The sequence below is a fragment of the Lacinutrix sp. C3R15 genome, from assembly GCF_018860825.1.
GTDB lineage: Bacteria > Bacteroidota > Bacteroidia > Flavobacteriales > Flavobacteriaceae > Oceanihabitans.
In genome coordinates this window covers 115,343-230,685 of the sequence record NZ_JAHKPZ010000012.1, presented here as the reverse complement: position 1 = coordinate 230,685, position 115,343 = coordinate 115,343, and the positions used below count along the sequence as shown (strand labels likewise).

The 115,343-nt window shown below is 30.0% G+C and carries 109 protein-coding genes (2 of these 109 running past the window's edge); 50 read left to right on the top strand and 59 right to left on the bottom strand.

Annotation, left to right across the window (positions count from 1 at the left end; translation table 11 throughout):
• The 5 genes from pfkA to KO494_RS03955 all read left to right on the top strand — a co-directional run.
• Positions 1 to 820, top strand: partial view of a 6-phosphofructokinase gene (gene pfkA / locus KO494_RS03975; protein ID WP_215966305.1) — the 3' portion only. It extends 167 nt beyond the left edge of the window; 820 of the gene's 987 nt are visible here — the last part of the coding sequence; the start codon falls outside the window, past its left edge; the stop codon is at positions 818 to 820.
• 59 nt (positions 821 to 879) lie between these two features.
• Positions 880 to 1,881, top strand: a complete 1,002-nt coding sequence (gene gap / locus KO494_RS03970; protein WP_215966304.1) for a type I glyceraldehyde-3-phosphate dehydrogenase — start codon at positions 880 to 882, stop codon at positions 1,879 to 1,881.
• 62 nt (positions 1,882 to 1,943) lie between these two features.
• On the top strand, positions 1,944 to 2,807 hold the full coding sequence (locus KO494_RS03965; RefSeq protein ID WP_215966303.1) for an N-acetylglucosamine kinase: 864 nt from the start codon (positions 1,944 to 1,946) through the stop codon (positions 2,805 to 2,807).
• Complete coding sequence (locus KO494_RS03960; RefSeq protein WP_215966302.1) at positions 2,807 to 3,169, top strand: methylglyoxal synthase; 363 nt, start codon at positions 2,807 to 2,809, stop codon at positions 3,167 to 3,169. The genes KO494_RS03965 and KO494_RS03960 overlap by 1 nt, the downstream gene beginning before the upstream one ends.
• Positions 3,170 to 3,207: 38 nt before the next feature.
• Positions 3,208 to 4,923 (top strand): NAD(P)/FAD-dependent oxidoreductase, encoded by a 1,716-nt coding sequence (locus KO494_RS03955; protein WP_215966301.1) that lies wholly within the window; start codon positions 3,208 to 3,210, stop codon positions 4,921 to 4,923.
• 258 nt (positions 4,924 to 5,181) lie between these two features.
• On the opposite strand, the gene KO494_RS03950 is transcribed toward KO494_RS03955, so the two are convergent.
• The 4 genes from KO494_RS03950 to KO494_RS03935 all read right to left on the bottom strand — a co-directional run bounded on the left by KO494_RS03950 (position 5,182) and on the right by KO494_RS03935 (position 8,085).
• Positions 5,182 to 5,409 carry a VF530 family DNA-binding protein gene (locus tag KO494_RS03950; RefSeq protein ID WP_215966300.1) on the bottom strand — a complete coding sequence of 76 codons (228 nt, stop codon included), beginning with the start codon at positions 5,407 to 5,409 and terminating at the stop codon, positions 5,182 to 5,184.
• A 37-nt stretch (positions 5,410 to 5,446) separates the two neighbouring features.
• Complete coding sequence (locus tag KO494_RS03945) at positions 5,447 to 5,659, bottom strand: DUF6500 family protein (RefSeq protein ID WP_215966299.1); 213 nt, start codon at positions 5,657 to 5,659, stop codon at positions 5,447 to 5,449.
• Positions 5,660 to 5,667: 8 nt separating this feature from the next.
• The gene (locus KO494_RS03940) at positions 5,668 to 6,960 is read right to left on the bottom strand and encodes a DEAD/DEAH box helicase (protein ID WP_215966298.1); all 1,293 of its coding nucleotides are present in this window, start codon (positions 6,958 to 6,960) and stop codon (positions 5,668 to 5,670) included.
• 81 nt (positions 6,961 to 7,041) lie between these two features.
• Positions 7,042 to 8,085, bottom strand: coding sequence for a GMP reductase (locus KO494_RS03935; RefSeq protein WP_215966297.1), 1,044 nt, complete (start codon positions 8,083 to 8,085; stop codon positions 7,042 to 7,044).
• 253 nt (positions 8,086 to 8,338) lie between these two features.
• Here KO494_RS03935 and KO494_RS03930 point away from each other — a divergent pair, with 253 nt between their 5' ends.
• Entirely contained in the window at positions 8,339 to 9,175 is an 837-nt protein-coding gene (locus tag KO494_RS03930; protein WP_215966296.1) for a hypothetical protein, read from the top strand.
• A 136-nt stretch (positions 9,176 to 9,311) separates the two neighbouring features.
• Here the strand turns inward: KO494_RS03930 and KO494_RS03925 are convergent, their stop codons facing one another.
• Positions 9,312 to 10,013 (bottom strand): hypothetical protein, encoded by a 702-nt coding sequence (locus tag KO494_RS03925; protein WP_215966295.1) that lies wholly within the window; start codon positions 10,011 to 10,013, stop codon positions 9,312 to 9,314.
• A gap of 168 nt (positions 10,014 to 10,181) precedes the next feature.
• Here KO494_RS03925 and KO494_RS03920 point away from each other — a divergent pair, with 168 nt between their 5' ends.
• The gene (locus tag KO494_RS03920) at positions 10,182 to 11,273 is read left to right on the top strand and encodes a DUF3667 domain-containing protein (protein ID WP_215966294.1); all 1,092 of its coding nucleotides are present in this window, start codon (positions 10,182 to 10,184) and stop codon (positions 11,271 to 11,273) included.
• Here the strand turns inward: KO494_RS03920 and uvrA are convergent.
• Positions 11,270 to 14,056: an excinuclease ABC subunit UvrA gene (uvrA, locus tag KO494_RS03915; protein WP_215966293.1), complete on the bottom strand. Its 2,787-nt coding sequence runs from the start codon at positions 14,054 to 14,056 to the stop codon at positions 11,270 to 11,272. The genes KO494_RS03920 and uvrA overlap by 4 nt on opposite strands.
• A 242-nt stretch (positions 14,057 to 14,298) precedes the next feature.
• Between uvrA and KO494_RS03910 the strand changes: the two genes are divergently transcribed.
• Positions 14,299 to 14,883: an RNA polymerase sigma factor gene (locus KO494_RS03910; protein WP_215966292.1), complete on the top strand. Its 585-nt coding sequence runs from the start codon at positions 14,299 to 14,301 to the stop codon at positions 14,881 to 14,883.
• A 278-nt stretch (positions 14,884 to 15,161) separates the two neighbouring features.
• Here KO494_RS03910 and nth read toward each other — a convergent pair whose 3' ends face one another.
• Positions 15,162 to 15,818 (bottom strand): endonuclease III, encoded by a 657-nt coding sequence (nth, locus tag KO494_RS03905; RefSeq protein WP_215966291.1) that lies wholly within the window; start codon positions 15,816 to 15,818, stop codon positions 15,162 to 15,164.
• A 31-nt stretch (positions 15,819 to 15,849) separates the two neighbouring features.
• On the opposite strand from nth, the gene bcp reads away from it, so the two are divergent.
• A complete protein-coding gene (gene bcp, locus KO494_RS03900; protein WP_215966290.1) occupies positions 15,850 to 16,305 on the top strand; it encodes a thioredoxin-dependent thiol peroxidase in 456 nt (151 codons plus the stop codon).
• 73 nt (positions 16,306 to 16,378) lie between these two features.
• On the opposite strand, the gene KO494_RS03895 is transcribed toward bcp, so the two are convergent.
• Positions 16,379 to 17,833, bottom strand: a complete 1,455-nt coding sequence (locus tag KO494_RS03895; RefSeq protein ID WP_215966289.1) for a TonB-dependent receptor — start codon at positions 17,831 to 17,833, stop codon at positions 16,379 to 16,381.
• 97 nt (positions 17,834 to 17,930) lie between these two features.
• Between KO494_RS03895 and KO494_RS03890 the strand changes: the two genes are divergently transcribed.
• Positions 17,931 to 18,692, top strand: a complete 762-nt coding sequence (locus KO494_RS03890) for an MBL fold metallo-hydrolase (protein ID WP_215966288.1) — start codon at positions 17,931 to 17,933, stop codon at positions 18,690 to 18,692.
• 12 nt (positions 18,693 to 18,704) lie between these two features.
• Positions 18,705 to 19,208: a hydrolase gene (locus tag KO494_RS03885; protein ID WP_252730301.1), complete on the top strand. Its 504-nt coding sequence runs from the start codon at positions 18,705 to 18,707 to the stop codon at positions 19,206 to 19,208.
• Positions 19,209 to 19,269: 61 nt separating this feature from the next.
• Here KO494_RS03885 and KO494_RS03880 read toward each other — a convergent pair whose 3' ends face one another.
• The 5 genes from KO494_RS03880 to KO494_RS03860 all read right to left on the bottom strand — a co-directional run bounded on the left by KO494_RS03880 (position 19,270) and on the right by KO494_RS03860 (position 24,515).
• Complete coding sequence (locus KO494_RS03880) at positions 19,270 to 19,926, bottom strand: alpha/beta hydrolase (protein WP_215966287.1); 657 nt, start codon at positions 19,924 to 19,926, stop codon at positions 19,270 to 19,272.
• A gap of 2 nt (positions 19,927 to 19,928) precedes the next feature.
• On the bottom strand, positions 19,929 to 20,273 hold the full coding sequence (locus tag KO494_RS03875) for a hypothetical protein (RefSeq protein ID WP_215966286.1): 345 nt from the start codon (positions 20,271 to 20,273) through the stop codon (positions 19,929 to 19,931).
• Positions 20,273 to 21,526 (bottom strand): dihydroorotase family protein, encoded by a 1,254-nt coding sequence (locus KO494_RS03870; RefSeq protein WP_215966285.1) that lies wholly within the window; start codon positions 21,524 to 21,526, stop codon positions 20,273 to 20,275. The genes KO494_RS03875 and KO494_RS03870 overlap by 1 nt, the downstream gene beginning before the upstream one ends.
• The gene (locus tag KO494_RS03865) at positions 21,523 to 23,445 is read right to left on the bottom strand and encodes a BatA domain-containing protein (protein WP_215966284.1); all 1,923 of its coding nucleotides are present in this window, start codon (positions 23,443 to 23,445) and stop codon (positions 21,523 to 21,525) included. The genes KO494_RS03870 and KO494_RS03865 overlap by 4 nt, the downstream gene beginning before the upstream one ends.
• Before the next feature lie 62 nt (positions 23,446 to 23,507).
• Positions 23,508 to 24,515, bottom strand: a complete 1,008-nt coding sequence (locus KO494_RS03860) for a glycosyltransferase family 2 protein (protein WP_215966283.1) — start codon at positions 24,513 to 24,515, stop codon at positions 23,508 to 23,510.
• A 259-nt stretch (positions 24,516 to 24,774) separates the two neighbouring features.
• Here KO494_RS03860 and KO494_RS03855 point away from each other — a divergent pair, with 259 nt between their 5' ends.
• Together KO494_RS03855 and KO494_RS03850 are read left to right on the top strand one after the other, a co-directional pair.
• Complete coding sequence (locus tag KO494_RS03855; RefSeq protein ID WP_215966282.1) at positions 24,775 to 26,667, top strand: peptidase M61; 1,893 nt, start codon at positions 24,775 to 24,777, stop codon at positions 26,665 to 26,667.
• A 140-nt stretch (positions 26,668 to 26,807) separates the two neighbouring features.
• Positions 26,808 to 27,137 carry a DUF6799 domain-containing protein gene (locus tag KO494_RS03850; RefSeq protein WP_215966281.1) on the top strand — a complete coding sequence of 110 codons (330 nt, stop codon included), beginning with the start codon at positions 26,808 to 26,810 and terminating at the stop codon, positions 27,135 to 27,137.
• A gap of 1 nt (position 27,138) precedes the next feature.
• On the opposite strand, the gene KO494_RS03845 is transcribed toward KO494_RS03850, so the two are convergent.
• Positions 27,139 to 27,909 (bottom strand): TIGR02757 family protein, encoded by a 771-nt coding sequence (locus KO494_RS03845; protein ID WP_215966280.1) that lies wholly within the window; start codon positions 27,907 to 27,909, stop codon positions 27,139 to 27,141.
• 279 nt (positions 27,910 to 28,188) lie between these two features.
• Between KO494_RS03845 and KO494_RS03840 the strand changes: the two genes are divergently transcribed.
• A complete protein-coding gene (locus KO494_RS03840) occupies positions 28,189 to 28,698 on the top strand; it encodes a DUF3124 domain-containing protein (protein ID WP_215966279.1) in 510 nt (169 codons plus the stop codon).
• 11 nt (positions 28,699 to 28,709) lie between these two features.
• On the opposite strand, the gene KO494_RS03835 is transcribed toward KO494_RS03840, so the two are convergent.
• From KO494_RS03835 to KO494_RS03825, 3 genes are all read right to left on the bottom strand, one after another.
• Complete coding sequence (locus tag KO494_RS03835) at positions 28,710 to 30,410, bottom strand: hypothetical protein (RefSeq protein WP_215966278.1); 1,701 nt, start codon at positions 30,408 to 30,410, stop codon at positions 28,710 to 28,712.
• Between the two features lie 114 nt (positions 30,411 to 30,524).
• Positions 30,525 to 31,193 (bottom strand): ABC transporter ATP-binding protein, encoded by a 669-nt coding sequence (locus KO494_RS03830; protein ID WP_215966277.1) that lies wholly within the window; start codon positions 31,191 to 31,193, stop codon positions 30,525 to 30,527.
• Positions 31,194 to 31,244: 51 nt separating this feature from the next.
• Complete coding sequence (locus KO494_RS03825) at positions 31,245 to 33,680, bottom strand: DUF5916 domain-containing protein (RefSeq protein ID WP_215966276.1); 2,436 nt, start codon at positions 33,678 to 33,680, stop codon at positions 31,245 to 31,247.
• A gap of 225 nt (positions 33,681 to 33,905) precedes the next feature.
• Between KO494_RS03825 and folE the strand changes: the two genes are divergently transcribed.
• Both folE and KO494_RS03815 read left to right on the top strand, forming a co-directional pair.
• Positions 33,906 to 34,502: a GTP cyclohydrolase I FolE gene (gene folE, locus KO494_RS03820; RefSeq protein ID WP_215966275.1), complete on the top strand. Its 597-nt coding sequence runs from the start codon at positions 33,906 to 33,908 to the stop codon at positions 34,500 to 34,502.
• A gap of 96 nt (positions 34,503 to 34,598) precedes the next feature.
• On the top strand, positions 34,599 to 34,874 hold the full coding sequence (locus KO494_RS03815) for a hypothetical protein (protein ID WP_252730299.1): 276 nt from the start codon (positions 34,599 to 34,601) through the stop codon (positions 34,872 to 34,874).
• 84 nt (positions 34,875 to 34,958) lie between these two features.
• On the opposite strand, the gene KO494_RS03810 is transcribed toward KO494_RS03815, so the two are convergent.
• The 9 genes from KO494_RS03810 to KO494_RS03770 form a co-directional block, all read right to left on the bottom strand.
• Positions 34,959 to 35,528: a type 1 periplasmic binding fold superfamily protein gene (locus KO494_RS03810; RefSeq protein WP_215966273.1), complete on the bottom strand. Its 570-nt coding sequence runs from the start codon at positions 35,526 to 35,528 to the stop codon at positions 34,959 to 34,961.
• 21 nt (positions 35,529 to 35,549) lie between these two features.
• Positions 35,550 to 37,949: a TonB-dependent receptor domain-containing protein gene (locus KO494_RS03805; protein ID WP_215966272.1), complete on the bottom strand. Its 2,400-nt coding sequence runs from the start codon at positions 37,947 to 37,949 to the stop codon at positions 35,550 to 35,552.
• A 33-nt stretch (positions 37,950 to 37,982) separates the two neighbouring features.
• Positions 37,983 to 38,318: a hypothetical protein gene (locus KO494_RS03800; protein ID WP_252730297.1), complete on the bottom strand. Its 336-nt coding sequence runs from the start codon at positions 38,316 to 38,318 to the stop codon at positions 37,983 to 37,985.
• Positions 38,319 to 38,813 (bottom strand): DUF6787 family protein, encoded by a 495-nt coding sequence (locus KO494_RS03795; RefSeq protein WP_215966271.1) that lies wholly within the window; start codon positions 38,811 to 38,813, stop codon positions 38,319 to 38,321.
• Positions 38,814 to 38,848: 35 nt separating this feature from the next.
• A complete protein-coding gene (locus KO494_RS03790; RefSeq protein WP_215966270.1) occupies positions 38,849 to 39,280 on the bottom strand; it encodes a DUF6146 family protein in 432 nt (143 codons plus the stop codon).
• Between the two features lie 81 nt (positions 39,281 to 39,361).
• Positions 39,362 to 39,997 (bottom strand): DUF937 domain-containing protein, encoded by a 636-nt coding sequence (locus KO494_RS03785; RefSeq protein ID WP_215966269.1) that lies wholly within the window; start codon positions 39,995 to 39,997, stop codon positions 39,362 to 39,364.
• A 121-nt stretch (positions 39,998 to 40,118) separates the two neighbouring features.
• On the bottom strand, positions 40,119 to 41,075 hold the full coding sequence (locus tag KO494_RS03780; protein WP_215966268.1) for a D-2-hydroxyacid dehydrogenase: 957 nt from the start codon (positions 41,073 to 41,075) through the stop codon (positions 40,119 to 40,121).
• A gap of 118 nt (positions 41,076 to 41,193) precedes the next feature.
• Positions 41,194 to 42,258 carry a 3-phosphoserine/phosphohydroxythreonine transaminase gene (serC, locus tag KO494_RS03775; RefSeq protein WP_215966267.1) on the bottom strand — a complete coding sequence of 355 codons (1,065 nt, stop codon included), beginning with the start codon at positions 42,256 to 42,258 and terminating at the stop codon, positions 41,194 to 41,196.
• A gap of 109 nt (positions 42,259 to 42,367) precedes the next feature.
• A complete protein-coding gene (locus tag KO494_RS03770) occupies positions 42,368 to 43,426 on the bottom strand; it encodes an acyl-CoA reductase (RefSeq protein ID WP_215966266.1) in 1,059 nt (352 codons plus the stop codon).
• A gap of 63 nt (positions 43,427 to 43,489) precedes the next feature.
• Between KO494_RS03770 and KO494_RS03765 the strand changes: the two genes are divergently transcribed.
• On the top strand, positions 43,490 to 43,843 hold the full coding sequence (locus KO494_RS03765) for a 4Fe-4S dicluster domain-containing protein (protein WP_215966265.1): 354 nt from the start codon (positions 43,490 to 43,492) through the stop codon (positions 43,841 to 43,843).
• Between the two features lie 68 nt (positions 43,844 to 43,911).
• Here KO494_RS03765 and KO494_RS03760 read toward each other — a convergent pair whose 3' ends face one another.
• Positions 43,912 to 46,629: a TonB-dependent receptor gene (locus KO494_RS03760; RefSeq protein ID WP_215966264.1), complete on the bottom strand. Its 2,718-nt coding sequence runs from the start codon at positions 46,627 to 46,629 to the stop codon at positions 43,912 to 43,914.
• 224 nt (positions 46,630 to 46,853) lie between these two features.
• On the opposite strand from KO494_RS03760, the gene ychF reads away from it, so the two are divergent.
• The 4 genes from ychF (at position 46,854) to KO494_RS03740 (ending at position 53,582) form a co-directional block, all read left to right on the top strand.
• Positions 46,854 to 47,948 (top strand): redox-regulated ATPase YchF, encoded by a 1,095-nt coding sequence (ychF, locus tag KO494_RS03755; protein ID WP_215966263.1) that lies wholly within the window; start codon positions 46,854 to 46,856, stop codon positions 47,946 to 47,948.
• 408 nt (positions 47,949 to 48,356) lie between these two features.
• Positions 48,357 to 50,219 carry a DNA topoisomerase IV subunit B gene (locus tag KO494_RS03750; RefSeq protein WP_215966262.1) on the top strand — a complete coding sequence of 621 codons (1,863 nt, stop codon included), beginning with the start codon at positions 48,357 to 48,359 and terminating at the stop codon, positions 50,217 to 50,219.
• Positions 50,220 to 50,289: 70 nt separating this feature from the next.
• Positions 50,290 to 50,775, top strand: coding sequence for a hypothetical protein (locus tag KO494_RS03745; protein ID WP_215966261.1), 486 nt, complete (start codon positions 50,290 to 50,292; stop codon positions 50,773 to 50,775).
• Positions 50,772 to 53,582 (top strand): DNA gyrase/topoisomerase IV subunit A, encoded by a 2,811-nt coding sequence (locus KO494_RS03740; RefSeq protein WP_215966260.1) that lies wholly within the window; start codon positions 50,772 to 50,774, stop codon positions 53,580 to 53,582. The genes KO494_RS03745 and KO494_RS03740 overlap by 4 nt, the downstream gene beginning before the upstream one ends.
• 178 nt (positions 53,583 to 53,760) lie before the next feature.
• On the opposite strand, the gene KO494_RS03735 is transcribed toward KO494_RS03740, so the two are convergent.
• From KO494_RS03735 to KO494_RS03720, 4 genes are all read right to left on the bottom strand, one after another.
• Positions 53,761 to 54,279: a RidA family protein gene (locus KO494_RS03735; protein ID WP_215966259.1), complete on the bottom strand. Its 519-nt coding sequence runs from the start codon at positions 54,277 to 54,279 to the stop codon at positions 53,761 to 53,763.
• Positions 54,280 to 54,382: 103 nt separating this feature from the next.
• The gene (locus KO494_RS03730; RefSeq protein ID WP_215966258.1) at positions 54,383 to 55,168 is read right to left on the bottom strand and encodes a TerC family protein; all 786 of its coding nucleotides are present in this window, start codon (positions 55,166 to 55,168) and stop codon (positions 54,383 to 54,385) included.
• A gap of 429 nt (positions 55,169 to 55,597) precedes the next feature.
• Positions 55,598 to 55,966, bottom strand: a complete 369-nt coding sequence (locus KO494_RS03725; RefSeq protein ID WP_215966257.1) for a DNA topoisomerase IV — start codon at positions 55,964 to 55,966, stop codon at positions 55,598 to 55,600.
• Positions 55,967 to 56,098: 132 nt separating this feature from the next.
• Positions 56,099 to 56,533 carry a helix-turn-helix transcriptional regulator gene (locus KO494_RS03720; protein WP_215966256.1) on the bottom strand — a complete coding sequence of 145 codons (435 nt, stop codon included), beginning with the start codon at positions 56,531 to 56,533 and terminating at the stop codon, positions 56,099 to 56,101.
• A gap of 303 nt (positions 56,534 to 56,836) precedes the next feature.
• On the opposite strand from KO494_RS03720, the gene KO494_RS03715 reads away from it, so the two are divergent.
• From KO494_RS03715 to KO494_RS03705, 3 genes are all read left to right on the top strand, one after another.
• Positions 56,837 to 57,994: a M14 family zinc carboxypeptidase gene (locus KO494_RS03715; protein WP_215966255.1), complete on the top strand. Its 1,158-nt coding sequence runs from the start codon at positions 56,837 to 56,839 to the stop codon at positions 57,992 to 57,994.
• A 65-nt stretch (positions 57,995 to 58,059) separates the two neighbouring features.
• The gene (locus KO494_RS03710) at positions 58,060 to 58,539 is read left to right on the top strand and encodes an Lrp/AsnC family transcriptional regulator (protein WP_215966254.1); all 480 of its coding nucleotides are present in this window, start codon (positions 58,060 to 58,062) and stop codon (positions 58,537 to 58,539) included.
• A gap of 60 nt (positions 58,540 to 58,599) precedes the next feature.
• Positions 58,600 to 59,115, top strand: a complete 516-nt coding sequence (locus tag KO494_RS03705) for a DinB family protein (RefSeq protein ID WP_215966253.1) — start codon at positions 58,600 to 58,602, stop codon at positions 59,113 to 59,115.
• Here the strand turns inward: KO494_RS03705 and KO494_RS03700 are convergent, their stop codons facing one another.
• A complete protein-coding gene (locus tag KO494_RS03700; protein WP_215966252.1) occupies positions 59,116 to 59,388 on the bottom strand; it encodes a hypothetical protein in 273 nt (90 codons plus the stop codon). It lies immediately after the preceding gene.
• Positions 59,389 to 59,468: 80 nt separating this feature from the next.
• A complete protein-coding gene (aroB, locus tag KO494_RS03695; protein WP_215966251.1) occupies positions 59,469 to 60,536 on the bottom strand; it encodes a 3-dehydroquinate synthase in 1,068 nt (355 codons plus the stop codon).
• A 91-nt stretch (positions 60,537 to 60,627) separates the two neighbouring features.
• Between aroB and KO494_RS03690 the strand changes: the two genes are divergently transcribed.
• Entirely contained in the window at positions 60,628 to 61,806 is a 1,179-nt protein-coding gene (locus KO494_RS03690; protein WP_215966250.1) for a proline dehydrogenase family protein, read from the top strand.
• 214 nt (positions 61,807 to 62,020) lie between these two features.
• Here the strand turns inward: KO494_RS03690 and KO494_RS03685 are convergent, their stop codons facing one another.
• From KO494_RS03685 to KO494_RS03670, 4 genes are read right to left on the bottom strand one after another with little or no spacing between them, the layout of a single operon-like run.
• Positions 62,021 to 64,393, bottom strand: coding sequence for a polysaccharide biosynthesis tyrosine autokinase (locus KO494_RS03685; protein ID WP_215966249.1), 2,373 nt, complete (start codon positions 64,391 to 64,393; stop codon positions 62,021 to 62,023).
• A gap of 11 nt (positions 64,394 to 64,404) precedes the next feature.
• The gene (locus tag KO494_RS03680) at positions 64,405 to 65,193 is read right to left on the bottom strand and encodes a polysaccharide biosynthesis/export family protein (RefSeq protein WP_215966248.1); all 789 of its coding nucleotides are present in this window, start codon (positions 65,191 to 65,193) and stop codon (positions 64,405 to 64,407) included.
• 25 nt (positions 65,194 to 65,218) lie between these two features.
• Positions 65,219 to 67,114 carry a nucleoside-diphosphate sugar epimerase/dehydratase gene (locus KO494_RS03675; protein WP_215966247.1) on the bottom strand — a complete coding sequence of 632 codons (1,896 nt, stop codon included), beginning with the start codon at positions 67,112 to 67,114 and terminating at the stop codon, positions 65,219 to 65,221.
• Positions 67,104 to 68,252, bottom strand: coding sequence for an aminotransferase class I/II-fold pyridoxal phosphate-dependent enzyme (locus tag KO494_RS03670; RefSeq protein ID WP_215966246.1), 1,149 nt, complete (start codon positions 68,250 to 68,252; stop codon positions 67,104 to 67,106). The genes KO494_RS03675 and KO494_RS03670 overlap by 11 nt, the downstream gene beginning before the upstream one ends.
• A gap of 333 nt (positions 68,253 to 68,585) precedes the next feature.
• On the opposite strand from KO494_RS03670, the gene KO494_RS03665 reads away from it, so the two are divergent.
• Positions 68,586 to 69,818 (top strand): GNAT family N-acetyltransferase, encoded by a 1,233-nt coding sequence (locus KO494_RS03665; RefSeq protein WP_215966245.1) that lies wholly within the window; start codon positions 68,586 to 68,588, stop codon positions 69,816 to 69,818.
• Here KO494_RS03665 and KO494_RS03660 read toward each other — a convergent pair.
• Genes KO494_RS03660 through KO494_RS03645 form a run of 4 tightly spaced genes read right to left on the bottom strand, consistent with a single transcriptional unit; the run spans position 69,815 to position 73,681 of the window.
• Complete coding sequence (locus KO494_RS03660) at positions 69,815 to 70,792, bottom strand: polysaccharide deacetylase family protein (RefSeq protein ID WP_215966244.1); 978 nt, start codon at positions 70,790 to 70,792, stop codon at positions 69,815 to 69,817. The genes KO494_RS03665 and KO494_RS03660 overlap by 4 nt on opposite strands.
• Positions 70,789 to 71,379 carry a sugar transferase gene (locus KO494_RS03655; RefSeq protein ID WP_215966243.1) on the bottom strand — a complete coding sequence of 197 codons (591 nt, stop codon included), beginning with the start codon at positions 71,377 to 71,379 and terminating at the stop codon, positions 70,789 to 70,791. The genes KO494_RS03660 and KO494_RS03655 overlap by 4 nt, the downstream gene beginning before the upstream one ends.
• Entirely contained in the window at positions 71,376 to 72,581 is a 1,206-nt protein-coding gene (locus KO494_RS03650; RefSeq protein WP_215966242.1) for a DegT/DnrJ/EryC1/StrS aminotransferase family protein, read from the bottom strand. Before KO494_RS03650 ends, KO494_RS03655 begins: the two co-directional genes overlap by 4 nt.
• Positions 72,582 to 72,586: 5 nt before the next feature.
• A complete protein-coding gene (locus KO494_RS03645; RefSeq protein ID WP_215966241.1) occupies positions 72,587 to 73,681 on the bottom strand; it encodes a glycosyltransferase in 1,095 nt (364 codons plus the stop codon).
• A gap of 82 nt (positions 73,682 to 73,763) precedes the next feature.
• On the opposite strand from KO494_RS03645, the gene KO494_RS03640 reads away from it, so the two are divergent.
• Both KO494_RS03640 and KO494_RS03635 read left to right on the top strand, forming a co-directional pair.
• A complete protein-coding gene (locus KO494_RS03640) occupies positions 73,764 to 74,717 on the top strand; it encodes an ATP-grasp fold amidoligase family protein (RefSeq protein ID WP_215966240.1) in 954 nt (317 codons plus the stop codon).
• A gap of 2 nt (positions 74,718 to 74,719) precedes the next feature.
• Positions 74,720 to 75,646, top strand: coding sequence for an ATP-grasp fold amidoligase family protein (locus KO494_RS03635; protein WP_215966239.1), 927 nt, complete (start codon positions 74,720 to 74,722; stop codon positions 75,644 to 75,646).
• Positions 75,647 to 75,742: 96 nt separating this feature from the next.
• On the opposite strand, the gene asnB (KO494_RS03630) is transcribed toward KO494_RS03635, so the two are convergent.
• The 10 genes from asnB (KO494_RS03630) to KO494_RS03585 are packed head-to-tail and all read right to left on the bottom strand — an operon-like array spanning position 75,743 to position 88,543.
• Positions 75,743 to 77,632, bottom strand: coding sequence for an asparagine synthase (glutamine-hydrolyzing) (asnB, locus tag KO494_RS03630; protein ID WP_215966238.1), 1,890 nt, complete (start codon positions 77,630 to 77,632; stop codon positions 75,743 to 75,745).
• Positions 77,620 to 78,771 (bottom strand): glycosyltransferase, encoded by a 1,152-nt coding sequence (locus KO494_RS03625; RefSeq protein ID WP_215966237.1) that lies wholly within the window; start codon positions 78,769 to 78,771, stop codon positions 77,620 to 77,622. Before KO494_RS03625 ends, asnB (KO494_RS03630) begins: the two co-directional genes overlap by 13 nt.
• Positions 78,764 to 79,699, bottom strand: a complete 936-nt coding sequence (locus KO494_RS03620; RefSeq protein WP_215966236.1) for a hypothetical protein — start codon at positions 79,697 to 79,699, stop codon at positions 78,764 to 78,766. Before KO494_RS03620 ends, KO494_RS03625 begins: the two co-directional genes overlap by 8 nt.
• Before the next feature lie 5 nt (positions 79,700 to 79,704).
• Positions 79,705 to 81,114 carry an MBOAT family protein gene (locus KO494_RS03615; protein WP_215966235.1) on the bottom strand — a complete coding sequence of 470 codons (1,410 nt, stop codon included), beginning with the start codon at positions 81,112 to 81,114 and terminating at the stop codon, positions 79,705 to 79,707.
• Positions 81,104 to 82,198 (bottom strand): glycosyltransferase, encoded by a 1,095-nt coding sequence (locus KO494_RS03610; protein WP_215966234.1) that lies wholly within the window; start codon positions 82,196 to 82,198, stop codon positions 81,104 to 81,106. Before KO494_RS03610 ends, KO494_RS03615 begins: the two co-directional genes overlap by 11 nt.
• Positions 82,198 to 84,042, bottom strand: coding sequence for an asparagine synthase (glutamine-hydrolyzing) (gene asnB / locus KO494_RS03605; protein WP_215966233.1), 1,845 nt, complete (start codon positions 84,040 to 84,042; stop codon positions 82,198 to 82,200). Before asnB (KO494_RS03605) ends, KO494_RS03610 begins: the two co-directional genes overlap by 1 nt.
• Before the next feature lie 2 nt (positions 84,043 to 84,044).
• Positions 84,045 to 85,160, bottom strand: coding sequence for an O-antigen ligase family protein (locus KO494_RS03600; protein WP_215966232.1), 1,116 nt, complete (start codon positions 85,158 to 85,160; stop codon positions 84,045 to 84,047).
• Positions 85,157 to 86,494, bottom strand: a complete 1,338-nt coding sequence (gene murJ / locus KO494_RS03595; RefSeq protein ID WP_215966231.1) for a murein biosynthesis integral membrane protein MurJ — start codon at positions 86,492 to 86,494, stop codon at positions 85,157 to 85,159. Before murJ ends, KO494_RS03600 begins: the two co-directional genes overlap by 4 nt.
• Before the next feature lie 5 nt (positions 86,495 to 86,499).
• A complete protein-coding gene (locus KO494_RS03590; protein ID WP_215966230.1) occupies positions 86,500 to 87,447 on the bottom strand; it encodes a glycosyltransferase family 2 protein in 948 nt (315 codons plus the stop codon).
• A gap of 4 nt (positions 87,448 to 87,451) precedes the next feature.
• Positions 87,452 to 88,543: a glycosyltransferase family 4 protein gene (locus tag KO494_RS03585; protein WP_215966229.1), complete on the bottom strand. Its 1,092-nt coding sequence runs from the start codon at positions 88,541 to 88,543 to the stop codon at positions 87,452 to 87,454.
• Positions 88,544 to 88,973: 430 nt separating this feature from the next.
• Between KO494_RS03585 and KO494_RS03580 the strand changes: the two genes are divergently transcribed.
• Positions 88,974 to 90,500, top strand: a complete 1,527-nt coding sequence (locus KO494_RS03580) for a T9SS type A sorting domain-containing protein (RefSeq protein ID WP_215966228.1) — start codon at positions 88,974 to 88,976, stop codon at positions 90,498 to 90,500.
• Positions 90,501 to 90,551: 51 nt separating this feature from the next.
• Here KO494_RS03580 and KO494_RS03575 read toward each other — a convergent pair whose 3' ends face one another.
• The 6 genes from KO494_RS03575 to KO494_RS03550 all read right to left on the bottom strand — a co-directional run bounded on the left by KO494_RS03575 (position 90,552) and on the right by KO494_RS03550 (position 95,068).
• Complete coding sequence (locus tag KO494_RS03575) at positions 90,552 to 90,920, bottom strand: hypothetical protein (RefSeq protein ID WP_215966227.1); 369 nt, start codon at positions 90,918 to 90,920, stop codon at positions 90,552 to 90,554.
• Positions 90,921 to 90,922: 2 nt separating this feature from the next.
• The gene (locus KO494_RS03570; protein ID WP_215966585.1) at positions 90,923 to 92,122 is read right to left on the bottom strand and encodes an alanine dehydrogenase; all 1,200 of its coding nucleotides are present in this window, start codon (positions 92,120 to 92,122) and stop codon (positions 90,923 to 90,925) included.
• Positions 92,123 to 92,186: 64 nt separating this feature from the next.
• Complete coding sequence (locus tag KO494_RS03565; protein ID WP_215966226.1) at positions 92,187 to 92,681, bottom strand: hypothetical protein; 495 nt, start codon at positions 92,679 to 92,681, stop codon at positions 92,187 to 92,189.
• Positions 92,674 to 92,817 (bottom strand): hypothetical protein, encoded by a 144-nt coding sequence (locus KO494_RS03560; protein ID WP_215966225.1) that lies wholly within the window; start codon positions 92,815 to 92,817, stop codon positions 92,674 to 92,676. The genes KO494_RS03565 and KO494_RS03560 overlap by 8 nt, the downstream gene beginning before the upstream one ends.
• 197 nt (positions 92,818 to 93,014) lie before the next feature.
• Positions 93,015 to 93,419 (bottom strand): tRNA (adenosine(37)-N6)-threonylcarbamoyltransferase complex ATPase subunit type 1 TsaE, encoded by a 405-nt coding sequence (gene tsaE, locus KO494_RS03555; protein ID WP_215966224.1) that lies wholly within the window; start codon positions 93,417 to 93,419, stop codon positions 93,015 to 93,017.
• Between the two features lie 95 nt (positions 93,420 to 93,514).
• A complete protein-coding gene (locus tag KO494_RS03550; protein ID WP_215966223.1) occupies positions 93,515 to 95,068 on the bottom strand; it encodes a bifunctional response regulator/alkaline phosphatase family protein in 1,554 nt (517 codons plus the stop codon).
• Between the two features lie 36 nt (positions 95,069 to 95,104).
• Between KO494_RS03550 and KO494_RS03545 the strand changes: the two genes are divergently transcribed.
• The 10 genes from KO494_RS03545 (at position 95,105) to KO494_RS03500 (ending at position 106,214) form a co-directional block, all read left to right on the top strand.
• A complete protein-coding gene (locus KO494_RS03545) occupies positions 95,105 to 96,334 on the top strand; it encodes an HD domain-containing protein (RefSeq protein WP_215966222.1) in 1,230 nt (409 codons plus the stop codon).
• Between the two features lie 60 nt (positions 96,335 to 96,394).
• Positions 96,395 to 97,423 (top strand): UDP-3-O-(3-hydroxymyristoyl)glucosamine N-acyltransferase, encoded by a 1,029-nt coding sequence (gene lpxD, locus KO494_RS03540; protein ID WP_215966221.1) that lies wholly within the window; start codon positions 96,395 to 96,397, stop codon positions 97,421 to 97,423.
• Positions 97,410 to 98,819: a bifunctional UDP-3-O-[3-hydroxymyristoyl] N-acetylglucosamine deacetylase/3-hydroxyacyl-ACP dehydratase gene (locus KO494_RS03535; RefSeq protein ID WP_215966220.1), complete on the top strand. Its 1,410-nt coding sequence runs from the start codon at positions 97,410 to 97,412 to the stop codon at positions 98,817 to 98,819. Before lpxD ends, KO494_RS03535 begins: the two co-directional genes overlap by 14 nt.
• Positions 98,820 to 98,827: 8 nt before the next feature.
• On the top strand, positions 98,828 to 99,613 hold the full coding sequence (lpxA, locus tag KO494_RS03530; RefSeq protein ID WP_215966219.1) for an acyl-ACP--UDP-N-acetylglucosamine O-acyltransferase: 786 nt from the start codon (positions 98,828 to 98,830) through the stop codon (positions 99,611 to 99,613).
• Positions 99,614 to 99,631: 18 nt separating this feature from the next.
• On the top strand, positions 99,632 to 100,198 hold the full coding sequence (gene efp / locus KO494_RS03525; RefSeq protein ID WP_215966218.1) for an elongation factor P: 567 nt from the start codon (positions 99,632 to 99,634) through the stop codon (positions 100,196 to 100,198).
• Between the two features lie 77 nt (positions 100,199 to 100,275).
• Complete coding sequence (locus KO494_RS03520; RefSeq protein ID WP_215966217.1) at positions 100,276 to 101,211, top strand: UDP-3-O-(3-hydroxymyristoyl)glucosamine N-acyltransferase; 936 nt, start codon at positions 100,276 to 100,278, stop codon at positions 101,209 to 101,211.
• A 303-nt stretch (positions 101,212 to 101,514) separates the two neighbouring features.
• Positions 101,515 to 102,387, top strand: a complete 873-nt coding sequence (gene sucD / locus KO494_RS03515; RefSeq protein WP_215966216.1) for a succinate--CoA ligase subunit alpha — start codon at positions 101,515 to 101,517, stop codon at positions 102,385 to 102,387.
• Between the two features lie 155 nt (positions 102,388 to 102,542).
• Positions 102,543 to 103,289 carry a 3-oxoacyl-[acyl-carrier-protein] reductase gene (fabG, locus tag KO494_RS03510; protein WP_215966215.1) on the top strand — a complete coding sequence of 249 codons (747 nt, stop codon included), beginning with the start codon at positions 102,543 to 102,545 and terminating at the stop codon, positions 103,287 to 103,289.
• 69 nt (positions 103,290 to 103,358) lie between these two features.
• Positions 103,359 to 105,392, top strand: a complete 2,034-nt coding sequence (locus tag KO494_RS03505) for a VWA domain-containing protein (protein ID WP_215966214.1) — start codon at positions 103,359 to 103,361, stop codon at positions 105,390 to 105,392.
• Positions 105,393 to 105,401: 9 nt separating this feature from the next.
• Positions 105,402 to 106,214, top strand: a complete 813-nt coding sequence (locus tag KO494_RS03500) for a prohibitin family protein (protein WP_215966213.1) — start codon at positions 105,402 to 105,404, stop codon at positions 106,212 to 106,214.
• Between the two features lie 75 nt (positions 106,215 to 106,289).
• Here KO494_RS03500 and KO494_RS03495 read toward each other — a convergent pair whose 3' ends face one another.
• Positions 106,290 to 106,706, bottom strand: coding sequence for a hypothetical protein (locus tag KO494_RS03495; protein ID WP_215966212.1), 417 nt, complete (start codon positions 106,704 to 106,706; stop codon positions 106,290 to 106,292).
• A 98-nt stretch (positions 106,707 to 106,804) separates the two neighbouring features.
• Here KO494_RS03495 and KO494_RS03490 point away from each other — a divergent pair, with 98 nt between their 5' ends.
• The 8 genes from KO494_RS03490 (at position 106,805) to KO494_RS03455 (ending at position 112,170) form a co-directional block, all read left to right on the top strand.
• A complete protein-coding gene (locus KO494_RS03490) occupies positions 106,805 to 107,587 on the top strand; it encodes a tRNA pseudouridine(38-40) synthase TruA (protein WP_215966211.1) in 783 nt (260 codons plus the stop codon).
• A gap of 33 nt (positions 107,588 to 107,620) precedes the next feature.
• Positions 107,621 to 108,706 (top strand): magnesium/cobalt transporter CorA, encoded by a 1,086-nt coding sequence (gene corA, locus KO494_RS03485; protein ID WP_215966210.1) that lies wholly within the window; start codon positions 107,621 to 107,623, stop codon positions 108,704 to 108,706.
• 123 nt (positions 108,707 to 108,829) lie between these two features.
• Complete coding sequence (locus tag KO494_RS03480; protein ID WP_215966209.1) at positions 108,830 to 109,330, top strand: Dps family protein; 501 nt, start codon at positions 108,830 to 108,832, stop codon at positions 109,328 to 109,330.
• A gap of 59 nt (positions 109,331 to 109,389) precedes the next feature.
• Entirely contained in the window at positions 109,390 to 110,295 is a 906-nt protein-coding gene (locus tag KO494_RS03475) for a mechanosensitive ion channel family protein (protein WP_215966208.1), read from the top strand.
• 60 nt (positions 110,296 to 110,355) lie between these two features.
• Complete coding sequence (locus tag KO494_RS03470) at positions 110,356 to 110,520, top strand: DUF1328 domain-containing protein (RefSeq protein ID WP_215966207.1); 165 nt, start codon at positions 110,356 to 110,358, stop codon at positions 110,518 to 110,520.
• A gap of 55 nt (positions 110,521 to 110,575) precedes the next feature.
• Positions 110,576 to 110,776, top strand: a complete 201-nt coding sequence (locus KO494_RS03465; protein ID WP_215966206.1) for a hypothetical protein — start codon at positions 110,576 to 110,578, stop codon at positions 110,774 to 110,776.
• A 52-nt stretch (positions 110,777 to 110,828) separates the two neighbouring features.
• Positions 110,829 to 111,380, top strand: a complete 552-nt coding sequence (locus tag KO494_RS03460; protein WP_215966205.1) for a hypothetical protein — start codon at positions 110,829 to 110,831, stop codon at positions 111,378 to 111,380.
• Between the two features lie 112 nt (positions 111,381 to 111,492).
• Positions 111,493 to 112,170: a DUF2461 domain-containing protein gene (locus KO494_RS03455; RefSeq protein ID WP_215966204.1), complete on the top strand. Its 678-nt coding sequence runs from the start codon at positions 111,493 to 111,495 to the stop codon at positions 112,168 to 112,170.
• Position 112,171: 1 nt separating this feature from the next.
• On the opposite strand, the gene KO494_RS03450 is transcribed toward KO494_RS03455, so the two are convergent.
• A complete protein-coding gene (locus KO494_RS03450; protein ID WP_215966203.1) occupies positions 112,172 to 112,588 on the bottom strand; it encodes a glyoxalase in 417 nt (138 codons plus the stop codon).
• Positions 112,589 to 112,718: 130 nt separating this feature from the next.
• Between KO494_RS03450 and KO494_RS03445 the strand changes: the two genes are divergently transcribed.
• From KO494_RS03445 to KO494_RS16090, 3 genes are all read left to right on the top strand, one after another.
• Positions 112,719 to 113,606 carry a DUF72 domain-containing protein gene (locus KO494_RS03445; protein WP_215966202.1) on the top strand — a complete coding sequence of 296 codons (888 nt, stop codon included), beginning with the start codon at positions 112,719 to 112,721 and terminating at the stop codon, positions 113,604 to 113,606.
• A 3-nt stretch (positions 113,607 to 113,609) separates the two neighbouring features.
• Entirely contained in the window at positions 113,610 to 113,999 is a 390-nt protein-coding gene (locus tag KO494_RS03440; RefSeq protein WP_215966201.1) for an acyl-CoA thioesterase, read from the top strand.
• Positions 114,000 to 114,189: 190 nt separating this feature from the next.
• A protein-coding gene (locus tag KO494_RS16090) for a T9SS type A sorting domain-containing protein (protein WP_215966200.1) crosses the window boundary here: on the top strand, positions 114,190 to 115,343 show its 5' portion. The gene runs 142 nt beyond the window's last position; 1,154 of the gene's 1,296 nt are visible here — the first part of the coding sequence; the start codon lies at positions 114,190 to 114,192; its stop codon lies off the right edge, out of view.

Here is a 115,343-nt window from a genome sequence, read left to right as displayed (position 1 = left end):
GGATGCACGTAGTGTAAAAGGCATTATTAACAAAGGAGGAACAATCTTAAAATCTGCACGATCTAAAGAATTTAGAACCAAAGAAGGAAGAGAAAAAGCACACCAACAATTAGTAAAAGCAGGAATAGATGCTTTTGTAGTAATTGGTGGAGATGGTAGTTTTACTGGCGCAATGATTTTTAATCAAGAATTTAATTTCCCTGTAATGGGTATTCCAGGTACTATCGATAACGATATTTTTGGTACTACACATACTTTAGGTTATGATACTGCTTTAAATACTGTAGTAGAAGTAATCGATAAAATTAGAGACACAGCAAGTTCTCATAACCGTTTATTCTTTGTTGAAGTAATGGGAAGAGATGTTGGGCATATTGCACTTAACGTAGGTGTTGGTGCAGGTGCTGAAGAAATTTTAATTCCTGAAGAAGATTTAGGTTTAGATAGACTCTTAGAATCTTTAAGACGAAGTAAAAAATCTGGAAAATCTTCCAGTATTGTTGTAGTTGCTGAAGGAGATAAAATAGGAAAAAGTGTTTTTGAACTTAAAGATTATGTAGAAGAAAACATGACAGAATACGAAGTTAGAGTCTCTGTTTTAGGACACATGCAACGTGGTGGAGCACCTTCTTGTTTTGATCGTGTTTTAGCGAGTAGAATGGGAGTTAAAGCTGTTGAAAGTATATTAGAAGGACAAAGCAATTACATGGTTGGTCTTAAAAACGATATAATAGATGTAACGCCATTTGATAAAGCAGTAAAAGGAAAATCAAAAATTAATAAGGAACTCCTTAGAGTTTCAGACATCATGTCAATATAAAATTAAATATAAATTAAACGTGTGTCTTTTTAAGACCACATAAATTAAGTAAATAAATTATGTCAACATTAAAATTAGGAATTAACGGATTTGGTAGAATAGGAAGAATCGTTTTTCGTGCAACAGTAAAAAGAGCAAATGTAGAAGTGGTAGCAATAAACGATTTGTTAGATGTAGATCATTTAGCATACTTGTTAGAGTATGATTCTGTACATGGTAAATTTGATGGTACTATTGAAGTTAAAGATGGAAACCTTGTGGTTGACGGAAAAACTATTCGTATTACTGCAGAAAGAGACCCTAAAAATTTAAAATGGGATGCTGCAGGAGTAGATGTAGTAGCAGAATGTACAGGTATTTTTACCTCTTTAGAAACGGCAGATTACCACATTCAAGCAGGTGCTAAAAAAGTAGTGATTTCTGCACCTAGTAAAGATGCTCCAATGTTTGTAATGGGAGTAAACCACAATACAGTTAAAACTACAGATAATATTGTTTCTAATGCATCTTGTACAACAAACTGTTTAGCACCAATAGCTAAAGTAATTGAAGATAATTTTGGTATTGAAGAAGCTTTAATGACAACTATTCACGCTGCTACTTCAACACAGTATACAGTAGATGCTCCTTCAAGAAAAAACTATAGATTAGGTCGTTCTGCAATGAATAATATTATTCCAACTTCTACAGGTGCTGCAAAAGCCGTAGGTAAAGTAATTCCAGAACTAGACGGAAAAATTACTGGTATGGCATTTAGAGTTCCTACTGTAGATGTTTCTGTGGTAGACTTAACAGTAAAAACAAAAAAGGAGACTTCTTTAGAAGCTATTAAAGCAGCAATGAAAAAAGCTTCTCAAGGAGAAATGAATGGCGTTTTAGGTTATACAGATGAAATGGTAGTATCTCAAGATTTTGTAAGCGATGACAGAACAAGTATTTTTGACTCTGAAGCTTCTATTGAGCTAAATTCAGGATTCTTTAAACTAGTTTCTTGGTATGATAATGAGTTTGGTTATTCAAACAAATTAGTAGATTTAGCATTGCACGTTAATTCACTTTAATTAATAATAAAAAAAAAAGCTGCTCAATTCATTTTGAGCAGCTTTTTTTTTACTTTTAGCTTATGATATTAATAGTAGATAGTGGCTCTACAAAATGCGATTGGATTGCAGTAGACGATAAAGGAAACCAATGTTTTGAAAAAGTTAGAACTAAAGGATTAAATCCAGCAATTCTTTCCGAAAAAAAACTAATCAAAACCATAAAAAACAGCAAAATACTTATTCAGCATAAAAAAGAAGTAACCCATGTTTTCTTTTATGGTGCAGGTTGTGGTACAGAAAAACCAAAATTGCTTTTAAAAGGTGTTTTAGAATCTATTTTTAAAAATGCAGTTATTGATGTACAAGAAGATACTATGGCTGCTGTAAGAGCTACATTAAATAGTAAAGACGAAGCTGCTGTAGTGTGTATTTTAGGTACTGGATCTAACTGTAGTTATTTTGACGGACAACAATTACACCAACGTGTAAATTCTTTAGGTTATACGCTTATGGATGATGCTTCGGGTAATTATTTTGGTAAGCAATTAATTCGCGATTACTATTTTAATCATATGCCAGAAGATTTAAAAATAGCCTTTGCTAGTAAGTATAATCTAGAGTCAGACTACATAAAATACAATCTATACAAACAACCAAACCCAAATGCATATTTAGCTGCTTTTGCAGAATTTATGTTTTTAAATAAAGAGTCTACTTATATGTCTAATTTAATTAAAGATGGAATTAGATTGTTTGCAAAAAATATGATCTTTCAATTTAAAGATGTATTACCAAATGTTCCTGTACATTTTGCAGGGTCTATAGCGTTTTATTCACAAGACGAAATAAAAGAAGTTGCTAAAGAACTTGGTTTTACAGTTGGTAACTTTGAAAGAAGACCTATTGAAGGTTTATTAAAATTTCACATAAAGGATTTGAGTTAATGGAAATAGCAATAATAGCACACGACGGAAAAAAAGCTGAAATGGTTCAGTTTTTAAATGAACATAAAGAAATATTACTTCAAAAAAGTATTTCCTTAATATCTACAGGTACTACTGGTAAAAAAGTTAAAAAAGCAGGTTTTGAAGTTACTAGGCTACTATCTGGACCACTTGGTGGTGACGCACAAATAGCAGCAAGAGTTGCAGAAGGAAAATGTGATATGGTCTTGTTTTTTAGAGACCCATTAGAAAAACATCCACACGAACCAGATGTATTAATGTTGATGCGATTGTGTGATGTGCATGATGTACCTTTAGCAACAAACCTTGCAACTGCAGAATTATTAATAAAAGCAATTTAAGTTTCAAGTATTCTAAAAATAGAATTATCTTGTAACACATGAAAAAGGAATTCTCCAAAGAAAAAAACAATTCTAATCACTATGATACAATTATTATAGGTTCTGGAGTTGGTGGATTAACTTCTGCAATCTGTTTAGCTAGAGCAGGACAAAAAGTGTTAGTACTTGAACAACATGACGTTCCTGGTGGTTGGTGTCACAGTTTTTACTTAAATGGATATCGATTTACTCCAGGTGTGCATTACGTAGGTTTAATGAGTCCAGGAGAATCTTCTAATCAATTATATGCAGGCTTAGGTATTGCTAATGATATTGGCTTTTATAGAATGAACCCAAAAGGCTTTGATCATTGTTGGATAGGTGATGAACGCTTTAACTATTCTGCTAATTGGGAAGAGTTTCAACAAGATCTTATAGATCGTTTTCCTCACGAAAAAAAAGGAATTATAAAATACTTAAGGTTAGTTAGAAACGTAGGAAGACAACTGGAACTTATACCAAAAGTAAAAGGCTTATGGCAACAATTAACCATTCCGTTTCGTACTAAACACATGGGGAAATATTCTCCTTTTACGCTTAAACGTGTAATAAATTGGCACGTTAAAGACCCTTTACTTCAAAATATTTTAAACATACAGTTTGGTAATCATGGTTTACCACCAGCAAAAGCAAGCTTTATCATGCATGCAGCCATAATGTGTCATTATGCAGAAGGCGGATTTTACCCAATGGGTGGAGGTGGAGCTTTAGTAAAAGCCATGACTAATAAAATTAAAGGCTATAACGGAAAAGTAAAAACAAGTGCCACTGTAAAACAGATTTTATTAGAAGAAGGTTTTAAAAATAAAAAGGCGGTTGGTGTAGCATTAGATTCTGGAGAAAAGATTTTTGCAGATCGTGTAATCTCAAATGCAGACCCAGGAATTACTTATTTAAATCTTATCGGAAAAGATAATCTAAGTACTAAATTACTAAAGAAACTAAACAAAACCACATATTCATGCACTTCATTAATGCTGTTTTTAACAGTAGATATGGATGTTAAAAAAGCAGGATTAGACTCTGGTAATATTTGGAGAATTCCAAACCAAGATATGGATGCCTCTTTTGCAGATATGCAGAAAAAAGATATTCTACAAGGCGAAGAGTTCTCAGGAATGTTTATTAGTTGTACATCATTAAAAGATCCTATTAGTTTTGATGGTAGATACCATACTTTAGAAGCAATAACCTATATTCATTATGATGCTTTTGAAAAATTTAAAAATGAAACCATAGCGCGTTCACCAGAATACTTAGCTTTTAAAGAACAAATTATTAATAAATTTTTAGTTACTTTAGAAAAGGTAGTTCCAGGAATAACAAGTAAAATAGTACATAAAGATTTAGGTACACCAATCACTAATGAGTATTATATAAATTCTACAGAAGGTAGTGTGTATGGTACCGAAAAAAGCCTACGTCATATTGGACCTTTTGCTTATAAATCAAAAACAGAAATAGAAAACTTATACATGTGTGGTGCATCTATTGCAGCACATGGAGTAACAGGAGCTGGTTATTCTGGCGTGCAAACAGCTGCTGCTATTTTAGGTTGTCAGCAAGACGATTTATTAAAAGAAGACAAAACACAAGAACTACGAATTTTTGAGGCAGAAGATGCTTCTAATTATCCAGACTGGATGCTTAAAAAAATGGAAGTTAAAAAACAACGTTTGGTTAAAAATGATGTTTTTCAAAATGTAGATAAGTAATTTTATTTTTGTTTCGAGCTTGTCGAGAAATCTATACTCCATAAAAATACCTTCTTATTTTAAGCAGTGAATCCATATCTATTCGCTCTAGTATAGCTTAAAAAAGATAGAGTAAAAGTATCTTAAAAAAGATTCCTCCTTGCTAGTCGGAATGATATAGAGTTTCTATTTAATATTTAAGTTATTTCTATCGAGCTTGTCATTTCGAGCTTGTCGAGAAATCTAAAAAATCTTATAATAAGAAAGCAGTAGACTTTACTACTTTCTCTTTTTAGACAACATTTCCAAATAAAATTTCTCCACTTTGGTTCTAGCCCAAGGTGTTCTCCTTAAAAATTTTAAACTAGATTTTACCGAAGGATCATGTGTAAAACACCTGATGTTGATGTTATATCCTAAATATTCCCAACCATAGTGAGCAACCAATTCGTTTATAATTTGTTCTAGTTTTACACCATGTAAAGGGTTATTGGGTTGTGTACTCATAACTGTTATTCCTGAGAAGGCAAGAATCTTATTAATTTTATTTATTTACAAGTGCTAATATTTTCACTGCCTTTTCAAAATGATCTAACTTATTTGTCATAATCCACCATGTAGCAGCTTCCATTAGTAATTCTGGATTATCATTTTTATTTGCAAAAAAGGCATAAAATGATAAACCTACATTTTCGCCTTTTTGCTGTATTTTTTGATTACATACTTTAATTATTTTATTCTTTAAAGTGTCTGTCATTTGTTTTCTTAATTTCTGTTTCTTCTAGAATTTCTATTTCTACTGTTAGCATTAGGCTTGTTTCCTTCTTTTTTATTCGAATTATTTCTTCCTTTTGCCTTTGTATTTCTAGATCCTGATTTTCTATTTCTTCCTTGTCCTTGTTTTTTAGGTGCATTTGGCTCGTTAGGATCAGGCTCAAAACCTTCAGGTGTTTCCGAAGGTATTTTTATACCAACTAATTTTTCAATATCACGTAAATAACCAAGTTCTTCGGTACATACTAAAGAAAGCGCTTCTCCTTTTGCTCCAGCACGACCTGTTCTACCTATTCTATGCACATAATCTTCAGAAATATTAGGTATTTCATAATTGACAACATGTGGTAATAAAGGAATATCTAATCCTCTGGCAGCAATGTCTGTAGCTACTAAAACATTTACTTTTCCACTTTTAAATCCAGCTAAAGCTTTGGTTCTGGCTCCTTGACTTTTATTTCCGTGTATAGCAGCAGCAGGAATATTTGCTCCAATTAATTTTTTAGTAAGGTTGTTTGCACCATGTTTGGTACGTGTAAAAACTAAAACTTGATCCCATTGCCCATCAATAATCAACTTTAACAATAAAGCCGCTTTTTTAGCTTTAGCAACACGGTATATTTTTTGGTTAATAGCATCTACCGTTGTGTTTTCTGGAGTAGCTTCTACTTGCGCAGGATTATGAAGTATTCCGTTTGCCAGTTTTTTTATGTCTTTGCTAAAGGTTGCCGAAAACATTAAATTTTGTCTTTTAGCAGGCATTAATTTCATGACACGCTCAATGTCTCTTAAAAATCCCATGTCTAGCATTCTATCTGCTTCGTCTAAAACAAATATTTCTATACGTTTTAAAGATAGTAAGCCTTGGCTTTCTAAATCTAACAAACGTCCAGGAGTTGCTACTAAAACATCAATACCTTGGCGTATTGTTGCTACCTGTGGTTTTTGGTTTACACCACCAAAAATTACAGCAGATCTAATATTTAAAAATTCACTGTATTCTCTTACGTTAGTATATACTTGCGCAGCTAATTCTCTGGTAGGAGTTAAAATTAAAGCACGAATAGGTCTGTATTTTTCTTTCGGATTTTCAGAAAGAAGATGTAATAAGGGTAAGGTAAAACCTGCTGTTTTTCCGGTTCCTGTTTGTGCAGATGCCAAAACATCAACTCCTAATAATACAGGAGGAATTGCTTTTTGTTGAATTGGACTTGGAGTAGTGTATCCTTTTTTTTGGATAGCTTTCAATAAGGCTTCAGATAAGCCTAAAGATTTAAATGACATATAGTAATTGTTAAATGACAAATTATATATGCCATTTGTAATAAGTTGCAAAGGTACGTTTTAATTATTTGTTGTAGCTGTTTATTTTTTAGTATAAACTTGGTTTTCTTGCTCTGCAACACGAATAAAAGTAGTTCTTTTAGTAAGTTCTTTTAATCGGGATGCGCCAACATAAGTACATGTGCTTCTTAAACCACCAAGAATGTCTTGTAAGGTATTTTCCACTTTTCCTTTAAATGGTACTGTAACTGTTTTTCCTTCGCTGGCTCTATATTCGGCAACACCACCAACATGTTTTTGCATGGCAGTTTGAGAGCTCATACCATAAAATTGTTTGAATTGCTTTCCGTTTTCTTCTATTAATTCACCACCAGATTCTTCATGACCAGCTAGCATACCACCAAGCATTACAAAATCTGCTGCAGCACCAAAAGCTTTCGCTATATCTCCAGGAATAGCACATCCTCCATCACTAATAATATGACCACCTAAACCATGTGCAGCATCTGCACACTCTATAATTGCTGATAGTTGCGGATAACCTACACCTGTTTTTACACGCGTAGTACAAACACTTCCTGGACCAATACCAACTTTAATAATATCTGCACCAGAGAGTAGTAATTCTTCTACCATTTCGCCAGTAACTACATTACCAGCAATTATTACTTTATCAGGATATTTTGCTCTAGTACGTTTTACAAAATCTACAAAATGCTCTGAGTAGCCATTAGCAACATCAATACAAATAAATTTATAATTAGGGTTTATGTTAAAAATGGCAGCTAGTTTTTCTGCATCTTTTTTTCCTGTTCCAGTACTAATTGCAATATAATCTGCAATGTTTTCTGGTGCATTTTTGGTGAAATTTTCCCATTCTGCAATAGTATAATGTTTGTGTATTGCAGTAAATAATCCTTTTTTACTTAATGCTAAAGCCATTTCAAAAGTACCAACAGTATCCATATTAGCAGCCATAATTGGTATGCCAGTATAAACGGTTTTACTATTTAAAAATTTAAATTCTTGCTGTAAAGATACTTGTGATCTGCTTTTTAATGTAGAACGTTTTGGTCTTATCATTACATCTTTAAAGCCTAGTTTAATATCATATTCTATTCGCATTGGTAGTAAAATTTTTGGATTACTTGTAAATGTAAATGATATTCTATTGCTGTAAAAAAGAAATGTCTTTAAGGTGTGAATTAATTGTTAACAAGTGTTGATAGTTGTTTTTTTATATATAAAGTATAATTAAAAAGCTTGTAGAAACAATTGTTTTGTTTAATTATTTGATTTAACGTATTGGTAGTGAGCTTTTTGTGGTATTTTAGTAGTGTAGATGCTTATTAAGGTTTGCTAAATAAAAGGAGTTAATATGAAAACAGATAAAAGTATAGTTAATGCCTACATCACCAAAGGAGAAACAAAAAAGGCTATAACCTATTTGTTTGAAGTTATTGATAAAGATCATACACACTATCCTGACTTAGTAAATATATCATCTAGGTTTAATAGGTTTACTAAAGAGAAGCAAAATGGCATTTTAGACGATAATTATTATACTTTAGAGATTAATAAAATAAACCTTTTGTTGGTGAATTTTGGAGAAGAAGAAGTTGAATTACCAATATTTAAAAAAGAGAAAACGTATGGAAAATATATGCTAGGGTTTATTATTCTTGTTATTGTTTTAGGAATAGGATTATGGTATATAAATTTCAACACAAAAAAATCTATAAATACAATAATTGAAAAGAGTAGTAAGTTAGGAGTAGAGAAAGAGATAAAACCACCATCTAAAAAAAAAGAAGTAAATATATTTCCGTTAACCATAGACTATTTTATTGGTGACTATACTGGAGGCAATTTAACCATAGGAAATAATACAGAACATATTGTTTTAATAAAGAATTTGAAAGTTATTTGGGATTATAGTGAATGTCTTTCGTTTAAGCAACCAATAGCTGCTCTTGTTGTAGTTGAATACAATTATAAAATAGATTTAACCAAATCTAAAGGTGAAAAAATAATAGATAAAAGAGAATTTAAATATAGTAAAGGAGAAATTGAAAAATTTAATATTGATATTAAATATCCCGATACAGGTGTTTATACTATTTGGGTTGGTTTTGAATATAAAATATTTGGAAATGATTCTTGGCAAGATTATAAATCACAAAAAGATATCATTGAAAAATGTAGTAAATTGTAGCAAGATGTTTTCTAAATTTAAATTAGCAAGAGATACAAGAGATAATCTTCTAGTATAATCAAAAAAATCTAAAAATAATAAACCTCACGAAGTCGCTTTGGGTAACTGTCTCGTGAGGTTTTGTTTTAATTTAAGATTAGCTAGTTCTTCTAGTAAGCTTTTCTTGTTTTATGGTTTTACCATCTTTTTTATAGTAGTAAAAATCATCGTTGTTATAATCATTATGGTTATTATCCCAATCATTATGTAAATCATAATTAAACACATTATGTCCTTGGTTGCTGAAGTTAACATGACCTGTCATTGCTATTACGTTCCCGTATCTATCATAACGTATTTGTAAACCACCAACTTGTGTTAACATACCTTGTCTGTTATAATTTATATATACAGAACCTAAACGTTTTACTTGTCCTTCTCGGTTATAGTTAACAAATACATTACCAATTCTTCGTACTTTACCATTGCTATCATGGGTTACTATTACTCCTGGGTTTGGTATGCTTGAAGCAGTATATGTTACCCTAGTTCCAGGAGCTCCAAAAGTAGTATTTACCGTTCTTGTTCTGGTATTTGTTCTAGAGTTAGTACGCGTGTTTGTTGTTCTGTAATAGGCGTCTCCTTGCGTGTAGTCTAGATTGGTATTAAAATCAAAACTTCCGTCAGGAAAAATTAAAAATTCTACACCACGTTCTACAAACTGGATTGGTTGTATAAAGCTGTAGCGTGAATTATTTAAATCTTCACCTTGTTTTTGTGTGGCAGTAATTTTTTCTGCTGCTGTTACAGATGTTAATGTCATTAACACTCCTGTATATAATAGTACTAATTTTTTCATAGTTTTGAGGTATTAGATTATGCCTACTCATTTAGCTTTTCGGCTTACGCTATTTGTATTGTAAGTTTCAATTGTCGTGCCAAAAATGTATTAATCTGTTATTCAGGTTTTTAGTCGCTGTATTTTATTGGTTACTTTTTTATATTTTTATAGAAACCAACTATAATTATGCCTGTACAATTAAAAGATTGCAAGAACTGCGAAAAACCTTTTGATGAAGCTTATGAATTTTGTCCGCATTGTGGACAAAAAGATAAAGACGATTTAACTTTAGGTCTTTTATTTTACAACACAATAAGTAATTACTTTTCTTTTGATGCTCGATTTTTTAAAAGTTTTTTCCCGTTACTATTTAAACCAGGTTATTTAGCCGAAAAATTTATAGCAGGAAAGCGTTTGTTGTATTTACATCCTGCGCAAATGTATTTGTTTGTAGCCATTGTATTTTTCTTTTTAAATTCTTTTAGAGTGAACACTTGGTCTAATCAATTTGATACAGAAGTAGGAAAGGTTTTTAATACATTAAAAGAGATAGATACAAATACAGGAGATCGAGTTACAGATTCTCTTAACCTAATAGCGTTAACCAATAGAATACAACAAGATTCTATAGATAGAATAGAAGTTAAACAGGTTTTAGAAAATAATAAAATATACACAGGTTTTTCACAGAAGCAAATAGATTCTATAGTCGCTAGTGAAAATTTTAGAGCTGTAGATTATCCTTTTAATTTTACAAAAAAAATAGATTCTTTGATAGCTAAAAATGCTTCTAATACAATTATTTATAAAGAATTTGGACTTAAGGAAGAGGATGGTAAACTAAAAAAAAGATTATACGAACAAGGTTTAAAGTTTTATAAACAAAGACAAGCAGGTGGCATATTTCAAACCTTTTTTGATAAGGTGCCTATTGCCATGTTTTTTATCTTACCAATATTTGCATTAATACTAAAATTATTTTTTAGAAAAAGTGGAAGATATACACACCACTTGGTATTTAGTTTTTACTTTTTCTCCTTTTTATTTACTGTTTTTAGTCTTATATTAATCTTGAATCGTATTGTTGAAATTCCGGATTGGATAGATAAGCTAATCGTGATATCTACTTTTATATATCTTTTTATAGCTATTAAACATTTTTACAAACAAGGATGGTTTAAAAGCTATTTAAAAACTAGTTTTGTAACACTGTTATTTTTTCCTGTAGCATTAATTGCAGGATTTATAGTGCTAGGATTTGCTGTTATGATGTTTTAAAGTTTCTCTTTTAAATATTTTCCAGTAATGGAATCTTTTACTTTTACAATCTCTTCAGGAGTTCCTGTAGCTACTAGTTTTCCGCCAGTTTCTCCACCTTCAGGACCTAAATCTATAATATGATCTGCACATTTAATCAGTTCTATATTATGTTCTACTACAATAATAGAATGTCCTTTTTCTATTAAAGCGTAAAAGGATTTTAATAGTTTTTGAATATCATGAAAGTGTAATCCTGTAGTAGGTTCATCAAAAATAAAGAGCGCATTTTCTTGACGAGAACCTTTACCTAAAAAGGTAGCTAATTTAATACGTTGTGCTTCTCCACCAGAAAGGGTAGAAGAACTTTGCCCTAAAGTAACATACCCCAAACCAACATCTTGTAATGGTTGTAGTTTGGTTTGTATTTTTTTCTGCTCGTGAGCTTTAAAAAACGCGATAGCATCATCTATGGTAAGATTTAAAATATCATCGATACTTTTATTACCAAAAGTAACTTCTAATACTTCTTTTTTAAAACGTTTTCCTTTGCAGGTTTCACATTCTAAATGCACATCTGCCATAAATTGCATTTCAATAGTAACTTCTCCTTCTCCTTTACAAGTTTCACAACGTCCTCCATCTACATTAAAACTAAAATGCTTTGCAGCATAGTTTCGAATTTTACTTAATTTCTGACTTGCATATAAAGCACGAATATCATCATAAGCCTTTACATAAGTTACAGGGTTTGATCTTGAAGAACGACCAATAGGGTTTTGGTCTATAAACTCAATATGTTTTATGTTGGTGTAGTTTCCTTTTAGTTCTGTAAACTGTCCAGGTTTATCACCAAAACCAGTTAAGTGTTTTTGAATGGCTGGGAAGAGAATCTTTTTTACTAAGGTGCTTTTTCCGCTTCCGGAAACTCCTGTTACAACCGTAAGCATGTTTAGAGGAAAAGTTACATCAATATTTTTTAGATTGTTTTCTCTTGCGCCAAGAACTTGTACTTCATATTTAGAAGTTCTTCTTTTTTTAGGAACTTCAATTTTTAATTTTTCGTTTAAGTATTGTGCTGTTAAAGAATTAGATTTTAAAATATCTTTAAAAGTTCCTGTAGCAACCACATTACCACCAAAAGTTCCTGCTTCTGGACCTATATCAATAATTTCATCTGCTTCTTTCATGATATCTTCATCGTGTTCTACCACAATAACAGTGTTTCCTAAGTCACGAAGCGCTTTTAACACAACAATTAAGCGTTCTGTGTCTTTAGGATGCAAGCCAATACTTGGTTCGTCTAAAATATACATAGAACCAACCAAGCTACTACCTAAAGAAGTTGCAAGGTTAATACGTTGGCTTTCTCCACCAGAAAGGGAATTTGATTTTCTATTTAAAGTTAAATAGTCTAAACCTACATTTGATAAAAAGGAAAGTCTGCTATTAATTTCTTTTAAAAGTCTTTTAGCAACGGTTTCATCATACTCATTGAGTTCTAATTGTTTGAAAAAAATGGCTAATTTACGTAAAGGCATCTCTACTAAATCGGTAATAGTTGCTTCACTAATTTTAATATAATTGGCTTCTGCACGTAAACGTTTACCATTACAAACTTTACATTTTGTTTTTCCTCTGTAACGCGAAAGCATTACTCGGTTTTGAATTTTATAGGCTTTACTTTCTAGAGCTGCAAAGAAATCATTTAAACCCTCAAAATATTGGTTTCCTTCCCAAATTAATTGTTTGTGTTCTGGGCTTAATTCAAAATAAGGTTTGTGAATAGGAAAATTAAAATGGTGTGAGTTATTTACCAATTGGTCTTTGTACCAACTCATACTTTCTCCTCTCCAAGGAAAAATAGCATTTTCATATATTGAAAGTGCTGTGTTTGGTATTACTAAATCTTCATCTATACCAATAACATCTCCATAACCTTCACATTTTGGGCAAGCTCCATACGGATTATTAAAACTAAATAAATGTACGTTTGGTTCTAAAAACGAAATACCATCTAGTTCAAATTTATTACTAAAATGACGTTGTTTATTATTGCTAAGTGTTTCTATAAAACATTCGCCTTTTCCTTCAAAAAATGCTGTTTGTGTGGCATCTGCTAGTCGGTTATAAAAGTCTTCATCGTCTTTGGTAATAATTCTATCTACTACCAAGAAAATATCTTTTACATTTTCTTTAATGTCTTGTGTTTCGTCTAAACGAATAATTTGCTCCTTTACTTTAATTCTGGCGTATCCTTGCTGGTTTAAAACCTTTAGTTTGTCTTGTAATTCTCTTCCTTCTTCTAAATGAATAGGAGCCAGGAGTAATAGTTTTTCGCCTTCAGCAAATGATTTTACATATTTAATAACATCTGCAACGGTATCTTTTTTTACTTCATTTCCAGATTTTGGAGAATAAGTTTTACCAATTCTTGCAAATAAAAGTTTTAAATAATCATAAATTTCTGTGGTAGTACCAACCGTAGAACGCGGATTGGTAGAATTTACTTTTTGCTCAATAGCAATAGCAGGAGCAATACCTTTTATATAATCTACTTTAGGTTTGTTAAGTCTTCCTAAAAACTGTCTAGCATAACTAGATAAGCTCTCTACATAGCGTCTTTGGCCTTCTGCATACAAGGTGTCAAAAGCTAAACTAGATTTACCAGAACCAGATAAACCTGTAATTACTACTAATTTATTTCTTGGTATTACTACATCAATATTTTTAAGGTTATGCAATTTTGCACCTTTTATTATGATATTTGTTTTAGGATTTACTTTAGAAATATTAGTATTCATACGCTTTTAAAAGGAATAATCTTGCAAAGATACTATAACTAGTTCAGCTTATAAAATAGATTATTGTGTAAATAAATGTTAAAAAAAACATTTAATTTTTTGCATTTTAGGAATGATTGTTGTTATATTTGACTCATTCAATACTATTTAACTTAAATTATAGCATATAGCATAACATTACTTTTTTAAATTTTTAACCCCAAGCATAAGAAGGATTCCTTCTGTGTAAAAAAGTAATCATTATGCAAAAAGAGCTAATAACCGACGCTTCTCTTGTTAGTAACTACATTCAAGGAGATGAAAACGCACTAGAAATTTTAATTACTAGGCACAAACAACGAATTTACAGTTTTATATACTCTAAAGTATATGATAAAGATATTGCTGAAGATATTTTTCAGGATACTTTTATTAAGGTAATACGTACTTTAAAACGAGGTTCTTATAATGAAGAAGGTAAATTTTTACCATGGGTTATGCGTATTTCTCATAACTTAGTAATAGATCATTTTAGAAAAAGCAACAGAATGCCCAAATTTAGCAATAGTGGTGAATTTAGTATTTTTTCTGTATTAAGTGATTCTGCTTTAGATGCCGAAAAAACAATTATAAAAGAACAGGTAGAACGAGATGTTAGACGTGTAATGGATGAGTTACCTGAAGATCAAAAAGAGGTTTTGGTGATGCGTATGTATAATGATATGAGTTTTAAAGAAATCTCAGAAAAAACAGGTGTTAGTATAAATACAGCTTTGGGTAGAATGCGTTATGCATTAATAAACATGCGTAAAATTATTGATAAGCATAATATAATTTTGACAAATTAACAATAATATAAAATTAGTGACGTTAGTAAAGCATAACCAAAACATAATTTGATGGCAAAACTTTACTCTAAAAATTTAAAAAGTGAACAAATTAATATGAATCCTAAGACTGAAACAATAGATTTTCTTCTTAGTTATTCTAAATCTTTAAGCGTTTTAGATTACAATAATTTAAAATTTGAAACACTGCTTAACTAAACTTTAAAAGTCCTGATGAATCATCAGGACTTTTTTTTGTACTTAAAATTTTATCTATTTAGCGAAGATATAAGATAAGATTATTTGTTTTTAGCATAATATTCTTTTAAAACGCTACTTCTTCCAATGGTTTTAGTAATTATATCTTTTTCTAAATCCCAACCTCTAGCTGGTGAATATTCTCTACCATACCAAATAATTTGCAAGTGTAAATCATTCCAAAGCTCTTTTGGAAAAAGCCTTTTAGCATCTTTTTCGGTTTGTGCTACGTTTTTTCCGTTGGTTAAATTCCATCGATACATTAATCTATGAATGTGTGTGTCTACAGGAAATGCAGGAATATCAAAAGCTTGACTGAGCACGACACCAGCTGTTTTGTGTCCTACCGCAGGAAGTTCTTCTAAAGCTTCAAAACTTTTAGGTACAATACCATTGTGTTTTTCAATTAATATTTTTGATAAGCCGTAAATTCCTTTGCTTTTCATTGGAGATAAGCCACAAGGTTTTATAATTTCTTTAATTTCTTCTACAGAAAGTTTTACCATATCATAAGGGTTATCTGCTTTAGCAAATAGTAAAGGAGTAATTTTATTTACTCTTACATCTGTACATTGCGCAGAGAGCAAAACAGCTACTAATAAAGTATAAGGATCTTTATGGTCTAGAGGAACTGGTATTTCAGGATAGAGCTTGTTTAACGTTGTTATAACAAAATCTACTTTTTCTTGTTTAGTCATTATTGTATCTTTGATAGCAAAAATAAGAAATATGAAGACATTACAAGTAGGAGATACCGTTCCAAATTTTACAGTAAATAATCAAGATGGCCAAGCTATATCTTTAAGCGATTATAAAGGGAAGAAACTAATTGTTTTCTTTTACCCAAAAGCAAGTACTCCTGGTTGCACAGCAGAAGCTTGTAACTTACGTGATAACTATAAAGTTTTACAAGAACAAGGTTATGAATTACTTGGTGTAAGTGCAGATTCTGAAAAAAGACAAACTAATTTTAAAAACAAATATGAATTTCCTTTTCCTTTACTAGCAGATGAAGAGAAAGAAGTTATTAATGCTTTTGGTGTTTGGGGAGAAAAGAAATTTATGGGAAAAGTTTATGATGGTATTCATAGAAAAACTTTTATAGTAGATGAAAATGGAGTAGTAGCACGAGTGATTGATAAAGTAAAAACAAAAGATCACGCAGCACAGATTTTAGAATCTTAAAACATAAACAATAAAAAAAGCGACTATTTTAAATGGTCGCTTTTTTTATTGTTTTTACTACTATAGCTTATTTTTATTGGTCTTCACTAAATATCTCTTCGGTTTCGCAACTAAATAAGCTTTTTTCTTTTATAATTTTAGATACCCCTTCAGGAAGCATGCTTTCCCAACCAGTTTCACCATCTGCAATCATTTTTAAAACAGTTCTAGAAAAAACAGAAAGTATTTTAGGGTCATAATCTGTAATGTCTACTACTTTGCCATTGTATTTAAAGAATTTATACAATTCTTTCATTCTAGGGTGCACTTTTAAATCTTCACTAGTAGTTAAAGTACCGTTTTCATTTTCCATAGGATAAAGGTACACGCGTAAATCTTTAAAGAATAATTTACCAAATGCTTCTAAAATCCCTCCACTTAAATGGCGATAATATTTTTCGTCAAAAATATCTACAAGGTTATTAACTCCCATTGCAAGACCCATTCTAGCTTTAGAGTATTGTGAGAAGTACTCTACTAATTTATAATACTCTTGAAAGTTAGATATTAGTACGGTTTGACCAAGAGAACAAAGTAATTTTGCTCTATCCATAAAGTCTTGTTCGTCAATTTCTCCTTCTGCACGAAGGTTAGATAAAGTAATTTCAAAAACCACTTGCGTTTTAGATTCATCTACTTTATTTTCTTTAATGAACATGTCATAAGATTTATGGAACATATCCATATTTACCTTAGTAACAGGTCTAAAACTACCACGAAGTGCTAAAATATTCTTTTTATAAAGTACTCTAGCAGGTAATACATTATTGCCATCTGGAGCAAACATGACAGCATCTGTCATACCATTTTTCACCAGTTGTAAACTCATTAATCTATTATCTACATCTTCAAAAACAGGTCCAGAGAAATTGATAGTGTCAATTTCTAATTGGTCTTTATCTAAATGATCATATAAATATTTTAATAATTTTTTAGGTTCATTGTATTTATAGAAAGCACCATAAATAAGGTTTGTACCTAAAACACCTAAAGTTTCTTGTTGTAGTCTGGCATCGTTTTCTTTAAAACGTACATGCAGAATAATTTCATTATATTCTTGGTCTGGATCTATTTGGTATTTAATACCAACCCAGCCATGGCCTTTGTATTTTTTAGCAAAATCTATGGTTGCAACCGTATTTGCATAAGAGAAAAATAACTTGTTAGGATGAACATCACGCGTTAATCGTTCTTCCATCAATCTAACTTCATGATTTAACATCTTACGTAAACGTGCTTCTGTAACATAACGTTTATCATCTTCAATACCATAAATGGCATCACTAAATGCTTTATCATAAGCAGACATTGCTTTGGCTATTGTGCCAGAAGCGCCTCCTGCTCTAAAAAACTGGCGTACAGTTTCTTGTCCTGCACCTATTTCGGAAAAAGTTCCATAAATATTTTCGTTTAAGTTTATACGAAGTGCCTTTGTTTTTAATGAAGGTATTTCATCAAACTCTTTATCTCCCTTAATGGTTATTTCCATTTAATTTATTTGGTTTACTTGCTATTAAAACAAAGATATTAAATTAGTATACCAAACAAAAAAATAAACTTATTTTTGTTGATAAAATCTACTACAATTGAAAGTCATTTTTCTTGGTACAGGAACTTCTCAAGGTATTCCAGTTATTGGAAGCACACATCCTGTTTGTTTAAGTGCGGATAAAAAAGATAAAAGATTACGTGTATCTGTAATGATAAAGCACAATGATCGTGTTTATGTTATAGATTGTGGACCAGATTTTAGGCAACAAATGCTAAACCAAAATGCCAGTCAATTAGATGCTATTTTATTTACGCATGAGCATGCAGATCATACCGCAGGACTAGATGATATTAGACCCTTTTTTTTTAAACAAGGAGATATTCCTGTTTATGCACATAAAAGAGTGCTAAAATCACTTAGAAAAAGGTTTGATTATATTTTTGAAACCGAAAACAAATATCCAGGAGCACCAAGTGTAGAAGAAAATATAATAACCAATGCACCGTTTTTTATAGAGAACTTTAAAGTTACTCCTATTAATGGAATGCATAATATATTACAAGTATTTGGATTTAGGTTTAAAGATTTTGCCTATTTAACAGATATGAAAACGGTTGCTGAAAAAGAAATTGAAAAGTTACAAAATTTAGATGTTTTAGTAGTTAATGCTTTACGCGAAAAAGAACATTTATCTCATTTTAATTTAGAAGAAGCCTTAGCATTTATTGATAAGGTAAAACCTAAAAAAGCCTATTTAACACATATAAGTCATTGGCTAGGTTTTCATGAAGAGGTACAAAAAAAACTTCCTGAAAACGTTTATTTAGCTTATGATGGATTAACCCTTAACCTTTAATTACCTATTATTATGAAGAGTAAAATTTTTATGTATTTGTTTATTTTTACAGCATTACTTGTAGTGTTTCAATATGTAAATTCTAAAAATGTATTTGAAGCAGATAAAGCACAATTGGAAGGTTATGTAAAGAAAATGGAAAGATATAAAGACTCTATTACAGTTTTAGAAGATAAAGCTTTTGGTTTGTCTGAGTTTACACTTAACTATTCTGATGAAGCATTAAATTATATTGAAAAGCGTGGATATGAAAGTGATCAATTAATTGCGTTTATAGAAGAGTCACTTTATGATTTAAATGCACAAGAAGAAGGAAATCCGTTAGTGCCTTATGCAGCAATGTCTTCTGGAGGTAAAATGATTATTAATGCAATTCGTGTATTAAACCATAAATGGTTAATTTGTAATTTTAATGATGGCGAATATTGGGGCGAATTAATCTTGAAATATACCATAGGAGAGAATGGATCACTTACCTTTGAGGTGGTAGATTCATTATTATATCCTACCAATTAAATAACAAATAAAAAAAGACCATTAGTTTTAATGGTCTTTTTTTTATTAAAATTATAAGTATTTATATTTTATCTGTTAGCCACTCTTTTAAAGCGTAAAAGTTTTGTGGAGCAACACCATGACCTACAGGAAACTCGCTGTATTCATGTTTTATATGTAAAGATTTTAAAAATACAGGTGCTTTTCTAGCCCAATCTACAGGAATTACCTGGTCTACACTACCATGAGAACAGTAAAAATTAAGCTTTGAATACTCTTTAGTTTCTATATCATCAGGTAAAATTGCAGGATTAACATAACCACTTAAAGCAATAATATTATTTACTTTTTCAGGATAGGTAAGTGCCACTGCATAACTTAAAATAGTACCTTGACTAAACCCTAAAAGGGTTACATTATCTTTATTAACAGGGTACGCAGCTACTGCCTCATCTATAAATTTAGCTATTAAATCTCTTGATTGTTTTGCTTCTTCATCATCACTCCATTTTGCTCCAGTAGCATCAAAATTAATAGTATACCAAGCATTACCATAAGGTTGCATAGCTTGAGGTGCTCTTACAGAAATGATAAATAATTCTTCGGGTAGTTCGGTTGCAAAAGAAAACAGATCGTTTTCATCGCTTCCGTAGCCATGAAAAAGTATTAATAATGGTGCGTTTTCTTTTAAAGAAGATTCGCGAATTATATGATAAAGGGAAAGGTTTTGTGTTGTCATTGTTAATTAGAATCTGATTTACCAATATTAGCGAATAATTTTTGAAAAAAAGCTCCAACTAATGGTACTTGCTGTATTTTTCCAGAAATAGCAGAAGAAATACCATAAATAAATAATACCGCAAAACATAAATAGAAACTAGAACTTATTAACCAGCTATCAAAAGAAGAAATTACTCTTCCTAGTAATAAAAACATAATCCATAAGCCTAATCCTTGTCTAATATGAAAAGAAGAAAAATCGTTTTTTTTATCGTTGTTTAAAAAATAAGCTATAATAGGACCAAATATGGTTATATATGCTATAATAGCTAATTTTTTACCTTCTTGTATGGTTTGTTCTGTCATTAATTAAGAATCATTTTATTATTTGCAATAATACCATAAACACGTCCTTTTAAGGTGGTGTTTAAAAAGATACTATTGTTAGATTTTGAATGAATGTTTGATTTTTGAAAAGTATATTTAGTATTTGGGTTAAACAAAGTTGCGTTTATTTTATTGCCTTCTGCAATCACTGTATTTTCTAATCCAAATCTGTCTTTTCCTTTGGTTAAAAGACTTATTGCTTTTTTTGTAGAAAATAAAGTATTTAAAGCACCAAATGCACTTTCTAAACCAATGGTTCCGTAGCCTGCATAATCAAACTCAATATTTTTTAGTTCAATATTTAAAGGGTTATGGTCACTCGTAACCATGTCTATAGTTCCGTCTTTTACACCTTCAATTAAAGCGTCTACATCTTTTTGTATTCTTAAAGGAGGTTGTACTTTATAGTTGGTATCAAAATTGGTTAAAACATCGTCTGTAAAAAATAAGTTATGAATAGCAACACTACAACTTACATTTAATTTTTTCTTTTTTGCTTCTCTAATAAGTGCTACAGCTTCTGCAGTAGAAATGGTTGGAATATGTAATTTACCGTTAGTGTATTCTAATAAAAATAAATCACGAGCTACTTGCAAAGCTTCAGCAAGATTAGGATTTCCTTTTAAACCTAGAGTAGTACTGGTAATGTTTTCATTTACTACGCCATTTCTGCTAATAGTATTATCTTGCGGATAGGAGTACACCAATCCATCAAAATTGCTAGCATATTGTAATGCAATTTTTAGCATATTGGCATTTGCAATAGGTTTTTTATAATCTTGATAAGCACAAGATCCAGCATTTTTCATATCAAACAGTTCTGCAAGATGTTCGCCTTTACTAGCATTGGTTAATGCACCAATAGGTAATAAGGTTACAGCGTGATTTTGCGCTTTACTTTTTACAAAGGCAATATCAGCGCTAGTGTCTAAAACAGGATGTGTATTGGCATTCATTGCAACGGTTGTAAAACCAGAAAGAGCAGCAGCTTGTAAACCATTGTTTATAGTTTCTCTATCTTCAAAACCAGGTTCACCAAAACAAACGCTACTATCAAACCATCCTTGTGATAGGTGTAAATTTTCTAGAGAGATTTCCTTGTAGTCTTTTATATTTTTAATGTTTTTAGCAATTTTGCTAATCACACCATTTTCTATTAAAATATCTTGAACCGTATTATGAAACTCACTTTTAGAGTCTATAATAGTTGCAGATTTTAAGATTACGTTCATTTAAAATATTTTAAGATAAGCATTTCAATAATTAAAAATACCAATGCAAAAATAACAAACCATTTCCATAGCTCGTTAATTTTAGAGTCACTTTTTAAGGTATTAAATAATTGGGTTATTGAATCACTTGTGGTTATATCTTTAAGCTTGCTAATGTCTTGATATACCAAATTACTTTCGGTTCTATCCAAATTATAGCTTACGTTTTCTATATGTTCGGTTTTATTATTTATAGAGTATATTCCTGCTTCGTTTGGTGTTTCATTGGTAACTATAGAAACTTTATTATTAAAATATTGTTGTTGCGGAATGGTGCTTATTTCGTCTTTTACTAAAGATAAAATTCCATCTTGTTTTAGTGTAACAGCAACATCATATTTGTTTTCTTTTCCAATGGTATAATATAAATTTGGAACTTGTAAACTGTATTTTGCAATATTATAAAAGGTAGGAACAATTAAGGGCGAATTTGTGAAATTAGAAAGCTTACTATTTAAAGCCGAAGCAAAAACAAATACATTTTTGTTATTGGTTAAAAAGGGTTTTGCATCTTCAAATTGCAATATTTTAGAAGCATTTTCGGTTTGAAATGTATAATAGCTATTTACTTTTGGATATTGAAAATTAGCCACACGTTTATCAAAAACATTAGTATATAAAGGATGCGAATAATTAATAGTAGTTATTTTTTTTTCGGAAGCATTTTTGGCATTATAAGCCAATTTATACTGTACTAATAAATTGTTGTAAGAGGAAAGCGTAATATCTTCATTAGGAATTACAATTAAGAATCCTCCATTACTTGTAAAGGCATTAAGCGCAGTAGATAGCGCGTTAGGTATTTCTTTTAATTCGTTTAAAATAATAAGGTTTTGTTTGTCGAAAACGCTATAATTTAATTGATTAAGTTTGGTGCTTGTATAATGGAACTCACTTTCTGTAAAAATTCTTTTTAAATAAGTAGCGTTGGTATTATCAATACTCAGTACATTAATTTTTGCTGCTTTATTTATATTAAAAAATAGGCTGTTATCAAATTGCAGTTGTGTGTCTTCAATAGTAATTTCTCCATTTATACTAGTATTGCTAGGTAAGGTAAAATTGGTAATTGTTTCGCCTTGTAGAGCAACTGCTGTTTTAGCAATTAGGTTTCCGTTATTTAATAAGGAAACAGGAATGTTATCTATAGCAATTCCTGTGTTTTTTAAGCGTACACTTATATCTACATTAGTTGCGCTAGTGTTAGAAATATATACACTATCAATAGAAATATTATTGGTGTTTACTGGTTTTAAAGCAACAGCATGTACATTTATTAATGAATCTGTTTTTAATTGAAAACGGTTTTCTTTTTCTTGAAAATCAGATACAAAAATCAAGTTTTTAATACTATTTGTGTTTTTACTAAAAAGGGTCTTGCTTTTTAATAAAACAGCATCATAATTTAATTGGTTTGCAGCATAATCTAGCTGTAGCAAATCATTTTTAATGGCTTTTATACTTGTGTTTTTAAAGCTTTGATTGTTGGTAATAATAGATATGTTTTGGTCTTTAGGAACTTCTGTAATGATATCTTGTATTGCTCTTTTAAATAGTTCGCCTTGTGTACCTTTTGCTTGTAAGCTAAAGCTATTATCTAAATAAATAACCGTTTCTGTTTTTGTAGTAAAATTATTGGTTTTAGAAGTATAAGGTTGCGCAAAAGCAAAAATTGCTGCAGCTAATAAAAGCAATCTGGTAAGTAAGACTAGCCATTTTTTTATAATGGCACTTTTACGTGTTTGTAAGTTAACTTGTTTTAAAAAAGCAACGTTGGTAAATTTTTCTGTTTGAAATTTACGAAGCTGAAATAAATGAACAATAATAGGAATGAGCAGTGCAAATAAAGCGTAAAGAATTTCTGGATGTTTAAACTGCATATTGTTTTAGATTGGTCAAAGATAGAAAATGATTATGAATTTAAAAGTAATTTATTTTTGTTTTAACAAAAGAAAAAATAATCAATCATAGATTGCATTTTATGGGTTTTAAAGTATTCTTTAATTTCTTGCTGTGCATGATTGTTAGCAACTGTAACAATACATTGTGGATTTTTAATTTGTTTTAAGTAATTAAAATTATGTAATTCTTTTTGGTAAATATGTTTGCCAATTTTTTTGTTATTATCACAAATCCAATAAAACGGAATTTCTTTTAGTAGTAAAGCCTTCGCTATATTTTTTCCTTTGGTTCCTGCTCCCCAAATGGTTAATGGTCTAGAAGCATTATAATCAAGCTCTAAAAAATAATGCAACTTAATATCTAGAAAGTAATTTTGAGCATAGTGTTCATGCGTTCTAGAAGTTCTGGTACTATAATCACGCCATTGATGCAATACTTGATTACAAGGAATACATTTAAAGGCATGCTTATAAAACCTAAAGGTTAAATCATAATCTTCAGGATAGCGATTTGGGTTAAAAGCATTAGCTGCTATAAAATCCTCACGATGTAGCATCCAACAAGGTGAAGGGATTACACATTCTTTATATATTTCAGAATAATTATTTCCTTTTATAGTTAAGTTATTTAACCAAGTTTCATATCTAGCATAACCATTACTAATTCCTTCGTTACTAAAATATTGTACCATTCCAACAGCAACATGTTGTTTTCCATGTTTTTGCAAGCTACTAAGCATGGTTTTTAATTTATCTTGATGCATAATATCATCACTATCCATTCTGGTAATATAAGTTCCTGTACTATTTTTAAAAGCAAGCCTAAGTGCATCTATAATGCCTTTACCATTATTTTTTAAAAGTTTAATTCTAGAATCTGTTTTAGCATAGCTTTCTACAAGAGTATAGCTCGCATCTGTAGAGCTATCATCTATAATAATTAATTCCCAATTGGTATAACTTTGATTTCTTATAGAGTTTAAACAATCTGCTAAGTATAGTTGCGTGTTTTTAAAAGGAGTAAGAATGCTAATAAGAGGTTCTTGCATGAAGCGAATTATAGTTTTTAAATTAAAAAAGTAAAAAGTTTAATTTGTTATTCTTACCATGGTAGAAATGGTAGCTAATTACAAACAGAATTTATTTCAACCACATAAAATTATGAATTTGAATTGTAAGTGTTTTTCACTTATTTTATTTTAACAAAAAGTTAAGGAATTAAATTGTAACACATTGTACTTTTGAGCGTCAAGTTATCAAACTAAAACCAATTTCTTAACAAAAGAGAAAATATTAAACTATTAATTTATGAAAAAAGTATTAGCCATTTTTGGCTTAAGTACAATGTTAGTTGCTTGTGGATCAGCAACAAAAACAGCCTCAAATGCTCTGGCAACAAGCACTGCTATTGAAACTTCTTTAGATTTAACTAAAGTAGTAAATGACAAAGTGCCTGTAACTATTAATCCAGGACGCTTTACAACAGATACAGTAACCTATAGATTACCAAGAGTAGTACAAGGAACATATTCTGTTAGTGATTTTGGAAAGTATGTAGACAACTTTAAAGCCTTTGATTATAAAGGAAACGAAATTGCTACTACTAAATTAGATGATAATTCATGGACTATTGCAAATGCAACAAACCTAGATAAAATTGCTTATTACGTAAACGATACTTTTGATACCGAAAGCACAGGAGGTATAGGAGGAGAAAATCCTTTTTCACCAGCGGGAACAAATATAGAACCTACAAACTACGTTTTAAACCTTCATGGTTTTGTTGGTTATTTTGATTCATTAAAAAATGCACAATATAAATTAGATGTAACTGCACCAGCAACATTTAAAAGATCTTCTGCTATTCAAGAATTAAAATCAACAACAAGTACAGATGGTAGTACTATAACAACTAGTTATTTTGCACCACGTTATTTTGATATTACAGATAACCCAATGTTTTATGGTAATCTTGATGTTGAAGAATTTCAAGTAGGAGATATTAAAGTTGTATTAAGTGTATATTCTCCAAATGATGTACATACTGCAGCATCATTAAAAGAAACCATGTATACAATGATGCAGGCACAAAAAAACTATTTAGGAGATATAAACTCTACACCTCGTTATGATATTTTCTTGTATTTAAGCGAAGGAAAACCAGATTCACCAAAAGGATTTGGAGCTTTAGAGCATCATACCTCTACAGTTGTAGTTTTAGCTGAAAATTCACCAGAAGATGCTTTAGCTAAAAGCATGATTGATGTGGTAGCACATGAGTTTTTTCATATTGTAACTCCTTTAAGCGTGCATAGTGATGATGTGCATTATTTTGATTACAACCAACCAACATTCTCTAAGCATTTATGGATGTATGAAGGTGTAACAGAGTATTTTGCGCAACATTTTCAAGTTTATGAAGGTTTAATGACAGAAGATGAGTTTTATACTACCATGTTAAGCAAAATTAAAACTGCTGCAAACATGAATGATACTATGAGTTTCACCGAAATGAGTGAAAACGTATTAGAAGATCCTTATGCACCACAATATTATAATGTATACATGAAAGGAGCTTTAATTGGTATGTGTATTGATATTTTAATGCGTGAAGAAAGTAACGGAAATAGAAGCATGCTTTCTTTAATGAAAGAACTTTCTGCTAAATACGGAAAAAACAAACCTTTTAATGATGATACTATTATTGAAGAAATTACTGCTATGACGTATCCATCTATAGGAGAGTTTTTAAAGAAACACGTTGAAGGAACTACACCAATAGATTATAATAGCTTTTTTGCTAAAGTTGGTTTAGGTTTTCAAGAAAGTAAAATAAAAACAAACTACATACAAAATGATGGTATGTTTATTTTTGAACCAAACAGAGAAACTCAAACTATTGCTTTTTCTTCTAATGTTGCAAAAAATAGTTTCTGGAATGACCATGGCGTGCAAGCTGGAGATGTTTTAAAATCTGTTGAAGGTGTAGCATTAAATATGAATACTGCACAACAAGTTATTGGTGCTATGTATATGTGGCAACCAGGAAAAGAAATTCATGTTGTTTTAGAAAGAAATGGTGAAGAAATAGTACTAGAAACTACGCTTACAGAATCTTTTACAACAGGAAAAAAATTACAACCTAAAGCAGATGCTACAGAAGCACAAAATGCTTTACGTAAAGCCTGGTTAAAAGGATAACTATTTTAGTTTTTAAAATATTAAAACGACTGATGCATGTAATAGTTTATCAGTCGTTTTTTTGTTAATATATGTGTAAAGAGTTTAAAATCAGCGTATAAATTATTATCTTTATAAGATATTCATTAATTGTTTATTTTATGAAAAGTCTATTCTTATTAATATTTGTTTTTTTATCCTCTGGAAACCTTTTAGCTCAAGAACAACAAAAAATTGAAGATGCTAACTATTGCATATTTATAGATGGAAAAATTTTTAAACAACAAAATGGAGAAATAGCACGATTAGAAACTAATTTTAGATTAAATAATGGTACTATTATTTACCCAAACGGAAGCTATAGATTAAAAAATGAAGATAAATTCTTTTTAAAAGAAGGAGAATGTATTGGTTTTAGTGGTAAAGTTTACAAAAGTCAAGAGGCACTAAATGAAGTTTTATATAAAAAATATAAAAAACTTAGAAAGTAGTTTAAAACCCTTCAAAAACACCAAGTCCAAATAAAGCAAAATCATATTTTACAGGATCTTTAGCATCTAGCTTACGCAAAGCATTATCTAACTCTAATAAGGCTTTAGCATCATTTTGTTTTCTTTTAAGTATGCCTAGTTTTCTAGCTACATTTCCAGAATGTACATCTAAAGGGCAAGATAAAAGGCTAGGAGAAATACTTTGCCAAATACCAAAATCTACACTGGCATTATCGTTTCTAACCATCCAACGTAAATACATGTTAATTCGTTTTGCTGCAGAACCTTTTAATGGGTCACTAACGTGTTTAGTAGTTCTTGCTGGATGCTCTATTTCAAAAAACACCTTTTTAAATTCAGAAATAGCACCTTGCATAGAATTATTTGAAATGTTTTTAAAAAACACACTTTCTAAACCATTATGATTTAAATATATATGCTTCAAAGCTTTTATAAAATAACTAAAATCAACACTGTTGAAAGTTCTATGTACAAAACCTTCAAACCTTTTAAGATCATTATTGTTATGATTCATAACAAAGTCATAAGGTGAATTTCCCATGAGCTCCATCATCTTATTCGCATTTTTTATAATGCTTTTTCTGTTTCCCCATGCTATGGTTGCCGCTAAAAAACCAGCTATTTCTATATCTTCTTTTTGAGTAAATTTATGAGGTATTGAAATAGGATCACTATCAATAAACTCTAGAGTATTGTATTGAATAACTTTATTGTCTAAGAATTCTTTTAATTCTTCCTTTTGTAATTGCATATAACAAATATAGATAAAAGTAATTGTTTTTTAGTAGGCAAATTAGTTGTGTTTATAGGTTACTACAAGATATTGAGGTTTTCAATAAAAGGAATTTTAATGGTTGTGTTTTTATAAAACACCTTTATGATTTAAAGGGAATGTTATGTCATAAATATCAGAAAATTCAAATAATATATAAATAAGACTTCTTTGTGATTAAACAAAAATATTTTAACTTTCAAAATGAATAATAGCATACAAAAAGTAAGCTATTAAAATCAAAAATTAAAACTAATAATGAAAAAAAGGTTAGTACTTATTTTAGTTATATTCATGACATTTAGTTGCATTGAAGAAAAAGAAATTAGCTCCTTTAATACTGAAAACTGGTCTAAAAGAGCAGCCAAAATTAGTGCAAAAGACTCCCTAGAGTTTGGTAAATCTTATCTTGCAACATACTCAGAAATTTATAGTTTAACAGAACATAAAACACATGGCTTAACTGTAATGGTGAGTATGCGTAACATAAGCGATATAGATACTATTTATGTGTTAAAAGCTGAATATTTTGATACCCACGGAAAATCGGTTAGAAAATATTTTGATACTCCTATTTATTTAGCTCCTTTAGAAACAGCTGAAATTATAATTGATGAAATTGATACTTCTGGAGGTACAGGATCTAATTTTATTTTTGATTGGAAAATACCTAAAAACTGTCCAGAACCTTTATTTGATGGAGTAATGAGTTCTACCATGGGAAAACAAGGATTGTCTTTTACAACCGAAGGAAAACGTATTAAATAATTTTCTTATACTTATTGAGTTGCCTTTTTACTTATAAAACCATCTTTTAAATGCTTAGTTCGCTGTTGCGGAATTATTTGAAAATGCGTTTTAAAAAAATCTAATTGTTCTTGGTTTAAAGCAGGTAACGGAATATCTCCTGTTCCCCAAAAAAAATCTACTTCTGTTGGCGTGTGAATAGTAGTTTTATTTAATTGAATGCTTTTATATTTTTTAGCATACTTACTGTTTTTATAAGGGTTTATAACATACTCTAAAGAAAAAGTACTAGAAACTGCAAGCTGTTTATTATTACTGATTTGTACGTTATCTATTTTAAAAAATAAAGGTATTGCGACAAGTATTATACTACAAACTAATACTGTTTTAATACTGTTTTTGTGTCTGAATATTTTTGAAGCAATTAATAAACTAAAACATAAAATAAATGGGAAGAAAAAGCGGTATTGTGGTGATGTTAAAAACAAAAATAACATAGCAATAATAGCTATTGTATAAATAGCATAAAACGCTTTTTTGTTTTTTGATTTATAGTTTATAATCGGAAAAATCAACAAAATCAATATAATCGCTTTATTAAAAATACCATGAAGAGTAGGTGCTAATAACCAACTTTTTAATTTAATAAAAAGCGATGCTTTATTAAAAGCTTCTTCGGTAAGATGGTAGGCATAAGGCTTAGTATAATTAGCAAAATAGGAAGCTATGTTTTCTGGTAAACTCCAAGATGTTTTTAAACGGTCTATACCTTGTAAAGGAAAAACTAAATTTCCTGTAATAATTATATTCTTTATAGTAAAAAGCAATAAGGTTAAACTACCAAATAAAACTACTATAGATGTTGTACTTCTAGTAAACACAAAATAACGTTTGTATAATACCAAAGACAAAATACAAAAAGGCAATGCCGTAAGTTTTATAAATGCCATAAAGAACGAAAGTAAAACCACTGTAAAAAATGCTTGTTTGGTATAATTAGCATAGCATAAAACAAACTGATGTAAAAGTATATTACTTAAAACATAAATAGCAATATCTGGTGAAGGAGCACTTATAAACGGAAAGAAAAATACATTCCATAAAGGAAACAATCCAAAAATTAAATTAGAAATATTGGTGTCTTTTTTAGATAGAAAAGCTTGTAATTTAAAAATAGCATATACATTACCTAGTAGTAAAGCTAAAGCACTCAAATCATTAAAATGCTTGTATATAAAGCTAAAGTTAAAAGCACTTTGTAAAATATGCCAAGCTGAAGTTTGTCCTAAAAATACATGTAAGTTTACTAAACCATTAGTAAAACCATAAGTGTTTAGCCATTTAATGGTTTGTATGTAATACGATTCGTTATCAATAACAAATGGAGGAGAAGCGCTTTGTGCTAATATAAGGAAACCAATACCTGTTATAAATACTTTAAAAAATAAAGAAAGCGAAGCTGTTTCCGCTTTTAATTGCAACCAAAAAGCAAGAATTGATTTATATTGTAAATAGCTTAAAACACTTGTTAAAATTAATAAAAACGCATAAAAATAGGCGTTAATGGCAAACGGAATAGCCCAAACACTAGCCAATAGTGTAACACCAAAAAAACCCAAAAAAAGAGTAATAATAGTGTCTTGTTTTTTTAGCTGTATAATACTATTTACAGTAACTCCTATAATGCTGCTTATTGCAAGAATGTATAGCCAGGAAAGGAGTATGAATAGCATAGGTTTTATTTGCATTTAAAAGTAAACAAAAAAAACACTTCAACAAACGCAGTAAGACATATTATTAAATTTCAAATTACCTGTAGCACATTGCTTTAGTAGAGGCTATTTTAATTATTCACTACCAACAATTTTACCGTCTACCATGGTCAGTTTTCGGTCTGCCATATCTGCAAGTTCTTCGTTATGTGTTACAATTACAAAAGTTTGCCCAAACTCATCACGTAATTTAAAGAATAGATTATGAAGATTTTCTGCAGAAGCACTATCTAAATTACCAGAAGGTTCATCTGCAAAAATTAAATCTGGATTATTAATTAAAGCTCTAGCAACAGCAACACGCTGTTGTTCACCTCCAGAAAGGGCATTTGGTTTGTGGTTGTGTCTATGAGATAAACCTAAAAACTCTAAAAGTTCTTTGGCGCGTTTTTCTGCTTCCGCAGGTTTTGTTCCTTTTATAAAAGCAGGAATACAAACATTTTCTAAAGCGGTAAATTCTGGTAATAATTGATGAAATTGAAAGATAAAACCTATATTTTCATTTCTAAATTTAGCCAAAGCCTTATCACTTAATAAGGGAATATTTGTTCCTTTTATTTTAAAGCTAGTTTCTTCTTTTTTAGAGGCTTTATCAAGCGTGCCAAGAATTTGTAAAAGGGTTGTTTTTCCGGCTCCTGAAGCACCAACAATAGAAACAATTTCTCCTTTTTTAATATGTAAATTAACACCTTTTAATACGTGTAAATTTTCGTAATATTTATGTATGTTTTTTGCTTGAATCATTGTTTATTTATCAAGCAATGAAAGTACTACTTTATGCTTAATTCAGCAACTTTAAATGTTTTTAGATTTAGACTTAAAGATGTTTTTTATATTGTTATAATCTATAAAATATACCATTCTTATAGAAAAAGTATGGTTAATTTCTTCTTTAAACAACTCGTTTAAACTAGAAAAATAGTCTTCTTTTGAAGCGTTAGAGTAGTTAAGCAATTGGTTTCTATATAATGCCGTTAATTGGCTTCCAGGAGCAAATTGCCATGTGTATGAAAGGTCAAGATTCCAAGTATCAAAATTAACATCAGGATTATCTACGTCTGTTTTTGTATAACCAGCATCTTGGTTTAGTCTACCGTTTTCTTGTAATTCATATAAATTATCTTCATAGGTAACAGTGCTCCAATAATTTCTAAAGGTTAGGTTTAAAGCATGAAAAGAATTAAAGTTATAGCTTCCAGAAATACTATTTTCAATAGTTACCTGGTCACGTTGCCCATAAATAATAGCATCATTATCTAATGTTTCTACATAACCACGTTCTTTTTTTTCAATATCATAAGCAAAAGAGTATTGCATTATAAATCGATCTCCTAATTTTAATCTTGGTTCTAATTCAAACCAATAACTGTTATAATTTCTTCCGTTTTCAAAAAGGGTTTCGTAACCTAAGTTAGCATCTAAAGCTATAGTTTTATTGTAGTTAGAAGATATCCAACCGTTAATATTTAACCAGTCTTCAGAAATAAAGTAACGGTTTTCTTCTCTTGGGCCAAAGTAATCATACTGTTTTCCTGGTTGCACAGCAGCATAAGCACCAAAACTCAATAAACTCTTTTTAAAGGTTCCGTTAAAATTTACATTAAAATTTTTACCAGTGTATTTATGTGGTTTAAAGAGGTAGTTTACATTGGCATTAAGGTATAAATAAAAGTTATTTAGTGTTTTTGTAGGTTCAAAAATTCTGTAGCTTCCGTTAGCATAAAAATTACTGTAGTTGTTTCTAAAAAGTATTCCCATATCATTAATATCATATTTTTTATCTACAGCTTCATGTTCAAAATAGAAACGATATTTACCACTTGTTTTTCCAAAACCAATATTAGAACTATAACCAACTTGATTGGTATCGTCTACTAAATTTATATCACTTCTTTTTAATTGTGTACTAAATTCATACGTGTTTTTTTTGTTTACAAGATCTAATAGTACAGCTGTTACATTAGCATCTCTTTCGTGACCATTTCTTAAAACATTGGTGTTTATTAAGCTAACAGAAGAGTTTTTATTGAACTGTTGGTCTACAACTAAAATATTATAATTAGCTAAAGGCTCTACAATTTCGTCTCGTGTACTATTGGTTACATTATCTTTTATTTGTGCTTTTGTTTTTTCTGTTATAGCATTAAAAACACCTATACCTAAACCGTTTTTTGTTCTACCAGAAATTTTAATAGCATTAAGCATGTTTACTTTTTCTGGATAATCAACAAATTCTTCATTTTCATTTAATATTACTTCGCCAACAGGATGGCTACCAATTCTTCTAGAATAAAAAAGGTTTCCTTTAGAAAATAAATCTACACCTTCTGTAAAGAATTGCCTTTGCTCAGAAAACTGCTGCTCAAAAGGACCTAAGTTGAGCTGTACATCGTCAAATCCTGCTTGACTAAAGTCAGGAATTAAGGTGGCGTCTAGGGTAAAATTTTCACTAATACCGTATTTAACATCCATACCAACACCATAATCTGGGCTGTTTTTTGAGTTGTAGGTTGCAGAAGCATAAGGGTATAAACTTAATCGAGTAGGAGGAGTAATATTTTCAATTCCTTTAAGTTCTCCATGATATAAACCTATATATCCTTTTGTAACGTCTAAAGGATTCCAGGTGTATTGTGAGTTATCTGTTCTAAATCTTCTATGAAATTGTAATCCCCAAGTTTGCACTTTTTGATTAGAAAAACGCAAAGTAGAATAAGGTATTTTAACTTCAACAATCCATCCATCTTCTACAATTTTTGTTGCAGATTCCCAAACAGCATTCCATCCAAAATCTTCTCCTATAGTTGGGTTTGCAATAGCATCAGCTTGATTTCCTGTTGGAAAAATAAAGAATTCTACATCGTTTTGTGCATCGTTATTTGGGTTTAAAATAATTCCGAAGAAATCAGAAACACCAAAATTATCACGTTGCGAAAACTGTTTAATAATAGCTTCTGGCTTATCATGTAAATAGGCAGCAAAAAAGATTGCATTATCGTTATAAGTAACTTTTATTTCTGTTTTTTGATGCTCTTTTTCGGTTTTACCAACATCTGGTCTAAACTGAATAAAATTATTGGCAATTTCGGCATTTTGCCAAGCAGCATCATCTAAAATAGCATCAATTTTTGGGGCTTGGTTGGTGCGTTTTATATTTAATGACTTTTTTTCTTGTGCTTGCAAAGTAATAGTAGTAATTACAATAAGCAGTGTGAAGAATAAATGTCTCATTTGGTATTTCTTTTTTTATTGCTATTTAAAAGACTTTAAAAATTAGAAAATGTTACAGTAATTTAGGTATATCTTTTTAAGATAATAAAATTTTTAACCGTACTTTATTGGTGATTTGATAATTATAAGTTTAAAAATACAGAATATTTTAATAGCAACGTTAGTTATTTAGTTTGCTAGCGACTTATTTATTTTGCGTATTTTTACACATATAATTTATAGAAAATGCCATACAAACAATTTGAAGAATATACTATTAAGGTAACAGAAGATATAAAAGGTCAATATAAAAACATTATTGAAGATTTAGGAGAAGATACTACGCGAGATGGTTTAGTAAAGACTCCAGAACGCGCTGCTAAAGCCATGCAGTTTTTAACACAAGGCTATAAACAGGATCCTGAGGAAATACTTAAAAGTGCCATGTTTAAAGAAGATTATAAGGATATGGTAATTGTAAAAGATATAGAATTGTATTCTTTATGTGAGCACCATTTACTTCCTTTTTTTGGAAAAGCACATATTGCATATATACCTAACGGACAAATTGTAGGATTAAGTAAATTACCAAGAATTGTAGATGTTTTTGCAAGACGATTACAAGTACAGGAGCGTTTAACACATCAAATATTAGATTGTATTAATGATACTTTAAAACCTCAAGGTGTTGCTGTGGTTATTGAAGCATCACATATGTGTATGATGATGCGTGGCGTACAAAAACAAAATTCTGTTACTACAACTTCTGGGTTTAGAGGGCAATTTGAAAAAATAGAAACTAGAAATGAGTTTTTAAAATTAATTAGTACTTCGCTTTCTTAAACGCTTAAAATGTAACATTTAGTAAAAATATATACTTATAAAGTGTCAGTTAACCTTGGCACTTTTTTTGTTTACTATATTACTATGAATTTACAAATGAAAAACAAATACAAATTATTAGCGTTAAGTATCCTGTTAGATGCTATAGGCTTAATTCCTTTTATAGATTTAGTTTGGGCACCACTTTCTGGTTACATCATGACAAGAATGTATAAGGGAGAAATGGGAAAAATAGCAGGTATCATTACTTTTATTGAAGAAGCAATTCCTGGTTTAGACTTTATACCAACTTTTACTATTATGTGGTTATATACTTATGTTTTTAAAAAGACTAAAACAGATGACACTATTATTGATGTAGATGCAGAATAGAAACTAGTGGAAAATAATTATTATAAAAACAAAAAATCCTTTCCAAATAAATGGAAAGGATTTTTTACTTTAAAGAAATAAAACCTATTGTAAAGTAACAGGAAATACTGCTTGAATATCTGTTTCTCCACCAGCATTAGTAATATCACCATCACTTACTCCAGAAGCATCTTTACTAGGCTCATGACGTAATGTAATAGTAATGTTTCCAGAACCAGCAGTTGCCGCTGTAGTTACCGTAAACTCTAATCCAACTGGGTTACCATCAGCATCAAAATCAAGATAAGTAAAAGTAGCTATGTCATTAGATGCTTGATAGAAAAATTGGTGCTCATCATCTTCTTCTTCAATTTCTTCATTAATAGATTCTGCAGGAGATTCTGTTTCATTTAATAGCTCTAAACTTGCATTATAAGTAGTGTTAATAGCTAAAGGAGAAGAAACTGTAATAACAGGAGCATCAGGACCATCACCATCTAAATCTTGCGATTGTAAGGTAATTGTTGTTCCGCCACCAACAGGAGTTAAAGATGCGGTTAAAGTAGTAATAACTTCTTCTTCATTTACAGGAGCTGGATTATCATCATCACTGGAACATGCTGAGAATACTACTGTTGCTAATAATAAAAATAATGTATTTTTTAATGTTTTCATTTTTTGTGTTTTTTTAATTTGTTAATAATTTAATTTTAATTGTAACATGATATTTCTTCCTAGATCATCAGCAAAATATCGTAATCTATTCAGGTTTTCTCTGTAATTAGTATTAAAAATATTAGTAATATTAAGACCTATGTTTACATCTGTTTTTTTAGATACATCTAGTGTAATATTACTTTGTAAGTGTAATAAGTGATAGGTTGGAGGAGTAGTACTAATATCTACTTCAACCGTTTCTTCTATTGTAGGAATATAGACTTCAAAATTATTGTTTGGATAATCGTTTTGTCTAAACACCAACTCGCTTTGTAATTCGGTATTAAAATGCAACCATTTTTCATTAGAATACCCAAGAATATTCACCGTCTTTATAGATGGAATGTCAATTAAATCTTCGTTTTGACTTAAATCGTTTCCTTTTATATAAGAAGATTTGTTCTTAAAAAACCACTGCGTGTTAAAATTATAGTTAGCAGTTAGGTCCAATCCGTATAAAGCAGCATTGGTTTGATTATAACTCCAAACCGGAAAAGCACCACGATTGGTATATTCTACTCCAGTTGGTTCTATAAAAATATAGTCACTAATGTGATTATAAAATGCTTCAAGATTTAAAGAAAGTGCCTTGTTTTTATAATTGTAAGATCCAGAAACTCTATTAGAAGTTTCTTGTTCCATGCGTAAGTCTCCTAATTCAATTCTTGCTGCCGAATGGTGTAAACCGTCACTAAATAATTCGGAAGGATTTGGTGCTCTATTAGACAAACCATAATTAAAAATAAAACTATTGGTATCGTTTATTTTATAAGAAACTCCTGCTGAAGCAGATATATTATGGTATTCAAAATTAGGATTTGTTAGTAATTGCGTACCTAAATCTTCAATAACAATATCATTAAAATCTACATCATAGCCACGTTCTTCCCAGCGGCTGGTTAGGTAGTACTTTTTAGCATCAATTTGATTATAATCATAACGAATACCAAAGTCTAAATGCACGTCATTATTTATTCTGTAATTAGAAATAATAAAAGCACCAAAATCATACTTATCATAATCAGGAATTAAACGTCTAACACCTGTACTCGGATTTGCAAAATTGTTTTGATAACCAGCATTAATACCTAAGTTATAGGTGAAATTACTGTTAGCATCTAATTTTAGATTTGTTTTTAAAGTGTGTGTTTTTAAGGTTAAATCTATAGATGGTTTGTTCTCATCATCACCTACGCGAATGTCATATTCATAACGTTGGTTGTTTTGAAAGTCATACTGTACTTCTAATCGTCCAAAATTTTTAAAACGTTTGTAAAAAGAGGCTTTTAAAATTTGATGTGTCACTTCTTGTTTAGGAGCGTTAATATCATAACTAAAATCCTCAATAACTAAAGGTTCTGGACTATTTATAGCATTGACTAAATCTTCAATGTTTCCAATGTGCGCAGATTTTAAAATTGCTGTTTCGTTATCTAGAAAACTATAATTAACATTAAAACCTTGTTCAAATGTTTTATAACCTCCATTAATAGAGAATCCTTTAGCGTTTAATCCTGTATTGGTTAAACTATAATCTGGAGCTTCAAAATCACCAAAACGTTTCATAGAAGCTTGTGCACCTACATACCAACCTTTTTGATAGGTTTTGGTTAATGAAGTATTAAAACTATAGCCTCTACCATTGGTATGACCACTAATAATTGTTTTTCCGTAAAGCGAATCCTTTAATTTAATTTTTGATGGTTCCATTACAATTACACCACCAATGGCATCTCCTCCATAAGCTAAAGCATTGGCTCCTTTTAAAACCGTAATGCTTCCAGCTGTATTTAAGTCGATATTTGGAGCGTGTTCAATTCCCCAATCTTGGTCTTGTAGTCTAACACCATTTGTCATTACAATAATTCTACTACTATGTAATCCATTAATAACAGGTTTTACTATAGTACTTCCTGTATTAATAGAAGATACACCACTAACTTGTTTTAAAGCATCTCCAAGATTAAGAGAACTATAGCGCTCAATAGTTTCTGTTTTTAAAAGGGTTTCTTGAGAGGTTTTGGTTAATTTAGGATTTATGCTTCCTGTAACTTCTACTTCATTAAGTTCTTCTATATGGTGCTCTAAATTAATGATAAGAAAAGTTTCTCCTTTAACCTGTATGTCTAATCTCTTGGTTTCACATGCTAAATGGGAAACAACAATAGTAATTTGACCATCGCAAAGGTTAGGTACAGAAAATTTACCATCAATATCTGAGGTTGTGTATTGGTTAAGATTTTCAATAAAAATGGTAGCATTAATTATAGGTGTACCATCGTGAAAATCATGTATTTCTCCATAAAAAGAAGAATTACAATTTTGACTTTGTGTAATGTTAAAAAACAAAAAACACAGCATCATTACATAATATTTCATTGTAAAGAATTTTAGTTTAAATAATTACTTATTTTAAACTAAAGAAGGAGGACCACGAAGCGAAAAAGAAAATTGCTGATGATTATTAAAAAAGTAATAAAATGTATTATTAATTTTAGAATAGTTTTCTTCTACGTCTATTCTAAAATTATTTAAAACGGTATAATATTTTGTATTTAGTTTAAACTTGTAAAACTCGCAATCTAAATCTAAAGCGTGTAAATGGGTTTGGCTTAAATTATCGGTACAAACATCGTGTTTATGGTTTTCAAAAACATGTCCTACTTTAACCAAACTTGGTGTAAGTAAAGCTGCTATCAATATTATAGATAGTAATTTAAAGACGCTATGTTCTTGAATATTTTTCATTTATTGTAAAAACCTACCTAAACCAAATCGTTTTAGCATTTTCTTTTCAAATTCCCAAAAGAATTTATGTTGCCCAAAAAGCCAACCATATGTTACTAATAGTATTTGATAAAAAATAAGGCCAATAATAATATAAAGAATCCAATAAATAGTAATGTTTAAGTTTTCTTTAGTAATTCCTATCCATTTCATTAAAGGTCTTCCAACAAATAAGGAAGAAGAACCTGTTATTGCAAATACCATGAAAATAGCAATCATTTCCCATTTATAGGTTACTTTCCATTTATTCTCTAATTTTTTAAAAAGGAATAAAAATAAGCGAATAAATAAATAAGTTAAAATGAAAGTTAAAACTATTTTAAAACCAAAATGAAATTCTTCTGCAAATCTATTAAAAAGTTTATAAGAAGAATAAAAGGTTACTAATACACCAAGAAAAGGAAATAGTAATTGCCAATTTTTTTGAATTTCCCAACGTTGTTTAAATTTTTCCATGCATTTTATTTCCATGCAAAAATACAGAACAGAGTTTAATTTCTAGGAATAAAATCTGTTAATTGTTGTTTGTATTTTAATTGAAAGTATATAAAGTAGTTGTAGATTTTATAATTAACATCATAGCCATAATCAATGCCATATTGGTAATTAATTTGCATTTCATAAAGATTAGGATCATACAAGCTTGGATTAAGTACTCTGGTATTCCATGCGTTTACAAATTGTATATTTCTGTTTTCTAAATAGCTTTGTGAATAATACCCTTCTTGTTTTGCTGTAGTAGCTAACCAAGTATTAAAGCCAGGTTCAATAATGATAACTTCATACTCTAAGGCTTCATTACTAATCTTTATGGTATCATTATCTATAGTTGTATTTGTTTTTTCTACAAGGTTTTTATTTCTAGTTGTATTACACGCAACTAAAAAGGTACAAACAAATAATATGTATAAAAAGGATTTCATTTTTAAAGTAATCTATTTAAAAATACAAAAAAAGCCAAACAAAAGTTTGGCTTTTAAGTTAAAATATATGTAAATATGTGTTTATTTACCAAAAAGACCACCTAGTAAACCACCAAGTCCTTCTTTTTTGCTAGCGTTACCAAGAACCATTCCTGCAACATCATCAATTACGCTACCATCTCCATCTGCATCTAATATTTTTTCAAGGAAATTTTGTTCTTCTTGAGCACCACTTCCACCAAGTAACCCACCAAGTAAACCACTAATATCATTAGTTGAACTAACATTGTTTTGATTTGCTTGTTTACCAATAACACCCATTAAAATTGGTGCAGCTACTTTAAGAATGTTAGCAACAGAAGAAGCATCTAAGCCAGATTTTTCACCTATTATTTTTTCAACACCTTGTTTTTTATTTCCAAGTACGTGTCCTAAAATTTTATCACCATCATTTGTAACTTCTTCATTAACACCACCATTAAATAAACCACCTAGGTTATCTAAAATACTACCATCATGTTTACCGCTTAAAGCTCCCATCAATCCTTGAGCACCTTCTGGAGTAGAAGCATTACGCTCCATTGCTTTCATTAAAACAGGTAATGCCATTGTTAATACGCTACTTGTTTTGCTTTGCTCTGTTCCTGTTGAACCTGATACACCACTAATAATTGTTTTACCTAGGTCACTGTTTAATAAGTCTAAAATTCCTGACATCTTATATTGTATTTAAATTGATTTAATATTTATACTACTAATTTAAATAAAAAAAGTCTTAACGTTTTAGTTAAGACTTTCTTTTTAAAATATTTTAAAAAACACCGATAAAAGTGTGTTTTTAGCTGTTTAAAAGTATACTTTTAATTTGTTCAGCTAATTCTGTTCCTATTCTATCTTGTGCTTCGTTAGTTGCAGCACCAATATGTGGTGTTAAAGAAACTCTTCCGTTCATTAAAACAGGAATAGCAGGAGTAGGTTCATTTTCAAAAGTATCTAGACCTGCAAAGGCAACTTTACCAGACTCTAAAGCAGCAATTAAAGCAACTTCATCAATTACTCCACCTCTTGCAGCATTAACAATAGCAACACCATCTTTCATTAGATCAAACTGGGCTTTACCAATAACATAATCTTTTTGTGCTGGCACATGTAAAGATATAAAATCTGCATTTTTTAATACTTCTTCTAAAGGTTGTGTAACAATATTAAATTTAACAGATTGACCATCAAAGAAATCTACACTAACGTCAGCATTTTCAATAAACATATCGGCAGCAATAACTTTCATACCTACACCTAAAGCTATTTTAGCTACTTCACGACCAATACGACCAAAACCAATAATACCAATAGTTTTACCACGTAATTCAACACCTCCAGCATAGTTTTTCTTTAGTGCTTTAAATTTTGAATCACCATCTAGTGGCATATTTCTGTTAGAGTCATGTAAAAAACGAACGCCACCATATAAATGTGCAAATACTAATTCTGCAACAGATTGCGAAGATGCAGCAGGAGTATTTATTACGTGTAATCCTTTATTTCTTGCATACTCAACGTCAATATTATCCATACCAACACCACCACGACCAATAATTTTTAAGCTAGGGCAAGCATCTATTAAATCTTGGCGAACTGTTGTAGCACTTCTAACTAATAGTGTGCTAATTTCATTTGTGTTAATGTAGTTGATTAGTTGTTCTTGTGCTACGGTTGTAGTTGAAACTTCAAAACCTGCTTCTTCAAGAGCTTTTATTCCGCTTTGAGAAATTCCGTCATTTGCTAATACTTTCATTTTTTTTGTATTAAGTTATAAGTTGAATATTAAATGGGTTAAAAAGATAATAGTTCAACTTAAAAATAAGTTTTATTTTTTTGTGTAAACATTAAAAAAGCATTGTTTACAGTAGTTTTTATGCTTTTGTTTCTAATTCACTCATTACTTCTACAAGTGCTTTTACGCTATCTAAAGGTAATGCGTTGTACATAGATGCTCTATAACCACCAACACTTCTATGACCATTTAAACCGCTAATACCAGCTTCTTTAAGCATGGTTTCAAAAGTTTCTTTTAAATCTTCATTAACAAGAGTAAAGGTTGCATTCATGTTAGAACGGTCTTCTTTATTAGCGTATCCTTTAAATAATGGATTTAAATCTATTTCAGAATACATTACACGAGCTTTCATTTCGTTAATTTCTTCAATAGCTTTAATACCACCAAGATTTTTTAACCATTCTAAAGTTAGCATAGAAGTATAAATAGGAAATACAGGAGGAGTATTAAACATACTACCTTTGCTTATGTGTACTTTATAGTCCATCATAGAAGGTATTTTACGAGAAACTTTTCCTAAAACATCTTCTTTAACAACTACTAAAGTTGTTCCTGCTGGTCCCATATTTTTTTGTGCTCCAGCATAAATTAAATCAAACTTGGTAAAATCTAAAGATCTTGAAAAGATATCACTACTCATATCGCAAGCAACAGGAATAGGAGAATCTGGAAAAGCTTTCATTTGTGTACCAAAAATGGTATTGTTTGATGTGCAGTGAAAATAATCATAATCACTAGGTATTTCATATCCTTTTGGAATATAGCTATATCCCGCATCTTTTGAAGAAGCTACTTCTATAATGTCATCATGCATTTTAGCTTCTTTTATTGCTTTATCACTCCAAGTACCAGTATTTAAATAGGCAGCTTTTTTTTCTAAAAGGTTTAATGCAACCATTAAAAATTGTGTACTTGCTCCACCTTGTAAAAATAAAGCTTTATATCCTTTGCCTTCTAATCCTAGAAGTTCTAAAGCTAAAGATCTTGCTTTTTCCATAATATCTACAAAAGCTTTGCTTCTGTGTGATATTTCTAATAAGGATAATCCATCATTATTATAGTCTAAAACAGCTTCTGATGCTTTTAATAATACTTCTTGAGTAAGAATTGATGGTCCTGCACTAAAATTATGTATTTTCATTGAAAATTTTATTTTTCATTTCCGTGAAATCGGAAATTTTATTTTTAAACTAGATACAAAGGTGCTAATTTTTGAATGGAATTGTGTTATTAAAATGATAATTTATTCACTAAATTTTTAATAAAAATGAAATTGTGTCTTCACCATCTGCATAATCTGAAAGTTCAGGCTGTTGGGTTTTTCCAAAAGGTATTTCATTTTCTGTAAAACCATTAGATACAATACATTGAATATTATTTGTATACGTATTTAAATATGCTAAAAGTGCTTCTTTTGTATTGTAATATTCGTAAAAAATAGTTGCAATAGGTGAAGAAAAACTAGCATCTTCTTTAATCATTAAAAAACCGTTTTCAAGCATAGCAAACTCACTCATTAAATATACTGCTTTGTTGTAATCATAATTATTAGCGTATTTATTTTCGTTTATAATAGGATTCCATGCATACATGGCTTTAAAAAAACGATCAAAATCATAATCTTTAGGAACAAATAACTTAGATACATTTCTGCAACCCAAACCATAGTATCTAAAAATATCTTCTGATAAAGCAGTTAGTTCTTCTTCGGTTTCGTTTCCTGTTAATACAGCAACAGAATTTCTGTTTTTTCTTATAATAGAAGGTTTGCCTTTAAAGTAGTATTCAAAATATCGTGCAGTATTATCGCTTCCTGTAGCGATTACGGCATCAAAATCTTGAAGTTTATCTTGGGTAAAAGTTATTTTTCCTTTAAAACCAGGTTCTACATATTCTACATATTTTGCTAAAAATGGAAGCAGCTGTTTATCATTGCTAGATTGTTTTACTACAACTTCATGTCCGGAAATTAAAACAGATAAAAAATCATGAAAACCAACAAGAGGAATGTTTCCTGCCATGATTATGGCTACTTTTTTAGGGTTTACTTGATTTATAGCATAGGCTTTTAGCCAAGATTTTAAGTTGGTATCTGTAAGTGATTTTGACCAGCTATTAAAAGCAAACTGAAGGTTTTTTGGGGTAAACCAGCCGTTGTGTTCTTGAGCTAATTTTATTTGATGTTTAAAACCATCAAAAAACATATCGTTATGTTCAATATTTTCTTTTTTCTGAAAATTTTCAGAAGTAAATTGGCTTAAAAAGGCTCCTAATTTTGCAAAAGCGTTAATTCTTTGATCTAAATTCATGTTGTATTTGGTTATGAATACTTTTGGCGTTATTTTTGCGCAAAGTTAGAAAAAGATTATGCTATGGCAATTATAATAACAGACGAATGTATAAATTGTGGTGCTTGTGAACCTGAGTGCCCTAATACAGCAATATATGAAGGTGCAGATGATTGGAGATATAAAGATGGAACAGGTTTAGATGGTAAATTGGTTTTGCCTAATGGTAAAACTGTAGATGCAGATGAAACGCAAGAGCCTATTAGTGATGAAATTTATTACATAGTACCAGATAAATGTACAGAATGTAAAGGGTTTCATGAAGAACCTCAATGTGCAGCAGTATGTCCTGTAGATTGTTGTGTTCCTGATGATGATCATGTAGAAACAGAAGAAGAACTTTTAGGAAAGCAAAGATTTATGCATCCTGATAATTAAATTTTAAAGAGTATTACAAAAAAAACCGAGCAATGTCTCGGTTTTTTTTGTTTTTATATTTTTCTTGTTTAGAAACTAAAGCCTAATCGAGTAAAGATATATCTACCATCTGATCCCATTTGTACAGAGTCTGCTAGACCTCCTTGATCTGTCCAACCATCAAACTGTGAAGTAGGATAGGTGTTAAATAGATTATTTGCACCAACGGTTATATTTAAACCTTTAGTAATGGTATAGCCTAAACTTAAATCTACAATAGTTTTTGCTTTATAGGTATCTGTTGCTACAAGTTCTAAAGCATCTGCTTCTGCAAAAGTTACAGGAGGAGAATCTACCCATTGAAAATCTTGTAAAACTACTTCACTAAATTGCGTTAAACTTACTAAGGCATTAAATTTAGAAGTGGAATAACCAAGATTAAGTCCGAATTTATAATCTGGAGCAGCAGCCTTTAAATAGGCTTGAGAAAAAGGACCAAAAAACCTTAGTTCTGCTTCTTCATCTGTCATGCTACCACCTTCAAAGTCAGGAGTATTAATATTTTTAATTTTTAATTTATTAAGGTTTCCTATAAGGCCTACATTTATATTGCTATCATTTCCAACAGACATATTATAACTTAATACAATATCCAGACCAGTAGTTTGTGTATCTACACCATTAGCAAAAAATTGTGCAGCATCTACGCCTAATGGACCTAGTATTGCTTGGTCTGTAAAATTATCTGTTAAAATAATTCTGTCATCTACATTAATTAAGTATCCATCAATTGTAGCTGTGAAACCTCCTTTTTTATAGGTAAAACCTAAGCTTCCGTTAAATGCTTTTTCTTCTTTTAAATCTTCAATACCAAAAGCTTTGGTTACTGTACTATTATTTGCAGATAATAAAGAAGGAACAGATTCGCCAGCTACAATATTATTAAAAATAAGATTGTAATATAGTTGCGCTAAAGAAGGTGCTCTAAATCCTGTAGAAACCGATCCTCTTATTGCTAAAGCGTCGTCTAATAATTTATATCTACTTGCTATTTTAAAATTAAAAGTATTACCAAAATCGCTATAATTTTCAAAACGTAAGGCGCCACCAACTAAAAAGTCATCTGTAAAATTAACTTCAGTATCTACATAAATACCATAATTTGTTCTGCTTCTGTCTATTTCATTTGCAGGACTATAACCAGGGAACCCTTGAGAGCCTCCAGGTAGTTCATCACCATTAGAATCAGTAGCAACTGTTTGCGTTGCAGGATTAGTAAGCGGAATTCCGTTTTCATCATAAAGCGCGTAAGAAGAAACCTCTCCAGCAAAAATGCCAAAGTTTTCTGTTCTGTATTCCATACCAAAAGCTAGGCTTAACCCAGCAGCTAGGTCTTCAAAATACTTGTTAAAATCAATACCTGTTGTATTTTGAGAAAGATAATGACCTCCTGCATCAAAATCTGTAGGAGAAGCATCTTGCATAGAAGCATTATTACTATCTTTTATGTAATAGTGAAAGTTGTTTTTACCAAAGGTGTTATTAAAATCTACATTCCAGCCATTACTCATTTTATGTTTTACACCAGCAGATACAGAAACATCTGTTATGTTAGAGGTTATTCTTGGTGTAAATCCGTCAGGATATAAACTAGGTACAGACCTGTTATCTCCATCTTCAAAACTATCTCTTGAAAAAGCATAAGCATTAGTGTCTCTAAAATTACGACCACCAAAGGCATAAATTTCGGTGTTATCACCAACAGGAACAGCTGTATTGACCATAAAATTAAATCCGTCAACTCCAGCGCTTCCATATCCTTTTCGCCATGAAAATCCAGGACGTAAGGTGTTGTCTTTTGATAAAAATTCGGTAGTAAAGTTTATAAAACCACCATTATCACCTAAATCTACACCATAGTTTAAATCTATTTTAACGGTTTCACCATCGTAGTTTTTATCTTTTCCATCTAATCTATTTTCACCTTCTACATTGTATAATGTTTCACCAGTTTCTTCAGCCCATCCATCACCAATAGCAGTATTGTAAGCACCATAGGTAACACCTCCAGAAAACCCTTCGGTATTATCTTTAAGTACAATATTAATTACACCAGCAATAGCGTCTGATCCATATTGTGCAGAAGCACCATCTCTTAACACCTCTATTCTTTTTATGGCAGAAGCAGGAATAGCGTTTAAATCTGTTCCAGAATTTCCACGACCTCTGGTACCAAAGATATTTACTAGTGAAGATTGGTGTCTTCGTTTCCCATTAATTAAAACAAGGGTTTGATCAGGACCTAAGCCTCTTAAAGAAGCAGGAACAACATGGTCAGCACCATCAGATCCAGATTGTTTACTAGCGTTAAAGGAAGGAGCTGCATATTGTAGAATTTCATTAACTTCTACTTTACCAGTAGTAGAGGCAATACTTGCAACATCTAGAACGTCTACAGGAACAGCAGTATCTACCGCTGTTCTTTTAGGACTACGAGATCCTACTAAAATAACCTCTTCTAGTCCAACGCCTTCCGCCATTGTTATATTTATAGAAGTTTGGTTGTTTACCTGTAATTCTTGTGTGTCATAGCCAACATAACTGTAAATAAGTGTGGCATTTTCATTGACATGAATACTATAGTTTCCGTCAAAATCTGTAACTACACCGTTAGAAGTGCCTTTTTCAATAATATTTACATTAGGTAAAGGTAAACCTTCAGGGTCTGTAATATTTCCGGTAATTGTTTGTCCAACTACCAAGTGTATACTAAAAAAAGCCAGTAGTACTAAAAATAAGTGTTTCATAATGTTATTATTTTTGGTTGGTTAATTAATAAAGATATGGAAATTAAACACTTAACACTAGTTTTGTTTTTTAGTTATTAACTTATTTATTAAAAATTAATTAATAATGCTAAGTATGATTTATATTTGCAATCGCTAATAAAAACAAGTTCCTTTTTAGGCGTATTGTTTTAAAAGCAAAAAGAAGTTTAATTTAAAGATTTCCGTTTTTTCGGAAAAAACATATGAAAGCAGGAATTGTAGGATTACCAAATGTAGGAAAGTCAACTTTATTTAATTGTTTGTCTAATGCTAAAGCACAAAGTGCAAACTTTCCGTTTTGTACTATTGAACCAAATATAGGAGTAGTAAATGTGCCAGATCCAAGACTTGAAAAATTAGAAGAGTTGGTTAAACCAGAACGCGTTTTACCTGCTACAGTAGAGATTGTAGATATTGCAGGATTGGTAAAAGGAGCAAGTAAAGGAGAGGGTTTAGGAAATCAATTTTTAGCAAATATTAGAGAAACAGACGCTATTTTACATGTTTTACGTTGTTTTGATAATGATAACATTGTACATGTTGATGGTAATGTAAATCCTATTAGAGATAAAGAAACTATTGATATGGAGTTACAGTTAAAAGATTTAGAAACTGTAGATAAAAAATTAGATAAAGTAAAAAGAGCAGCCAAAACAGGAAATAAAGAAGCACAAAAAGAAGAGGCTGTTTTATTAAAAATTAAAGAAAACTTAGAAGCAGGTGTATCTGTAAGAGCTTTAGAGTTTAGTGAAGAAGATTATTTAGAGTTTGTAAAACCTAGCCAATTTATTACAGATAAACCAGTAATGTATGTATGTAATGTAGATGAAAGTGCAGCGGTTTCTGGTAATGCATATGTAGAGCAGGTTAGAGAAGCTGTGAAAGATGAAAATGCTGAAGTATTAGTACTAGCAGTAGGTACAGAGGCAGATATTAATGAACTTGATGATTATGAAGAAAGACAAATGTTTCTTCAGGATATAGGTTTAGATGAGCCTGGTGCTGCTAAACTAATTCGTTCTGCTTACAAGTTATTAAACCAACAAACATATTTTACTGCAGGAGTAAAAGAAGTACGAGCTTGGACAGTAAATGTAGGAGCAACAGGACCTCAAGCGGCAGGAGTAATTCATACCGATTTTGAAAAAGGCTTTATTAGAGCAGAAGTTATAGCTTATGAAGATTTTGTTACTTATGGTAGCGAAGCAAAAGTTAAAGAAGCGGGTAAAATGCGTGTAGAAGGTAAAAACTATATCGTTAAAGATGGAGATGTTATGCATTTCTTATTTAATGTATAACTTGTTTAAGCAAATAATTGCTGCCTTTAGGTAATACGTGTTTTATTAACACATATATTTAAATAAAAAAGACAATAAAAACGAAGCTACTTGTATCGTTTTTATTGTCTTTTTTTATGTTTTTAGCTAGTTTTTAAATAAAGTATCTATACAGATATTGGTTTTAAATATTTAAAATTAATGTTTTTTAATTAGTTATTATATGTTTTGCTTTTTTTGTTAAATCATATAAAATACACAAATACCAAAATAAATTTAGGAGTAAAATAATAATTTTAAACCATTTTTTTTGAGAAATCTGTATTCTTATAAACAGTTTGTACTTTGTTAATTACTTTGTGCTTCCTGTATTTTATTTTTTAATGCGAAATGTTATATTAGCCACTTATCCTATTTTTTTATTTATTTATGTCTCAAGAAACCAAATATACCGAAGATAATATACGTTCATTAGACTGGAAAGAGCATATACGTATGCGACCAGGAATGTATATTGGTAAGTTAGGTGATGGTTCTTCAGCAGATGATGGTATCTATATTCTTTTAAAAGAAGTGCTTGACAACTCTATAGATGAGTATGTCATGGGAGCAGGTAAAACCATTGAAATCTCTATACATGGTAGTAAGGTAATTGTACGCGATTATGGTCGTGGTATTCCTTTGGGTAAAGTGGTAGATGTCGTTTCTAAAATGAATACAGGAGGAAAATATGACTCTAAAGCATTTAAGAAATCGGTTGGTTTAAATGGTGTTGGTACCAAGGCAGTTAACGCTTTATCTTCCTTTTTTAGAGTAGAGTCTACAAGAGATAATAAAAGCGCTTCCGCGGAATTTGAGCAAGGTAACCTTATCAATCAAGAATTACTTGAAGATACCTCTAGAAGAAAAGGAACCAAAGTATCCTTTGTACCAGATGAAATTATATTTAAAAATTACAAATTTCGTAGTGAATATGTAGAAAAAATGCTTAAATACTATGTGTATTTAAATCCAGGATTAACCATTGTTTTTAATGGCGAAAAATTCTACAGTGAAAACGGTCTAAAAGATTTATTATCTGAAAACATTAACGAAACAGACCGAGCTTACCCTATTATTCATTTACGTGGTGATGATATAGAAATAGCATTAACACATAGTAAAACACAATATAGCGAGCAATACCATTCCTTTGTTAACGGACAAAATACCACACAAGGAGGTACACATCTTGCAGCATTTAGAGAAGCATTAGTAAGAACCATTAGAGAATATTTTGGTAAAAACTACGAAGCTTCAGATATACGTAAATCTGTAGTCTGTGCTATTGCTATTAAAGTAATGGAACCCGTTTTTGAAAGTCAGACAAAAACCAAATTAGGATCTACAGATATGGGAGGAGAGCTACCAACCGTAAGAACCTACGTTAATGACTTTTTAAAAACATATCTAGATAACTTTTTACATAAAAATACAGATGTAGCAGAAAGTATTCAGCGTAAAATATTACAAGCAGAACGCGAACGTAAAGAACTTTCTGGTATACGTAAACTAGCAAAAGACAGAGCTAAAAAGGCCAATTTGCATAACAAAAAACTACGCGATTGTAGAGTGCATTTTGGAGACACAAAAAACGAAAGAAATCTTGAAACTACCTTGTTTATTACAGAGGGAGATTCTGCATCTGGTAGTATTACCAAATCAAGAGATGTAAACACACAAGCCGTTTTTAGCTTAAAAGGAAAACCTTTAAATTGTTACGGACTAAGTAAAAAAATAGTGTATGAAAACGAAGAGTTTAACCTACTTCAAGCTGCATTAAATATTGAAGAATCTATAGAAGATTTGCGTTACAATAATATTGTAATTGCAACAGATGCCGATGTGGATGGTATGCATATTCGTTTATTATTAATAACGTTCTTTTTGCAATTTTTCCCAGAAATAATAAAAGAAGGCCATTTGTATATTTTGCAAACACCTCTTTTTAGAGTACGTAATAAAAAAGAAACCATTTATTGTTATTCTGAAGAAGAAAGAATAAGTGCAATAGAAAAACTAAAACCTAAACCAGAAATTACACGATTTAAAGGTCTTGGTGAAATTTCACCAGACGAGTTTGTGCATTTTATTGGCGAAGATATTCGTTTAGATCCTGTAATGTTAGATAAAGACATGTCTATTGACGAATTGTTAAGTTTCTATATGGGAAAAAACACACCAACACGTCAAGAGTTTATCATAGATAATCTTAAAGTAGAACTAGATATTATTGAAGAAGAAAGTAAATGATTTAAACATTTTTAAAAAAACAGACGGTTAAGTTTAGTATCATTTTATATTAAATAATAAAGCTCACTACATGAGAACAAACAATATTAAAGTAAAAAATTTAATTATATCTGTATATTTTATACTTATAGTATTAGCAATTATATCTGCCGTAATGTTTAGAATGTTTAGTACTATAAGTAATGACCCTATAGTAGTATTCTTAATTATAGCAATTAGCTTTGCAATTCTTTTTTTTCTTGTACATTTTATTGCAAAATATTTTGAATATGATAGTGATGGTATGAAGGTGGTAATTACCAATAAAGGGTTGTTGCTATCCGATAGATTTAATTATAGAGAGCATACTGTAGAGTTTAAAAAAGAAAATTTAAAAGGCTTTAAGTATAATAAATATGTAGTGTACACAAGTTTAGTCTTGCTAATTCAAGATACAAATGGAGCCTCTAGAAAAGTAAGATTTAATGTTACACTAGTTTCTAAAAAGAAACGAAAATACATTAAACAATCTTTAAATAAAATGATTAAAAACAATAGAAACCTAGCGATTTCATGATAGAAGAAAATGACGATTTGGTAAATGAGCAAAACGAAAATCTAGAACCTCAAGAAACCATTACTAGAGTTACAGGAATGTACAAAGAGTGGTTTTTAGATTACGCATCTTATGTAATTTTAGAGCGTGCTGTTCCTGCTATTGAAGATGGTTTTAAACCTGTACAACGTAGAATCATGCATTCTATGAAAGATCTTGATGATGGTCGTTACAACAAAGTAGCAAACATTGTTGGGCATACCATGCAATACCATCCGCATGGTGACGCTAGTATTGCAGACGCAATGGTGCAAATTGGTCAAAAAGACCTACTAATTGACACGCAAGGAAACTGGGGAAATATTTTAACAGGTGATAGAGCTGCAGCATCTAGATATATTGAAGCACGTATTTCTAAATTTGGGCTAGACGTTGTTTATAATCCAAAAATTACAGAATGGCAAGCTTCTTATGATGGTAGACGTAAAGAACCTGTAAACCTTCCGGTAATGTTTCCGTTGCTTTTAGCACAAGGAGGTGAAGGTATTGCTGTAGGATTATCTACAAAAATATTACCACATAATTTTATAGAGCTAATAGATGCATCTATAAAACATTTACAAGGAAAAAGATTTACCATTCTTCCAGATTTTCCTACTGCAGGAATTGCAGATATTACCAATTATAATGATGGTTTAAGAGGAGGAAAAGTACGTGTTCGTGCTAAAATTTCGCAGTATGATAAAAATACTTTAGTAATTACAGAAATTCCTTATGGTACAAATACATCTTCTTTAATAGATTCTATTTTAAAAGCCAATGACAAAGGAAAAATTAAAATTAAAAAAATTGAAGATAATACTGCTGCAGAAGTAGAGATTTTGGTGCATTTACCAGCAGGTATTTCGCCAGATAAAACTATTGATGCCTTGTATGCATTTACAAATTGCGAAACATCTATTTCGCCTTTAGGTTGTGTCATTGAAAACAATAAACCTTATTTTGTTGGTGTAACCGAAATGTTGCGTCGTAGTACAGATAATACTGTACAACTATTAAAACAAGAATTAGAAATTAAACTTGGCGAGTTTCAAGAACAATGGCATTTTGCTTCGTTAGAAAGAATTTTTATAGAAAACAGAATCTACCGTGATATTGAAGAAGAAGAAACCTGGGAAGGTGTAATACAAGCCATAGATCAAGGACTTCAACCACATATAAAACATTTAAAACGTGAAATTACAGTTGAAGATATTACGCGTTTAACCGAAATACGAATTAAACGTATTTCTAAATTTGATATTGATAAAGCACAACAAAAAATTGATGCTTTAGAAGAACAAATAGCAGAAGTAAGACATCATTTAGCAAACCTTATAGAGTATGCAATTGCCTATTTTACAAGATTAAAAAAAGAATATGGCGAAGGCAGAGAACGCAAAACAGAAATTAGAGTTTTTGATGATGTAGATGCTACAAAAGTAGTTATACGCAACACAAAATTATATGTAAATAGAGAAGAAGGTTTTATTGGTACTTCTTTAAAAAGAGACGAATATGTTTGTGATTGTAGTGATATAGATGACATTATTGTTTTTACCAAAACAGGTAAAATGATGGTTACAAAAGTAGATAGCAAAACCTTTATTGGTAAAGATATTATACACGTTGCTATTTTTAAAAAGAAAGACAAACGTACCATTTATAACATGGTTTATCGCGATGGTAAAGGCGGACCATCTTATGTAAAACGTTTTGCTGTAACAAGTATGACCAGAGATCGAGAATACGATTTAACTAATGGAAATAAAGGATCGCAACTTTGGTATTTTTCTGCAAACCCAAATGGTGAAGCAGAAGTAGTTACCATCCTGCTTCGTCAAGTAGGAAGCATAAAAAAATTAAAATGGGACTTAGATTTTTCAGATGTATTAATAAAAGGACGTGCATCTAAAGGAAATGTAGTAACCAAACACGCTATAAAAAGAATTGAATTAAAAGAAAAAGGAGTTTCTACTTTAAAACCACGCAAAATTTGGTTTGATGATACTGTACAACGTCTTAATGTAGATGGAAGAGGAGAGTTAATTGGCGAGTTTAGAGGAGAAGATAGACTGCTTATAATTACACAATCTGGAATTGTAAAAACCATACTGCCAGAAATTACAGCTCATTTTGACCAAGATATGATTGTGCTGGAAAAATGGATACCTAAAAAACCTATTTCAGCAATTTATTTTGATGGCGAAAAAGAACGTTATTACGTAAAACGTTTTTTAATTGAAACCGAAGGTAAAGAAGAAGCCTTTATTTCAGACCATGCAAAATCGCAATTAGAAATTGTTTCTACAGATTGGAAACCAATGGCAGAAGTAGAGTTTACTAAAGAAAGAGGAAAAGATCGTAAAGATAATTTAGTCGTTAATTTAGAAGAATTTATTGCTATTAAAGGTATTACTGCTCTAGGAAACCAATTAACAAAAGATAAAATAAACCAAATAAGTTTATTAGACCCTTTGCCTTATGAAGCTCCAGAAGAAACTCCTGCAGATGAAATTGAAGTAGTAGAAGAAGAAAATGTTTCTCAAGAAGCGTCAAAACCTACTAAAGAAGAAATACCTGCTAAAGAAGATTCTAAATCTGTTGAAAACAAAAAAGTAGCGACTAAAAAGGAAGAAGCTAAAGACGAAACCAAGAAAGCAGAAAATAAAGAAGTTAAAGAAAAAGCTTCAAAACCTAAAACAGATTCTAATAAAAAAACAGAAAACAATAAGGAAGATGATACCGATTTTCCTATAGATGACGAAGGACAGATTACCTTGTTTTAATATCATTTCAAGAATAATCTAGAAGTCTTCATATTTATAAAATGTGTTTATATAAAATTAGTTGCGTGTTTGCTACATCAGATTTTTTTATAAAAAATCCTTTACAGGCAAACACGCAACTTTTTTATTAGTACTAAATCGTAATTATTTTTTGTAAAGTATTGTGAGTTCGTTTTTTTTATTCTGGCTTATAAACTTCTAATTCTATTTCAATCATAAATTCAGGTATAGCCAATTCTTTTACACCAAGCCAAGAACCAGTCGGGAATTTTTTGGTATATATTTCTGCTCTATATGCGGCGTTTTCAAGAAACAATGGCATATTGGTTGTAAAAATGTCTTCTTTCACTACATCATCAAATGTGCAATTATAGTGCTTCAGTATTTTTTCTAAATCTGCATAACAGTTTTTCATTTGTTGTCCTAAATCTCCAATAGCTGTCGGGTTTCCTTCATCATCCATACTAACAGCACCAGAAATTTTAATATCATTTCCAATTTTCACAGCGTGAGAATATCTATAAGCTTTTTCCACTTCAGGTCTTAACAGAAAATATTCAGGCTTTTCAGATGCAACAATTACTTCTTTTTCCACTTCTTTCGTTTCTTCCTTTTGTTTTTGTTCACAACTCTGTAATGCAAAAGTCAATGTAAAAATTGTTGCGAGTAAGGTTAATTGGTTGGTTGTTTTTTTCATAATTCTGATTATTTAGCGCCTACTTTGGTCGGTTTTTGGCTATCCCGTTTTATTATGAAGTGACGTTTTTAGTATGACGAAAAACACTTAGTTACATTTAGTTTTATTTCTTTTTAGTAATTCTATAATTAATAAACTCTACCATTAAAGAAAAAGCAATAGCAAAATACAGATATCCTTTAGGTATTGCACCAACTGTTTTTCCAAATATATTGGTGTGTGATAGGTGAGCAGCTTCTGTAATTAACATAAAGCCAATTAAAATTAAAAAAGATAAACCTAATACTTGCATACTTGGGTGTGCATCTATAAACTTACGTATTGGGTTTGCAAACCCAATCATAATACCAATAGAAATTACAACAGCAATAATCATTAAAATAAGATTGTAAAAATGGTTTTCATGCAAGCCATTAGTCATACCAACAGCAGTTAAAATAGAATCGATAGAAAAAATAAAATCGATAATCACAATTTGCACAATGGCTTGTGACAATGTTGTGATTTTTTTACTTTTAATAGCATTTTCATCATGATCAGGAGTTTCTACTTTTTCTCTAATTTCAGAAGTACTTTTATAAATTAAAAACAAACCTCCAGCAAATAATATTATACTTTGCCAACTTACAGCAATTTGTAACCAGGTACTTTCAAAATTAAAAAAGGGTTTACTTAAACCAACTAAAAACGAAACAAAGAATAATAATATTATACGTTGCACCATGGCAAGTAATAAGCCAATATTGGTTGCTTTGCCACGTTGGTTTTCGGGTAGTTTGTTTGCTGCAATAGATATAAATACAATATTATCTATACCTAAAATAATTTCTAAAAAAGTTAAAGTAAGTAGTGCAAAAATGGCGTCACTGGAAAGTAGAAAGTCTAACATAGTATTCTATTTAATGGTGTTACTTATTTTAAAACCTCAAGCAGTTTCAGGGTTTCATTTGTATATAATAAGTGTGGTTATTTATTAATAATCAAAAAACCTTTTATTAGTATAAATATACATTTTATTTATAAGTTATTGCTTTACAGCAACCTTGATAAATTACATAGTTTATTTAATGGTGCTTTACAGCCTGGTAAATGTATTTAATTATATTTTTTTTACAGTTGTAATGTATTACTGTAATTGGTCAAATACATATTTATTTTCATATTTTTTTAATTCCGATTTAAACTGTCATTTTGAGTTTGTAACTGGTTAATTTGGTTTTTCAATTCTGTTTGATTTCCGCAACTTGTAATTAAAATCAATAGTAGAAAAATTTGGATTTTATTCATTCAGTTTTGGGTTTGGTTAAATTAAGCACAACTACTTTTTAAAAGCAGTTCCTTTTTGTTTTAGTTTTTCACCAACATAAGAGTACTCAAACGTGTATGAAGAATCTGTTGTTGTTAATATTTTTAAATGCACATCTTTATGCGCAGCCATACTTTTAGGGTTAATGGTTTTAAAAATCATTTCACAATCATTTATCCAGCGTACTTGTGTAGAGTCTGTTTTGCCATTATAAACTTCTACCTGAAAATCATTTGTTCTTGTAAAGTTTGAAGTGTAAACTTTATTATCTATAGTTACTTCGCTATAAAAAGTACCTGTTTTAAAATTAGTACAATCTCTTTCTACTTGGTAACAATTTGAAAAAGTTAATAGGATCAAGGCAAATAGAAAATATCTCATTAAAAATGTTTTATACAAAATTACTAATCTTTTGTATTCTGTTACCTCAGTTTTAAGAAAAATAATACAGAATATAATGAAAATGCCAATTGCCTTAGAATTGAATATTTAAAAAAAGAAAAGAGATAACGCTTAATTCTCAAAATTTTGAAAACTACCATCACTGTAAAAAATTACAATTCGTTCTATTTTTTTGTCTGATGAAGAAATGGAAGAAATTGCAGAAGAAGGTAAAGGAGGTGTTTCTTCATTTTCCTTTTTTGAAGGAAGTGTTTTATTTTCTATTGCTACTTCTTTTTTTACTTTTTCAATTTCTTTAACTTTTGTTTCGTTTTTATTTTCATTCGGAAAAATTCCTTTTCCATTCATTAACCAATATAATTCTACTTCTGGAAAATGGGAGAGTACCTTCATTACAAAATCTAAACTTGGTTTATTTCTGCCAGAAAGAATATGTGAAATAGTAGAGCGTTGTACTCCTACTTTTTCAGCAAAAGAAGAGGCGCTTTCTCCATAATAATCTATGATTTTTTGAAGTCTTTTTGAAAATGCATCAGTGTTTATCATTGTAAACAAATTGGTTTCTTGTTATAGCGTTACAAATGTAAACAATATTTCTTTAACCTAATAGTGTTATTCTAATATACTTAAATTTAGTTAATTAATTACTTGATATAAACACTATTAAAATACTGAAAACAAGTAAATTAGGTTTTATTTCTTTAATTTGTTAAAATTTTACCACTAATTTGCTGTTTACTTTTGTAGAAGCCGGTATTGTTGTTTAACAATGTAAACCTAAAAATTCTTTTTTCATGTTTACAAATGTAAATTATCAATTGTTTACCTTTGTAATCAATTATAAAACTCATGCAAATAGAATTCTTAAAAACGTTGTTTACAAAACATAAAGAAGAGGCGCTTTATCATAGGTATATTCACTTAAAAGACATAGCTCCTTTATTAAAAAAATTAGAATCAGAATGTGATGTTTCTGTTATAGGAAAGTCTGTTCTTAATCAAGATATTCATACAATAACTATTGGTAATGGACCAAAAAAGATATTGATGTGGTCTCAAATGCACGGAAATGAAAGTACTACTACAAAGGCAGTATTTGATCTTTTAAACCTCTTAATAAGCCAAAATGAAGTGTCTAATGCTATATTAAACACTTGTACAATAAAGATTATTCCTATTTTAAATCCAGATGGCGCTAAAGCGTATACACGTATAAATGCAAATGAGGTAGATTTAAATAGAGATGCACAAAATCTTACACAACCAGAAAGTATTGTGCTTAAAGACTGTTTTGAGCGTTTTAAACCTCATTTTTGTTATAATCTACATGGTCAACGTACTATTTTTAGTGCAGGAAATACTAGTAATTTAGCTACGGTTTCCTTTTTAGCTCCTGCGCAAGATCCAGATTGTTTAATTACAGACAATAGAAAGCGAGCTATGGAGTTAATAGCAGTAATGAATGCTAATTTGCAACAACAGATACCAAATCAAGTGGGTATTTATGATGATGCTTTTAATATTAACTGTGTTGGTGATACGTTTCAAACATATAATGTGCCAACGGTTCTTTTTGAAGCAGGTCACTATAGTAATGATTATGCAAGAGAAGTGGTTAGGGAGTATATATTTCAATCCTTAGTAGTTTCTTTAAATTACATAGCTAATAATACTGTTTCTGGAGATGCATATGCTTCTTATTTGCATATTCCAGAAAATCAAAAGCTTTTTTATGATGTTATTATAAAGAATGCCAGAGTAGTAGAGCAAGGTGAGTTGGTAGATATTACTGTGCAATATCAGGAGCGATTACAGGGAGAAAGTGTTGTTTTTGTTCCTAAAATTGAAAAAATCACAAAGGCCAACTCTTTTTATGCACATAAAAGCTATGATGCTAAAGGTTCTTTGGTGTTCACTATTGATAATGAGATTGTATTTGAGGGTTACGAAAACGATTTAGTAATTCTGAATAATGAAAAATTATCATTAAAATTAATAGAATCTTAATATTTAGTATATAAAAATCAATAAAAATGTATTATTTTTGATTAAAATATAATATTATTAGAAAAATGGCGAAGTTTAAATTAGACGAAATTGATCATCAGATATTAGATATGTTGATTGAAAATACAAGAGTTCCTTTTACAGATATAGCAAAAAAATTATTGATTTCTGCAGGAACTGTTCATGTTAGAGTTAAAAAAATGGAAGATGCAGGGATTATTAAAGGGTCTTCTTTAACTTTAGATTATAAAAAATTAGGGTATTCATTTATTGCGTATGTTGGAGTGTTTTTAAAAAACACATCACAAACTAAATTTGTGTTAGAAAGAATAAATGAAATATCTAATGTTACTGTGGCTCATATTACTACAGGCAAATTTAATATTTTTTGTAAGATTAGAGCTAAAAACACAGAGCACGCAAAAGATATTATATTTAGACTAGATGATATTGAAGGTATTTACAGAACAGAAACAATGATATCTTTAGAAGAGAGTATTAACGATAAAAAGCGTTTAATGCATTCTATTTTTAGCGAATTATAAAAACAAAAACAACAAAACAGAAGCCCTTTTCTTTGTAAAGGGCTTTTTTTATTTCTTAAAATGAAAACAGTAGATATTAGTGCGTTAGAGTATAACGAATATTATAAAACATATATTAATAAAGTTGGAGATTTAAGCTTGTTAGAAGGTTTAAGTGAAGGTTTAGTAGATGCGCTTCGTTTTTTTAATAGTTTGCCAGAAGATAAAATGATGTATGCTTATGCAGAAGGAAAGTGGACTATTAAAGAGGTGATACAGCATATGATAGATACAGAACGTGTTTTTGCTTATCGTGCATTGCGTTTTTCTAGAAACGATAAAACAGAATTACCAGGTTTTGATGAAAATGCGTATACCTTGTCTAGTGTTGCTAATAGAAGAACTAAAGAGGCGCTTATTGAAGAGTTTACTCACGTAAGAGAGTCAACAATAAGTCTATTTAAAAGTTTTACCAATCAAATGCTTTTGCAGAGCGGTAAAGCAAGTGGAGGAGATATGTCTGTTAGAGCTATAGGTTTTATTGTAATTGGTCATGTAAAACACCATAGTCAAGTGGTTGAAGAAAGGTATTTGTAATTACTCCTCTTCATCAAAAACAATATGTCCAGAATTATTTAACAGAAAATCATCATTACTATCAAAATTAGTCATGGTGTAATGTAATTTACTACTTACTTTTACTAAGTAAACAGCTTCTTCTGTTTTAACTTCAACAGCTTCAATGGTTTCATTTTTGTGGTTGTCAAAAACAATAATGTCTTTGTCTCCATAGCCATCAGGAAACTTTTTTGTCAATAACTCCAGGAGTTCTGGTGTTAGTTTTTTGTAATCTACAATTAATCTTTGCATAACTAGAGTATTTAAGTTAATAAATCAATAGTATTTCTTTAACAAGCGATTTAAAGTTACAAAATTTTTAAGTTAATAAATTAAGATGCGTAAAATTTAAAAGCCTCAATTATTAGTTCATTAGAAACTTTACAGTCTAGTACAGGCTTTCCTATGTCTTCAAGAAGTACAAAGTGAATGTTTCCATGTTCGTTCTTTTTGTCGTAAATAAGTAATTCTATAATAGGGTTGTAGTCTTCTTCTTTAAAAGTAACTCTGTTAAAAGTGTCTAGAATTGTAGATTTAATTTCTTGGTTAGTTGTTTCGTTAAGTCCTGTAAGTTTGGTAGAGATATAACTAGCTAAAATCATACCTACAGCAATAGCTTCGCCATGTAGTAAGGGTTTTTTGTCTTCATTGCTTAAAAAATAAGATTCTATAGCGTGTCCTAAGGTGTGTCCGTAATTTAAGGTTTTTCTAATATTTTCTTCATAAGGATCTTGCGCTACAATGTTCTTTTTTATAAGAATAGATTCATAAATTAACACGTCTAAATCTTCTGTTGTAAGCTTGGAAAGGTCTAAAAATTTATTCCAATAGGTTTTATTAGAGATTAAGCCGTGTTTAAGCATTTCTGCTAGGCCTGAACGCATTTGGTTTTCTGGTAACGTGCTTAAAAAAGCAGTGTCTATCAGTACCATTTCAGCTGTGTTTATAACACCTATCTGGTTTTTTAAATGTCCTAGATCTATTCCTGTTTTTCCGCCAATTGAAGCGTCTACCATTGCTAGTAGTGAAGTGGGAATGTTAATAAATCTAATGCCGCGTTTAAAGGTAGAAGCAACAAAGCCACCTAAGTCTGTAATTACACCACCACCAATATTAATAATAAGGCTTTTTCTGTCTGCTCCATGCTCAGATAGTGCTTCCCAAAGACCTAAGCATATGTCTAGGTTTTTATTTTCTTCGCCAGATTCAATTTCTAATATATCATAACTAATCTCAGATTCTATATTGGCTAAAACAAAAGGAATACAGTCTGCGTTAGTATTTTCATCTACTATAAAGAATATTTTAGAATAGTTAGCTGTGTTTAAGTTTTCATTTAGAGCTTTATAAGCGTCTTTATTGAAATAAATACTGTAATCTTGGGTGTTAATAGGTGTCATTAATAATGTAATTATTTTAGGGTAAAAATAAGGAGAAATTAATCAAATATGATAGACTTGAATTATATTTGTTCAATAATTTATTATTGTTATGCATTCAGATAAAATTTTTGAAAATACAGAAATTGCTTTTGCGTTAAAAAATGACTCTCAATTAGAGCGAGCTTATTTTTTGTTTAAAATGATTTCTAACGAACCCTTGGTTCGTATTGGTACAGCTGCTACCAATTTTGCTTTAAAAGCTAATTTACCAATAGAAGGCTTAATACGTTCTACTGTTTTTGATCATTTTTGCGGAGGTGTAAGTGAAGATGATTGCTTGTATGTTATAGAAAACATGTATACAAAAGGAGTGAGTTCTGTGTTAGATTATTCTGTTGAAGGAAAAGAGAATGAAACCGAATTTGATGCTGCAATGCACAAAATATTAAAGATTTTAAATTTTGCAGATGAAAAAGAGAGCATGCCAATTGTGGTTTTTAAACCAACAGGTTTTGGTAGGTTTTATTTGTATCAAAAATTAGGCGAAGGAAAAATGCTAACTGAAACAGAGCAGGAAGAGTGGAATAGAGTGGTTGCTAGGTTTGATACGGTGTGTAAAGCAGCCAAAGAAAAAGATGTTGTTGTTTTAATTGATGGTGAAGAAAGCTGGATGCAAGATGCTGCAGATGCTTTGGTTACGCAAATGATGCAATTGTATAATACAGAAAAACCTATTGTGTATAATACTTTGCAAATGTATAGGCATGATAGAATGGCTTTTTTGAAAAAAGAAGCAGCTTTAGCCAAAGCGAATAATTATTTTCTTGGTTATAAATTGGTTCGTGGTGCTTATATGGAGAAAGAAAATGAAAGAGCAGAAAAATATGGCTATACTTCACCTATTTGTGTTAGTAAACAAGCAACAGATGAGAATTTTAATGAAGCTGTAGCGTATATGCTAGATCATATTGATTCTATGTCTGTTTTTGTAGGTACGCATAATGAGGATAGTAGTTATTTGGTTATGGATTTAATGAAAGAAAAAAACATAGTTAATAATGATGCTAGGGTTTGGTTTGGTCAACTTTACGGAATGAGTGATCATATAAGTTATAATTTAGCGCATTATGGATATAATGTTGCAAAGTATATACCTTTTGGTCCTGTAAAAGATGTGATGCCTTATTTAATTCGTAGAGCAGAAGAAAATACTTCTGTAGCAGGACAAACAGGTAGAGAGTTAACTTTGTTGAAAAAAGAAAAACAACGTAGAAAATCACAAAGGTAAGAGTGGTTTTTGTTCTTTTGTTAAGTTGAATCTTTACTTTGTCTGATTAGTATTAATGCGCTTAAAACTAAATATTTAATTTGGTTAATATATTGTGTTTAAAAAGAATGTTTTATAAATACCAATATCAATAAATGTTTAAAAAAGCTGATTGATATTATTTAAAGAATAAAAAAAAATCCCGAAATTTTCGGGATTTTTTTGCTTTAGTATGCTACTTGTTTTTCTTGAATTTCCACCATTTTTTCTTGATTGGGTTTTTACCATAACCATAGGTGTAGCTTCCAGATTTTTTATGGTCTACTGCATTTAGTAGTATTGCCATATTAGGTAAGCGTTTTTCTGAGTACATGGTTTGTGCTATATGTAGTTGGCGTTTGTCTATATAATTAGCTCTTACTACGTAAACAAACATGTCTGCATATTTACTAATAAGTAAGGTGTCTGTAACTAGACCAACAGCAGCTGTATCTACAATAATGTAGTCGTATTTATTTTTAACTGCTTCAAAAAGCTCACCTACACGATCATTCATTAGTAATTCTGAAGGGTTAGGAGGTACTACTCCTGCTGAAATTACTTCTAAAAAAGGGTTGTCTTCTATTTGAGTTGTTACCTCTTTAGCGGTAAGTTTTTCGTTACCAATGTAGTTAGTGATGCCTTTATCGTTTTTAATTTTTAAGTAATTAGTAGCTTTAGGTACTCTGATATCTGTTTCTATTAAAAGTACTTTCTTTTCTGAATAAGAAAGAGAAGAAGCTAGATTTATTGAAGTGTGTGATTTTCCTTCTTGATTTGTGGTAGAAGTAACAAATATAATTTTAGCTCTATCTGTAATACCTTGAAGCATAAAATCTATATTGGTTCTTACCATTCTAAAGGCTTCTGCTTTAGCAGAGTAATCTACTTTTTCAATTAGTTTTTTACGATTGTTAGATTTTGGTATATCTCCTAAATACGGTACGTCTATATTCTTTTTAATATCTTTTATTGTGTGTACTTTAGAGTCTAGTAATTGAAATAAGTATATTAAACCAATTGGTAAGCTAGCTCCTAAAATAAGAGCAGATAAATATACTATTGGTTTTATTGGAGAAACTGGTTTTTCACTAGCGTAACCATTGTCTACAATTTTGGCGTTAGGAGAGGAGATACCATGAGAAATAGCGGCTTCTTCACGTTTTTGAAGCAGATATAAGTATAGTGATTCTTTTATGTTTTGCTGTCTTTGCGTATCTCTAAACTGTCTTTGTTTTGTTGGCGTGGTGTAAATTTGACCACTAATTTTATTCGCTTTTTCGTTTAACGCGCTTAAAGTAATTTCATTAGAAGATTTAATGTTGTTTAAATTTTGATTTAAATTTCCTTTTAACTCATTAATTTGGTTGGTTAAATTTACAACGGTTGGATTTTTTTCACTAGAGTGTTTTAAAAGCCTGTTTCTTTCTATGACTAGATCGTTGTGTCTTCTAGTAATTTCACTAATAGAATTTTCTGCAATACCTATGTTTGCAGGTAAAAGATCTGAAGATTCACTGTTTTCATCCACAAAATCTTTCATATATTCTATAAGTTGAATTTGATTGCTTGTATTTATTATTTGTGCTTCATTGTCTCTTTCGTTTTGTAAAAAGATGTTAGATTGTGTTGCAATATCTGTTAGTCTGTTTCTTTTTTGAACAGTTTCTGCAGTTAAATCTACTTGGCCTAATTCTCTGGAGACAATTTCAAGTCTGCTATTAATAAAATCTGAAGTAATCTCTACTACTTGTTGTTTGTCTTTAACAACGTCTCTGTTGTAAACTTCAATTAGTTTGCTTAAAAATAAAGAAGCTTTATCTTTGTTGTTGTCTGATATAGAAAGTTTAATAATGCTAGAGTATTCTTTGGTTTCAATACGTAAATTGCCTTTATAGTTTCCTGTTATTTTGCTAATAGGAGAGATTTCTATAGTTATATTTGATCCAATTTTAGTAGCATATTGATCTAGGTTTGGTGTTATAATAATATCTCCAAATCCTGTTTTTATTGGTTGTCCAAAACTATGAAGCACACCTTGGTCTTCAATGTTTTGATCTTTAGATTTCCATATTTTTTCGCTTTCGGTTATGCCTTTTAGTAAAAATTGTGTTTTAGAGTGTATTTTTACATTTAAAATAGTATCGGCTTGAAAAAGTATGGAGTCTGGTGCGCTAAAGTTTAGGTTTAGTGGAGGATTAACGTATACTTCGTGTTTTTGTATTCTTCCTTCAACATAATATTGAATATTAAATTTTAGCTCTTTAACTACTTGTTCTATTAGCTCTCTTGAGCCAACAATTTCAGCTTCGTCTAAAACGTTGTTTAGGTCTTTTTTGAACAAGCCGTAGTTTTGTAAAGAAGAAAGTTCTGGTAGTTTTGTGCTTTGTCTTTCGTCTTTAATTTGTATTGTAGCACTAGCTTTGTATTGGTATGTAGCGTATCTTAAATATAAATGAGCTAAAGCTATTGCAGCTATAACACAAAGAAGGACTAGTTTCCATTTTCCTAAATACGGATCTACTAAGTCTCTAAAATGCTCTTTTTGATTTGCAGCGTTATTATTCATTAGTAAGGTTATTAATTTACAATTATTGCGGTAAGTGAGACTAATACAGCGAGTGCTGAAATTACCACTGCTGTGTTTTGGTTGTATGTAGAAGAGCGTATTCTAGCTTTGTTTGGTGAAACGTAGATAACGTCATCCTGCGTTAAATAATAACTTTGGTTATTTACTACAGAAATAGAGGTTAAATCAAATTTTGCGTATTTTTTTTGTCCGTTATTGTCTCTAATAAGTAAAACGTTGTCTCTTCTGCCGTGAATGGTTAAGTCTCCTGCATAACCTAAGGCTTCAGAAAGAGATATTTTTTCGTCTTCTAAAACAAATGTTCCAGGATTACGTACTTCACCAAGTATAGTAACGGTAAAGTTTATTAGTCTAATATTTACAATTGGGTCTTTTAGGTATTCTTTTAATCTTTCTTTAATTAATTCTGTGGCTTCGGTTCTGCCTAAACCTCCAACTTTAAGTTGTCCAAGAACAGGAAATTCAATGTTTCCAAATTTGTCTACTAAATAGGTTTGCATTTTGGTGCTTCCTTGTGTTACAATAGCAGATTGTCCTTCAGAAATTGTAGGTAAATTAAAAGGTCTAGCGGCTTCAGGATCTATTGAAGATACAATGATAGAGAGTTTGTCATTGGTTTTGTAGATGATGTCTGTGTTAAAATCTACTTCTTCATAGTTTTCAAGTGGTTCGTCTTGAAAGTAAGCAACGTCTTGTCTTGTGGCGCATGATGCAAATAATAAAAAAGCAATACAGGTAGCAAGCAAGTTGCGTTTTGGTTGGTTAAAAAGTGGTTTCATGATTAATAGCGTTTTTTTTGTAAGTTTATTTTATGTTTAAAACATCATATTTAGTGTTGTTAGGGTTGTATTCTGGTACTATGTCTTTTATTAAAGAAACGATTTCAATATTTGAGGATGTGGAGTCGTGCATTAATAATTTTTTTATTTTATCTAGTTGTTCTTTGGTTACTTCTTTACATTTTGCAATCATTATTTTTTCGTTATAGGTAGGTTTTGTGTTTTCGCCATCTATTAATAGTTCTTCAAATATTTTTTCTCCAGGTCTTAATCCTATTATTTTTATATCAATATCTTCTGGGTAATTTAATCCAGAAAGTGCTATCATATTTTTAGCTAAGTCTATTATTTTAATAGGTTTTCCCATGTCGAAAACAAATATTTCTTCACCCAATCCCATGGCTGCTGCTTCTAGAACTAATTGGCTGGCTTCAGGAATTGTCATAAAATAACGAATGATGTCTTTGTGCGTTACAGTTAATGGTCCTCCTGTTTCTATTTGTTTTTTAAATAACGGAATTACAGAGCCGTTAGACCCTAGTACGTTGCCAAATCTTGTAATGATAAATTTTGTTTTTCCTTTTACAATTTTTTTCTGGCAGAATATGCTTATTTCTGCAATTCGTTTTGTGGCACCCATTACATTTGTTGGGTTTACGGCCTTGTCTGTTGAAATTAGTATAAACTTATCTGCTCCATGTTTCATGGCTAATTCTGCAACATTATATGTGCCAAAAACATTTACGCTAACTGCTTCGAATGGGTTTTTTTCCATTAAAGGAACATGTTTATATGCGGCTGCGTGAAATATGATTTGTGGTTTATAGATGTTAAAAATTTGATCTAATCGTTGTTTATTTCTTACGTCTGCAACAATGGTTTCAGTGTTGGTAATCTTATTTCTTTTAAGTTCTTGCTGTAAATCATATAAAGCAGATTCAGAATTATCAATAATTATTAATTTTTTAAATTTAAAATGACTTAGTTTTCTTACCAATTCGCTACCTATAGATCCTGCTGCTCCTGTTACTAAAAGTACTTTGTTGTTGTATTCGTCTATTAGTAAAGGGTTGTCAATACGTATTGGTTCTCTGCCTAAAAGATCTTCTATTTTAATGTCTTTTATTTGTCCTATGCTTAAGTCTCCATCAATCCAATGTTGTACGTCTGGTACAATTTTTACTTTTAAGTTTAGCGCAAAAAAGGACCCAGAAATCTCTAGTAGTCTATTAGAGTTAATGCTTTGAATAGAGATGATTACTTCGTCTATTTTGTTTTTTTCTACAAATTCCTTGTCTATTTTTTTAGGATTATAAACATTTAGCATGTTTATTTTTTTTCCAATTTTCCCTTCTTTATCGTCTAAGAATCCAAAAACTTTAATATTGTTTTTTGCATCGTTTGTAATAGCGTCATAGGTAATCATTCCTGAGTTTCCTGCTCCGTAAATAAGAACTGTTTTTAATTTGTCAAAATCATGAAACAGACTTCTGTACATAGATTTTATAAAAAACTTTGTTCCAATTAAAAAGAAGATATTTAATAATAAATGAATGTAAATAATAGATCCAGGAATATCAAAAACACTATCAAAATTATATTTTCTGCTGATATAGGTTGAAATAATTAAAATAGTAGCTAAAATATTTAAACCAATTACAACATTTACAACATCTTTAACACCTGTAAATCTTACAACGCCTTTATGTGAGTTTACAATAAGAAAGCTGATAATTGTAGCAACAAATACAAATGGTAACTGTTTTAAGAAGTTGTAAAAATTAAAATCTATTTCAAAATTAAATCTAATTATATAGGCAATAAAGAAGGTGAAAATTACAATACAAGAATCAAACAAAAGCACAAGCCATTTGGATGCGTATTTTTCTGTTAGTTTTCTTAATATGTCATTATAATTCATCAAAGTATGATATAATTAATTTTGTTATTCTATTTAAATCGGTTTCGGTAAGGCTTGATCCGCTTGGTAAGCAAAGTCCTTTCTTGAATAAATTTTCAGAAACTTGGTTTAAGTAAGCAGGAGTATCTTTGTATAAGGGTTGTAGATGCATTGGTTTCCAGGATGGTCTTGCTTCTATATTGTTGTCATTTAGTAGTTTAAGTAAATTGTCTCGTGTTTGTTTTGTGTTAAGTAAAACACAGGTTAACCATCTGTTAGACGTGTAGCCTTTAGGCTCTTTTAAAAAACGTATGGCTTTAATATTTTTTAAGTGTTTGTAATAGTGGTTGTAGTTTCTTCTTCTAAGTGCTACGTGATGGTCTAGTGCTTTTATTTGTCCTCTACCAATTCCGGCAATAATGTTAGACATTCTGTAGTTGTACCCAATGGTGTTGTGTGTGTATGCTATTCCGTCTTCTTTTGCTTGTGTTGCTAAAAAAATGGCTTTTTTCTTTAAGGTTTCGGTTTTGCATATTAAAGCGCCACCACCAGATGTGGTTATTATTTTATTTCCGTTAAACGAAAGCACAGAAAAATCGCCAAAAGTACCACATTTTTGTCCGTTAACCTCACTACCAAATGCTTCTGCACTATCTTCTATAACAGGAATACTGTATTTATTAGATATGGCATGTATTTGTTTTACGTTATATGGCATTCCGTATAGATTAATGGTTATAATTGCTTTTGGTTTTTTTCCTTTACTAATTCTGTCTTTTATTGTTTTTTCTAATAAAACAGGACATATATTCCATGTTTGTTCTTCGCTATCTACTAAAATAGGAGTTGCTCCTAAATATGTCACAGGGTTTACAGATGCTACAAACGTTTTTGTTTGGCATATAACTTCATCTCCTTGTTTAACACCTAAAAGTATTAATGCAAGATGTATTGCTGCTGTTCCTGAGCTTAAAACTGCAGCGTAACTATTTTGTTGTAGATATGTTTCTATATCGTTTTCAAAACCGTTTACGTTTGGTCCTAAGGGTGCAATCCAATTTAATTTAAATGCTTCTGTTATGAATTCCTGTTCGTGTCCACTCATATGTGGTGGAGATAACCAGATTTTAGAATTCAGTTTAGATTCATTAATAGCCATATAAATATTATTGTTTTTAAAGTATAAATCAAAAAAATACGACAAAAAACCCATTTAAACGTTCTTTGATTTTAAATATTAAAGGTATTAAGTTTTATCTAGATTTATGTATGCTTTTTGCTTATTTAATTTATATGGCTATAATATGTTTTTGTAACTGTTTTTTGGTTAATCAGTATGTTAAAAGGATGAGTGTTGTAACTATCTGTCACTGTTATTGTTAAATATACAAAAATATAAGATTATAGCTACGTTGTTTTTTGTTTTAATAGTGTATTAGGTTAGGATATGTACTTAATAAGTAATAATTTAGTGCAAGCTATTAATTCTTTTATGAAAAATAACCCGTTTGTTACCAAGGCCTTTACTACTATTTGGTCTAAGTTTTTTAATGCATCAAAACAAGGTTTAAACTTTAAATTTATTAAAAATGTTGCCTTTGTAAAAAGCAAGTGGTTTCCTTTGTATTATAATGTTGGTAAAAATATAACCAATGGTATGTCTTATGTTTTAGATCTTGAAGAAAAAGATTTTAAAGGAAATACATTTTTATTACATGATGTGCCTTCTTATTTTAATTTAGAAGCACCTGAGTTTTCAGACTTAAAATGTTTTAAGGTAAAGCAGTATAAGGGATTTTTAGCAAAATTAGATGCTTTTGAAAGTTATGATGCTTTTGCTAAAAACCAGTTTAAATCGAACACAAGATATAAGTTTAGACGTAACCAGGAGCGACTAGAAACTTGTTTTAATATTAGTTATTCTATTTATAATGACAGCATAGAAAAGGACAGGTATATTACTATTATGAAAGGGTTTAAAGCCTTGTTGACAAAGCGATTTAATGAGTTGCAAAAAGGTAATGATATCTTAGAAACTTGGGATTATTACTATGCGTTAATATTTAAAATGCTGCAAGAAAAACGAGCATTATTGATAACGATCTGTAATAATGATAAGCCAATTGGTGTGTCTTTAAGTTTTTTATCTGATACTACTATGTTTTATGCAATTACCTCTTTTGATACTGATTATTACAGGTTTAATTTAGGGCATACTACAATAATCAAACTGTTTAATTGGTGTTTTGAAAATGGATATACTATTTATGATTTTTCAAAAGGAGAATATGAATATAAAAATAGATGGACTAATATGGAGTATGTTTATGAAAACCATATTTTATATGATTCTAAAAGCTTGGTAGCATCTGCTGTAGCAAAATTTGTTAAGTCTAAATATGAGCTAAAGCAGTATTTAAGGGATAAAAATGTAAACGAAAAATATGTAAAAATTAAGTTTTTGTTGAAAGGAAAAAAAGCAAAAACCGTTGTAAGAAGAGCGTATTCTATTGAAAAATTAAAAGAAATAAAAGTGTTAGACACAATGGTGTTAATTGATTTACAACACGAAAAATATTCTTTTTTAAAACCTATTGTTTTTGATGAATTATATAAAAATCCTGAAGACATTTCAGTATTAAATATATATGCAATTAAAAATTTAGATAAAGATGGTTATTGTGTTGTAGGAGAGAAGAATAAATATAAAATAACGTTTAGTTAACTTGTAGTGTGTTCTGCTAATTCTTTCATGGTTTTACATTGAAAGTTATAGGTGGTTTTTAAAGTGTTGTAATGTATAAAAAGGGTTTCTAATGCTTTAAAATTTTGTTCTGTATTGCTTCCAAAATTATGAGGATGCCACCATAAATGATATACTTGTTTATGATTTGCAGCATAGGTCATTCCTTTTTTAATTCTTTTAATTTTTAAGTTTTCTAAAAAATATAATTTGCTACTATATGGTCTTAAAAATCTACTAGAAGCAATATTTATTAAACCATGATGCATTATGGGTTCGTGGGTGTTGTATCCAGAAATATTAAGATAAGTATCTAATAATCTAAAAAATCTATGTTTTATTTCACCTAGTTGCTTGGTGTCTTTTGTGTTGTACATCCAGTATTTTTCTGTGCCTCTATAGCTTAAAATACCATGTTTTGCACAAATTTTTAAATAGTTTTTGTTTATCTGATTTCTAGGAAAAACAATACTTTTTATTGCAATACCATGTTGTTTGGCAATATCTATACTGGCAAGTAAGTCTGCTTCAAATTCTGCTTCTGTTTGTCCTGTTTCATTGCAGAAATAGTGGCAAAAAGTATGGCTTGCTATTTCGTGATTTCCGTTTTGTTTTATTTGTGTAATTAAAGATGTAGCATAATGAAATGGGTCTTCGGTTTCATTATTACCTATAGAATCAATTAATCTATAAGGACTAAAATTAACATTAGTATAACTAGGTTTTTTTTTAGGAATAAAGTGTTTTAATTCTTTTTTAGTGGAAGCAAATAAAAAACCTACAGAAGCAAATGTTAGTTTAATATTGTACTTGTCACTAAGTTGTAATAGTCTAGGTATTACTTCTGAAACTTTCTCCAGATTTTTTTTGTAATTTTCTATAGAGCGCACATCAAAAACGCCCCAATACAACTCGAAGTCTAAAGAAATTACAAAATGCCCTTGCTCTAGTTTCATTTTACAATACTTAAAAAAGTTTTTAAAATAATTTTAATATCTATATATACCGAAGGATTAGCAATATACTTCTTGTTTAAAGCTATTTTTTTTGGCATGATATCTTCAATATACAACTTTTCAGGATTAGCAGTGTCTTTTAAAAGTTCAGCTTCGTTTCTAAAAGCAATAGAGGCGTAGTCTGTAATACCTGGTTTTACTTGTAGTATTTGAAAATCTTCTTGAGAGTAAAAGTTTACATATTTTCTTACTTCTGGTCTTGGGCCTACAAAACTCATAGAACCTTGTAATACGTTAATTAGTTGTGGTATTTCGTCTAATTTATATTTACGTAAAAAGTAACCCACTTTTGTAACTCTAGCGTCATTATCACCTAGTGTTAACAGGCCTTTTTTGTCAGATCCTACAAACATGGTTCTAAACTTAAAGATTTTAAAATCTTGATTTTTTATGCCTACTCGCGTTTGTCTGTAAAATATAGAACCTTTAGATTCTAGTTTTATAAGTATGGCAATGATTAATAATATTGGAAAAAGTATTATTAAGCCTAACAAGGAAAAAAATATGTCAAATACTCTTTTTATCATAGTGTGGTTTCTACTGCTTTTGTAATTGTGCTTACAATATACTGTAATTGTTCTTGTGTTAGCTGCGGATAAATGGGTAAAGATATTTCTGCTTTATAATTATTAAAAGCGTTAGGGTAATCTTCCATTTTATAACCATAAGATTTAAACAAACTTAATAAAGGTAAAGGCTGAAAATGTACATTAACAGCTACACCATTTTCAGCTATTTTATCAATAATAGCATCTCTTTGTGCTTCTGTAGCGTCTTTAATACGTAAAGCGTATAAATGGCAAGAAGATATTTTTTTATCGTTTTTAAAAGGAGGCAAGATAGCCCATTTTTTAGTAGAGAAGTATTCTTGGTAATACAAAAAAATTTCTTTTCGTTTATCTAAAATACTTTCAAAATACTCTGGTAACTGTGCTACACCAACAGCTGCAAGTAAATCTGGAAGATTCATTTTTAAGCCAGGATATATTATGTCATATCTCCAGCCACCAGCTTTAGATTTAGTAAATGCATCTTTGGTTTGACCATTTAAAGAAAAACAGCGTAAAAAATTATACTCTTCTTGGTTATTAAAAGGTTCTGGTAAGTTTAAGCAAATAGCGCCACCTTCAGCAGTGGTTACATTTTTTACGGCATGAAAAGAGAACACTGTAATATCTGTAGTAGTACCAACAAATTTATTTTTGTATTGTGCACCAATGGCATGTGCGGCATCTGCTATAACTACAATTCTTCCTAGTTTTTCTTGATTTGGGTGTGTAGCATGAAACAGGTCTCTAGTGTTATTTACCAAACTGTTTATAGCATCATAATCACAAGGCCAACCAGCTATATCTACAGGAATTATTGCTTTTGTATCTTCTGTTATTGCGTTTTTAATACCTTTTAAAGAGATGTTAAAATCCGCTTCTATGTCTACCATTATTGGAGTTGCACCAACATGAATAACAGCTAAAGCAGTAGCAGCATAGGTGTAAGCCGGAATAATTACTTCGTCACCTTCACCAATACCAAACCATTTAAGCGCTAGCATGAGTCCTGAGGTAGCAGAGTTTACACCAAGCGCATTAGGTGCTTTTGTGTACAGGCAAACAAGTTCTTCTAGCTTTTTTACTTTTGGCCCTGTTGTAATCCATCCAGATTCTAAGGCGTCTGTTACTTCTTTAATTACATTATTGTTAATGAAAGGAGGAGAAAATGGAATTTTCATTTTCGTTACGTTTTATGATTAATAGCTTTGTTAAAGATATTAATATATTGTTTAGAAATGTTTTCTAAACTAAACTTTTCAACGTGTTTTAATGCATTTTGGGCTAATTCATTAGCTAAACTCTTGTCTGTAGCCAATCTTATCATGGCATCTGCTAATGCTTCAGAGTTTTTTACCTCAACTAATAATGCTTCTTTTTCATGTCTGGCAAACTCTCTAACTCCTGTAACATTGGTAGCAACCATTGGTAAGCCAACTGCTGCTGCTTCTAGTAATACTCTAGCAAAACCTTCTCTAAAGGTTGGAAGTATAAAAGCATCTGAAGATAATAATAGATCATACACATCATTTCGGCTACCTAAAACATCTACAATATCTTGGTATTGATCCAGTATTTCTTGGTTTAAGCGTTTGCTGTTTTCTTCTAAAGGGCCAACAAGTAAAATTTTAAAATTATGGCCTTTGTCTTTGCAAATTTTGGCAGCTTCTAAAAGGTTGATAATTCCTTTTTCATACACTAATCGTGCTACACATATAAATGTAAAAGGTGTATGGTTGCGTTTCGCTATTTTAGTAATGTTTTTTAATTCTATTCCGCTACTAAAAATAAGTTTGTAGTTTTTATCGGTTATAAGATGGTGGGATTTGTATAAATCTTTATCATCAAAATTTTGAAAAATGGTACTAAAAACGCGATGTTTTATGCTTCTATGAAGCGTGTAATACACCTTTCTTAAGGTGTAACTATACAGGCTGTTAGACATAAATATGGTGCCTAGCCCTGTAATGGTTCTTGTAATTGGTGTTTTTGTGTTTTTTAAAGCTATTGGTAATAAAAAGGCAGGCTTAGTGTCAAAGGTATGAATGACATCAAATTCATTTTTAGAAAAATAATCCTTGTACCATTTAAGTGTTTTAGCATCAGAGACAGGAGAGAAATTTCTTACTAAGTTGTATGATACATAGTTAATGTAATCTGGAAACTTATGTGAGCTAGTTCCAAGAATGGTTACTTGAAAACCTGCTTCTTTAAGATAGCTAGACAAGGAGATGCGTTTGTGTACATCTTCACCACCAACAAGACAGATTCTTTTATTCATGAAATAAATTTACAACTAAAATAAGATAAGTTTTTAGTTTACTAAAATTTGTTCTACATTAGAATTGATAAAAAAGGTATTTATGTTAAAGATTGCTAGGTATTTATACCATAATACTTGGGTTGTAAAAACTGTAGTTAATGCTGTATTACAAGCGCACCAATATTATAGATCGCATTATATTGACGATGCTACTTTTTTAAAGCAAAATTTTAAAAAACGCTTTGGAAGAACTTTAGATTTAAACAATCCTAAAACTTTAAACGAAAAGCTTAATTGGTTAAAACTTAATGATAGAACGCCTTTACATACCACTTGTGCAGATAAGTTTAAAGTGCGAAAGTATGTAGAAGAAACTATTGGTGAAAAATATTTAATTCCGTTAGTGTTTCAAAGTTATAATACACAAGATGTTATAACTTCTAATTTTCCTGATTTTCCGTTTATAATTAAAGCAAATCACGATAGTTCAGGAGGGTTAATTGTTAGCGATAAAAGTGCTATAAATTGGAAAAAAACACAAAAACATTTTAAAAAATTACTTAAAAAAAATTATTATTATTCTGGTAAAGAGTGGCAATATAAAAATATAAAATCTTGTGTTATAGCCGAAAAACTTTTAGTCAATGCTGCAGGAGATATTCCTTTTGATTATAAATTGCATTGTTTTCATGGTAAAGTAGAAGTCATTCAAGTAGATATTGATAGATATACCAACCATAAACGTAATTTATATGATGCCAATTGGAATTTGTTACCTTTTACTTGGTCTTTATGGAAAGATAATAAACCACTTTGGGACAACGGAAGAGATTTAGAAAAACCTAAAAATTTAACCGAAATGCTTACTGTAGCAGCAAAATTATCTACTCCTTTTTGCTATGCAAGAATAGACGTGTATGATTTTGAAGGTAGTGTGTATTTTGGAGAAGTTACTTTTCATCATGGAAGTGGCTTAGAAACCATTTATCCTGAAAAGTATGATTTAGAATTAGGAAACCTATTAGATATAAGTAAAATAAAAACAAAAGCGTAATTATGAAGCAATTAATATCTAACATTTACCATAATACAAGATTAGGCTTTGCTGTTATTCAGCCATTTAAAAATGTTTACGAATACTTACGCTATGCCTTAATACCTGATAAAACAGTCATTAAAAAAGAGTTTAAAACCAATTTAGGTTATACACCTAACTTTGAAAACCCTAAAACTTTTAATGAAAAATTACAATGGTTAAAGTTAAATGACAGAACACCACTGCACACTATTTGTGCAGATAAATACAAGGTTAGGGAGTATGTTAAAGAAAAAATAGGTGAGGACTACCTGATTCCTTTAGTGTTAGAAACTAAAAATGTACGTGATATAGTGCCTGAAAATTTACCAGATTATCCATTTATAATAAAAACCAATCACGATAGTTCTGGTGGTATTATTGTTAGAGATAAAAGCAAGCATAACTGGATAAACGTACAAAATACACTCGCTAAGTTTTTAAATATAAACTACTATTATAGGTATAAAGAATGGCAATATAAAAATATTGAACGTAGAGTTGTTGTAGAAAAACTGCTGATGGACGAAAATGGAGGAATTCCGTTTGATTATAAAATGCATTATTTTAATGGGAAGCTTATTTTTACACAAGTAGATATTGACAGGCAAATAGATCATAGACGTAATTTGTATGATGCCAATTGGAATTTATTAGATATTCAATGGATTTATAAAACAGGTCGTGATGTAGAAAAACCAAAGCTGTATGATAAAATGATTGCCTTAGGCGAAACTTTTGCTAAAGATTTTTGCTATATACGTGTAGATTTTTACCATGTAAATGATAAAATATATTTTGGTGAATTAACCTTTCATGCAGAATCTGGTTGTGGTGCTTTTACTCCAGGGCATTATGATACAGATTTTGGGGAGTTATTAAAGCTACATAAAACAGTAGTTAGTTAGTTAGTTAGTTAGTTAGTTAGTTAGTTAGTTAGTTAGTTAGTTAGTTAGTTAGTTAGTTAGTTAGTTAGTTAGTTAGTTAGTTAGTTAGTTAGTTAGTTAGTTAATATATAAATTAATATACCACTTTTGAAACGTATAAAACGTCCATACCTTATAGCTATTATCTACTTTACCGTTTAAATGATTTTTTACTAATTGCTGAATATAATCTATATTAAAAAGGTTTTGCTTTTCTAATAAAGGGGTTTTTATATAGCTTTCTAGTTCTTTTCTTAATCCAGAACGCAACCAATCACCAACAGGAACTACAAACCCTTTTTTAGATTTTTCTAAAAAACCTTCAGGAAACTCTTCTTTAAAAGCTTCTTTTAAAATGTGTTTTTTGCTAAAACCTTTTAATAAATAATCTTCTGGTAAGCTGTTGGCAAATTCCCAAAGCGATTTGTTTAAAAAAGGCGCTCTGCATTCTAGTGAGTTTAGCATACTTGTTCTGTCTACCTTTACTAGCATATCGCCTTCAAGACTCATAAATCTGTCTATTTCACGATATTCATGAACTGTTTTAGGCTGCTCTATTTTAGACTTTTCTTTGTAGTAGTTAAAAACACTTGGTTGTATTTTTTTGGCTTTTAAAAGTTTTTCAGTATCGTTAGAAAAACCTAAGGAAATTATATTCCAATAATGTTCGTTATTATAGTTTATTGCGTTAACAAACTTTTTAAGCTTAAAACGCTTCCCTCTATTATCATCTTTGGTGGTTAGTAGTGTGTTTAAAACATTTTTTGAAGCATTATGCAAAAAAGCAGGAACAAGGCTTGTGTACTTACTATTTAGTTTGCCAATATAGTATTTGTTATAACCACCAAAAACCTCATCACCACCATCTCCTGTTAAGGCGACCTTTACAAAATCTCTTGTTTTTTTAGCAACTAAATAAGTTGGTAAAGCAGAAGAGTCTGCAAATGGTTCATCAAAATTTAAAAGAATTTCATGAATGTTTTTTTCGATATCTTTTTCTGAAATAATAAACTCATGATGGTTGCTGTTAATTAGCTTGGCTACTAGTTTAGATTTGTCTGTTTCGTCAAACGAAGCTTTGTCAAACCCAATTGAAAAAGTATCAATTTTTTGATTGTTTATTTGTGATAAACCAAAACTTACTATGGAAGAATCTACACCTCCAGAAAGAAAGGTACCAAGCGGAACATCACTAATAGAACGACTTTCAATACTTTGAAGCATTCGGTTTTTTAGCTCCTTTTTTGCTTCCGCGAAAGCGATATCTTGTTTCTTGTTTTTAACTGTATTTATTTTATGAATGGTAAAACTATTTTCATTTAAATCATAATCTATATAATGATTAGCTTCTAGTTTAAAAATATCTTTATAAATAGTAAAAGGAGCAGGAGTGTAGGTGAGCCTGAAATATAGGTTTAAACCTTGTTTAGAGATTTCTGGCTTTGTATCGAGATTGTTAATTATAGACTTTAGTTCTGAAGCCCAAAAGAAATTATGTTCATTGTTGTAGTAGTACAAAGGTTTTTCGCCAAAAAAGTCACGACTTATAAAGACTTTGTTTCTGTTTTTGTCATAAATACTAAAAGCAAACATACCATCTAATTGAGCAAAACTACTTTCTCCTTGCGTTTCGTAGAGTTTTAAAATTACTTCGGTATCACTTTTTGTTTTAAAAGTAATGCCTTTGTCTTCTAATTGTTTTTTTAAGATTTGGTAATTGTAAATTTCGCCATTAAATACAATAATAATGCTTTTATCGTTATTGTAAATGGGTTGTTTACCTGTACTCAAGTCAATAATAGAAAGGCGTCGCATAGCCATAGCTACTGTGGTTTTTTGATGGTTTTCAATGCAAAAACCGTCTTCATCTGGTCCACGATGATAGATTAGCTGATTCATTTTTTGTAATGAATTGCTAATCTTTTCACGAGTACTGTTTCTACTTATTATGCCGTTTATTCCACACATAAATGCGTATCTATTATTTTTTTTAGTTGTTTACCAATTACAGTAATATCAAATTGTTTTGCTTTAATAAAGCTTAGGTCGCTATATTTTTTTCTTACTTCTTCGTTGTTTTTATAATAAGTTATTGCCTTTGCTAAAGCTTTCTCATCATCAACATTTACTAGTAAGCCGTATTTAGCTCTGTAAAATTCACCTTCCTCAATTTGTACTTTTTTATTATCATTTAATAGTTCTAAAGGGCCAGATTTACAATTGGTAGCTATAACAGGCACACCTAAAGACATTGCTTCAAGAATTACGTTTGGAAACCCTTCAGAGAGTGATGTTAATACTAAGCAATGGTGTTTTAGTATTTCATGGTCTATGGTATCACTGTTTCCTTTAAAAGTAACTATTTTATTAAGATTTAACGTAGTTGCAAGTGCTTTTAATTCTTTTTCAAGAGAACCAATTCCGTAAATATTTAATGAAACAGTTTCGTTAATAAGAGCAATGCTTTTTATTAAACTTTTTTGGTTTTTTACAGGATTTAACCTTCCTACAGCTACTATTTTAAACGGTTGTTTAGCGTTATTATACTCTAAAAAATCAGGCTTTTCTTTGCGAGTGTAAATAGGGTTGTAAACAACATGTTTAGGGATTTTAACATTAAAGTTGTTTTGTAAATCGTGATTTATATGTACAGAATTTGAAAAAAGATTAGTGTTTTTGTTGTAAAAATAACGAACCAATTGTTCGCCAAACTTACCATATGTTTTTGAAGGAAAGCAACGTTCGCTAATAATGGTTTTAAGTTTTGGTTGAAACATTTTAGTAATTCCATTTATAGTATTTTGCTTTATTAAAAATGAAATACTTACATCTATTTTATGTTGCTTAACTATTTTAGGGTACTTATAAGTACTAATTAAAAAGGTTTTTAATTTAAATAGGGAAGAATTATCATAATGTTCTTGTTTGGTAGACAAGCAAATAATTTTCACCTCTTTGTGTATAGGTAAATCAATATTATTGTACATAAGTACCAAGGTAACATTGTAATATTTTATAAGCTCATTACAAAGTCTGGCAACTACACGTTCTGTGCCTCCATAACTTATAGAGGCTACAAATAGGGAAATGTTTTTTTTGCTAATCATTAATAGATAGGTCTTTACGTATTGCTTCTGAGAAAATCTCAGCACCAACATTAGACATGTGTGCTATGTCTACCCAATAATCTGTGCTGTTTTTGTTTTCAAAAAAATTACTGTAATCATGATATTCAATATTTAAATCTTCTAATATTTTGCGTAAAGCATTATTATCTTCAGGACATTTATCAATATATAAGGGGGTTGTTATGGTTATTAGTTTTTTGTTATTATTAGAGCAAAACGATTCTATTTCTTTTAAATAGGTATTAAATAAAGGGTTTAATTTTAAATTAGTTTTGCACACAATACTATCATTACGTTCTAGTATTTTTTTAAATATTTCTTTTTGTGTGCTGTGTACTTCCATAGGGTCATAACCATAATAATGTTCTAAATCATATTTAGGAAAAACAGCATTTTTTAAAATACCCAATACCAATCCGTTATAATCTATACACCAATAAAAATTTTGTAATGGGTTTGTTAATTCTGCTCTGTCTAGTTCTTCTTTAATAACAGCATTAGTATGGTATTTTACCATTAAGGTTTTTGTTTCTTCTCTGTTGTAGTATTCTCTGTAAGCAACATTAGGGTCTACATGAAGAATTACAGTTTGTTTAACATCTTTAGGTAGTAGTTTTATTAATGTAGCACTGTAGGCAATAAATTTACCATCTACTCCCATATTATAACTAGACGGATTTAATTTTTTAACATCTATATGGTGATTTGCTCTAGAGCTACCAAAAACAATAAGTTTCGTGGTGTCTTTTATAGCTAAGTAATGATTTAATTTACCAATAGCTTGACCAGAATAAACCGTGTCGCTAATTTTAGTTATTGTAAAGTATGCTATTTTATCTATAATAAAAGATACCACTATAATAAAACCTAGTAATTTTAGTGTATTTATGATTTGTTTTTTATTCATAACATTTAAAATTGAAAATAAATAAAGTTATTAGATGTTGAGTAAAACAAGCTTATTAGCAGGATGATAACAGAAACAACAGCACCAAGTTTTATAGGTGTAAGTCTGCGACCTAAAGTTTCTAGTTCTTGCTTTGATCTGTATAAATATAAATCTAAAGACATACCTATTATTAACATAGATAATCCTGTAACAATAGCGTTAGTGTCACCAATAAATGGAATTTTAAAATCGAAGAAAATTAGTTTTTTAATAATAACTCCAGCGGCTTCAAAATCTTTAGCTCTAAAAAACACCCAGGAGAGTAGTACAACCCAAAAAGGATAGATGTACCCAAACCAACCAGCATTTTTAATTTTTAAAACAGAAAATATAATTTTTTCACCTACAAGTAATAAGCCGTGTATGGCTCCCCAAATGGCGAAATTCCAGGTGTTTCCATGCCAAAGGCCTCCTAATATCATGGTAAGCATTAGGTTTCTAAAGGTGAAAAGGGCTGTACCACGACTTCCTCCTAAAGAGTAATATAAATAATCACGTAACCATGAGGAAAGTGAGATGTGCCAACGTTGCCATATATCTGCTATAGAATTTGAAAAATAAGGAAGATTAAAGTTTTGATTAAACCTAAAACCTAACAACTTAGCACTACCAATGGCAATGTCTGAATAACCTGCAAAATCAAAATATATTTGATAGGAATAAAATATGGTTGCAAGAAGGAGTGTACTAGAATTATGCACATCTGGACTAGCATAAATAGAATCTACGTATACTCCTAAATTATCTGCAATTACTACTTTTCTAAATAAACCTACAGCAATTTGAAAAATACCATCATGAAACCATTTTTGTTTAAACTTTCGTACGCTTTCAATTTGTGGCATTAGGTTAGAAGCTCTTTCTATTGGTCCTGCTACTAATTGCGGAAACAAACTTACAAATGTAAAAAAGGCAACAATGTTTTTTGTAGGCTTAAGTTTGTCTCTATAAATATCTATAGTATAGCTTAAAGTTTGAAAGGTATAAAAGCTAATACCTACAGGAAGTATAATATTTAAGGTTACATGGTCTACCTGCCAACCAAAAAGCAGCATCATTTCTGCAAAACTTTCGGTAAAAAAGTTATAGTATTTAAAAGCAGCTAAGAGGCCTAAATTAGAGAATAAACTTAAGCGTAGCCAGTTCTTTTTAGCTTTTGCAGAATTGGTTTCATAAATTTTAAGACCTATATAATAGTCTATAAAAGAACTATATATAATTAAGGAAAGAAAGGTCCAGTCCCAATACGCATAAAAGATATAACTAGCAATTAGTAAAAGTATATTTTGCTTTTTTAAGTCTTTATTAAGCAGCCAATACAGTATAAAAACTGTAGGTAGAAATATTAGATATTCAATGGAGTTAAATAACATAAGTTGTGGTTAGTTTAATAAAAAGTTCTTCATATTGATTAATAATTTTTTTGCTATTAAAGTTGCTAACAACTATTTGGTTAACAGTTTTAGGAGAAAATGTATATTGATTGTTAAGTTTGGTTAGTTCTTTAATACATTCTTCTACAGTATTTACAATAAAACCGTTTTTACCTGGTTCAATAATTTCATTAATTCCTCCTGGAGCATTAAACGCTATAATTGGTGTGCCAACAACACAGCTTTCTATTAGTGCATTAGGGAAACCTTCAGAATAAGAACCAAGTAAAAACACATCGCTTTTTCTCAAATATTTTTCTACATCTTTAGTGTAGTCTATTTGAGTTACCTGATTTTCAATTCCTTTGGTGCGAATTAAATTTACAATATTTTCTTTTTCATTTCCATTTCCAATCATAAAATATTGAAAAGGAAATTTTAATTGCGACAGTACCTCAATAATTCTGTCATGGCCTTTTTCTTTGCTTAGTCTGCCAACAGTAATGATTTGAAGCGGTTTGTTACTATCTCTTTCTTGTGTTTTAGGGTTTGTATTTGTTGTTATTGGGTTATTAATTAAGGCTGTTTTGCTCTTTAAAACGCCATAATTAGCAATCATATCTTGTTGCATGTCTTTAGATTGACATATTAAACAGTCTACTAATTGGTATGCTTTTACAATTAATTTTTTAGATAAGTTTAATCTGTTACCTCTGTCGTGTTGTGCTAATACACTTAAAACATTAGCCTCTCTAGCAACAAATTTTATTTTAGGAAAACCTATAGATACATAAGCAATAATGGTGTTTAAATGAAAAATAGAACTAACTACTATGTCTGGCTTTTGTGTTTTAAAATGTTTTGTAATTGCAAATACAGCTTTTAATACTCTTGTTTTGTTTAAGTAAATAACATGTAAATTATCTACTTGATAAACGGTATCTTTTTTAAAACCAATGACTAAAAGTGTGGGTTCAAAAACCTCTTTGTTTAAATTTTGGGCTACAAAAGATAAAATACGCTCTGCACCACCAGCTGCTAGTGAAGGAATTACAAATGTTATTTTAATCTTTTTTTTGCTCATTATTGTATAGAAAAAGTGTTTCCGTTTTTATCTAACCATTGTTTAAGTACTAATAATTTCCAGATTAGTGGGTATCTATTCCATGTACCTTGCATATGTTGGTTTATGCGTAATTGTACTTCTTTTACGTTTATATTTGGTATTTGTTTTAGGGTGTCTTCTGTTAATGTATCTAATACAAAATCTTTAAGATCTGCTCTAAACCAATTGGCAAAAGGCATAGTAAAACCCGCTTTTGGCCTGTTAAAAATTTCTTTTGGTACATGCTCATAAAGCACATCTTTTAAAATGCGTTTTTGGTTGTTTCTTTGGTATTTAAATTCTGTAGGTAAAGAGCGTGCAAATTCTACAATTCTATAATCTAAAAGAGGTGCTCTAGCTTCTAGTGAGTATGCCATTGTTGCTCGGTCTACTTTGGTGTTAATATCCCAATTTAAATAGGTTTTTAAGTCGAAATCAGAAATACGTTCTACCAAGTTTTTATCGGTTTCTTTCAAGTACTTTACTTCAGAAACATTGGTGTAATCATTGGTGTTTTGTAGCCAGGAATTGTCAATTCCGCTACTAATAGCCAGGTATAAATCGTTTAACGAATTTTGCTCTAAACCTTGCGCAATCATCTTTAATTTGTAATATGGAAGCCTTTTAATAAGGCTGGATGAAAATTTTCTTAATCCTGATGGAATAGCGTAAAACGCTTGCACTTGTTTCATCCATTTATAACGTGTGTAACCAATAAAACTCTCGTCTCCACCATCACCAGAAAGTGCTACTGTTACATGTTTTCTTGTGTGTTTAGCTAATAACATAGATGGTATTGCAGAGGCATCTGCAAAAGGTTCATCATAATAATGACTAAAATTTTCTATTAAATCTAAACCTTCAGAATAATTACAATTTATAACATGATGTTCTGTTTGTAAATGATCTGCTACTTGTTTTGCATATTTACTTTCATCAAATCCTTTTTCATCAAATTTTACAGAAAATGTTTTTATTTTACTATTTGTGCTTTTTGATGCTAAAGCTGCAATAGCCGAAGAATCAATTCCGCCAGAAAGAAATACACCAACAGGAACATCTGCAAATAATCGTATACTTGAGGCGTCTTTAATTAAATAAGAGAGTTCTTGTTTTGCTTCTTTATAAGAACCTGTAAATAAGTTCTTGTTGTTTTTTGAAATATCCCAATATTGAGATTTACTAAAGGTGTTGCTTGTTAAGTCTAAAGTAAAAGAGTAACCAGCTTCTAGTTTTTTTATTTCGTTAAATATAGAAAGAGGATCAGGAATATTTCCCCAGGTTAAATACTGTGAAATAGCTTTGCTAGATATAGATAAATTGGTATTGTGTAGTTGTATAGATGAAATCTGACTGGCAAATTCAAAACCTTTTTCTCCTATATAATAGTAAAATGGTTTTTGACCCATTCTGTCTCTAGCACCAAATAAAAGCTGTTTTTTTTCATCATATATAACAAAAGCAAACATACCGTTTAGTTGGTTTATAAAAGCTTCGCCATATTCTAGGTAAGCAGCACAAATTACTTCTGTATCACTAGTTGTTTTAAAAGCGTATCCTAAGTTTTGTAATTGTTTTTTTATTTCTAAAAAATTATAAATTTCACCATTAAAAACAATATGTATGTGTTTGTAAATAAACGGTTGGTTAGACCTTGGGTCTAGGTCAATTATAGACAATCTATTATGTCCTAAAATGATACTTTCGTTTTTACCAATAAAAGTAAAATGTGTTGCATCTGGACCTCTAAAAGCCGTTCTGGCAAGTTTTTCTTTAACTTGTTGAGGCGTGTATTTTATTGTAGAACCGTATATACCACACATAGTTATTCTGTTATTAAGTTTTCTTCATTTTCTTTTTCAATACTAAATCTTGTGTATAGCCATATGGTGAAAAATAGAATGATATAGTTGTAAAAATAATTATGAGAAACCATTAAATATGATGCCATTATTAAAGACATATACAAGTATTCTGGTTTTGTAGAAAAGTACCTTAAGCTTTTAAAAACCATGCTTGTGTAAAAGATTAACAGCAATAAAAAAGGAAGTATTCCTGCTTCACCTAAAACCATTAAATACGTGTTGTGTACACCAACTTTAATACCAACGGTGTCTCCTTGATGTCCTTGCATAGAACCATAACCATTACCAATTAAGGCGTTGTTTAATATAGCATCTGTATAAAGCGCCCAGGTTTCTTGTCTAGACTCTCTAGTTATGGTTGTGGTTTTAACTTCTCCTTCGCTAAAAAAGCTTTCAAGGGCATTAAATCTGTCTTTATTAAGCTGAAAAGCAGGAGTGTTTATAATGATAACAATACCTACAGCTCCCACGAGTAAACCAATAATATTCTTTCTGTTTGCAAATAGTGAAGTTATATTTACCAATAATAAAAGGAGTAAGAAATAGCGAGAAAGTGTTGCAATACCTGCTAGCGTAAATATTAATTGAGCAATTAATTTATATTTTTTATTTGCCAATCTATAGGTAAACGCAAAGCCTAAAATACATACTAATCCTGCGCGATTAGGATTAATATAAAAACCAGCGTATCTACCATATTCATCAGAAAAAACTAAAGCATTTAATATTACACTTATAGCACCAATTACCAAATAAAAACAAGCCTCTCCATTTGTGGTGTTTTTAGCAACCTCTGTAACCGATAAAATAAATAAAAAGTACCTAAAAATATCTTTAATAAACATTTCTAATTCGCCAGAAAAGCTAAATCCAGAAATAGAGTAGTATAGTATTCCTATTAATAATAGAGCCAGCAATGGTTTACTTTTTTTAATAAAAAAATAGTACAATGCTAAAGAAACTAAGGATAGTGCAGCAGCTAAAGATCCTAAAGCAGGATTAAAGGATATTAAACCAAACGTAGGTAGGTTTAAAATGGTTAGTGCAAGTATGCTATGTTTTAGTATTTCTTTCATGTAGCTAAAACTTTTTGCTGATTAGTAGTGTACTTTAAATATACTAAACTTCTAAACACCTGTAATAAGGCTGTACATAATGCAATACCAAATACACCATAATATTTCATTAATACAATATCTAAAACAATGTTTAAGAGAACTGTTACAAATGAAATGTAAGCCATAAAAGTGTTTTTATTAATACTAGTTAAAAACCTAACAATAATGTTTCCGCAGATAGTAAAAGGAAGACCAATTAAAAACATACGTTGAATGTTTGCTACTATTTTAGTGTCTTCTGATGAAAATTCATTTCGTTCAAAAAATAATTCTACAATAAAATCAGAAAGAAATATAAGTACTACACTTACTACAATTAAGCCAAGAAATAAACGCTTTAAAATGTAGTATAGCTTTTTAAATGCTTCGTCTTTATTGGTTAAAGATAATTTTGAAAAATAGGGAAGTAGCACGTTACCTAAAGCCATAACAATTATTGCAGTAAAAAATGCAGGAATACGCAATCCGTAATTTAATGCTGTAATAGAGCCTATAATTAATTGTGCTGCAAAAAACTGATCTGTAACAGAAATTAATCCTGTTAAAAAACCAGAAGACACTTTAGCAGGAACTTGTTTAAACATGGTTTGTGTGTGAAAACCTAAAAAATCTGGTTTTGCAATTTTTATAATTTGTTTGTTTATAGCTACTATTAGTAAAAAGATAAATTGCGATATACTACCTATAAGCATACCAATAGCTAGTACTTTTTCTTGAAGTTGCTCTTTAAAAAACACAAGGCAAACTATCATTGCAATAGAGGTAAATACAGGATAGATAGATGCATATTTAAACTCATCATAAATATTTAATAGGCCACTTATTAAGGATGCAAATCCCCAAAAAAGAATACAAGGGAGCAGATAGTATAGCTGTGTTGTAATTAAGGCGTAGTAATCTGGAGTATGTCCTTTAAAAAAAGTTTCTAAAAACACATCTGTAAATAAATACGAAATAATAATAAATATAGCTGCAACACTTAGTGTTATAATAAAACTTGCCGATTGAAAGGCGCCAATTTTGTTTGTAGATTTTTTTTCGGCTATATAATTAGGTATAAATACGGCTTTAAAAGCGTTTAAGAAAACCTCATTAATAAACCCAGGAAGTAATGCAGCTATAAAAAAAGTATCTAACAACTCAGACAAACCAAAAGAACCTGCAACAATAATTTCTTTATAAAACCCTAGTCCTTTTACTACAATACTAATCACAGCTACAGTAATAATATTTATCACTGTAGGATTTTTAATTGCCTTTTTTAAGGATGGTATGTAGTTGCTTAGTTTCAATTAATTTATAATAGTTTTTTTAAGGGCCACCCAATGGTGAAACAAAGTTTTAATAGGTTACTTTTAATAGCTTTTTGATACTCTTTTAAGTTAAATTCTAAATATTGTGATGCTCTTAATAATGTATATACACGTTTTAAAAAGAGTAGTGGTTTTTTGTATAAATAGTCTTGGTAATACCAGTTTAAAATAGATAAAGAATAGATGGCCATACCAAAAGCATCTTTTTCATGGTTTTGTATAGAAATAGCATTTTCTGTATCTAAATAATAGGTTCGTAGTGTGGTGTTTATGTATTTTGTTTCAAAGCCTTGTTTGGCAATGAGTTCCCAAATAACACCTTCAGGTATATAACCACGAGAAAAAATATTTCTGTTAACCTTAATATTTTTTAAAATCTCTGTTTTAGTAAAACCCCATTTTTCTGAAGCATTTGGTTGCTCCATTTGTTGTTTAAAGGTATTACTGTAATAAGGAGAAGTTTTAAAAGGCTCGCCAACTAAATTGCCAAATTGGTCATTACATAAACAAGTAACTCCGCTTATGGTTTTTTGTCTTTCTTTTGGTATAGCATCATATTCTTTTTTAAATACCTGTAAAGCATCTGCAGTACATTCATCATCAGAATCAAAAGGTAAAATAAAAGCACCTTTAGCTATTTGTATGGCCTGCATAAAACACGCCATTTTATGTTTGTTTATTGTGTTATTTATATAGTGTACAGGAAATGTAGCTGTTTTTATTAATTCTAAAGCTACTTCATGCGAGTTGTCTTTAGAACCATCATTAATTAAAACCAATTCAAAATCTTTAAAAGTTTGGGCATTTAAAGATTTAAAAACACGATTTAGCGTATTTGCTCTATTATAAATAGGAGTAAATACGGTAAAGGTATAACTAAAGTTATGTTTTTTGTGTTCTTTATATATAGGTAATAAATTGGTTAACTGCATTTTATTATAAAAATTTATAAATTAACTCTTTCCATTTGTTGGCTATATGTTGTGCTTCAAATACAGAGGTACTAAGTATCGCTTTTTCTTTAAATTGAATTTGTAAATTGTTATTGTTTATTAATGTTGAAAGTTTTTGTTCTAATGCTAATTGGTCTTTAACAGGAATTAAAAATCCGTTTTCACCATCATTAATTATTTCTGAAGGTCCAGAAGGACAATTTGTTGCAATACAAGAAAGACCAAAATACATGGCTTCTATAAGCGCATTAGGGAAACCTTCGTAGTTAGATGGTAAAACAAATATTTTAGCACTATTATAATAAGCAGAAACATCTTTTACATTTCCTATAAAGTCAATACTATCATTTAATTTTAAATTATCTACTAGTTGTTTGTAGGCTTCTTTTTTGTTGCCTTCACCTATTAATAAAAGTTTCCAGTCGTTTCTTTTTATGTTTGCAAAAGCACGTATTAATAGCTCTTGGTTTTTTTGCTCTGTTAATCTGCCAACACATATAATATGGTTTGATTTAGAAGTGTGCGTATCTCTCTGTATTACTAATTCTTCTGCTAATGGGTTATTAATGATTTTAACCTTTTCTGCTTGTATGTATTTAGTAAAATAGTTTTTTATCTCTTTTGTTTGTATGACAAGCGCATTGGTTTTTGGGTAAATTAACTTTCTCGCTTTTACCCAAAAACTGCTAATACTACCAAATTGCGGATGAATACGTTCGCTAATAATTGAAGGAACTTTAATTTGTTTGGCTATTAAAACACTATATATATTAGCTATGGTTGTAAAACCAATAATGATATCTGCATTTTCTTTTAAAATTACTTTTTTACATGTATTCTTTAGCGCTAGGTGATTAGAGATAGATTGAAAAAAAGTAGGCGTACTATTATAGTTGTCTTTGCAGAATACAACTTTTATATTAGAGTTTAAATTGTAAAAAGGTACACAAGTGTATAAAACCACAATAACTATATCAAAATCTTTAATTAATTGATTGGTTAATGTAGAAACAACACGTTCTGCACCTCCAGCTTTAAGGCTAGGTATTATAAAAGCAAGTTTTTTTCTTTTCAAAAAATTCTTGATTGTAGGGTTAAGTATAAGAACTTAACCTTGATTAATAGCTCAATAAATGTAGTGTATTTTTAGATTTTAAAACAGTTACTTAATAGATATTAGATGAAATACCACTTTTGTATTTAAACTGTATTGTTATTTTTTCTTACATAAAGATTATCAGGTATTTAGCTTTTTTTTATTTTTTTTAAATAAAAAAATCTAATTTGCAATAACATGCGTATATATACTTTCATTATGTACGTAAATTAATGCGTAACGAATTGAATAAAAACCGATTAAAGGTGAATAAAAGCCTACAAAATGCTTAAAATGTAATTTAAACCTTACAATTGATGTGTATTTCATCGAATATAATGAATGTTTAAATTTTTTTATTAATTGATATTTTAGTTTAGCACTTGATTAATAGCAATATCCCTTAAAAATGAATAAAAATTTATCGACTAAATTTCTGACAAACAGAAAATTACAAAAAGCTTTATTATTATCTTTATTATCAAGTGTCACAATTTTAAAAGCCCAAAATTATCCTGAACAAGTATTACTTTCTACAGTAAATTACGATTCTTACGAAGCACCTACAGGAGCATTTCCTGATTATTTAGAATCTTTTACCGAAGATTTATCTGGAAGTACCATTACTAGAATAAGCGATAAAAACGTTTTTGGAACTAGTTCTATAAGAGTTAGACATAATTATGCTAAAGACCAGACATGGAACTCTGATGGCTCTTTAATTAAATTAGCAGGTTATCCTGCGGCAATTTTAGATGGAGAAACTTTTGACTTTTTATACTGGAGAGACATTCCATCTTATGGTAGATGGGCTAATACAGAACCTAATTATATGTATGGTACTCCTGGAAACCAATTTGTTAAGTTTAATGTACTTAACAATACTAGAGTAACTTTAAGAACTTTTAGTGATTATTCTAGTTTAGATTTTGGTTACGGAGAAGGAAATCAATCTAATGATGATAGATACGTTGGCTTAATTGGTCAAAACGGAAGCGATAGAACATTAATAGTATATGATATTCAAGAAGATCAAATCGTTGGAACAAAAAATATAGGTTCTAGTGGTGATTTAGATTGGTTTTCCGTTTCACAACTAGGGAACTTTGCGGTTGTTTCTTGGAGAACAGATGGTTCTGGTGCAACTGCAGGTTTAAAATCTTATGATTTAAATTTTCAAAACGAAAGACATATATATGATATTACAGCACATGGAGATTTAGGAATTGATGCATACGGAAACGATGTTATGGTTGCTTATGAAGGACCTGACGGTTGGAGTAATGATTCTTATGTATATTGCGCAAGATTAGATGGTCAAGGAATAACTCCTTTATTTCAATACCCTGGAGGAATTTGGGGAGGACATATTAGTTGTAGAAATACAGATAGACCAGGTTGGGCTTATGTAAGTGAGCAATGTTGTACTAGTCATGATGTAGCATCTAGAGAAATTTTTGCAATTAAATTAGACGATTCAGGAATTATAGAACGTTATACAAAACATAATAATGATGTTTCTCCAGGAAACGGACACTCTACTATGGCTGTACCAAATAGAGATGGTACAAAAATACTTTTTGCAAGTAATTGGGATGATAGTAGTATTATGCAAGATGCTAATCCTCCTGCTTGGGTTTTAGAATATCCACAATCTCTTTTAAGTACAAATGATAATGAAATTGAAGAAACTAGTAATGTGCTTTCTGTATTTCCTAATCCTACAAATAATGTAGTAACAGTTAAAGTATCAGGCCAAAATAATACGGTTTCTGCAATACAATTACATGATGTTTTAGGTAGAACACTAATAAATAATATAGTTGATAATGAAAACACGTTAACAGTAGATTTATCATCTTACCCAACAGGTATTTATTTATTATCTGTAAACATTAACGGGAAAAAAGAAACAAAGAAAATAATTAGAAATTAGTCTTTCTTTAGAGTAAAAAAAAAGCTTCATTTATTAATGAAGCTTTTTTTTTTACCATTTAATATTTTTTAAAGTAGCAATACTATCACAGTTTTCTACTGTAAGTATTACTTCACTATCTTCTATATAACTTTCAATAGTATAAATACCACAAGGTTTTTGTCTTGTATTACTTAAACTAAAATCTACATCTCCTTTTAAAAGTGCTTTTTTAATAGTAGCACTATCTATTTTTTTTCTAGAAAGAACTGTGTATATAGAGTCGCTATAAACAAGTTTTTTAGTGTTTATGTTTTTTATAACTCTGGCTTCAGGACCATAAGCACAAGAGGTTTTTTTTCCATTTAAAAAAAAAGCTAAAAGTACCAATCCTATAGAGAAACCTCCTAGGTAATAACCTATACGTTGTATTAATTGCACAATTAAAAAATAAGTAAGTTAATATCGCTATGTTTTAAGTCGAACCATTCACCAACAGATTTGTTAGTTAAAATTCCGTGGTAAAAGTACAACCCATTTTTTAAACCTTTATCAAATCTTAAAGAATTTTCTAATCCACCATCTTCTGCAATTTTTAAAAGATAGGGAGTAAACATATTACTAATTGAAATAGAAGCAGTTCTGGCGTATCTTGCAGGAATATTAGGTACACAATAATGTATCACACCATGTTTAACAAAAGTAGGGTGTTTATGTGTTGTAACTTCACTGGTTTCAATACATCCTCCCATATCTATGCTAACATCAATTATTACTGCCCCAGTTTTCATATTACTTACCATATTTTCAGTTACAACAATTGGCGCTCTATTTTTTCCTCTAATAGCACCAATGGCTACATCACATCTTTTTAAAGCTTTTGCTAGATTTTTAGGTTGTAAGGTAGAAGTGTAAATGGTCATACCTAAATTGGTTTGCATTCTTCTAAGTTTGGTAATAGAGTTGTCAAAAACCTTAACGTTGGCACCAAGACCAATAGAGCTTCTAGCTGCAAATTCGCCAACAGTTCCAGCTCCAATAATAACAACTTCTATAGGAGGAACACCACTAATATTACCAAACATTAGTCCGTTTCCTTCATTAACATTACTTAATAACTCAGAAGCAATTAAAACGGCAGAAGTTCCTGCAATTTCACTTAAAGAGCGTACAGCAGGATAAGAGCCAACTTCATCTCTAATAAACTCAAAAGCTAGAGCAGTAATGCGCTTGTTAGCTAAGGTTTCAAAATATTTTTTTGATTGTGTTTTTAATTGTAATGCAGAAATTAATATACTCTGCGGATTTATTAAGTTTATTTGCTCTGGAGTAGGAGGCTCCACTTTTAAAACTATAGGACAACCAAATACTTTTGCAGTATCATTGGTTATTTCTGCACCAGCTTCACTGTAATTTTTATCACTAAATTTTGCTCCTTCACCAGCTCCTGTCTCCATTAAAACTCTATGTCCATTGCTAACTAGTGCAGAAACAGCATCTGGAGTTAGACATACGCGTTTTTCTTGAAATGCAGTTTCTTTAGGTATACCTATAAAGAGATTTCCTTTTTGCTTAAAAACCTCAAGAGTTTCTTCTTGAGGTATTAATTGTTGTTTGGTAAAAGGGGATAATGGTTTAGACATATATTGACTAATTAATTTATTAGTCAAATTACGAATATTTTTTTTAAATTTTAATAGCTAATTTCTAAAAATACTGTTTTACTTTTCCCCAAACATTTTTAGGGCGTACAGTAAATTCTTCTTCTAAATCTTCTAATGTTTTATCTGCAGTATTTATTTTATCAAACATTTTAGCTCTTATAAGGTAAATAGAAGGTATTACTATAGCCATAATAGGTACTAAATGTAATAATTGAAATTTGTCTATATAAGTAATGTCTTCGTTAATAATTGAAAATATTTGAAATAAATACATGACTATTGGCACTAATAAAGCATGATACCACCAATGACGACAGGTAAAAAACCAAATTAATATTAAAAATAAAGGCACAATTTTGCCTGTTAAAGTCCAGGCCAAAACCATAATATTTTGGTAATAGTTACTATGGTACGTAAAAAAGTAAGTGTCCCAGACTTTGATCTCTGGAACACTTTCATATAAATTAAATAATAGAGGAGTAGAAGCAATAATTGTAGCAATAATGCTTCCTAAAATAACTCCATCTCTTTTACCCATTTGATGGGACTTTGATTTTCCATTTTTCAATTTTTGTTGTTGTTTGTCCATCAATGTCAATTAAATTTGTTGCTTGAGCTGTAAAGAACATACCTCCAAAAAGAGCGATTGCGATTAAATACTTTTTAGTTTTCATAATTATAAGGGATTAAATTAATTAATACCCTAAAATTATATAATCACGCTTTTGCTAATAGGAGGAAAATGTTAAAATTATGTTAAATATAGTTGTTTTTGAATTTTCGATTACGGTTTTACCATAAAAACATGCTTTTTCATTAAGTCCTTGTGGGAATTTTACTTCAAATACATGTTTTTGACTTTTATTATGGTCTAATTTATTATAATTTTTCTACTATTATCCTCATTTAATTCAAAAAATATATTGGTTGCGTTTTCAGGCAAAAATTCTAGAGCTAATTCTGGCCATTCAATAAAAACCCAATGGTTTTCTTGTAAGTATTCCTCAAAGCCCAAATTATACAACTCATCAACAGACTCAACTCTATATAAATCAAAGTGATAAATTTTTGTGTTACTAGTAGTGTATTCGTTTACTAAAGAGTAGGTGGGACTTTGCACTTCATCTGTGCTACCAATTGTTTTTACAAGTGATTTTATGAGTGTTGTTTTGCCAACACCCATAGTACCATGAAATAGTATAATTTTATTTGTACTATTATCTAATACTGTTTTAGCAACCTTATCAAGGTCATTTATTGTATAGTTTAACTCCAATTTTTTAATGTTTATTAAACAAAATTATACATATATATAAATAATAAAAAACGAACCTAGGTATTTTAATAGATAATACGCTTAAATAAATTTTGTTATTTAGGATTTAAAACCACAAAAGGTATAATCATTTCTTCTAATGAAACGCCACCATGTTGGTAGGTGTTTCTGTAATAACTTACATAATGGTTATAGTTATTTGGGTAGGCAAAAAACAAATCGTTTTTGGCAAAAATAAAGGAACTATTCATAGATAAAGAAGGTAAATGTATGCTTTTAGGGTCTTTTGCCACTAATACGTCTTTGTCTTCATAAGACAAGCTTCTACCTGTTTTGTACCTTAAGTTTAAGCTAGTATCTCTGTCTCCTATAACTTTAGATGGGTTTTTTACATTAATTGTACCATGATCTGTGGTTAATATTAGTTTAAAACCTAATTGTTGTGCTTGTTGAATCATTTCTAATAAAGGAGAGTTTTTAAACCAGCTTTGCGTTAAAGATCTGTATGCTTTATCATTAGATGCTAGTTCTTTTACTACATCCATTTCTGTTTTAGAATGCGAAAGCATATCAACAAAATTATATACTACAACTGTTAAGTCATTTTCTTTTAGACTTTTAAAATTATCAACTAGTTTTTTACCATTTTTTAAATTGGTAATTTTATAGTACTCATGCTTAAGGTTTGATAAGCCTAATCGTTTAAGTTGCTCTCTTAAAAAATCTGCTTCGTGTAAGTTTTTACCACCTTCATCGGTGTCATTTTTCCAATATTCTGGATGTAATCTTTCCATATCACTTGGCATTAAGCCAGAAAAAATGGCATTACGTGCATATTGTGTAGCTGTTGGTAAAATGCTATAGAAAGGAATCTCTTTATCTTTTTTATAATAATTGTTTATAATAGGTTCAAAAGCTTTCCATTGGTCATAACGTAAATTATCAATAACAACTAAAAGCGTAGGTTGTTCTTTACTAATTTCTGAAGCAATCTTATCTTTAAATAATGTGTGAGACATTGTAGGCGCATCTGTGTGTGCTTCAAACCAAGAAGGATAGTTTTTGTCTATAAATTTACCAAATTGTGTATTGGCCTCATTTTTTTGAGATTCTAAAATTTCAAACATTCCAATATCTTCAATGTTTTCTAATTGCAATTCCCAATACACTAGTTTTTGGTATAAGGCAGCCCATTCTTCAAAAGTGTTTACCATAGATAAATCCATAGCAATCTTTCTAAACTCTTGCTGGTAGTTAGAGGTTGTTTTTTCAGATACTAATCTGGAGTGGTCTAAATTCTTTTTTAAACTTAATAATATTTGGTTTGGATTTACTGGTTTAATAAGGTAATCGGCTATTTTGTTACCTATAGCTTCTTCCATTATATATTCTTCTTCACTTTTGGTAATCATAACAACAGGAAGCGTGTCTTTTCTTTCTTTAATTTCATTTAAAGTTTCCAGACCGCTAAGTCCTGGCATGTTTTCGTCTAAAAAAACAATATCAAAATTAATGGTGTCTAAAATTTCTAAGGCTTCAGTGCCACTTTTACAGGTAGTTACCTTGTAGTTTTTTTGTTCCAGAAAGATAATATGAGGTTTTAATAAATCTATTTCATCGTCAACCCAAAGAATATTTATATTGTTCATGTATATTTGTTTAGAAAATTGTAAAAAAAATAAAGCTTGCATACGAATAACAAACTTAAAATATTAAACGACCCAATTTACGGATTTATTACCATACCAAATTCGCTAATCTTTGATTTAATTGAACATAAATATTTTCAAAGGTTACGTAGAATTACCCAAATGGGAATGTCTTACCTCGTTTATCCAGGTGCACATCATACTCGTTTTCATCACGCTATTGGTTGTATGCATTTAATGCAAAAAACAGTGCAAGTGTTACGTTTTAAAGGTGTTGCAGTGTCTTTAGAAGAAGAAAACGCATTGCTAATTGCTATTTTATTACACGATATTGGTCATGGTCCTTTCTCTCATGCTATGGAACATAGTATAGTAAATAATGTGTCTCATGAGCAAATTTCACTTCTTTTTATGGAAACTTTAAACACAGAGTTTAACGGAAGTTTAACGTTAGCCATTAAAATTTTTAAAGGAGAATATCACAGAAAATTTATGTGTCAGCTAATATCTAGTCAAATTGATATGGATAGAGCAGATTATTTAAAACGAGATAGTTTTTATACAGGAGTAGCAGAAGGTAACATTAATAGTGAGCGCTTAATTACAATGCTTAATGTGGTTGATGATGCACTTGTAGTTGAAGATAAAGGTATATATAGTGTTGAAAAATTTTTAGTTGCTAGAAGATTAATGTATTGGCAAGTATACTTGCATAAAACAAGCTTAGCGGCAGAGCAATTACTAATTAGAGTTTTAAAAAGAGCCAAAGAATTAACGGTTAAAGGCGTAAAATTAGAAGCAAGTAAACCTTTGCAGTACTTTTTAGAAAATGAAATTTCTTTAAGTAATTTTAATACTAAAACCTTAAATACCTTTGCAATGCTTGATGATTATGATATTGTTTCTGCAATGAAAGCTTGGCAATTTCATGAAGATTTTGTGCTTCGTAATTTATGCGAAATGATAATCAATAGAGATTTACTAAAAGTGAAGCTGAAAAAGAAAAAGATTAAATCTGAAATATTAGAACAGCATACACAAAAGCTTATGCAAGCCCATAATATTTCTAAAGCAGAAGCAGACTATTTTGTGTTTACAGGTGAAATTTCTAACCAAGCATATCAACAAAAAAAACAAAAAATTAATATTTTACATAAAAACGGAAAGATAGAAGATATAGTAAAAGCTTCAGACCAATTAAACCTTAAAGCACTCTCAAAACCAGTTACTAAATACTATATATGCTATCCAAAGCTAAAACTATAACGTTGGTTAACTACATTTTTCTTATTTTTGCTAGAATTACAAAAAACTAAACAAATAATTGTGAAATTCACAGCGGAACAAATTGCAGGAATTTTAGAAGGAGACATTGTTGGTAATCCAGATGTTGAAGTCTCTAAACTTTCAAAAATAGAAGAAGGAACAGAAGGATCACTTACGTTTCTTGCAAACCCTAAATACACGCCTTTTATATACTCTACAAGAGCATCTATAACTATAGTAAATAAAACTTTTGAACCAGAAAATAGTATTGAAACTACTTTAATTAAAGTAGAAGATGCCTATAAATCTTTTTCTAAATTATTAGAGTACTATAATTTAGTTAAGACTAATAAAGTAGGTGTGGAGCAACCCTCATTTATATCTGAATCTGCAACATATACAGAAACGGCATATATTGGTGCTTTTTCATACATAGGAGAAAATGTAACTATAGGAGAAAATGTAAAAATATATCCAAATACATATTTGGGAGACAATGTAACTATAGGTGAAAATACAATTATTTTTGCAGGAGCAAAGGTGTATTCAGATTGCATTATAGGTAAAAATTGTGTTGTAAATTCTGGAGCAATTATAGGCGCAGATGGTTTTGGTTTTGCACCAAATGAAAAAGGAGAATTCTCTAAAGTACCGCAAACAGGAAATGTTATTCTTGAAGATTTTGTAGATGTAGGAGCAGGAACAACAATAGATCGAGCTACATTAGGCTCTACCTTAATTAAAAAAGGAGTAAAACTAGATAATCAAATTCAAATTGCACACAACGTAGAAATTGGTAAAAACACAGTAATAGCTGCACAAACAGGAATTGCTGGTTCTACAAAAATTGGTAAAAACTGTATGATTGGTGGTCAAGTAGGTATTGTAGGACATATTACTATTGGAAACAATGTAAAAATTCAAGCACAATCTGGTATTGGTAGAAATATAAAAGACAATCAAGTATTACAAGGTTCACCAGCTTTATCGTATGCAGATTACAATAAATCGTATGTGCACTTTAAAAACCTACCAATAATTGTTAAAAATATTAATGAAATCGAAAAAAAAATAGATGGCAATAGTTAATACTAATATTAGACAAAAGACAATTAAAAATGAAACGTCTTTAATTGGTGTTGGTTTACATACCGGAAAAAATGTAAAATTAACATTTAAACCAGCTTCAGAAAATTTTGGTTTTCGTTTTAAACGTATTGATTTAGAAGGAGAGCCTGTTATTGAAGCAGATGCAAATTATGTTACCAATACACAACGAGGAACTTGTTTAGAAAAAAACGGAGTTACTATACAAACCTGTGAACACGTACTTGCTGCGCTAATAGGGTTAGATATAGATAACATTATAATTGAATTAGACGCTTCAGAACCACCAATTATGGATGGTTCATCAAAATTCTTTATTGAGTCTTTAGAAAAAGCAGAAATTGTTGAACAAGAAGCTACAAGACAAGAATATGTAGTAAATGATATTATTAGTTATACCGATGAAGAATCAGGAAGTGAAATTCTTGTAATGCCTTCTAAAGAATACCAAGTAACAACAATGGTTGATTTTGGTACAAAAGTATTAGGTACTCAAAATGCTACTCTTAACCAGATTTCAGACTTCAAAAATCAAATTGCAAACGCTAGAACCTTTAGCTTTTTACATGAAATAGAAATGCTTTTAGAGCATGGTTTAATAAAAGGAGGAGACTTAAATAACGCCATAGTATATGTAGATAAAGAACTATCTCCAGAAACCATGGAAAAACTCAAATTAGCGTTTAATAAAGAGTCTATAGCAGTAAAATCTAATGGTATTTTAGATAACCTAACATTGCATCACCCAAATGAAGCTGCAAGACATAAATTATTAGATGTTATTGGTGATTTGGCATTAGTTGGTACAAGAATACGAGGAAAAATTATAGCAAATAAACCGGGTCATTTTGTGAATACTCAATTTGCAAAAAAATTATCTAAAATTATTAAAAACGAAAAACGAAATTATGTTCCTGATGTAGATTTAAATCAAGAACCTTTAATGAATGTTAATCAAATAATGGATATGTTGCCACATAGGCAACCTTTTTTGTTGCTAGACAAAGTTTTTGAATTAAGTGACTCTCATGTGCTTGGTATGAAAAATGTTACAATGAACGAAGAGTTTTTTAAAGGGCACTTTCCTGGAGCTCCTGTTATGCCTGGCGTTTTAATAGTAGAAGCTATGGCGCAAACAGGAGGTATATTAGTACTAAGTACTGTACCAGATCCAGAAAATTATTTAACCTTCTTTATGAAAATAGATAAAGTTAAATTCAAACAAAAAGTTGTTCCTGGAGACACTTTAATCTTTAAATGCGATTTAATTACGCCAATACGTAGAGGTATTTGTCACATGCAAGGTTATGCTTATGCAAACGGAAAATTATGTGCAGAAGCAGAACTAATGGCACAAATATCTAAAGTAAAAAAATAAATATAAAAATGAATCAACCTTTAGCTTACGTACATCCTGGTGCAAAAATTGCAAAAAATGTAGTTATAGACCCTTTTACAACTATACATAATAATGTTATTATTGGAGAAGGAACATGGATTGGTAGTAATGTAACTATCATGGAAGGTGCTAGAATAGGTAAAAATTGTAATATTTTTCCTGGAGCAGTAATTTCTGGTGTACCTCAAGATTTAAAATATAAAGATGAAGATACACTAACTATCATTGGAGATAATGTTACCATTAGAGAGTGTGTAACTATTAATCGTGGTACTACAGATAAAATGAAAACGGTAATTGGCGACAATTGTTTAATTATGGCATATTGCCATATAGCGCATGATTGCGTTGTAGGAAATAATTGTATATTCTCAAATAACAGCACGCTAGCAGGACATATAACTGTTGGAGATTATGTTGTTTTGGCAGGTATGACAGCTGTACACCAATTTTGTTCTATTGGTAATCATGCCTTTGTAACTGGAGGATCTTTAGTAAGAAAAGATGTGCCTCCTTTTGTAAAAGCAGCTCGTGAACCTTTATCTTACGTAGGAATTAATTCTGTAGGACTAAGAAGAAGAGGATTTACAACCGAAAAAATAAGAGAAATACAAGATATATATAGAATTTTATATCAAAAAAATTACAATAACACACAAGCTTCAGATTTAATTGAAGCTGAAATGGAAGCAACTCATGAGCGTGACGAAATTCTTCAATTTATTAAGAATTCTCATCGTGGTATTATGAAAGGTTACTTTAAATCAAATTAAAATTTAAAAAAAAAATAAATGGCAACAACTTCAGATATTAGAAACGGACTTTGTATAAGATATAACAACGATATATATAAAATTGTTGAATTTTTACATGTAAAACCAGGTAAAGGTCCCGCTTTTGTTAGAACCAAAATGAAAAGTGTAACTACAGGTAAAGTATTAGATAATACTTTTTCTGCAGGTCATAAACTAGAAGATGTACGTGTAGAAACGCATAAATTTCAATTCTTATACAATGATGGTGATTTTTATCATTTTATGAATGAAGCAGATTATACACAAATTCAATTAACAGAAGCAGCACTAGACAAACCAGAATTAATGAAAGAAGGTGAAGTTGTAACTGTTATTATTAATACAGAAGATAACGCACCTTTATCTGTTGAAATGCCAGCAAGTGTTATTCTTGAAATAACTGCTACAGAACCAGGAGTTAAAGGAAACACTGCAACAAATGCTACAAAACCAGCAACAGTTGAAACAGGAGCTACTGTAAATGTTCCTTTATTTATTAATGAAGGTGACAAAATTAAAGTAGAAACAGAAAAAGGAACGTACAAAGAGCGTGTTAAAGAATAACAAATAAGTTAGCAGTACTCCGTCTACAGTTTGCAGTGCATACTAAAGAAGGAGTACTGAAAACTGCATACTTAAATATGAAATTTCCAAAACCACACTCCCTTCAACAAATAGCAGATTTAATAGATTGTAAATATGTTGGAGATGCTAATTTTCAAGTTCTTGGTATTAATGAAATTCATGTAGTTCAAGCTGGTGATGTTGTATTTGTAGACCATCCTAAATACTATGATAAAGCATTACAATCTGCAGCAACTATAGTATTAATAAATAAAGAAGTAGCATGTCCTGAAGGTAAAGCATTACTTATAAGTGATGATCCTTTTAGAGATTTTAATAAAATTACACAACATTTTAAGCCTTTTCAGGCTTCTAATGTAGCTATTTCTCCTTCGGCTAAAATAGGTAAAAACACTATAATACAACCCAATTGTTTTATTGGTAATAATGTAACAATAGGTGATAACTGTGACATTCATTCTAATGTAAGTATTTATGATGATACTGTTATTGGTAATCATGTAACTATTCATGCAGGAACTGTTTTAGGAGCTTCTGCATTTTATTATAAAAACAGACCAGAAGGATTTGATCCTTTAATTTCTGGAGGAAGAGTTGTTATAAAAGACCATGTAGATATTGGTGCGCTTTGTACTATAGATAAAGGTGTTACAGGAGATACAACTATTGGTGAAGGATCTAAGCTAGATAACCAAATTCAAGTTGGTCATGATACTGTAATTGGTAAAAAGTGCTTAATAGCATCACAAACAGGTATTGCAGGTTGCTGTGTTATTGGTGACCAGGTAACTATTTGGGGACAAGTAGGAACCACTAGCGGAATTTCCATTGGTGAAAAAGCGGTGATTCTAGGGCAAACAGGAGTAACTAAATCTGTAGAAGGAGGAAAGTCTTATTTTGGTACGCCAATTGAAGAATCTAGAGTAAAACTTAAAGATCTGGCATATATAAAGAAAATACCAGAAATTATAAAACAATTAAAAACCAAATAAAAGATATCTTAAAAAGAGGTATATGCAAGTATAGTATATATCGTATTTTAATGATATTGCATTAAGATTTAAATAATAAAAATTGACTAGTTTTTTTATTGCCATTTACAAGCTACAATAAGTTTACTTTGTTAAAGTATTTTAAAGGTTTAGTCTTGTAGCTAGTAGATAAAAAAGATAAATTTCTTTTTAATAAATAAATAGACAAATCACTTTATAATTTCTTTTCAAAAACTTACTTTTGCAATAAGAGTTCTAAAGAATATCTTAATTATACATTAAACAATTTTAATCTAAATATAAATGAGCGTTTTAGTAAATAAAAATTCAAAAATAATAGTTCAAGGATTTACTGGTAGTGAAGGTACTTTTCACGCTGGTCAAATGATTGAATACGGAACAAATGTTGTTGGTGGAGTTACCCCTGGAAAAGGAGGTCAAACACATTTAGATAAACCTGTTTTTAATACTGTTTCTGAAGCAGTTGAAAAAGTAGGAGCAGATACAACCATTATTTTTGTACCACCAGCTTTTGCTGCTGATGCTATTATGGAAGCTGCAGATGCAGGAATTAAAGTAATTATTACAATTACAGAAGGTATTCCTGTTGCAGATATGATTAAAGCTGCTGCATATATAAAAGATAGAGATTGTAGATTAATTGGCCCTAACTGTCCAGGAGTTATTACTCCAGGTGAAGCAAAAGTTGGTATTATGCCAGGATTTGTATTCAAAAAAGGAAAAGTAGGTATTGTTTCAAAATCAGGTACTTTAACGTATGAGGCTGCAGACCAAGTTGTAAAACAAGGTTTAGGTATTACTACTGCTATTGGTATTGGAGGAGATCCTATCATTGGTACTACAACTAAAGAAGCTGTTGAGTTATTAATTAACGATCCAGAAACAGAAGCTGTAGTTATGATTGGTGAAATTGGAGGTCAATTAGAAGCAGATGCAGCTAATTGGTATAAAGCTAGTGGAAGTAAAAAACCAGTTGTAGGTTTTATTGCTGGAGAAACTGCTCCTGCAGGTCGTACAATGGGTCACGCTGGTGCTATTGTTGGTGGTAGTGATGATACTGCTCAAGCTAAAAAAGCTATTATGAGAGAATGTGGTATTCACGTTGTAGATTCACCAGCTGAAATTGGTAAAAAAGTTGCTGAAGTTTTAGGATAAGCAATCACATAAATATGTTAAAAACCTCACATTTTTTTGTGAGGTTTTTTTATTTGAAGCAAATTGTATTTATTATATTTGAATTTAATAAATAGCCACATCTATTTTGTTAGAATATTAAGAAATTCATGAAATAGTGGCAAAAAAGTAAGTAAATGAAATTATTAGAAGGAAAAACAGCCATTATTACTGGAGCAAGTAGAGGTATTGGTAAAGGTATAGCTCAAGTTTTTGCACAACAAGGTGCAAATGTGGCATTTACATATAGTTCATCTGTAGAAGCAGCTAATGAACTTGAAAAAGAATTAAACGCTTTAGGTATTAAAGCTAAAGGATATAAAAGTAATGCAGCAAACTTTGAGGAAGCACAAAAACTAGCAGAAGATGTAGTTGCAGAATTTGGTAGCATAGATATACTTATTAATAATGCCGGAATTACTAAAGACAATCTTTTAATGCGTATTAGCGAAGAAGATTTTGATAAAGTGATAGAAGTAAATTTAAAGTCTGTTTTTAATATGACCAAAGCGGTACAACGTACTATGCTTAAACAACGTAAAGGTTCTATTATTAATATGAGTTCTGTTGTTGGTGTAAAAGGTAACGCAGGACAAACCAACTATGCTGCTTCTAAAGCAGGAATTATAGGGTTTTCTAAATCGGTAGCGTTAGAGCTTGGTTCAAGAAATATAAGAAGTAATGTGATTGCTCCTGGTTTTATTGAAACCGAAATGACTGCAAAACTAGATGAAGAAACGGTAAAAGGTTGGCGTAATGCTATTCCTTTAAAACGTGGTGGTACACCAGAAGATATAGCAAACGTTTGTGTTTTTCTAGCAAGTGATATGTCTGCTTACGTTACTGGGCAAACCTTAAACGTAGATGGAGGAATGCTAACCTAATTTATTTCTACTTAGGTAGAAGTTAACACATTTAAATAGTATCATTCTGAGCTTGTCGAAGAATCATTTATGCAAACAGAAACAATTTTATACATAATACTATCTGGAATTATAGCGCTATTATTAGCGCTTTTTCAGTATAAATCTAAAAAGAAAAGCATGTCTAAAAACAACATGCTTTTTTCTTTTTTAAGGTTTGTAAGTATCTTTTCATTGTTACTGCTTTTAATAAATCCTAAATTCGAAAAAATAAGCTACTATACGGAAAAACCAAACTTAGTAGTTGCTGTAGATAACTCTAGCTCGATTACGCATTTAAATCAGAAAGAAAATGTACAGCAATTAGTAGCAGCAATTAAAAATAATACTGCGCTTTCAGATAGATTTAATCTAGATTTTTTCTCTTTTGCAAACACGTTAAAAGCAACAGATTCTTTAACTTTTTTAAACAAACAAACCAATATAGATAAGGCTTTTAATAGCTTTTCTCAAATTTATAAAAACACTACATCTCCAGTAGTATTAATCACAGATGGAAATCAGACTTTTGGTAATGATTATGTATTTTCAGCAGCAAAAGTAAATCAGCCAATATTTCCTGTAATTCTTGGTGATACTATTAGTTATACAGATTTAAAACTGCAACAACTTAATGTAAATAAGTATGCATTTTTAAAAAATAAATTTCCTGTAGAGGCTATTGTTACTTATAACGGAAACCACGCTGTTAACTCTAGATTTATTGTTACCTCAGGAAAAACAACAGTATATTCTCAAAACCTAAGCTTCAGTAAAACGGTAAATTCAAAAATTTTAAACTTTACTTTACCTGCAAATCAAGTAGGAGTACAACCTTATAAGGCTCAAATAATTCCTATTAAAAGTGAAAAAAACACCATTAATAATTACACTAATTTTGCTGTAGAAGTTATAGATCAAAAAACAAATGTAGCCATAGTTAGTGATTTTATGCATCCAGATTTAGGTGCTTTTAAAAAGAGTATTGAAACTAATGAGCAACGCGAAGTTTCTATTGTAACTCCAGAACAATATTTGTTGCAAAAAAATGATTTTCAGTTAGTTATATTGTATCAGCCAAGCAATAAGTTTAACTTAGTTTTTAGGGAGTTAAAGCAAAGTAATGCTAACAAATTTTTGGTTTTAGGAGCAAAAACAGACTATGCTTTTGTTAATGCAAATACTTCAGATTTTAAACAAGACATAACCAATCAAACCGAAGATTATCAAGCAAGCCTAAATACAAACTACAATACTTTTATTATCGAGGATTTAGATTTTGAATCTTTTCCTCCTTTACAATCTTCTTTTGGTGCTGTTACTTTTTCTATTCCTGTAGAAACTATTTTATATAAAAACATAAGAAGCATAGATACACAACAACCTTTACTTGCTACTTTTGAAACTAATAGCAGGAGAGAAGCGGTGCTTTTTGGTGAAAATATCTGGAAATGGCGAGCGCAAAGCTTTTTAAACAAAAAGTCCTTTAATAGTTTTGATAACTTTATGGGCAAATTGATACAATATCTAGCTTCTAATAAAAGAAAAGACAGATTAAATGTAGACTATGAGTCTTTTTATTCTGGCAATGCTAATGTTGTTATTAAAGCGCAATTTTTTAATAAAAATTATGAGTTTGATGCAAAAGAGTCGCTAAATATTGTGGTACAAAATAAAGAAACAAAAGTTTCTAATACATTTCCGTTTATTTTAAAAGGAAATAATTATCAAGTAGATTTAAGTAGTCTAGTTGCTGGAGACTACAGTTTTACGGTTAAAGCTAGCAATGAAAACATATCTAAATCTGGAGTTTTTCAAATTTTAGAATATAATATGGAGCAACAATTTTTAAATGCTAATGTAACAAAACTACAGCAAGTTGCTACTAATACAAATGCAAACAGTTATTTTATTGCAAATACAGATGTTTTATTTAGCAAACTGTTAAATGATGAACGCTTTGTTAGCATACAAAAAAGCAGTAAAAATGTTGTACCTTTAATTGATTTTAAATACTTGCTTGCTTTACTGGTTTTAAGCTTGGCAATAGAATGGTTTATAAGAAAATATAACGGATTAATATAAAAAACAAATATGGATAAATTACCTAAAATAGCAGTGCCTTTTATTATTACACTAGTATTCTTAATTATTTTAATTTCTAAATCAGCAGTGACTATTGGTCCTGGTGAAGGAGGTGTATTATTTGAGCGCTTTGGAGACGGTATTAATACAGAACATACTTATGGTGAAGGTTTTCATATAGTAGCACCTTGGAATGATATGTTGGTGCATAGAGTGCGTCAGCAATCTGTTTCAGATGAAATGAATGTACTTTCAGTAAATGGGTTAGAAGTAAAAGTAAACGGAACCATTTGGTACGAGCCTGAGTTTTCTAACCTTGGTAAACTTATTAAAACTAAAGGAGCAGATTATGAAAGAGAACTTCTAGATCCTGCTGTTAATGCAGCAGCAAGAAGTGTAGTAGGACGTTATACTCCAGAACAACTATACTCTAGTAAAAGAGATGTAATTGAACAAGAAATTTTAGAAGAAGTTACCAATTTATTAGATGGTCAATATTTAACGGTTAAAAAAGTGTTGGTTGAAGATGTAAAACTACCAGCAACAATTAAAGATGCTATTGAGCGTAAACTAAAACAAGAACAAGAATCATTAGAGTATGAGTTTCGTTTAGTAACAGCAGATAAAGAAGCGCAAAAACAACGTATTGAAGCACAAGGTAAAGCAGATGCTAATAAAATTTTAAGTGCATCACTTACAGATAAAATTTTACAGGATAAAGGAATTGAAGCTACAATTAAATTATCTGAATCTTCAAATAGTAAAGTAATTGTTATTGGTTCTGGAGATTCTGGAATGCCTATTATTTTAGGAAATCAATAAAATAGTACAATACATTATTAAAAAAGGTATCTATTATTTAGATACCTTTTTTGTTTTAATACGCATGCTTTTAAACTACTGTAGCCAACCTTTTTTATTTGCTTGTTTTGTATACCAAACTAAAGCAAAAGCCACAATAATAATTAGTATTGTCATAACATTTGCCATTTTTAAAGAAAATGCTACGTAAGCCATTTGTATACAAACAGCAATGGCTCCAACTAAAAACACTGGATAAGCCCATTTTTTTCGTAATAGTAAAGCAATACATCCCAAAGTGCCAGAAAAGACTGCAATAGCAAAAATAGCAGTATACCATACAGGTAGGTTTTCATACATTTTAAGTTCGGCTTCTGTTAAAGCAGCATGCGTCTCCTCATCCATATAAACTTGTGATAGATATGCCGCAACACCTAAAAGATTCCAGATTAGCGCAAGAATATTTATAATCCAAAACCAAATAGGAGGTTTGTTTGTTGTAATTGTATTCATAGTTATAGTTTTTTTCTTAGTTAAGATAATACAATTTATAAAAATTTTGTTAGAAGCATTAAAATAGGTTACTTGCTAGCTCTAATACTTAAAAAAACATGTTTAATAAACGTTATTATTATCTAATTACTATTCAATATTTAGGATATAGGTTTCATGGTTGGCAAAAACAACCAAAAGTGAAAACAGTACACTTAATGATTGATAGAACCTTTAAATTTATTTTAGAAGGAAAGCGTTTTAAAACCTTAGCTTCTGGTAGAACAGACGCTATGGTTTCTGCCAATGCATCTGCTTTTGAGTTGTTTTTATATGAGCCTATTGAAGACAAAGATGCTTTTCTAGCGCTTTTTAATCACAATTTACCACAAGATATTAGGGCTTTAGCAATAAAAGAAGTAGATGCTACATTTAATGTTATACAGCATTCTAAAACAAAAGAATATTTATATCTTTTTACACATAGCGAAAAATGTCACCCTTTTTGCGCTCCAATTTTAACAACTATTCTAGATACATTAGATATAGAAATTATGAAAGAAGGAGCAGCGCTTTTTCAAGGTACACATAACTTTAAAACTTATTGCTATAAGGCTTCAGATGAAGGTTTGTATACCAGAGAAGTGTCTACTTGTGAGCTTGTAGAAAACACGGTTTTTAGTGCAAATTTCTTCCCAGAAAAAACATATATGCTTCGCGTTAAAGGAAAAGGGTTTGGCAGAAATCAAATTCGTTTAATGATGGGAGCTCTTATAAAATTAGGCAGAGGAGATATTACTTTAGATTATATTAAAACTACTTTACTTCCAGAAAGTAAGGAGGTTATGGATTATATTGCACCAGCTTCTGGTTTAATATTGAATAGCATTGAATTTGAATAAACTTTAGTATTTTTATACATATATAAAAACTACATGGCTCAAAAAAATCGTAAAAGTACCAAGCGTAAAAAAACGTATAAAACAGTAAATACAGCTCCTGGAACAGTAGCGTATGTAGGAGAAAAGCAATCTCTTGAAACTAAAGTAGATATTGTAAATTACAATAAAGAAAGCTGTGACTTTAAAAAATCTAATAAAGTAGAAGACGCTTTTAATTTTAAAGGGCAAGAGCATGTTACCTGGATTAATATTAACGGTTTAAACAATACTACTGAAATTGAAAAATTAGGATCGCATTATAATTTGCATCCATTAGTACTTGAAGATATTGTAACTACAAACCAGCGAGCAAAAATAGAAGAGTATGAAGATTATTTATTTATCGTTTTTAAAATGCTACATTTTAAAAATGAAGTAGAAATTGTTTATGAGCATATGAGCATGGTAGTTGGCGCAAATTACGTACTTACTTTTCAAGAAGCAGATGGTGATGTTTTTGATGATTTAAGAGATAGAATAAAAAATGCCAAAGGAAGAGTAAGAAATAACAAATCAGATTATTTAATGTACATTCTTTTAGATGCTGTTGTAGATAATTATTTTACGGTTATTGAAGCAGAAGGCGATAAAATTGAAGATCTAGAAGAAACACTTTTTATTGAAGAATCTAATAGAAATACCACAACAACTAGCATTCAAACACAAAAAAGAGAAATTTTAAAAATACGCAGAACCGTTTTTCCTTTTCGTGAAGTAGTAAACAAACTTGAAAAATCTGAAATTTATTTTATTGAAGATAAAACTAAAAACTACCTACGCAATTTATATGACCACATGATACAGGTTAATGAAAGTATAGATTTATATCGTGAAATGATTTGGGGACTTATGGATTTGTACATGACCAATATTAGTAATAAAATGAATGAGGTCATGAAAGTACTAACTATAATTGCTACTATATTTATTCCGCTAACCTTTATTGCTGGAATTTACGGAATGAATTTTTCTAATATGCCAGAACTTACTAACCCTTATGGCTATTATATAGTTTGGGCAGTAATGATTGTGATACTCATTATTATGTTAATTTATTTTAGAAGAAAGAAGTGGCTTTAACATAAATTATGTTAATTAAAACTTAAAACCGTTAAAACCTGTTAAAGGACTTGACAAAAGTGAGATTTCTCCTAAATTATATAGTGTTCGAACAAACAAACCGTTTAACACAAAAATATAATTATGAGTTATTTGAATATGAAAGATGAAAAATTATTACCTGTAGTTGTAGAATTAAATACACTACTTGCAGATTACCACATTTATTACCAAAAACTAAGAAACTTTCACTGGAACATTCTAGGAGAAAATTTCTTTGACCTTCACAATAAATTTGAAGAGTTGTACAAAGATGCACAACTTAAAATTGATGAAATTGCAGAACGTATTCTTACACTAAGATTTCATCCCATGAGTAAATATAGTAACTATTTAAAAATAGCTTCGGTAGAAGAAGGAAAGTCTTTAAAATCTGATAAATACATGGTTTCAGAAATTTTAAAAGACCACAAAATTATATTAAAACAAATGTCTGCTATAATTGATAAAGCAGAAGAAGCCTCAGATGAAGGTACCATAGATCTTATTGGTAGCTATATACGTCAGTTAGAAAAAGCAAGCTGGATGTTAGAATCTTGGACTAAAAAAACTTCGGATAAGTTGCAGAGTATTATGGTTGATTAAGTTTTTAGTTTTTTACTAAAACAAAAAATCAATGTATAAACTCTAAAAACTTATAAAAAATGAAAGCGCAATTACAAGCTGCTGTAGAATCTCTTATAGAAAAACTAGAAGGATGGTTTACTACAACAGTAGAAATGATACCAAATTTATTACTTGCAATTTTGGTAATGTTAGTAGCCTATTTTACTGCAAAATATGTAAGAAAATTTGTTACTAAAATAGCTTCAAAAAAAATCACACAAGACTCCATTAGCATTATTATTGGTAAAGTTGCTGCAATTGCTGTTGTAGCTGCAGGATTATTTTTAGCATTAGGAATTTTAAATCTTGGTAAAACATTAACCTCTTTATTGGCAGGTGCTGGTGTTGTAGGTTTAGCCGTAGGTTTAGCATTACAAGGCACATTATCTAATACTTTTGCAGGTTTAGTACTTTCTTTTAAAAAGAAAATTGAAATCGGTAATTGGGTAGAAACCATGGGGTTTTCTGGTGAAGTTATAGATATTAATTTAAAAGATTTTACACTAAAAGAAGCCGATAATAATATGGTTATAATTCCAAATAAAACCATATTAGAAAATCCGTTAAAAAACTACTCGTTAACTACAAAAATGCGAGTTATGCTAGAATGCGGTGTTGGTTATGAGTCTGATTTAGAAAAAGTAGAACAACTTACCAAACAAACCATAGCAAATACATTTAATCAAGTAAAAGGACCAAACGATGTAGAATTTTATTATACCGAGTTTGGCGGAAGCTCTATTAACTATTTATGTAGATTCTGGATAGATGCAGAAAATGCATTAGAAAAACTAAAATCTAAAAGTAGAGCAATCATTGAAATTAAAAAAGCATATGATAAAGAAGGAATAAACATTCCATTTCCTATCAGAACACTTCAATTTGATTCAAAACTATCTGTTCAAAATGCAGATACATTTCAAGAAGAATTCTCTAATAACTAGAGTAAGGGTATACACTTTCAAAAGTATAGTCTATTACATTTAATTTAAAATACAAAAGATATGTTACGTTGGACAATCACATTTATAATAATTGCATTTATTGCCGCAATCCTAGGATTTAGTGGTATTGCAGGAGCATCAGCAGGAATAGCTAAAATACTGTTCTTTATCTTCATAGTGTTATTTATACTATCACTTATAAGAGATATAATTCGCAAAGCTTAAAAAAAACACTAACACAAACACAATTATAACTATTAACCATTTAAATAAAATAATCATGAAAAAATTAATAATCGCATTAGTACTTATATTTTCTATTTCAACAGTATTTACAAGCTGTAGAGAAGAAAAGAAAACACCAGGAGAAAAAATAGAAGAAGCTGTAGATAATACAGGAGATGCTATTGAAGATGCTGCAGATGATGTAGGTGATGAAATAGAAGATGTTACAGACGAAATAGAAGATGAAGTGAAATAATATTCATACAAACGTCAAAAAAAATGTTTAACCAAAAAATTATAAAATAAAAATGAAAAATTTAATATATATATTTAGTTTATTAATGGGGTTAGGTGCTTATGCACAAAACAATAATCCTGTTGATGTTACTGAAGAAACTACGGTAAAAACCGTTAAAGAAAAAGTAAACGGAAAAATAGTAGAGAAAAAAATTAAAGTAAAAACACTACAAACCCAAGAGGTTAAAATAGATCCTAAAGATAGATATGACCTTAACGGAAACCGTATGGATACACCTGTTAAAGTAACAAAAACCATACAAGTAGATACAGATAATGATGTAGCGTACGATACTAAAACAAAAGTTGTATACTATAAATTTAATGATAAAGATTATTCTTTTACTCCTGATGAGCAAGGTTTTATAGTATCTGTAAAAGATGGAGAAAAAGATGTAACTTTTGGTAAAGCCAGATACTCTGCTAGAAATATGAGTTATATTTTTACTACAGATACTTATACTGGAGTTGGTTATTTTGATAAAAATAAAACTTTTGTAATTGAGTATTTTGATGGTAAAAGTGACGGATTAGTAACTAAAGAATTTAAAATAGCGAAATAATTAAGATAGTTAAAAGTACAATTTAAAGAGTATTGTACTACTTATTAATAGCAGAAAAGCCTCGGTAAAACCGAGGCTTTTTGTACTTTTAAACCTATTTAAAATTTGTATCATGAACAAAACAGTACCACAAGAAGCTTTTGATTTTTTTAAACGATTAGAAAAAAATAACAATCGCGATTGGTTTAATGAAAATAAAAAAGAATTTAAAGAAATTGAAAAAGAGGTCAAGCAAGTATATACACAACTTTTTGATATGCTTAGTGTGCATGATGAAATAGATAAAATGAAGCTATTTCGCATTTATAGAGATGTGCGTTTTTCAAAAAACAAATTACCATATAAAACCCATTTTGGAGGATCTTTTAGCAGAGTAAAACCTAGCTTAAGAGGAGGTTATTATTTACATATTCAACCAAACAAAGAAAGTTTTATAGCAACTGGTTTTTGGGAGCCTAATAAAGAAGACTTATTGCGAATTAGAAAAGAATTTGAACAAGATGATGAAGAAATTCGTGAAATAATAAATAATAAAAAGTTTAAAAATATTTGGGGAGAATTGGTTGGTGACCAAGTAAAAACAGCACCAAGAGGTTTTGATAAAGAACACAAAGCCATTGATTTAATTAAGAAAAAACAATTTATATTCACCAAAAAATATACAGACAAAGAAGTAGCCTCACCAGATTTTTTAAATAAAGTAGATGCTGCTTTTATAGCTATTAGACCTTATTTTAATTACATGTCTGATGTGTTAACCACTGATTTAAATGGGGTTTCATTAATATAACTTAAACAGCAGCTAGAAATTCTGGTTTTTCTAATAATTGTATGTTTCCAAGCAATTGGTCTTTTACAATAGACATCATGCGTTTGTTTAAAGCCGAAGAATTTTTAATGTAAACAAGATATTCTTCAGTAGTAAATAAACCTATAACCATCCCTTTATAAGAGTTTCTAAGTTTCATGTCTTTTTGCAAAGCATTTTCAATATAGCATATGCGTTTTTCTATAGATAATTCATAAAAAACACTTTTATGCTTTTTAGCATAATTTTTAAAAACTTCAATAAACAAAGGAACTTGTAACTTAGCAATAGGTCTAAGTACAAGGTTTTGAAAACGTTCGTCTGCTGTCATATCATCATTAATAATAATAGATGCAATTTCAGGTCGTGCTTGCTTTAAGTTTAAGTCTCTAGTATTCATGATTATAAGTTTTTAATAAAATTAGAGATTATTTAAAACAGATAATAGTAAGCTCATTTTACTTGTTAACGAGTTTATTAACAAGTGATATTTTGGTATCTTTACCTTAAAGTTTTTCAATATAAATAAAATGAAGTTTGGTAACGTTACACATCCAGAATTAATAGACTTTACTTTACCGCAAGATCATGAAGATACGTTTCGTTTTTTACAATCTAAAAAGAGTAAAGCAAATCCTGAAATTTTTGTTGGTTGTGCTAAGTGGAACCGAGCTGACTTGAAAGGGTTTTATCCTAGAGGTACTAAAGATGAATTGGTGTATTATTCCAGTCAATTTAATGCCATAGAACTTAATGCTACTTTTTACAGAATTTTTTCTGCAGAACAATTTGCTACTTGGTATGATAAAACACCTAGCGGATTTAAATTTTTTCCGAAACTTAACCAAGAAATTAGTCATTGGAAACGTTTAAATGAAGTAGGAGAGGTGGTTAATAATTATCTTAATAACGCTGTTAATCTTAAAGAAAAATTAGGAACCATTTTTTTACAAATGCATAGTAATTTTGCTCCAAAAGATTTTAATAGAGTAGTCCAGTTTGTAGAGTCATGGCCCAAAGAAATCCCGCTAGCTATAGAGTTTAGACATACTAATTGGTATAATGACGCTATAGTTGCAGAAGACCTTTATCAATTATTAGAAGAAAATAATATTTCTAACGTTATTGTAGATACCGCAGGAAGAAGAGATTTAATGCATATGCGACTTACAAATAGTACCGCATTTGTGCGTTATGTTGGTGCTAACCACGAAAGTGATTATGCAAGATTAGACGATTGGATTGAAAGGTTAAAAGTATGGAACGACCAAGGTGTAAAAGAAATAGATTTTTTTATTCATCAAAATATAGAAAAAGAATCGCCATTACTTTCTGCTTATTTTATTGAAAAATTAAACAAAGTATTAAACAGTAATCTTAAAATACCAAATCAAGATTTACAACAAAAATTATTATAATATATGAGATTTCACACAAGAAAATGGATAAAACCAGAAGATTTAAACCCAAACGGAACTTTATTTGGAGGTAGACTTTTAGAATGGATAGATGAAGAAGCTGCGCTTTACGCAGTGGTACAATTAGAAAACCAGCATGTAGTAACAAAATTAATGACAGAAATTGATTTTAAAAGCTCTGCTAGCCAAGGAGATATTATAGAAATTGGTATTGATGCTGAAAAGTTTGGTAAGTCTTCTTTAACCTTACGTTGCGAAGTTAGAAACATGATGACCAGAGAAACTATAATTACTATTGAAAAGATTGTAATGGTCAATTTAGACAAAGAAGGAAATGCTGTACCACATAATAAAACAAAGGTTGAATTTGTAGGAGATAGATTAAACGCCTAGTAATTAAACGAGTAAAAAAACATAATAACGATAATAAGAGGTAGTTACAGAAATTGTTGTGATATTGTAGTATATATAAGTTGTTAGTAATACACTATCAATACGTAAAGAAAGAAAAAATATGCTATTAATCCCTTTTCGTAATGTAGTGTTTAACTATTTTTTTAGTTGTAAGCTCCACACAATTTTAGTGCTTATTTTAATAAATAGTACAAACCTACATTCTCAGACCACTTTAATACCAGACTCAAATTTTGAGCAAGCCCTTATATCTTTAAATATAGATACTAATGGGTTAAATGGTAATATTTTAAACACAGATGCTATTGCTGTAACTACCTTATTTATTGGTAATATTGGTGTAAATGATTTATCAGGTATTGAAGCTTTTAAAAACTTAGTAAATTTATTTGCTTATAATAACCAGTTAATTTCTATTGATTTAAGTTTTAACCCTTATTTAGAAATTCTAGATTTAGATAACAATAATTTATCTTCTTTAAATCTTAACGTAAATACAGATTTAAAAAGTGTTTATTTAAGTAATAATAATTTAAATAGTTTAGATGTAAGTAATAATCTGCAATTAGAATATCTATCTTGTAATCTTAACAATCTTAATGCTTTAGATCTTTCTGTAAATACAGCTTTAAAAGATGTAAGATGTTATGATAATAATTTATCGAATATAGATATTTCTACTAATACTAATTTAGAATATCTGTTTATAGCACAAAACAACTTAACTTCTTTAGATTTATCAGCAAATACAGCTTTAAAAACAATTACATGTGATAATAATAGCTTAAATAATATAGATTTATCAAACAATGTTAACTTACGTTATTTTAGTTGTTCTAATAATAATTTAAGTAATTTAAACCTTTCTACTAATTCAAGTATGAGGTATTTACTTTGTAATAATAATAACCTTACTAGTTTAGCAGTAAATAATTTAAGTGATTTGTTCTTGTTTTATACACAAAACAATCAAATTCAAGAAATAGATATTTCTAATAATCCTGATTTAAAATATGTAAGAGCAGAATATAATTTGCTTAATACTATAGATGTTAGAAACGGAAATAACCATCGTATAAATGAATTTGTTGTAACAAATAATGAAAACTTAAATTGTGTTTTTGTAGATAATACTGCTGCTAGTTATTTAAATAATTGGGAGGTAGGGAGTTCTTGTAATTTTGTTGCAGATGAAAGTGAATGTCAAACCTTAACTTCACAGGATTTTTTAAATGTAGATTTTGCAATGTATCCCAATCCAGCAAGTTCTTCTCAAGTAACTGTAAATTTAAATACTCCTGCAGCTACTATTTCTTTATACAC

Excerpts from the sequence above, each read along its gene's own strand:
- KO494_RS03930 (WP_215966296.1), top strand. The coding sequence starts at position 8,339 with ATGAAAACAGATAAAAGTATAGTTAATGCCTACATCACCAAAGGAGAA.
- KO494_RS03855 (WP_215966282.1), top strand. The coding sequence starts at position 24,775 with ATGAAAAAAGTATTAGCCATTTTTGGCTTAAGTACAATGTTAGTTGCT.
- KO494_RS03735 (WP_215966259.1), bottom strand. The coding sequence starts at position 54,279 with ATGAAAAAAACAACCAACCAATTAACCTTACTCGCAACAATTTTTACA.
- KO494_RS03800 (WP_252730297.1), bottom strand. The coding sequence starts at position 38,318 with ATGAAAAATATTCAAGAACATAGCGTCTTTAAATTACTATCTATAATA.
- KO494_RS03655 (WP_215966243.1), bottom strand. The coding sequence starts at position 71,379 with ATGATAAAAAGAGTATTTGACATATTTTTTTCCTTGTTAGGCTTAATA.
- KO494_RS03845 (WP_215966280.1), bottom strand. The coding sequence starts at position 27,909 with ATGCAATTACAAAAGGAAGAATTAAAAGAATTCTTAGACAATAAAGTT.
- KO494_RS03550 (WP_215966223.1), bottom strand. The coding sequence starts at position 95,068 with ATGAACAATATAAATATTCTTTGGGTTGACGATGAAATAGATTTATTA.
- KO494_RS03865 (WP_215966284.1), bottom strand. The coding sequence starts at position 23,445 with ATGCAGTTTAAACATCCAGAAATTCTTTACGCTTTATTTGCACTGCTC.
- KO494_RS03495 (WP_215966212.1), bottom strand. The coding sequence starts at position 106,706 with ATGAATACAATTACAACAAACAAACCTCCTATTTGGTTTTGGATTATA.
- asnB (WP_215966238.1), bottom strand. The coding sequence starts at position 77,632 with ATGTGTGGAATAAACGGCATAATAAGTAGAAACAGTACTCGTGAAAAG.
- KO494_RS03710 (WP_215966254.1), top strand. The coding sequence starts at position 58,060 with ATGGCGAAGTTTAAATTAGACGAAATTGATCATCAGATATTAGATATG.
- KO494_RS03805 (WP_215966272.1), bottom strand. The coding sequence starts at position 37,949 with ATGAAATATTATGTAATGATGCTGTGTTTTTTGTTTTTTAACATTACA.
- lpxA (WP_215966219.1), top strand. The coding sequence starts at position 98,828 with ATGAATCAACCTTTAGCTTACGTACATCCTGGTGCAAAAATTGCAAAA.
- KO494_RS03760 (WP_215966264.1), bottom strand. The coding sequence starts at position 46,629 with ATGAAACACTTATTTTTAGTACTACTGGCTTTTTTTAGTATACACTTG.
- KO494_RS03665 (WP_215966245.1), top strand. The coding sequence starts at position 68,586 with ATGAAAAATAACCCGTTTGTTACCAAGGCCTTTACTACTATTTGGTCT.
- KO494_RS03700 (WP_215966252.1), bottom strand. The coding sequence starts at position 59,388 with ATGCAAAGATTAATTGTAGATTACAAAAAACTAACACCAGAACTCCTG.
- bcp (WP_215966290.1), top strand. The coding sequence starts at position 15,850 with ATGAAGACATTACAAGTAGGAGATACCGTTCCAAATTTTACAGTAAAT.
- KO494_RS03780 (WP_215966268.1), bottom strand. The coding sequence starts at position 41,075 with ATGAAAGTATTAGCAAATGACGGAATTTCTCAAAGCGGAATAAAAGCT.
- KO494_RS03640 (WP_215966240.1), top strand. The coding sequence starts at position 73,764 with ATGTTAAAGATTGCTAGGTATTTATACCATAATACTTGGGTTGTAAAA.
- corA (WP_215966210.1), top strand. The coding sequence starts at position 107,621 with ATGGCTCAAAAAAATCGTAAAAGTACCAAGCGTAAAAAAACGTATAAA.
- KO494_RS03670 (WP_215966246.1), bottom strand. The coding sequence starts at position 68,252 with ATGGCTATTAATGAATCTAAACTGAATTCTAAAATCTGGTTATCTCCA.
- KO494_RS03850 (WP_215966281.1), top strand. The coding sequence starts at position 26,808 with ATGAAAAGTCTATTCTTATTAATATTTGTTTTTTTATCCTCTGGAAAC.
- KO494_RS03750 (WP_215966262.1), top strand. The coding sequence starts at position 48,357 with ATGTCTCAAGAAACCAAATATACCGAAGATAATATACGTTCATTAGAC.
- KO494_RS03965 (WP_215966303.1), top strand. The coding sequence starts at position 1,944 with ATGATATTAATAGTAGATAGTGGCTCTACAAAATGCGATTGGATTGCA.
- KO494_RS03705 (WP_215966253.1), top strand. The coding sequence starts at position 58,600 with ATGAAAACAGTAGATATTAGTGCGTTAGAGTATAACGAATATTATAAA.
- KO494_RS03840 (WP_215966279.1), top strand. The coding sequence starts at position 28,189 with ATGAAAAAAAGGTTAGTACTTATTTTAGTTATATTCATGACATTTAGT.
- KO494_RS03465 (WP_215966206.1), top strand. The coding sequence starts at position 110,576 with ATGAAAAAATTAATAATCGCATTAGTACTTATATTTTCTATTTCAACA.
- KO494_RS03885 (WP_252730301.1), top strand. The coding sequence starts at position 18,705 with ATGAAGAGTAAAATTTTTATGTATTTGTTTATTTTTACAGCATTACTT.
- KO494_RS03745 (WP_215966261.1), top strand. The coding sequence starts at position 50,290 with ATGAGAACAAACAATATTAAAGTAAAAAATTTAATTATATCTGTATAT.
- KO494_RS03935 (WP_215966297.1), bottom strand. The coding sequence starts at position 8,085 with ATGCGAATAGAATATGATATTAAACTAGGCTTTAAAGATGTAATGATA.
- aroB (WP_215966251.1), bottom strand. The coding sequence starts at position 60,536 with ATGACACCTATTAACACCCAAGATTACAGTATTTATTTCAATAAAGAC.
- KO494_RS03625 (WP_215966237.1), bottom strand. The coding sequence starts at position 78,771 with ATGATTAGCAAAAAAAACATTTCCCTATTTGTAGCCTCTATAAGTTAT.
- KO494_RS03440 (WP_215966201.1), top strand. The coding sequence starts at position 113,610 with ATGAGATTTCACACAAGAAAATGGATAAAACCAGAAGATTTAAACCCA.
- KO494_RS03635 (WP_215966239.1), top strand. The coding sequence starts at position 74,720 with ATGAAGCAATTAATATCTAACATTTACCATAATACAAGATTAGGCTTT.
- KO494_RS03610 (WP_215966234.1), bottom strand. The coding sequence starts at position 82,198 with ATGAGCAAAAAAAAGATTAAAATAACATTTGTAATTCCTTCACTAGCA.
- KO494_RS03740 (WP_215966260.1), top strand. The coding sequence starts at position 50,772 with ATGATAGAAGAAAATGACGATTTGGTAAATGAGCAAAACGAAAATCTA.
- KO494_RS03680 (WP_215966248.1), bottom strand. The coding sequence starts at position 65,193 with ATGAAACCACTTTTTAACCAACCAAAACGCAACTTGCTTGCTACCTGT.
- KO494_RS03830 (WP_215966277.1), bottom strand. The coding sequence starts at position 31,193 with ATGATTCAAGCAAAAAACATACATAAATATTACGAAAATTTACACGTA.
- KO494_RS03870 (WP_215966285.1), bottom strand. The coding sequence starts at position 21,526 with ATGAACGTAATCTTAAAATCTGCAACTATTATAGACTCTAAAAGTGAG.
- KO494_RS03690 (WP_215966250.1), top strand. The coding sequence starts at position 60,628 with ATGCATTCAGATAAAATTTTTGAAAATACAGAAATTGCTTTTGCGTTA.
- KO494_RS03580 (WP_215966228.1), top strand. The coding sequence starts at position 88,974 with ATGAATAAAAATTTATCGACTAAATTTCTGACAAACAGAAAATTACAA.
- KO494_RS03940 (WP_215966298.1), bottom strand. The coding sequence starts at position 6,960 with ATGTCATTTAAATCTTTAGGCTTATCTGAAGCCTTATTGAAAGCTATC.
- KO494_RS03660 (WP_215966244.1), bottom strand. The coding sequence starts at position 70,792 with ATGAAACTAGAGCAAGGGCATTTTGTAATTTCTTTAGACTTCGAGTTG.
- KO494_RS03770 (WP_215966266.1), bottom strand. The coding sequence starts at position 43,426 with ATGAATTTAGATCAAAGAATTAACGCTTTTGCAAAATTAGGAGCCTTT.
- KO494_RS03460 (WP_215966205.1), top strand. The coding sequence starts at position 110,829 with ATGAAAAATTTAATATATATATTTAGTTTATTAATGGGGTTAGGTGCT.
- KO494_RS03570 (WP_215966585.1), bottom strand. The coding sequence starts at position 92,122 with ATGTCTAAACCATTATCCCCTTTTACCAAACAACAATTAATACCTCAA.
- fabG (WP_215966215.1), top strand. The coding sequence starts at position 102,543 with ATGAAATTATTAGAAGGAAAAACAGCCATTATTACTGGAGCAAGTAGA.
- KO494_RS03560 (WP_215966225.1), bottom strand. The coding sequence starts at position 92,817 with ATGAAAACTAAAAAGTATTTAATCGCAATCGCTCTTTTTGGAGGTATG.
- KO494_RS03765 (WP_215966265.1), top strand. The coding sequence starts at position 43,490 with ATGGCAATTATAATAACAGACGAATGTATAAATTGTGGTGCTTGTGAA.
- KO494_RS03715 (WP_215966255.1), top strand. The coding sequence starts at position 56,837 with ATGCAAATAGAATTCTTAAAAACGTTGTTTACAAAACATAAAGAAGAG.
- nth (WP_215966291.1), bottom strand. The coding sequence starts at position 15,818 with ATGACTAAACAAGAAAAAGTAGATTTTGTTATAACAACGTTAAACAAG.
- KO494_RS03450 (WP_215966203.1), bottom strand. The coding sequence starts at position 112,588 with ATGAATACTAGAGACTTAAACTTAAAGCAAGCACGACCTGAAATTGCA.
- KO494_RS03920 (WP_215966294.1), top strand. The coding sequence starts at position 10,182 with ATGCCTGTACAATTAAAAGATTGCAAGAACTGCGAAAAACCTTTTGAT.
- KO494_RS03790 (WP_215966270.1), bottom strand. The coding sequence starts at position 39,280 with ATGAAATCCTTTTTATACATATTATTTGTTTGTACCTTTTTAGTTGCG.
- KO494_RS03875 (WP_215966286.1), bottom strand. The coding sequence starts at position 20,273 with ATGACAGAACAAACCATACAAGAAGGTAAAAAATTAGCTATTATAGCA.
- KO494_RS03810 (WP_215966273.1), bottom strand. The coding sequence starts at position 35,528 with ATGAAAACATTAAAAAATACATTATTTTTATTATTAGCAACAGTAGTA.
- gap (WP_215966304.1), top strand. The coding sequence starts at position 880 with ATGTCAACATTAAAATTAGGAATTAACGGATTTGGTAGAATAGGAAGA.
- KO494_RS03730 (WP_215966258.1), bottom strand. The coding sequence starts at position 55,168 with ATGTTAGACTTTCTACTTTCCAGTGACGCCATTTTTGCACTACTTACT.
- KO494_RS03600 (WP_215966232.1), bottom strand. The coding sequence starts at position 85,160 with ATGAAAGAAATACTAAAACATAGCATACTTGCACTAACCATTTTAAAC.
- KO494_RS03880 (WP_215966287.1), bottom strand. The coding sequence starts at position 19,926 with ATGACAACACAAAACCTTTCCCTTTATCATATAATTCGCGAATCTTCT.
- KO494_RS03910 (WP_215966292.1), top strand. The coding sequence starts at position 14,299 with ATGCAAAAAGAGCTAATAACCGACGCTTCTCTTGTTAGTAACTACATT.
- KO494_RS03960 (WP_215966302.1), top strand. The coding sequence starts at position 2,807 with ATGGAAATAGCAATAATAGCACACGACGGAAAAAAAGCTGAAATGGTT.
- KO494_RS03725 (WP_215966257.1), bottom strand. The coding sequence starts at position 55,966 with ATGAGATATTTTCTATTTGCCTTGATCCTATTAACTTTTTCAAATTGT.
- ychF (WP_215966263.1), top strand. The coding sequence starts at position 46,854 with ATGAAAGCAGGAATTGTAGGATTACCAAATGTAGGAAAGTCAACTTTA.
- KO494_RS03895 (WP_215966289.1), bottom strand. The coding sequence starts at position 17,833 with ATGGAAATAACCATTAAGGGAGATAAAGAGTTTGATGAAATACCTTCA.
- KO494_RS03925 (WP_215966295.1), bottom strand. The coding sequence starts at position 10,013 with ATGAAAAAATTAGTACTATTATATACAGGAGTGTTAATGACATTAACA.
- KO494_RS03480 (WP_215966209.1), top strand. The coding sequence starts at position 108,830 with ATGAGTTATTTGAATATGAAAGATGAAAAATTATTACCTGTAGTTGTA.
- KO494_RS03785 (WP_215966269.1), bottom strand. The coding sequence starts at position 39,997 with ATGTCAGGAATTTTAGACTTATTAAACAGTGACCTAGGTAAAACAATT.
- uvrA (WP_215966293.1), bottom strand. The coding sequence starts at position 14,056 with ATGAATACTAATATTTCTAAAGTAAATCCTAAAACAAATATCATAATA.
- KO494_RS03645 (WP_215966241.1), bottom strand. The coding sequence starts at position 73,681 with ATGAATAAAAGAATCTGTCTTGTTGGTGGTGAAGATGTACACAAACGC.
- KO494_RS03505 (WP_215966214.1), top strand. The coding sequence starts at position 103,359 with ATGCAAACAGAAACAATTTTATACATAATACTATCTGGAATTATAGCG.
- KO494_RS03455 (WP_215966204.1), top strand. The coding sequence starts at position 111,493 with ATGAACAAAACAGTACCACAAGAAGCTTTTGATTTTTTTAAACGATTA.
- KO494_RS03955 (WP_215966301.1), top strand. The coding sequence starts at position 3,208 with ATGAAAAAGGAATTCTCCAAAGAAAAAAACAATTCTAATCACTATGAT.
- KO494_RS03950 (WP_215966300.1), bottom strand. The coding sequence starts at position 5,409 with ATGAGTACACAACCCAATAACCCTTTACATGGTGTAAAACTAGAACAA.
- folE (WP_215966275.1), top strand. The coding sequence starts at position 33,906 with ATGCCATACAAACAATTTGAAGAATATACTATTAAGGTAACAGAAGAT.
- KO494_RS03860 (WP_215966283.1), bottom strand. The coding sequence starts at position 24,515 with ATGCAAGAACCTCTTATTAGCATTCTTACTCCTTTTAAAAACACGCAA.
- KO494_RS03500 (WP_215966213.1), top strand. The coding sequence starts at position 105,402 with ATGGATAAATTACCTAAAATAGCAGTGCCTTTTATTATTACACTAGTA.
- KO494_RS03650 (WP_215966242.1), bottom strand. The coding sequence starts at position 72,581 with ATGAAAATTCCATTTTCTCCTCCTTTCATTAACAATAATGTAATTAAA.
- KO494_RS03945 (WP_215966299.1), bottom strand. The coding sequence starts at position 5,659 with ATGACAGACACTTTAAAGAATAAAATAATTAAAGTATGTAATCAAAAA.
- efp (WP_215966218.1), top strand. The coding sequence starts at position 99,632 with ATGGCAACAACTTCAGATATTAGAAACGGACTTTGTATAAGATATAAC.
- KO494_RS03565 (WP_215966226.1), bottom strand. The coding sequence starts at position 92,681 with ATGGGTAAAAGAGATGGAGTTATTTTAGGAAGCATTATTGCTACAATT.
- serC (WP_215966267.1), bottom strand. The coding sequence starts at position 42,258 with ATGAAAATACATAATTTTAGTGCAGGACCATCAATTCTTACTCAAGAA.
- KO494_RS03835 (WP_215966278.1), bottom strand. The coding sequence starts at position 30,410 with ATGCTATTCATACTCCTTTCCTGGCTATACATTCTTGCAATAAGCAGC.
- KO494_RS03475 (WP_215966208.1), top strand. The coding sequence starts at position 109,390 with ATGAAAGCGCAATTACAAGCTGCTGTAGAATCTCTTATAGAAAAACTA.
- KO494_RS03795 (WP_215966271.1), bottom strand. The coding sequence starts at position 38,813 with ATGGAAAAATTTAAACAACGTTGGGAAATTCAAAAAAATTGGCAATTA.
- asnB (WP_215966233.1), bottom strand. The coding sequence starts at position 84,042 with ATGTGTGGTATATACGGTTCTACAATAAAATACACGCCTCAACAAGTT.
- KO494_RS03675 (WP_215966247.1), bottom strand. The coding sequence starts at position 67,114 with ATGAATTATAATGACATATTAAGAAAACTAACAGAAAAATACGCATCC.
- KO494_RS03685 (WP_215966249.1), bottom strand. The coding sequence starts at position 64,393 with ATGAATAATAACGCTGCAAATCAAAAAGAGCATTTTAGAGACTTAGTA.
- KO494_RS03535 (WP_215966220.1), top strand. The coding sequence starts at position 97,410 with ATGGCAATAGTTAATACTAATATTAGACAAAAGACAATTAAAAATGAA.
- KO494_RS03615 (WP_215966235.1), bottom strand. The coding sequence starts at position 81,114 with ATGTTATTTAACTCCATTGAATATCTAATATTTCTACCTACAGTTTTT.
- KO494_RS03590 (WP_215966230.1), bottom strand. The coding sequence starts at position 87,447 with ATGCAGTTAACCAATTTATTACCTATATATAAAGAACACAAAAAACAT.
- KO494_RS03470 (WP_215966207.1), top strand. The coding sequence starts at position 110,356 with ATGTTACGTTGGACAATCACATTTATAATAATTGCATTTATTGCCGCA.
- KO494_RS03520 (WP_215966217.1), top strand. The coding sequence starts at position 100,276 with ATGAAATTTCCAAAACCACACTCCCTTCAACAAATAGCAGATTTAATA.
- KO494_RS03815 (WP_252730299.1), top strand. The coding sequence starts at position 34,599 with ATGAAAAACAAATACAAATTATTAGCGTTAAGTATCCTGTTAGATGCT.
- KO494_RS03445 (WP_215966202.1), top strand. The coding sequence starts at position 112,719 with ATGAAGTTTGGTAACGTTACACATCCAGAATTAATAGACTTTACTTTA.
- KO494_RS03490 (WP_215966211.1), top strand. The coding sequence starts at position 106,805 with ATGTTTAATAAACGTTATTATTATCTAATTACTATTCAATATTTAGGA.
- KO494_RS03620 (WP_215966236.1), bottom strand. The coding sequence starts at position 79,699 with ATGAATAAAAAACAAATCATAAATACACTAAAATTACTAGGTTTTATT.
- sucD (WP_215966216.1), top strand. The coding sequence starts at position 101,515 with ATGAGCGTTTTAGTAAATAAAAATTCAAAAATAATAGTTCAAGGATTT.
- KO494_RS03720 (WP_215966256.1), bottom strand. The coding sequence starts at position 56,533 with ATGATAAACACTGATGCATTTTCAAAAAGACTTCAAAAAATCATAGAT.
- KO494_RS03825 (WP_215966276.1), bottom strand. The coding sequence starts at position 33,680 with ATGAGACATTTATTCTTCACACTGCTTATTGTAATTACTACTATTACT.